This window comes from Streptomyces sp. ISL-94 (genome assembly GCF_018614075.1).
Classification (GTDB): Bacteria; Actinomycetota; Actinomycetes; order Streptomycetales; family Streptomycetaceae; genus Streptomyces.
In genome coordinates this window covers 1-110,793 of the sequence record NZ_JAGGOZ010000039.1, presented here as the reverse complement: position 1 = coordinate 110,793, position 110,793 = coordinate 1, and the positions used below count along the sequence as shown (strand labels likewise).

General features: G+C 71.1%; 96 protein-coding genes, 2 tRNA genes and 4 pseudogenes. 55 read left to right on the top strand and 47 right to left on the bottom strand.

Annotation, left to right across the window (positions count from 1 at the left end; translation table 11 throughout):
* Window positions 1-752, top strand: a 752-nt coding sequence (locus tag J7E94_RS15120; protein WP_215015781.1) for a hypothetical protein, incomplete at its 5' end; no start/stop codon positions are given.
* 91 nt (window positions 753-843) lie between these two features.
* Window positions 844-1,500, top strand: coding sequence for a sortase domain-bontaining protein (locus tag J7E94_RS15115; RefSeq protein ID WP_215015780.1), 657 nt, complete (start codon window positions 844-846; stop codon window positions 1,498-1,500).
* A gap of 67 nt (window positions 1,501-1,567) precedes the next feature.
* On the opposite strand, the gene J7E94_RS15110 is transcribed toward J7E94_RS15115, so the two are convergent.
* The 6 genes and pseudogenes from J7E94_RS15110 to J7E94_RS15085 form a co-directional block, all read right to left on the bottom strand.
* A tRNA-Arg gene (locus J7E94_RS15110) sits at window positions 1,568-1,640 on the bottom strand.
* Window positions 1,641-1,999: 359 nt separating this feature from the next.
* A pseudogene (locus tag J7E94_RS15105) lies at window positions 2,000-2,947 on the bottom strand (phenazine-specific anthranilate synthase component I); the annotation flags it as partial.
* 223 nt (window positions 2,948-3,170) lie between these two features.
* The gene (locus J7E94_RS15100; protein ID WP_215015777.1) at window positions 3,171-3,941 is read right to left on the bottom strand and encodes a 2,3-dihydro-2,3-dihydroxybenzoate dehydrogenase; all 771 of its coding nucleotides are present in this window, start codon (window positions 3,939-3,941) and stop codon (window positions 3,171-3,173) included.
* 53 nt (window positions 3,942-3,994) lie between these two features.
* Window positions 3,995-5,212 (bottom strand): 3-deoxy-7-phosphoheptulonate synthase, encoded by a 1,218-nt coding sequence (locus J7E94_RS15095; protein WP_215015801.1) that lies wholly within the window; start codon window positions 5,210-5,212, stop codon window positions 3,995-3,997.
* 97 nt (window positions 5,213-5,309) lie between these two features.
* On the bottom strand, window positions 5,310-6,920 hold the full coding sequence (locus J7E94_RS15090) for an FAD-dependent monooxygenase (protein WP_215015776.1): 1,611 nt from the start codon (window positions 6,918-6,920) through the stop codon (window positions 5,310-5,312).
* An 89-nt stretch (window positions 6,921-7,009) separates the two neighbouring features.
* Window positions 7,010-8,494 carry an MFS transporter gene (locus J7E94_RS15085; RefSeq protein WP_215015775.1) on the bottom strand — a complete coding sequence of 495 codons (1,485 nt, stop codon included), beginning with the start codon at window positions 8,492-8,494 and terminating at the stop codon, window positions 7,010-7,012.
* A gap of 309 nt (window positions 8,495-8,803) precedes the next feature.
* Here J7E94_RS15085 and J7E94_RS15080 point away from each other — a divergent pair, with 309 nt between their 5' ends.
* Window positions 8,804-9,286: an SRPBCC family protein gene (locus J7E94_RS15080; RefSeq protein ID WP_215015773.1), complete on the top strand. Its 483-nt coding sequence runs from the start codon at window positions 8,804-8,806 to the stop codon at window positions 9,284-9,286.
* 80 nt (window positions 9,287-9,366) lie between these two features.
* Here J7E94_RS15080 and J7E94_RS15075 read toward each other — a convergent pair whose 3' ends face one another.
* Together J7E94_RS15075 and J7E94_RS15070 are read right to left on the bottom strand one after the other, a co-directional pair.
* Window positions 9,367-10,101 carry an SDR family oxidoreductase gene (locus J7E94_RS15075; protein ID WP_215015771.1) on the bottom strand — a complete coding sequence of 245 codons (735 nt, stop codon included), beginning with the start codon at window positions 10,099-10,101 and terminating at the stop codon, window positions 9,367-9,369.
* 64 nt (window positions 10,102-10,165) lie between these two features.
* A complete protein-coding gene (locus J7E94_RS15070; RefSeq protein ID WP_251056685.1) occupies window positions 10,166-11,773 on the bottom strand; it encodes an FAD-binding oxidoreductase in 1,608 nt (535 codons plus the stop codon).
* A 285-nt stretch (window positions 11,774-12,058) separates the two neighbouring features.
* Between J7E94_RS15070 and J7E94_RS15065 the strand changes: the two genes are divergently transcribed.
* On the top strand, window positions 12,059-12,535 hold the full coding sequence (locus J7E94_RS15065; protein WP_215015767.1) for an AtaL-like protein: 477 nt from the start codon (window positions 12,059-12,061) through the stop codon (window positions 12,533-12,535).
* Window positions 12,536-12,575: 40 nt separating this feature from the next.
* On the opposite strand, the gene J7E94_RS15060 is transcribed toward J7E94_RS15065, so the two are convergent.
* On the bottom strand, window positions 12,576-15,398 hold the full coding sequence (locus J7E94_RS15060) for a helix-turn-helix transcriptional regulator (protein WP_251056684.1): 2,823 nt from the start codon (window positions 15,396-15,398) through the stop codon (window positions 12,576-12,578).
* A 446-nt stretch (window positions 15,399-15,844) separates the two neighbouring features.
* Between J7E94_RS15060 and J7E94_RS15055 the strand changes: the two genes are divergently transcribed.
* The 5 genes from J7E94_RS15055 (at window position 15,845) to J7E94_RS15035 (ending at window position 21,198) form a co-directional block, all read left to right on the top strand.
* Window positions 15,845-16,693, top strand: a complete 849-nt coding sequence (locus J7E94_RS15055) for a 2-amino-3,7-dideoxy-D-threo-hept-6-ulosonate synthase (RefSeq protein ID WP_215015765.1) — start codon at window positions 15,845-15,847, stop codon at window positions 16,691-16,693.
* A 64-nt stretch (window positions 16,694-16,757) separates the two neighbouring features.
* Window positions 16,758-17,864: a 3-amino-4-hydroxybenzoic acid synthase gene (griH, locus tag J7E94_RS15050; protein WP_215015764.1), complete on the top strand. Its 1,107-nt coding sequence runs from the start codon at window positions 16,758-16,760 to the stop codon at window positions 17,862-17,864.
* An 8-nt stretch (window positions 17,865-17,872) separates the two neighbouring features.
* On the top strand, window positions 17,873-18,649 hold the full coding sequence (locus J7E94_RS15045; protein ID WP_215015763.1) for an amidohydrolase family protein: 777 nt from the start codon (window positions 17,873-17,875) through the stop codon (window positions 18,647-18,649).
* A complete protein-coding gene (locus J7E94_RS15040; RefSeq protein ID WP_308345068.1) occupies window positions 18,646-19,959 on the top strand; it encodes an AMP-binding protein in 1,314 nt (437 codons plus the stop codon). Before J7E94_RS15045 ends, J7E94_RS15040 begins: the two co-directional genes overlap by 4 nt.
* 24 nt (window positions 19,960-19,983) lie before the next feature.
* Window positions 19,984-21,198, top strand: a complete 1,215-nt coding sequence (locus tag J7E94_RS15035) for an FAD-dependent monooxygenase (RefSeq protein WP_215015760.1) — start codon at window positions 19,984-19,986, stop codon at window positions 21,196-21,198.
* Between the two features lie 101 nt (window positions 21,199-21,299).
* Here J7E94_RS15035 and J7E94_RS15030 read toward each other — a convergent pair whose 3' ends face one another.
* From J7E94_RS15030 to J7E94_RS15010, 5 genes are all read right to left on the bottom strand, one after another.
* A complete protein-coding gene (locus J7E94_RS15030; RefSeq protein ID WP_251056700.1) occupies window positions 21,300-22,529 on the bottom strand; it encodes an aspartate kinase in 1,230 nt (409 codons plus the stop codon).
* A 200-nt stretch (window positions 22,530-22,729) separates the two neighbouring features.
* Window positions 22,730-23,206, bottom strand: coding sequence for an iron chaperone (locus J7E94_RS15025; RefSeq protein WP_215015758.1), 477 nt, complete (start codon window positions 23,204-23,206; stop codon window positions 22,730-22,732).
* A gap of 46 nt (window positions 23,207-23,252) precedes the next feature.
* Complete coding sequence (locus J7E94_RS15020) at window positions 23,253-23,882, bottom strand: glyoxalase (RefSeq protein ID WP_215015756.1); 630 nt, start codon at window positions 23,880-23,882, stop codon at window positions 23,253-23,255.
* A gap of 117 nt (window positions 23,883-23,999) precedes the next feature.
* Entirely contained in the window at window positions 24,000-24,413 is a 414-nt protein-coding gene (locus J7E94_RS15015) for a VOC family protein (RefSeq protein WP_215015755.1), read from the bottom strand.
* Window positions 24,414-24,496: 83 nt separating this feature from the next.
* Entirely contained in the window at window positions 24,497-25,774 is a 1,278-nt protein-coding gene (locus J7E94_RS15010) for a M6 family metalloprotease domain-containing protein (protein WP_215015754.1), read from the bottom strand.
* A 421-nt stretch (window positions 25,775-26,195) separates the two neighbouring features.
* Between J7E94_RS15010 and J7E94_RS15005 the strand changes: the two genes are divergently transcribed.
* The 3 genes from J7E94_RS15005 to J7E94_RS14995 all read left to right on the top strand — a co-directional run bounded on the left by J7E94_RS15005 (window position 26,196) and on the right by J7E94_RS14995 (window position 29,498).
* On the top strand, window positions 26,196-26,957 hold the full coding sequence (locus J7E94_RS15005; RefSeq protein WP_374224443.1) for a TetR/AcrR family transcriptional regulator: 762 nt from the start codon (window positions 26,196-26,198) through the stop codon (window positions 26,955-26,957).
* 69 nt (window positions 26,958-27,026) lie between these two features.
* Complete coding sequence (locus J7E94_RS15000) at window positions 27,027-28,577, top strand: MFS transporter (protein ID WP_215015752.1); 1,551 nt, start codon at window positions 27,027-27,029, stop codon at window positions 28,575-28,577.
* A gap of 108 nt (window positions 28,578-28,685) precedes the next feature.
* Window positions 28,686-29,498, top strand: coding sequence for a dioxygenase (locus J7E94_RS14995; RefSeq protein ID WP_215015751.1), 813 nt, complete (start codon window positions 28,686-28,688; stop codon window positions 29,496-29,498).
* On the opposite strand, the gene J7E94_RS14990 is transcribed toward J7E94_RS14995, so the two are convergent.
* Both J7E94_RS14990 and J7E94_RS14985 read right to left on the bottom strand, forming a co-directional pair.
* Window positions 29,495-30,142, bottom strand: coding sequence for a Uma2 family endonuclease (locus J7E94_RS14990; RefSeq protein ID WP_215015750.1), 648 nt, complete (start codon window positions 30,140-30,142; stop codon window positions 29,495-29,497). The genes J7E94_RS14995 and J7E94_RS14990 overlap by 4 nt on opposite strands.
* A 103-nt stretch (window positions 30,143-30,245) precedes the next feature.
* Window positions 30,246-30,776: a GNAT family N-acetyltransferase gene (locus J7E94_RS14985; protein WP_215015748.1), complete on the bottom strand. Its 531-nt coding sequence runs from the start codon at window positions 30,774-30,776 to the stop codon at window positions 30,246-30,248.
* Window positions 30,777-30,971: 195 nt separating this feature from the next.
* Between J7E94_RS14985 and J7E94_RS14980 the strand changes: the two genes are divergently transcribed.
* Window positions 30,972-31,949, top strand: coding sequence for an RNA polymerase sigma factor RpoD/SigA (locus tag J7E94_RS14980; RefSeq protein ID WP_215015746.1), 978 nt, complete (start codon window positions 30,972-30,974; stop codon window positions 31,947-31,949).
* 102 nt (window positions 31,950-32,051) lie between these two features.
* On the opposite strand, the gene J7E94_RS14975 is transcribed toward J7E94_RS14980, so the two are convergent.
* Window positions 32,052-32,990 carry a YafY family protein gene (locus J7E94_RS14975; RefSeq protein WP_215015745.1) on the bottom strand — a complete coding sequence of 313 codons (939 nt, stop codon included), beginning with the start codon at window positions 32,988-32,990 and terminating at the stop codon, window positions 32,052-32,054.
* Between the two features lie 62 nt (window positions 32,991-33,052).
* On the opposite strand from J7E94_RS14975, the gene J7E94_RS14970 reads away from it, so the two are divergent.
* On the top strand, window positions 33,053-34,630 hold the full coding sequence (locus J7E94_RS14970; RefSeq protein ID WP_215015744.1) for an MFS transporter: 1,578 nt from the start codon (window positions 33,053-33,055) through the stop codon (window positions 34,628-34,630).
* Window positions 34,631-34,716: 86 nt separating this feature from the next.
* A pseudogene (locus J7E94_RS14965) lies at window positions 34,717-35,154 on the top strand (PfkB family carbohydrate kinase); the annotation flags it as partial.
* A gap of 67 nt (window positions 35,155-35,221) precedes the next feature.
* Here the strand turns inward: J7E94_RS14965 and J7E94_RS14960 are convergent.
* Complete coding sequence (locus J7E94_RS14960; RefSeq protein WP_215015743.1) at window positions 35,222-35,992, bottom strand: DUF6227 family protein; 771 nt, start codon at window positions 35,990-35,992, stop codon at window positions 35,222-35,224.
* A gap of 192 nt (window positions 35,993-36,184) precedes the next feature.
* Between J7E94_RS14960 and J7E94_RS14955 the strand changes: the two genes are divergently transcribed.
* On the top strand, window positions 36,185-36,826 hold the full coding sequence (locus J7E94_RS14955; protein ID WP_215015742.1) for a vitamin K epoxide reductase family protein: 642 nt from the start codon (window positions 36,185-36,187) through the stop codon (window positions 36,824-36,826).
* Between the two features lie 92 nt (window positions 36,827-36,918).
* On the opposite strand, the gene J7E94_RS14950 is transcribed toward J7E94_RS14955, so the two are convergent.
* Window positions 36,919-37,329 carry a rodlin gene (locus J7E94_RS14950; protein ID WP_215015741.1) on the bottom strand — a complete coding sequence of 137 codons (411 nt, stop codon included), beginning with the start codon at window positions 37,327-37,329 and terminating at the stop codon, window positions 36,919-36,921.
* 268 nt (window positions 37,330-37,597) lie between these two features.
* Here J7E94_RS14950 and J7E94_RS14945 point away from each other — a divergent pair, with 268 nt between their 5' ends.
* Entirely contained in the window at window positions 37,598-38,050 is a 453-nt protein-coding gene (locus tag J7E94_RS14945) for a hypothetical protein (RefSeq protein WP_215015740.1), read from the top strand.
* 144 nt (window positions 38,051-38,194) lie between these two features.
* Window positions 38,195-38,434 carry a chaplin gene (locus tag J7E94_RS14940; protein ID WP_215015738.1) on the top strand — a complete coding sequence of 80 codons (240 nt, stop codon included), beginning with the start codon at window positions 38,195-38,197 and terminating at the stop codon, window positions 38,432-38,434.
* Window positions 38,435-38,539: 105 nt separating this feature from the next.
* On the opposite strand, the gene J7E94_RS14935 is transcribed toward J7E94_RS14940, so the two are convergent.
* The 5 genes and pseudogenes from J7E94_RS14935 to J7E94_RS14915 form a co-directional block, all read right to left on the bottom strand.
* Window positions 38,540-38,884, bottom strand: coding sequence for a hypothetical protein (locus J7E94_RS14935; RefSeq protein ID WP_215015736.1), 345 nt, complete (start codon window positions 38,882-38,884; stop codon window positions 38,540-38,542).
* Between the two features lie 188 nt (window positions 38,885-39,072).
* Window positions 39,073-40,200: a chaplin gene (locus J7E94_RS35405; RefSeq protein ID WP_215015734.1), complete on the bottom strand. Its 1,128-nt coding sequence runs from the start codon at window positions 40,198-40,200 to the stop codon at window positions 39,073-39,075.
* Window positions 40,201-40,321: 121 nt separating this feature from the next.
* The gene (locus tag J7E94_RS14925) at window positions 40,322-40,558 is read right to left on the bottom strand and encodes a chaplin (protein WP_215015733.1); all 237 of its coding nucleotides are present in this window, start codon (window positions 40,556-40,558) and stop codon (window positions 40,322-40,324) included.
* 235 nt (window positions 40,559-40,793) lie between these two features.
* Window positions 40,794-41,204, bottom strand: coding sequence for a rodlin (locus J7E94_RS14920; RefSeq protein WP_215015732.1), 411 nt, complete (start codon window positions 41,202-41,204; stop codon window positions 40,794-40,796).
* Window positions 41,205-41,322: 118 nt separating this feature from the next.
* Window positions 41,323-41,558: pseudogene (locus J7E94_RS14915) on the bottom strand (chaplin).
* Window positions 41,559-41,742: 184 nt separating this feature from the next.
* On the opposite strand from J7E94_RS14915, the gene J7E94_RS14910 reads away from it, so the two are divergent.
* The 9 genes and pseudogenes from J7E94_RS14910 to J7E94_RS14870 all read left to right on the top strand — a co-directional run bounded on the left by J7E94_RS14910 (window position 41,743) and on the right by J7E94_RS14870 (window position 53,596).
* Window positions 41,743-42,840 (top strand): DUF3344 domain-containing protein, encoded by a 1,098-nt coding sequence (locus tag J7E94_RS14910; RefSeq protein ID WP_251056683.1) that lies wholly within the window; start codon window positions 41,743-41,745, stop codon window positions 42,838-42,840.
* 19 nt (window positions 42,841-42,859) lie between these two features.
* Entirely contained in the window at window positions 42,860-44,047 is a 1,188-nt protein-coding gene (locus tag J7E94_RS14905) for a glycosyltransferase (protein ID WP_308345065.1), read from the top strand.
* A complete protein-coding gene (locus J7E94_RS14900; protein ID WP_251056682.1) occupies window positions 44,044-45,588 on the top strand; it encodes an exopolysaccharide biosynthesis polyprenyl glycosylphosphotransferase in 1,545 nt (514 codons plus the stop codon). The genes J7E94_RS14905 and J7E94_RS14900 overlap by 4 nt, the downstream gene beginning before the upstream one ends.
* Window positions 45,588-47,048, top strand: a complete 1,461-nt coding sequence (locus J7E94_RS14895; RefSeq protein ID WP_251056681.1) for an O-antigen ligase — start codon at window positions 45,588-45,590, stop codon at window positions 47,046-47,048. The genes J7E94_RS14900 and J7E94_RS14895 overlap by 1 nt, the downstream gene beginning before the upstream one ends.
* Window positions 47,045-49,447 (top strand): lipid II flippase MurJ, encoded by a 2,403-nt coding sequence (locus tag J7E94_RS14890; protein ID WP_374224442.1) that lies wholly within the window; start codon window positions 47,045-47,047, stop codon window positions 49,445-49,447. The genes J7E94_RS14895 and J7E94_RS14890 overlap by 4 nt, the downstream gene beginning before the upstream one ends.
* Window positions 49,437-50,213, top strand: a complete 777-nt coding sequence (locus J7E94_RS14885; protein WP_215015729.1) for a polysaccharide deacetylase family protein — start codon at window positions 49,437-49,439, stop codon at window positions 50,211-50,213. The genes J7E94_RS14890 and J7E94_RS14885 overlap by 11 nt, the downstream gene beginning before the upstream one ends.
* Window positions 50,210-51,337, top strand: a pseudogene (locus J7E94_RS14880) (glycosyltransferase); the annotation flags it as partial. The gene J7E94_RS14885 and the pseudogene J7E94_RS14880, both read left to right, overlap by 4 nt.
* Window positions 51,338-51,659: 322 nt before the next feature.
* The gene (locus J7E94_RS14875; protein ID WP_215015728.1) at window positions 51,660-52,457 is read left to right on the top strand and encodes a YveK family protein; all 798 of its coding nucleotides are present in this window, start codon (window positions 51,660-51,662) and stop codon (window positions 52,455-52,457) included.
* Window positions 52,454-53,596 carry a GNAT family N-acetyltransferase gene (locus tag J7E94_RS14870; RefSeq protein WP_215015726.1) on the top strand — a complete coding sequence of 381 codons (1,143 nt, stop codon included), beginning with the start codon at window positions 52,454-52,456 and terminating at the stop codon, window positions 53,594-53,596. The genes J7E94_RS14875 and J7E94_RS14870 overlap by 4 nt, the downstream gene beginning before the upstream one ends.
* Before the next feature lie 5 nt (window positions 53,597-53,601).
* On the opposite strand, the gene J7E94_RS14865 is transcribed toward J7E94_RS14870, so the two are convergent.
* Window positions 53,602-55,287, bottom strand: a complete 1,686-nt coding sequence (locus J7E94_RS14865) for a glycoside hydrolase family 26 protein (RefSeq protein WP_215015724.1) — start codon at window positions 55,285-55,287, stop codon at window positions 53,602-53,604.
* A gap of 294 nt (window positions 55,288-55,581) precedes the next feature.
* Between J7E94_RS14865 and J7E94_RS35680 the strand changes: the two genes are divergently transcribed.
* The 5 genes from J7E94_RS35680 to J7E94_RS14840 all read left to right on the top strand — a co-directional run bounded on the left by J7E94_RS35680 (window position 55,582) and on the right by J7E94_RS14840 (window position 61,110).
* Window positions 55,582-57,054 carry an ATP-grasp domain-containing protein gene (locus tag J7E94_RS35680; RefSeq protein WP_215015722.1) on the top strand — a complete coding sequence of 491 codons (1,473 nt, stop codon included), beginning with the start codon at window positions 55,582-55,584 and terminating at the stop codon, window positions 57,052-57,054.
* Between the two features lie 58 nt (window positions 57,055-57,112).
* Complete coding sequence (locus J7E94_RS14855; protein WP_215015790.1) at window positions 57,113-58,381, top strand: NAD(P)-binding domain-containing protein; 1,269 nt, start codon at window positions 57,113-57,115, stop codon at window positions 58,379-58,381.
* A gap of 12 nt (window positions 58,382-58,393) precedes the next feature.
* The gene (locus J7E94_RS14850; protein ID WP_215015721.1) at window positions 58,394-58,771 is read left to right on the top strand and encodes a hypothetical protein; all 378 of its coding nucleotides are present in this window, start codon (window positions 58,394-58,396) and stop codon (window positions 58,769-58,771) included.
* Between the two features lie 12 nt (window positions 58,772-58,783).
* A complete protein-coding gene (locus J7E94_RS14845) occupies window positions 58,784-60,871 on the top strand; it encodes a SpoIIE family protein phosphatase (RefSeq protein ID WP_308345062.1) in 2,088 nt (695 codons plus the stop codon).
* Window positions 60,872-60,942: 71 nt separating this feature from the next.
* Window positions 60,943-61,110 carry a hypothetical protein gene (locus J7E94_RS14840; protein WP_215015720.1) on the top strand — a complete coding sequence of 56 codons (168 nt, stop codon included), beginning with the start codon at window positions 60,943-60,945 and terminating at the stop codon, window positions 61,108-61,110.
* A gap of 99 nt (window positions 61,111-61,209) precedes the next feature.
* On the opposite strand, the gene J7E94_RS34535 is transcribed toward J7E94_RS14840, so the two are convergent.
* Window positions 61,210-61,635: a DUF6299 family protein gene (locus J7E94_RS34535; RefSeq protein ID WP_251056696.1), complete on the bottom strand. Its 426-nt coding sequence runs from the start codon at window positions 61,633-61,635 to the stop codon at window positions 61,210-61,212.
* Between the two features lie 187 nt (window positions 61,636-61,822).
* Between J7E94_RS34535 and J7E94_RS14830 the strand changes: the two genes are divergently transcribed.
* Window positions 61,823-62,425 carry a DUF4352 domain-containing protein gene (locus J7E94_RS14830; protein ID WP_215015718.1) on the top strand — a complete coding sequence of 201 codons (603 nt, stop codon included), beginning with the start codon at window positions 61,823-61,825 and terminating at the stop codon, window positions 62,423-62,425.
* A gap of 57 nt (window positions 62,426-62,482) precedes the next feature.
* The gene (locus J7E94_RS14825; protein ID WP_215015717.1) at window positions 62,483-62,977 is read left to right on the top strand and encodes a DUF5949 family protein; all 495 of its coding nucleotides are present in this window, start codon (window positions 62,483-62,485) and stop codon (window positions 62,975-62,977) included.
* A gap of 120 nt (window positions 62,978-63,097) precedes the next feature.
* Here the strand turns inward: J7E94_RS14825 and J7E94_RS14820 are convergent, their stop codons facing one another.
* Window positions 63,098-64,357, bottom strand: coding sequence for a cytochrome P450 (locus J7E94_RS14820; RefSeq protein ID WP_215015716.1), 1,260 nt, complete (start codon window positions 64,355-64,357; stop codon window positions 63,098-63,100).
* Between the two features lie 113 nt (window positions 64,358-64,470).
* Complete coding sequence (locus J7E94_RS14815) at window positions 64,471-65,685, bottom strand: low temperature requirement protein A (protein ID WP_215015715.1); 1,215 nt, start codon at window positions 65,683-65,685, stop codon at window positions 64,471-64,473.
* Window positions 65,686-65,954: 269 nt separating this feature from the next.
* Between J7E94_RS14815 and J7E94_RS14810 the strand changes: the two genes are divergently transcribed.
* From J7E94_RS14810 to J7E94_RS14770, 9 genes are all read left to right on the top strand, one after another.
* Complete coding sequence (locus J7E94_RS14810) at window positions 65,955-66,551, top strand: MFS transporter (protein ID WP_251056680.1); 597 nt, start codon at window positions 65,955-65,957, stop codon at window positions 66,549-66,551.
* A 39-nt stretch (window positions 66,552-66,590) separates the two neighbouring features.
* A complete protein-coding gene (locus J7E94_RS14805) occupies window positions 66,591-66,905 on the top strand; it encodes a hypothetical protein (protein ID WP_308345059.1) in 315 nt (104 codons plus the stop codon).
* A 205-nt stretch (window positions 66,906-67,110) separates the two neighbouring features.
* On the top strand, window positions 67,111-68,127 hold the full coding sequence (locus J7E94_RS14800) for an MFS transporter (protein ID WP_374224441.1): 1,017 nt from the start codon (window positions 67,111-67,113) through the stop codon (window positions 68,125-68,127).
* Window positions 68,124-70,454, top strand: coding sequence for a molybdopterin oxidoreductase family protein (locus J7E94_RS14795; protein WP_215015711.1), 2,331 nt, complete (start codon window positions 68,124-68,126; stop codon window positions 70,452-70,454). The genes J7E94_RS14800 and J7E94_RS14795 overlap by 4 nt, the downstream gene beginning before the upstream one ends.
* 6 nt (window positions 70,455-70,460) lie before the next feature.
* A complete protein-coding gene (locus J7E94_RS14790; protein WP_215015704.1) occupies window positions 70,461-71,057 on the top strand; it encodes a 4Fe-4S dicluster domain-containing protein in 597 nt (198 codons plus the stop codon).
* Window positions 71,057-71,704 (top strand): ubiquinol-cytochrome c reductase iron-sulfur subunit, encoded by a 648-nt coding sequence (locus tag J7E94_RS14785; protein ID WP_215015702.1) that lies wholly within the window; start codon window positions 71,057-71,059, stop codon window positions 71,702-71,704. Before J7E94_RS14790 ends, J7E94_RS14785 begins: the two co-directional genes overlap by 1 nt.
* Window positions 71,701-72,069 (top strand): hypothetical protein, encoded by a 369-nt coding sequence (locus tag J7E94_RS14780; RefSeq protein ID WP_215015700.1) that lies wholly within the window; start codon window positions 71,701-71,703, stop codon window positions 72,067-72,069. Before J7E94_RS14785 ends, J7E94_RS14780 begins: the two co-directional genes overlap by 4 nt.
* A gap of 2 nt (window positions 72,070-72,071) precedes the next feature.
* A complete protein-coding gene (locus J7E94_RS14775) occupies window positions 72,072-73,499 on the top strand; it encodes a NarK family nitrate/nitrite MFS transporter (protein ID WP_285440761.1) in 1,428 nt (475 codons plus the stop codon).
* 37 nt (window positions 73,500-73,536) lie between these two features.
* On the top strand, window positions 73,537-73,749 hold the full coding sequence (locus J7E94_RS14770) for a hypothetical protein (RefSeq protein WP_215015698.1): 213 nt from the start codon (window positions 73,537-73,539) through the stop codon (window positions 73,747-73,749).
* Between the two features lie 40 nt (window positions 73,750-73,789).
* On the opposite strand, the gene mscL is transcribed toward J7E94_RS14770, so the two are convergent.
* The 8 genes from mscL to J7E94_RS14735 form a co-directional block, all read right to left on the bottom strand.
* On the bottom strand, window positions 73,790-74,284 hold the full coding sequence (gene mscL / locus J7E94_RS14765; RefSeq protein WP_215015696.1) for a large conductance mechanosensitive channel protein MscL: 495 nt from the start codon (window positions 74,282-74,284) through the stop codon (window positions 73,790-73,792).
* 123 nt (window positions 74,285-74,407) lie between these two features.
* Window positions 74,408-74,950, bottom strand: a complete 543-nt coding sequence (locus J7E94_RS14760) for a hypothetical protein (RefSeq protein ID WP_215015694.1) — start codon at window positions 74,948-74,950, stop codon at window positions 74,408-74,410.
* Window positions 74,951-75,076: 126 nt separating this feature from the next.
* A complete protein-coding gene (locus J7E94_RS35675) occupies window positions 75,077-75,295 on the bottom strand; it encodes a hypothetical protein (RefSeq protein ID WP_308345057.1) in 219 nt (72 codons plus the stop codon).
* 42 nt (window positions 75,296-75,337) lie between these two features.
* Complete coding sequence (locus J7E94_RS35670; RefSeq protein ID WP_308345056.1) at window positions 75,338-75,745, bottom strand: carboxymuconolactone decarboxylase family protein; 408 nt, start codon at window positions 75,743-75,745, stop codon at window positions 75,338-75,340.
* A complete protein-coding gene (locus J7E94_RS14750) occupies window positions 75,697-76,530 on the bottom strand; it encodes an S-methyl-5'-thioadenosine phosphorylase (RefSeq protein WP_215015692.1) in 834 nt (277 codons plus the stop codon). Before J7E94_RS14750 ends, J7E94_RS35670 begins: the two co-directional genes overlap by 49 nt.
* A gap of 74 nt (window positions 76,531-76,604) precedes the next feature.
* Window positions 76,605-76,907, bottom strand: coding sequence for an FmdB family zinc ribbon protein (locus tag J7E94_RS14745; RefSeq protein ID WP_215015690.1), 303 nt, complete (start codon window positions 76,905-76,907; stop codon window positions 76,605-76,607).
* A 67-nt stretch (window positions 76,908-76,974) separates the two neighbouring features.
* On the bottom strand, window positions 76,975-78,333 hold the full coding sequence (locus J7E94_RS14740) for an MFS transporter (protein ID WP_215015688.1): 1,359 nt from the start codon (window positions 78,331-78,333) through the stop codon (window positions 76,975-76,977).
* Window positions 78,334-78,747: 414 nt separating this feature from the next.
* Window positions 78,748-80,265: a potassium/proton antiporter gene (locus tag J7E94_RS14735; protein ID WP_215015787.1), complete on the bottom strand. Its 1,518-nt coding sequence runs from the start codon at window positions 80,263-80,265 to the stop codon at window positions 78,748-78,750.
* Window positions 80,266-80,498: 233 nt separating this feature from the next.
* Here J7E94_RS14735 and J7E94_RS14730 point away from each other — a divergent pair, with 233 nt between their 5' ends.
* On the top strand, window positions 80,499-83,339 hold the full coding sequence (locus J7E94_RS14730; RefSeq protein ID WP_215015686.1) for a penicillin acylase family protein: 2,841 nt from the start codon (window positions 80,499-80,501) through the stop codon (window positions 83,337-83,339).
* Window positions 83,340-83,381: 42 nt separating this feature from the next.
* On the opposite strand, the gene J7E94_RS14725 is transcribed toward J7E94_RS14730, so the two are convergent.
* The gene (locus J7E94_RS14725; RefSeq protein ID WP_215015684.1) at window positions 83,382-83,999 is read right to left on the bottom strand and encodes a 5-formyltetrahydrofolate cyclo-ligase; all 618 of its coding nucleotides are present in this window, start codon (window positions 83,997-83,999) and stop codon (window positions 83,382-83,384) included.
* 94 nt (window positions 84,000-84,093) lie between these two features.
* Between J7E94_RS14725 and galU the strand changes: the two genes are divergently transcribed.
* From galU to J7E94_RS14690, 7 genes are all read left to right on the top strand, one after another.
* Window positions 84,094-84,996: a UTP--glucose-1-phosphate uridylyltransferase GalU gene (galU, locus tag J7E94_RS14720; protein ID WP_215015683.1), complete on the top strand. Its 903-nt coding sequence runs from the start codon at window positions 84,094-84,096 to the stop codon at window positions 84,994-84,996.
* Window positions 84,997-85,000: 4 nt separating this feature from the next.
* Window positions 85,001-86,344 carry a gephyrin-like molybdotransferase Glp gene (glp, locus tag J7E94_RS14715; protein WP_215015682.1) on the top strand — a complete coding sequence of 448 codons (1,344 nt, stop codon included), beginning with the start codon at window positions 85,001-85,003 and terminating at the stop codon, window positions 86,342-86,344.
* Window positions 86,345-86,417: 73 nt separating this feature from the next.
* Window positions 86,418-86,897, top strand: coding sequence for a cyclic pyranopterin monophosphate synthase MoaC (gene moaC / locus J7E94_RS14710; protein ID WP_215015680.1), 480 nt, complete (start codon window positions 86,418-86,420; stop codon window positions 86,895-86,897).
* 83 nt (window positions 86,898-86,980) lie between these two features.
* Window positions 86,981-87,481, top strand: a complete 501-nt coding sequence (locus J7E94_RS14705) for a molybdenum cofactor biosynthesis protein B (protein ID WP_215015785.1) — start codon at window positions 86,981-86,983, stop codon at window positions 87,479-87,481.
* 17 nt (window positions 87,482-87,498) lie between these two features.
* Window positions 87,499-88,125, top strand: a complete 627-nt coding sequence (locus J7E94_RS14700; RefSeq protein ID WP_215015679.1) for a GNAT family N-acetyltransferase — start codon at window positions 87,499-87,501, stop codon at window positions 88,123-88,125.
* 156 nt (window positions 88,126-88,281) lie between these two features.
* Window positions 88,282-89,295, top strand: coding sequence for a hypothetical protein (locus J7E94_RS14695; RefSeq protein WP_215015678.1), 1,014 nt, complete (start codon window positions 88,282-88,284; stop codon window positions 89,293-89,295).
* A 78-nt stretch (window positions 89,296-89,373) separates the two neighbouring features.
* Window positions 89,374-89,447: transfer RNA gene (locus J7E94_RS14690), tRNA-Ala, on the top strand.
* Window positions 89,448-89,681: 234 nt separating this feature from the next.
* On the opposite strand, the gene J7E94_RS14685 is transcribed toward J7E94_RS14690, so the two are convergent.
* The 3 genes from J7E94_RS14685 to J7E94_RS14675 all read right to left on the bottom strand — a co-directional run bounded on the left by J7E94_RS14685 (window position 89,682) and on the right by J7E94_RS14675 (window position 92,438).
* Window positions 89,682-89,954, bottom strand: a complete 273-nt coding sequence (locus J7E94_RS14685) for a hypothetical protein (protein WP_215015677.1) — start codon at window positions 89,952-89,954, stop codon at window positions 89,682-89,684.
* Between the two features lie 94 nt (window positions 89,955-90,048).
* Window positions 90,049-91,512 (bottom strand): hypothetical protein, encoded by a 1,464-nt coding sequence (locus J7E94_RS14680; protein WP_215015676.1) that lies wholly within the window; start codon window positions 91,510-91,512, stop codon window positions 90,049-90,051.
* Window positions 91,509-92,438 (bottom strand): hypothetical protein, encoded by a 930-nt coding sequence (locus tag J7E94_RS14675; RefSeq protein WP_215015675.1) that lies wholly within the window; start codon window positions 92,436-92,438, stop codon window positions 91,509-91,511. Before J7E94_RS14675 ends, J7E94_RS14680 begins: the two co-directional genes overlap by 4 nt.
* A 72-nt stretch (window positions 92,439-92,510) precedes the next feature.
* Here J7E94_RS14675 and J7E94_RS14670 point away from each other — a divergent pair, with 72 nt between their 5' ends.
* Window positions 92,511-92,828, top strand: a complete 318-nt coding sequence (locus J7E94_RS14670) for a helix-turn-helix transcriptional regulator (RefSeq protein WP_215015674.1) — start codon at window positions 92,511-92,513, stop codon at window positions 92,826-92,828.
* A gap of 198 nt (window positions 92,829-93,026) precedes the next feature.
* Here J7E94_RS14670 and J7E94_RS14665 read toward each other — a convergent pair whose 3' ends face one another.
* Window positions 93,027-93,530: a hypothetical protein gene (locus tag J7E94_RS14665; RefSeq protein WP_215015671.1), complete on the bottom strand. Its 504-nt coding sequence runs from the start codon at window positions 93,528-93,530 to the stop codon at window positions 93,027-93,029.
* 229 nt (window positions 93,531-93,759) lie between these two features.
* Here J7E94_RS14665 and J7E94_RS14660 point away from each other — a divergent pair, with 229 nt between their 5' ends.
* Window positions 93,760-94,641 carry a barstar family protein gene (locus J7E94_RS14660; RefSeq protein ID WP_215015669.1) on the top strand — a complete coding sequence of 294 codons (882 nt, stop codon included), beginning with the start codon at window positions 93,760-93,762 and terminating at the stop codon, window positions 94,639-94,641.
* 37 nt (window positions 94,642-94,678) lie between these two features.
* On the opposite strand, the gene J7E94_RS14655 is transcribed toward J7E94_RS14660, so the two are convergent.
* The 4 genes from J7E94_RS14655 to J7E94_RS14640 form a co-directional block, all read right to left on the bottom strand.
* Window positions 94,679-95,167: a DUF4265 domain-containing protein gene (locus J7E94_RS14655; protein WP_308345051.1), complete on the bottom strand. Its 489-nt coding sequence runs from the start codon at window positions 95,165-95,167 to the stop codon at window positions 94,679-94,681.
* Window positions 95,168-95,225: 58 nt separating this feature from the next.
* The gene (locus tag J7E94_RS14650) at window positions 95,226-95,831 is read right to left on the bottom strand and encodes a DUF6461 domain-containing protein (RefSeq protein WP_251056677.1); all 606 of its coding nucleotides are present in this window, start codon (window positions 95,829-95,831) and stop codon (window positions 95,226-95,228) included.
* Window positions 95,832-96,199: 368 nt separating this feature from the next.
* On the bottom strand, window positions 96,200-97,969 hold the full coding sequence (locus J7E94_RS14645; protein ID WP_215015665.1) for a hypothetical protein: 1,770 nt from the start codon (window positions 97,967-97,969) through the stop codon (window positions 96,200-96,202).
* Window positions 97,966-98,868: a hypothetical protein gene (locus tag J7E94_RS14640; protein WP_215015663.1), complete on the bottom strand. Its 903-nt coding sequence runs from the start codon at window positions 98,866-98,868 to the stop codon at window positions 97,966-97,968. Before J7E94_RS14640 ends, J7E94_RS14645 begins: the two co-directional genes overlap by 4 nt.
* Before the next feature lie 94 nt (window positions 98,869-98,962).
* On the opposite strand from J7E94_RS14640, the gene J7E94_RS14635 reads away from it, so the two are divergent.
* Window positions 98,963-99,280 carry a helix-turn-helix transcriptional regulator gene (locus tag J7E94_RS14635; protein ID WP_215015662.1) on the top strand — a complete coding sequence of 106 codons (318 nt, stop codon included), beginning with the start codon at window positions 98,963-98,965 and terminating at the stop codon, window positions 99,278-99,280.
* Window positions 99,281-99,486: 206 nt separating this feature from the next.
* Here J7E94_RS14635 and J7E94_RS14630 read toward each other — a convergent pair whose 3' ends face one another.
* Both J7E94_RS14630 and J7E94_RS35400 read right to left on the bottom strand, forming a co-directional pair.
* Complete coding sequence (locus tag J7E94_RS14630; RefSeq protein WP_215015660.1) at window positions 99,487-100,014, bottom strand: hypothetical protein; 528 nt, start codon at window positions 100,012-100,014, stop codon at window positions 99,487-99,489.
* Window positions 100,015-100,237: 223 nt separating this feature from the next.
* Entirely contained in the window at window positions 100,238-104,422 is a 4,185-nt protein-coding gene (locus J7E94_RS35400) for a LamG-like jellyroll fold domain-containing protein (protein WP_215015658.1), read from the bottom strand.
* Window positions 104,423-105,208: 786 nt separating this feature from the next.
* Here J7E94_RS35400 and J7E94_RS35665 point away from each other — a divergent pair.
* Window positions 105,209-110,793 (top strand): RHS repeat-associated core domain-containing protein (locus tag J7E94_RS35665; protein ID WP_215015656.1); only part of this gene is annotated, 5,585 nt, incomplete at its 3' end.

Sequence of the window (110,793 nt, the reverse complement as noted above, 5' to 3'; positions counted from 1 at the left end):
CCGCCACCCCCGCCACCCCCGGCGCCGCCTCGCCGACCGCCTCCGCCAAGGAGGTCAGGCGCGAGGCCGTGCGCACCGTGATCCTGGAGAAGGGCTGGGCCGGCAAGGTCTACGGGCTGGTCCAGTACGAGGGCGGCAAGAGGGCGGCGACGCTCGGCTACGAGGCCGACGTGACGAAGGACGGCAAGGCCAAGGGCACGCTGAAGGCCCACGACGGCCAGGGCACGTCCAAGACGGTCACGCAGAAGATCGACGGGGTCGCCTTCACCCTCGACGTCAACGGCGACCTGACAGCCCAGGGCATGCAGGAGGGGGAGGGCCGGGAAGGCCGCACCTTCGTGAAGGAGTACAAGAACCTCGGCGGCTCCGGCTTCGACGCCCGCGTCTACAAGACCAAGGCCGGCTACGAGGCCGACCTCCTCAACGACAAGGCCGTCTGGCACACCATGAAGACGGACGGCAAGACGGCGGACAGCGCGCAGGACAACGGCGCGCACTTCGTCCTGAACCCGGACGGCACCCTGAAGGGCTGGACCGAGGGCGCCGGCACCAAACCGGCCGACAAGAAGCCGGAGGCCAAGGTCGTCCAGCCGCTGACCCCGAAGGGCGGAGTGAAGGCCGGGGCGGAGGGCGTCGAACCCGCCGCCTCCGGCGAAAGCGCCGGGCTCATAGCGGGCGGCGCGGGCCTGGCCGCCGCCGGCGCCGCGGGCCTCGGCTTCGCCATGCTGCGCCGGGGCCGCACGGAGGGCTGATCCCCCGCTTCCCCGCCCGGCCCCGCTGCCTCACTTTTCTCACCCTTCACACTGCTCACACCCTTCACACCCCTCACTTCCGGAGTGCGCCATGCCCAGCACCCTCACCGCCGACCGCCGCACCCGTGGCCGCCGCGTGGTGATCACCGCGGCCCTCGCCGCCACCGTCACTGGCACCCTCGGGGCGGCCTGCGGCGGCTCCGGTTCCGATGCTGATGCCAAGCTGCCCCCCGACCCCAAGGTCGGCAGCACCGCCGCCGCCCCGGCCGCCCACACCACGGCCCCGGCGCTACCCCGTTCCAGACCGACCGGCATGAAGATCGACGCGGCGGGCGTGGACGCGAAGAAGATGGTCGGCCTCAAGGTGGACGCGGCCACCGGCGAACTGGGCGTGCCCAACGCGGACATCGACGCCGACCACCCCGGCTGGTGGACCGAGGGCGTCACCCCGGGGGAGAAGGGCCCCTCCGTGCTCGTCGCGCACTTCGACACCAAGCACGGGCCGGCGCTGATGAAGAGCGTCAAGAACATCAAGCTCGGCGACCTCATCGAGGTCCCGCGCGAGGACGGGAAGACCGCCAGGTTCAAAATCCGCGAGATCGAGGACGTGAACAAGAAGGACTTCCCGACCGACAAGGTCTACGGGCCGACCGCCCGCCCCGAGCTGCGCCTGCTGACCTGCGGCGGCGAGATCAAGGACGGCCACCGCACCAACAACGTCATCCTCTACGCCGACCTGGTGGCGTGAGCCGCCCGCGGTGCCGCCCCGACGACGAGGACCCCCAGCCATATCCCGGCTGGGGGTCCTCGGTTCGTGCCCTCGGCAGGATTCGAACCTGCGACACCGGCTTTAGGAGAGCCGTGCTCTATCCCCTGAGCTACGAAGGCGGGGATCTGTCGGAAAACGTGTCTGAAAGTCTGCCGCAGTGGGCGGGCTGATCAGGCGTGCTTGGCGACAGGTCGCGGTGGCAGCTCGTGAGGGCTGGCCACCGCGGTCAGTGTAGCGGGTGGTGCATGATCCGTAGGCGGAGATACGTGCTCACAGGCTCAGGCTGCGAGGCTGTGGGTGATCTTGCCTTCCCGTGACGCCCACAGGCCGGTGCTCGATGGTTTCGCGCACCGGGCCTGCTGTGCGGGGGTGGACATGGTGATCAGGGGTCAGCCGAAGCAGCCGTCCGCGGGCGGGGCGCTGCGGCTCGGTTCCGGGCGAGGGCGATCACCGTCGGGAGCCGGCCCGGGCGGGCGGGTCATTTCCGTCGGCTGTACGCGGGCTCGGCCAGGATTCGGGTCATCGCGTCCCTCAGGATCCGCGAGCCGTCCTGGGTGAGCAGCGATTCGGCGTGGAACTGCAGGGAGGAGAAGTGCGGCCCGCGGAGGGCGTGGACCTCGCCGGTGTCCAGTGAGCGGCTGATCTCCACGAGGCCGATGCCCTCGCAGTCGGCCTTGTCCTCGTCGCTCCAGGCGGCGAAGGCGTTGTAGAAGCCGACCCTTTCGCGGTCCCCGAAGAGGTCGATCTCCTTCTGCACTCCCTGGTTGGGCACGTCGCGCCGTCTCAGGGGGAAGCCGAGGCGGGCGGAGAGGACCTGATGGCTGAGGCAGACGGCCAGGAACGGCTGTCCGCCGGCCAGCAGTTGATCGGTCGCGGCGTTCAGGTGGGCGATCTTCGGGTGGCCGGTGTCACGGGGATCTCCCGGGCCCGGTCCCATGACCACGAGGTCGTGGGCGTCGAGTCGGTACGGCTCGTCGTAGCGGCGGACGGTCACCTCGAGGCCCAGCGCCCGCAGTTGCTGGTCGAGCATGTACGTGAAGGTGTCCTCGGCGTCGATGACGAGGGCCGTGCGGCCGGCGAGGACCGAGTCCGGGTGATTGCGGTCGGTGCCGTCGGCCAGCCAGAACCCCGCGATCGTGTCGTTGCGCCGGGCCAGCGCCGCGCTCACGTCGGGGTGGTCGCCGAAGCCCGACCGGCGGTCGCTCTCCAGCGCGGTGAGCAGCCCGGCGGCTTTGGCGTGGGTCTCCTTGACCTCGGACCCCGGGTCCGAGTGCCGTACGAGCGTGGCGCCCACGCCGATGCGCAACCGGCCGCCGCCGTCGATGTCGGCGGTGCGGATGAGGATCGAGGAGTCGGATTCGGCACACCGCTCGCGGAGCCGCACGGCATGGGCGACCAGCTCGTTGTGGGGTGGTTCGCCCGCGGGCAGGGGCTTGAGGAAGTAGCGCTGCATGTCGTGCACGAGCAGGACCGCGCGGCGGGGGTCGGGCACCCAGGGTGCCGTGTTGCCGGGCAGGTCTCTTTCGGTGGGCATGGGATACGAGTGGATGGGGGGCAGGCCGGACATGAGCATCTCCCGCGTGATCAGAGCTTCCGGTCCGCCGGGCTTCCGTGACGGCGGCCGGACAAGGCTGTGCGTGCGTGTGTGGTCAGACGCCGAGGGACGCGCCACCGTCGACGGTGAGGGCGTGCAGAGTGATGTGGGACGCCTGGTCGGAGAGGAGGAAGACGACCGCGTCCGCCACCGTGTCGGGGCTGGCGACCCTGCCCAGGGGGATGCCCACGCGATACGCCTCGGGCCGGCCCTGGAGGGTCTGCTGGAGGCCGGTCTCGTCCCGCCACATCGAGCTGAGCATCGGGGTGTCGGTGGAGCCCGGCGCCACCACGTTGCAGCGGATGCCGTACCGGGCGACCTCCAGGCCCAGGCACTTGGTGAACATCGTCGCCGCCGCCTTGGAGGCGGAGTAGGCGGCCATGTCCGTGCGGGGCGTTCCCGCCGCGTTCGAGGCCACGGTGACGATCGCCCCCCGCGTACGGTCGACCATGCGGTTGACCACCGCACGGGACATGTGGAAGACGCCTGTGGTGTTCACGGCGAACGTGTCGGCCCAGTCCTCGTCGGTCAGCTTCCGCGCCTCGCCGAGCCGCAGCACTCCCGCCGCGTTGACCAGGTACTCCACCGGTCCCAGCCGGTGTTCCACCGCCTCCACCACCGCCTCGACCGCCGCGGCGGAGGTCACGTCGGCGGGGAACGCCTCGACGGCCAGTCCCGCCGTGACCAGTCGCCGTACCGTCTCCTCGAGCCGGTCGGCGTCCCGGTCGACCGCGGCGACCCGGATTCCCCGCCCGCCCAGGTTGCGGACCACGGCTTCTCCGATCCCACCCGCCGCGCCGGTGACGATCGCTGTCTTGCTTTCCATCCCTACGGACCTCCGCTGGCTTGGTCTGGTGTGGAACTCGACGGGGCGCGCTCTCATCCGCGCCACTCGGAGGCCACTGCGACGGCCTGCCGGGGGTTGAGCCGCGGGTCGCACAGGCTCGTGTACTTGACCCCGACCTGATCGAGTCGTGTGCGGTCGGCCACGCATTCGGTGACCTCCTCGGGGGTGGTCTCCAGGTGCAGCCCGCCGGGGACGCCGCCGGCCGAGCGGACCGCCGCCTGGAACGCCCTCACTTCGTGGAGGACCGTGTCCAGGTACCTGGTCTTCAGGCCGTCCGGACCGCTGACGGTGTTGCCGTGCATGGGGTCGGTCAGCCAGACCACCGGGTGGCCGGCCGTGCGGACGGCCTCCAGCAGCGGCGGCAGTTTCGCGGTCACCGCGTCGGCGCCCATGCGTGCGATGAGCGTCAGGCGTCCTGGTTCGCGTGCCGGGTCGAGGCGTTCGCACAGGGCCAGCAGCTCGTCGGGCGTCATCGTCGGCCCCACCTTGCACGCGACCGGGTTCACCACGTCGGCCAGGAGCGAGACGTGGGCGCCGTCCAGCTGCCGGGTCCGCTCACCGATCCACGGCCAGTGCGTGGAGGTGAGCAGCAGGCGCCCGTCCTCCGTGCGCCGCAGCAGCGGAACCTCGTAGTCCAGTACGAGCGCCTCGTGGCTCGTCCACACCTGCGGCTCCACGTGCGGCTCCACGTGCGACTCCGCCGGCGGCCGGGCGCCGGACGGTCCGTGGGCTGCCCCGCGGGTCCACCCGAGGAGCGCCATCGTGCTGCTCGCGGCCTCGTAGCACGCCAGCATCCGGGCGGGGTCGTGGAGGCGGGCCAGGGGGTCGGGCTGCGGGCCGTTCACCATGTGCCCGCGGTAGACCGGGAGTTCCTGGTCGCCCATCAGTTCGGTCGGGCGGGAACGCGGCTTGGCGAACTGGCCGGCGATCCGGCCCACGCGCAGGACGGGCTTGGACGAGGCGGTCTGGATCACCCCCGCCAGCGCGTTGAGCAAACCCGCCTTGCGCGTCACGTAGCCGGGTGTGCACTCGGCCGGGTCCTCCGCGCAGTCGCCCGCCTGGACCACGTGGAATTCGCCTGCCGCGACGCGTGCGAGCAGACGACGTAACGTATCGGTGTCCTCGACGCGGACCAGCGGGGGTGAGGCGGCGAGTTGCCGCCTCACCCGTACGAGCAGCTGCCGATCCGCCCAGGCGGGCTGCTGCCGCGCCTCCCACGGATCCGGATACGCGAGGTCGCCCTCGGCCATGCTGCTGAAGTCGGTCGAGGCGACCAGCGTGCCGGACCGGTCGGCCATGCCTGACATCCCACATCCCCCGTTGCTTGAGTACTCGTGCGTACATCGGTCAACTGCCGGTGACCTGCTCCAACACCTCGTCCCACGCACGGGGAGCCGGTGCCACGTCGCCGCGCCACGCCACGTGGTGGTCGGGCCGGACGAGCACCAGGTCGCGCTCCCAGACGGCGTGTACGGCGGGGCTGTCGACGGTGAGCAGCGCCACCGGAAGGCCCCTGCGCCGCGCCTGCTCCACGAGGTCCTTGCCCCGGTTCTCGCCGGAGAGGTCGACCAGGGTGAAACCGGCGTCCAGCCGGTCGAACAGCGGTGCGCCGTCCTCCAGCCGCATGTTCGGCGCCCGGCCACCGGGGACGGTGGTCGGGACGATCGACTGCCACTGCCAGTCCGGCTCCGAAGCGTCCTCGTGCCGTACGACCGGAGAGCCGGTGTAGCGGTAGCCGAAGTGGATGCCCAGGTTGTCGATCTGGAAGCTCTCCTTGCCGAGGTACGCCGCGAGCTGGGGGCGGGACGCGCCGGCGGCCGCCAGCTGCGGGAAGCGCATCCACACGGCGAGGAGATTGGCGCACATCTCGCGGTTGAAGAGTGCGACGGGCCGGCGCTCGGCCTCGTAGGAGTCGAGCAGGCGCGGGCCGGCCCAGCCGCGCAGCGTGGCCGCGAGCTTCCACCCGAGGTCGCAGGCGTCGCCGAGGCCGGTGTTCGCCCCGTGCCCGCCGGTCGGGTAGAACTGGTGCGCCGAGTCGCCGGCGAGGAAGACCCGCCCCGCGCGGTACGAGTCCGCGACGGCCAGCCGCCCGTACCAGTAGGCCACGTTGAGAACCTCGTCCGCGGCGAAGTCGAAGCCCAGTCGCTCCTTGACGACGGCGAGCGGGTCGGCCGGCTCGGGTTCCCCGTCGGGGAGGACGAACGTGCCGGTCCAGGTGCGCCCGCCGTCGCGGTTCACCAGCGTCGCCCCGCCGGCGGAGATGGTGAGGAAGAACTTCCCGTTGCGGAACAGGGCGGGGTCCTGACTGCGGAAGTAGACGTCGCAGTGGCGGGTGCTGGGGCCGCTCTGCTGCGTCGTGATGCCCGCGCACCGCCGAACCGTGCTGCCGCCGCCGTCGCAGCCGACGAGGTAGGAGGCGCGCAGGGTGTGCTCGGTGCCGTGCACCACGTCGGACAGCCGCGCCGACACCCCGTCCCCGTCGTCCGTCAGGTCCAGCAGGTCCCATCCCTCCCGCAGGTCGACCAGCGGGTGTTCGCGCACCTGCCGGCGCAGGACGTCCTCCAGCAGCGAACCCTGGAGCCGCTGGTACGGCTCGAGCGGCGCCGAGCCGTCGGTGGCGTCGGCGAACTTCTGGCGGATCCCCGCCACCGAGGGGTACTCCCAGATCGAGACGGGCGGCTGCTCGGGGTCGGCGACCCAGTGGAAGTCGAACGGCTCGTCGGGCGCGACACCGCGTCGGCGGATCTCCTCGGTCACGCCGAGGCGGCGCAGCAGTTCCATGCTGCGGCCGTTGATGAAGTCCATCTTGGGATGCGCCGAGACGGTCGTGGAGCGCTCGACGACGGTGCTGCGCACGCCGTGGTGGGCCAGTTCGAGGGCGAGGGTCGCACCGACCGGTCCGGCACCGACGATCAGGACGGGCACGCTGTCGGGGAGGGACGAGACATGGTCAAGCACGGATGCTCCTGCGGATCGCACGGGGAAGGGCAACGGGATGAAGGGCCGGGGCACGGACGCCGGGTCGGGTCCGGCCCCGACCGGAAGCGCTACGAGGGCTGGGCCTCCGCCTGCGGCTGGGCGCCGAAGCGGATGAACCGGGTGAGCAGCGCCGCCAGGAGAGCCACGCCGACCGAGCACCACAGGGCGAGCTGGTAGCCGGACACGAGGGCCTCCAGCGGTGCCCGGGTGGTGGCCACGGAGTGGGTACGGGAGTCGGCGACCGCGACGAGACAGGCGAGGCCGATCGCTCCGCCCGCCTGGTACGTGGTGGTCGCGAGACCCGAGCCGGCGCCGGCGATCGGCCCGGTGAGTCCCATCGTGCAGACGACGAAGGACGAGACGATGGACACTCCGAGGCCGAAGGACCACAGCACGGCCGGCAGCAGGAAGCCCGTGACGTAACCGCCATCGACGTCGATCACCAGCGCCCATGCGGCGAGCGCCGCGGCCTGGACGAGGACACCGCCCATGAGGACGTTCGGCGGGCCGAACCGCAGCACGCGGGGCGCCACCTGTGTACCGGCCAGCATGGCCAGCGGAATGGGCACGTAGGACAGGCCGGCCTTCGCCGGGCCGTAGCCGAGCACCTGCTGGAGGTAGATCGTGATGATGAAGAAGGTGGAGATCAGCAGCGTACCGACCAGCGTGAAGGCCACGTTGCCGATGACCAGCGGCCGCATGCGCAGCAGCACCGACGGCAGTACCGGATCGGCCGCCGTGCGCTGGCGGACGACGAACGCCACGAGCAGCACCGCGGCGGCGGCGAACTCGGCCACAGTCGCGGCCGAGCCCCAGCCCTGGGCGCCACCGCGGGACACGGCCAGGATGAGCACCACCAGTCCGGCGGTGGCGGTGACCGCGCCGATCACGTCGAGCTTGGCGTCCGCCTGCGGGCCGGTGGCCGGCAGCAGCCGCAGCGCGGCCAGCAGGATGCCGATGCCGATCGGCACGTTGATCACGAAGATCCACTCCCAGCCGACCGTGGTGAGCAGTCCGCCGAGCACCAGGCCGACCGGCGCGGCGATACCGGCCATCCCCATGAACAGGCCGAGCGCCTTGTTGCGCGCCGCCCCCTCCGGGAAGATGTCGGTGATCAGCGCCAGGGCCGCCGGGGTGACCAGAGCCGCGCCCAGGCCCTGCAGCAGCCTGCAGGCCACCAGCTGCCAGTCGCCGGCCGCGAGTGCGCAGCCCAGAGAGGCGAGCGCGAAGAGGGCCACCCCGACGGTGAAGAGCCGCCGCCGGCCGATGACGTCGGCGGCGCGGCCCGCGAGCAGCAGGAACCCGGCGAAGCCGAGCAGATAGGCGTCGACGACCCATGCGAGGCCGGTGGTCGAGAACCCGAGGTCGTCCCGGATGGCGGGCAGCGCGATGTTCACCACCGAGGCGTCCATCACCGACATGAACTCGATCAGTGCCAGCACCGAGAACATCGCCCAAGGACTGCGGCCACCGGCCGTTCCAGCCTTCTCTGACGCCGGGGAGTCGGCGTGGCTCACGGCCCCGCTCCGACTCGGCGTGGTGTCGTTGGTCATGAGAGGTGTCCCATTCGTCGTGTCATCGGGGTCGGTTCCGGCTGCGTCTCGCACCGTCTCGCTGCGGCGTCTCGCTCGCCTCGCTGCGCCGAGAGCAGCGGCGCGGTGACGCTCGTCCATCGTCAAGCGGTCCCCGGTACGCAGCATCACGTCTTCACGCCATCCTGCGTGGCCTGCGTGGCGGGCGGGCGGCCGGCAACCGGTCTCGGCAGATCGCGTGAAACTGGGATGTCCCCGGACCCGGGTGGAGGCGATGCTGCGGCGAAAGGCAACGCCGTTTGCTACCGGAGCGCACGAAAGGTTCGACCCATGGTCGTCTTCACCTACACCTTGCTCGTCAACGACCCCAGCCTTCCCGAGTACCCGGAGGTCCAGCGCGACGAGCTCTGGGAGAGCCTGGTACACAAGGCGGCCAACCCGGTCTCCTACGTGCCGTCGATCAGCTTCGCCGAGGTTCTGGAGGAGTTCGACGGCGGCTTCGTGCGGCGCATCGCGCTGCGGGGCGACAACTCGGTGCTGCTGCGGGAGCGGATCACCCTGGAGCCGAAGCGGCGCATCGTCTTCACCCAGATGGACAACCCGCTGCTGACCCGGATCACCAATGAGATCGGCGAGGACGAGGAGGGCCGGCTCACCTTCACGTTCACCGCCACCCTGTCGGCCGCGGGCCTGGAGCGAAGCCGGCAGGAGGCCGGTTTCATCGCGGAGAACGACCTGCTCTTCTACGACACGGCCGCCGCGACGGTGAACACCGTCCGGCTCACCGCCGGCCGGGCGGTGGCCACGGTCTGACCGTGTACGTACGGCAATGCCGCGGTCCGGGACCCGTGACGGGACCCGGACCGCGGCATTTCGCGGCTGGTGCGGGATTCTTACGCGAAGCCGCCGTTGGCGTGGATGGTCTGGCCGGTCAGCCAGCGGCCGTCCTCGCCGGCCAGGAAGGCGACGACGTCCGCGATGTCACCCGGCTGCCCGAGCTTGCGCAGCGGGGTCTGGGCGATGAGGCTGTCGAGGTTGGCTCGCGCCTCGGGGGCGAGCATGTCCGTGTCGGTCGGGCCGGGGGCCACGGCGTTGACGGTGATGCCGCGCTCGCCCAGCGCGTGGGCGAGGGACCGGGTGAGGACCTCGACCCCCACCTTGGTCGCGCCGTAGGCGCCGAGGAAGGCGATGGCCGCCGACGGCAGTCCGGCGGCGAGGTTGATCACGCGGCCGCCGTCCCGCAGGTGCTTGCTGGCCTGCTGGTGGGAGAGGAAGACGCTCTTGAGGTTGGTCGCGACGAGGCGGTCGAAGTCCTCCTCGCTGATGTACTCCACCGGCGCGGCGGCCACGGTCGCGGCGTTGTTGACGACGATGTCCACGCCGCCGAACTCCTTGATCGCAGCCTCGTACAGGGCGGCGACGTCGGCGGCGACCGACACGTCGCCCTGGACGGTGACGGCCTTGCCGCCGGCCGCGACGACGGCCTTCGCCGTCTCCTGCGCCGCCTCCTGGTTGATGTGGTAGTTGACCACGACGGCGGCGCCCTCGCGGCCGAGGCGCTCGGCCGTCGCACGGCCGATACCGCGGGAGGCGCCGGTGACGATGGCGACCTTGCCGTTGAGACTCATATGTTGACTCCTAGTCAGTACTGCGTTGACATGTGTTCACAGGTCTTCCGCCGTGCCGCCCTGTTCAGGAGGGCAGCGGTATGGACTGGGCGTGACGGAAGATGTTCTTGGGGTCCCACTTGGCCTTGACCTGCTGCAGCCGCGGGAAGTTGACGCCGTAGTACAGGTCGTGCCAGGGCACGCCCGACGTGTTCCACGCCGGGTTGGAGAGGTCTCCGTCGGCGTAGTTGACAAAGCAGCCGTCGGTGATGTCACCGGTCACGGGGACGCCGCCGGTGCCGGCGTACACGTCCCGGTAGAACTCGCGGAGCCAGGCCTCGTGCCAGGCGTCCTGCGACTGGTCCCGCCAGAAGTTCACGTACATCAGCTTCATGACGGAGCTGCGCTGGGACACGGCGGTCGCCGTCGGGGAGACCGTGTTGACCTTGCCGCCGTACGAGCTGATCAACACCAGGGCGCCGGGGTAGGGGTAGTCCGGGCGCGTCAGGTGCTTGTAGAACGCCGCGACGTGGGCGTCCGTGAAGCTCTTGCGCATGTACGCGGACTTGCCTTTGAAGCGGTTGGTGGGGTCGCCGCCGCCGGTGAAGCCGGGCCACTCGACCCCGTGCAGCCACGGCACGGTCCTGCGCTCGTCGACGCGGAAGGAGACGCCCGTCCCCTGGTTGACGGCCGTCAGGAAGTCGTCGAGCAGTTTGTCCGCGCCGGGCAGGGTCGCGTCGATCTCCGTCGTCAGGGAGAACGAACCCGCCGCCTTGGGCGCGGGCTTCAGTTGGCTGAACAGGCCCGCGTACGGCGAGGACGCGGAGGCGTTGTTCTCGCACCAGGTCCCGTAGTTCTTCAGGATCCGGCCGAACGACTGCTCCGTGAGGTCGGCCCACGACCAGGAGACGGAGTTGACCAGCAGCGAGGCGGGGGGCCTGGGAAGCAGGCTCTGCGGCGTGGTGCCGCCGGCATCGGGCGAGCGGAACAGGTAGCGGGTCACCACGCCGAAGTTGCCGCCGCCACCGCCGGTGTGCGCCCACCACAGGTCCCGGTTGGGGTCCGACGCATCGCGGGTGGCCGTGACCAGCCGGGCCTTGCCGGAGCCGTCCACCACGACCACCTCGACGCCGTACAGGTGGTCGACGATGAGGCCGTGCCGCCTGGAGAGCGCGCCGTATCCACCGCCCGCCACGTGTCCGCCCGCGCCGACCGTCGGGCACGTACCGCCGGGCAGGGTGACCCCCCAGCTCTTATAGAGGGTCTTGTAGATCTCCGCGATCGTGGCGCCGGCCTCCACCGCGAACGCCTGCCGGTAGGAGTCGAAGTACACCCGGTTCATCTGGGACATGTCGATGACGGCCTTGATGCCGTCGCTGACCCAGGGCTCGTAGCAGTGGCCGCCGCTGCGTACGGCGATCCGCTTGCCCGCGTTGACCGCCTCCTGCACGGCGGTGACCGCCTGACTCGGTGAGGTGACCATCCGGACGTAGTCGGGGGTGCCCACCCAGCGCTGGTTGAACCCGCGGACGAGATCCGCGTACTGCTGATCCGCCACAGTGACGTCGAAGGGACCGCTGGCCGCCGCGCTCAGGCCGTCTTCCGCTGCCGCCGCGACAGCCGTGCCGGCACCGGTCACGGCGGTTGCCGCCGCCGTGGTGACCAGGAATCTTCGACGTGAAATGCCGCTCATGTACTGCTCCCCCATCAAGTACCGATACGCCCGTCCACGGAGGGACTCGAAACCCGCGCTGCGGGGTCCCCAGCCTTGTCAACCACGCCTCGTCGCGCATCGCGTCTTTACGTGATCCTCGGCCGGTCCGGCCGGCGTGGCCGTGCTCCGGCGCCGGGGAGAAGCTCACGCGAACCGGGGATGTCCCGTGAGGCGTACGGGGGGAAGCTGTCCTTACTGCGAGAGCGCCGCGACGCGCGGGCGACGACGTCCGCCGCGGTGCCGGGCCACAGGAGGCGAAGACCCATGTCCGTGCTGAGCTGGACGCTGCCGGTCGTAGGAGAGGACGCAGGGGGAAAGCAGCTGCTGGACCCCGAGGAGGTCTGGCAGGGGCTGCTGCGCAAGGCGGAGAACCCGGTTCCGTTCATCGCCGGCATCACCGACTGCCGGGTGCTGGAGCGCCACGATGACGGGCTGCTGCGGGAGATCACCGTGGCGGGCCAGGCCAAGGCCCGGGAGCGGGTCGTCTTCCACGACCGCCGGCTCATGGTCTTCCACCAGCTGGACGACCCCTACCTGGCCGAGATCCACAACGAGATCGGGCACGACGAGCAGGGAGCCACCACGCTCACGATCAGGGTGGTGCTCTCGGCGGAAGGGAAGGCGAAGGGCGAGCGGGACAGCTCCTTCGTGGAGTCGACCGCCCAGTACTTCGGCGGGATCGTGCAGCCGATCGTCGACAGAATGGTCCGCATGCGGGAGGACCTGCGCCCCCGGGGGTGACCGCTCGGGCGGCCACGGCCCCGGGGGACCAGGAGGGGGATCAGGCGCCGGCCGGCTCCTCGTCCGCCTCGTGGACCATCGCCTGCCGCGCGAGCTCGACCCGGCTGGAGACGCCCAGCTTGGCGAAGGCATGGCGCAGATGCGTGTCGACGGTGTGCGGGGACAGGAACAGCCGCTCCGCGGCGGCCCGGTTGGTCAGCCCTTCGGCGACCAGGCGCACCACGCGCAGCTCGGCGTCGGTCAGGCTGTCCCAGCCCGTCTGCGCCCTCTGCACCGACTGCCACTTCTTACGGCGTATGCCCAGCGCGCGCAGTGCCCGCTGGACCCGCGCCACGGACCGGGTGGCCCCGCAGTGCGTGAACCGGCCGAGGGCCTCCTCGAACAGGGCGACGGCGTGGGTGCGGCGCCCTGCCCGGGCCTCGGCGTGCGCGGCGTCCTCCAGGGCGATGCCCCGCGCGAGGTGGCGCGGGCTCGTCCGGTACGTCTCCACCGCGGCGTGCAGGGACGCCACGTCGTCGTTCAGGAGGCCCTCGGCATGGTGCATGGCGGCCGTGAGCGAGACGTTCTTCGGGGTGCTGTCGGCCAGCCGCCGGGCCGCGGCCGCGGCCGCCTCCGCTTCGAGGCGCGCCCCCGCGTCGAGCGCGAACCGCACCAGCCCCGGTGACGCCCACGCGACCTGGGTCAGCAGCAGGGGGCGGTCCTCGAGCTGCTCGTAGACCCCCGACAAGGCGGTCACCGCCGCCTTGGGGTCCCCCGCGGCGTACGCCAGCTGGGCCTGCAGCCAGGCGAGGTCCTCCGCCACGACCCCGCACCCGGAGTCGACCATCCGGCGCGCGTCCCTGAACAGCCCGCGGGCCCGCACGAGTTCGTCCCGGTGGATGGCCACCTGGCCGAGTATGCCGAGCAGCGACGGAACGATGGCGTGGGCACTGAGCTGCTCGGCCACCGCCTTGCCTGCCAGTGCCTCCGCCTGGGCGTCCTCCAGCTGGCCGGCCATCATCCGCAGCTCGGCCCGGCCGTAGTGCCACAGGGGCAGTGACCAGGCGGAGCCCAGTGTGCGCGCGTCGCCCTCCCCGAGCTCGAAGACGGCATCGGCCTCGCCGAAGCGGTCGGCGGCGACCAGAGCGCGGCCCAGCCACAGCCGGGGGTGCCGGTGACGCGCGTCCCGGCCCGCGTCGTCGGCCAGTTGCACGGCGTCCGAGGCGAGTGACACGGCCTCCTCGATCCGGCCCCGGATGCGTGCGGCGGAGCTGCGGGCCGCGCCCGCGTACACCGCCGTCTCCGGCTCCCCGAGCACCATCGCCTCGGTCGCCGCGGCCTCCGCGCCGGTCAGGTCGTCGCCGGTGAGCAGGGCGTGCGCCTGGACGGCGAGGAGCCGTCCCCGTACCGCGTCCGGAATCCCGGGGTGGGCCAAGGCCCGACGGGTGTACTCGACCGCCATCGCGTCCTGGCCGGCGTGCTTGAGCGCATCGGCCAGCCCGACGTAGACGGCCGCCTCCTGGACGCGGCTGATGTTGCGGTGCAGCGCCACCCCTGCCAGCTCGCGGGCCTCGGGGATGCGACCGGACGCAGCCAGCAGGCTCACCACCCTGGCGATGAGGGAAGGCGCCTTGGGATCGTCGGAAGGCAGGATGTCGAGCGCCTCCAGCATCATGTCGGCGGCCGTGCTGGGGGAGGTGGAGGCCACCTCGTCCGCCGCCTCGCAGAGCACGGTGATGGTGTGCGGGCTGTTCCTGCAGGCCCCCCGGATGAGGTGCAGCGCGGTCTCGGCGCGCGGCCTGCCCGAGGCCTCCAGGACCGTGGCGGCCTCTTCGTGGAGGGCCCGCCGTACCGATCCGGTCAGCCCGTCGTACACCGCCTCCCTGATGAGGTCGTGGCGGAAGGCGAGCGCTGTGCCGTCGTCCACCAGGACGTGTGCCCCCACCGCCTCCTCGACCTGGGCCAAGAGGGCGACACCGCGCTCGCCGAGCAGGCCGGCCGCCTCGCTCAGCAGGAACGGCCGGCCGAAGACCGAGCCGGCCTCCAGGAGCCGGCGGGTCGGCACGGACAGGTGGCGCAGCTGGTAGTCGACCGCTGACAGGAAGTCGCCGGGCAGCGTGTCGCTCCCGACGACCTCCACCCTGCCGTCGGCGCGGTGCAGCCGGCCGCTGTCCTCCAGGGCGTTGAGCAGCTGTCCGAGCAGGAAGGGGTTGCCGCCGCTGTCCGCAGCGAGCCCCGCCAGCACGGGACTCGGGGCCGCGCCGAGCGCGTGCGAACAGAACTGGGCGATGGCGTCGCTGCCGAGCGGTTCGAGCGCGACGTGCCGCGCCCCGTCCTCGAGGAGCCGGCCGACCACGTCGTACCTCGGTGACTGGGCTGACGGCGAGCGCCGTGCCAGCAGCCACATCACCGAGCAGCCGCGCAGCCTGGGCACCAGGATCTGCAGGGTGAACGCCGTGAGCTCGTCCATCGCCTGGGCGTCGTCCAAGGCGATGAGCAGCGGGCGGGTACGGGCGTACTCCTCGATGAGGTCGCCGAGCCGGCTGACCAGCCAGAAGCGGTTGGCCTCCTGGCCCCCCAGGCCGCCGAGCGCCGCCATGTCCGCCGAGTCCACGACGGCGGGCAGGCTGTCCCGCAGCGCGGACAGTAAGACCGCGAGCGGAGCCACCCGGTCCAGCTCGGTGGCCCGGCCGAGCGCAGCCGTCATCCCCAGCCGCCCCGCTTCCCGGGCAGCCTCCTGCAGCAGTCGACTCTTGCCGATTCCGGGCAGCCCCTCCACGACGAGACACTGGCCGGTTCCAGACGCCGCCGTTCTCAGGGCTTCGCGCAGACCGGCCAATTCTGTTTCCCGACCGACAATCGGACCGGTGCTCTCCACAACCATGCTTTGCATCGTTCCCCCGTGGTGCTTGCTGGTGAAAAGCACCTGATTCTCCATTCTGGCCCTCTCACCAGCACATTCTTTCGATCTCACGTTAGCCGCTGCTGGCTGATTGTCTATTGGCATCTCACGGGGGCGGATCTCGGGAGTGGCCGAAAGTGTTCCCTATGCGGAGTCTTATGTGCGCAATGCATGGATGCCGACGGAATTCCCCCGTGTGCGCCTGAATCGGCGGTACCCCCCGCCCTCCGAACGCGAGGGCGCCGTGCCCCGCCGGGGTCCGTCACCCGAATCTCCCGTGGCCCTCACCGGCGGGATCACGTAAACGGGCGATGGCGCGCCACGGTCGGTCGACGAAAACTTGCCGTCGACGGGCCAGGGCAAGCCGAGCGAGCCGGGACTGAGGACCGCTGGGCTCCCGCCCCACACCCGCGAGGAGGGGATGAGTGATGTTCACCAATCTTTCATTCGGCCGGAGGATCCGGTTGAGGCGCCTGTACAGCGACGGCGGCGACCCGCTGCTTGTCGTACCGCTGGACCACCCCATCAGCGACGGGCCGATCACCATGCGGGACGGTGGACTGGACGCCCTGGTCGGGCAGATCGTCGACAACGGCGCCGACGCGGTGGTCCTCCACAAGGGCGGGCTGCGCCACGTCAGCCCGGACCGGTTCTTCCGAACCTCGCTGATCGTCCACCTGAGCGCGAGCACCATGCACGCCCAGGACCCGGACGCCAAGTACCTGGTGAGCGGAGTCGACGAGGCACTGCGGCACGGCGCCGACGCGGTCAGCGTGCACGTCAACCTCGGCTCGGCCGAGGAGCGGCAGCAGATCACGGACCTCGGCCGCGTGTCGGACCTCTGCGACCGCTGGAACGTTCCTCTGCTGGCCATGATCTATCCGCGGGGCCCGAAGGTCACCAATCCGCGGGACCCCGCCCTCGTCGCCCACGCCATCACCGTGGCCACCGAACTCGGCGCCGACATCGTCAAGACGCCGTACGTGGGTTCACCCGACGAGATGGCGGACGTCGTCAAGAACGCGGCGATCCCGGTCATCGTGGCCGGAGGTCCGCGCAAGACCGCGGTGCCCGACGTGCTGGCGTACGTGGACGAGGCGCTGCGCGGCGGCGTCAGCGGTTTCGCGATGGGTCGCAACATCTTCGAGTCCGCCGACCCGGGCGCGATGACGCGGCAGATCGCGCAGCGTCTGCGCCAGTTCCTCGGCCATGGCATCGATGACCCTCACGCCACACAGACGCAGCGCGTGGAGCAGATCCCCACCCTTGTCGGCTGAGCCGCACCGGCCGGCGGCCGACCTTTCGCCCCCATACCACTCACATCCATACAGGAGTACCGAAATGAAGATCAGCTGGCTGGACATCCGAGGTCTCGGCGAGGCCAAGGAGGCGATCCTTCAGGAGGCGCTGCACTACCGCCTCGAAGGCATTGTCGCGGACGACACGGCCGATCTGGCGGGCCTGCCGCCCACGATCACCAAGATCCTCTTCCCGCAGGGCAAGGACCTGCCGGAGGACTTCGGGGACGCGACGGTGGTCGTCGTCGAACCTGCCCGGCACGGTGTGACCCCGGCCGAACTGGCCATCAAGCACCCCGGGGTGGAGTTCGGCCGTTTCGTGGAGATCATCGACGCGCCGACCCTGGAGGACGCCTGCGAGTCGGCGCGCACCGAGCGGTGGAGCCTGCTGCTCTTCCGTGACCCCACCAAGATCCCGCTGGAGATCGTCATCGCCGCGGCGGCCGGCTCCACCGGCAGCATGGTCACCGTCGCCCACGACGTCGAGGAGGCCGAGATCATCTTCGGTGTCCTGGAACACGGCTCGGACGGCGTGATGATGGCGCCCAAGGCGGTCGGCGACGCGGCCAAGCTGAAGGCCGCGGCCCAGTCCGACGTGCCGGACCTCAACCTGACCGAGCTGGAGATCGTGGAGACCTCCCACATCGGCATGGGCGAGCGGGCCTGCGTGGACACCTGCACGTACCTCCGCGAGGACGAAGGCATCATGGTCGGCTCGCACTCCAAGGGCATGATCCTGTGTGTCAGCGAGACGCACCCGCTGCCCTACATGCCGACCCGCCCGTTCCGGGTGAACGCCGGCGCCATCCACTCGTACACGCTCTCCAAGGACGAGCGCACCAGCTACCTCAGCGAGCTCAAGTCGGGCAGCAAGGTGATGGCCGTCGACATCAAGGGCAGCACCCGGATGGTGACCGTCGGCCGGGTGAAGATCGAGTCCCGTCCGCTCATCTCCATCGACGCGGTCGCGCCGAACGGTCAGCGGGTCAACCTCATCCTCCAGGACGACTGGCACGTGCGGGTGCTCGGCCCCGGTGGCGTCGTGCTCAACAGCACCGAGCTCAAGCCCGGTGACAAGGTGCTCGGCTACCTGCCGACCGAGGACCGTCACGTCGGTTACCCGATCGACGAATTCTGCCTCGAGAAGTGAGTCCGCACATGTCGGTGGCGGAGGCCGCGCGGCCGGTGCTGGACTTCCATGTGCGGCTCGCCCCGGTGCCCCAGGCACCAGGGCGCCTGATCGCCACCATGGACGAGTGCGGTATCGGCCGTGCGGTGGTCTGCGCGGGCGGCACCATGCCGCTCGCGCAGCTCTCCCGCTTCCTGGTGGAGGGCGGGAGCATCGAATCCGACGCGGACAACGAGGCGGTCCTGCGGGCCTGCGCCGCGTCGGACGGCCGGTTGATCCCCTTCTTCTTCGCCAACCCGCACCGGGATCCGGAGCACTACCGCCGCGCGGCGGCGGACTTCCGCGGCATGGAGATCTCCCCGGCGGTGCACGGCATCGCGCTGGACGACCCGCGCACCGCCGGCCTCGTCGAGGTCGCCCGGGAGGTCGGGCACAGCGTCTACACCGTCTGCCTGGAACGCTCCGGCAGCCGGGTCGCCGACCTCGTGTCGCTCGCCACCCGCTATCCCGAGGTCACCTTCGTCCTTGGGCACGCGGGCATCGGGAACATCGACTTGTACGCGGTCGAGCTGATCGCCCCGCTGCGGAACGTGCTGCTGGAGACGTCGGGCGGCTACACCTGCGTGGCCCGCGCCGCCGTCGACCAACTCGGCGCGGACCGGGTGCTCTTCGGCTCCGAGGCTCCGCTGCAGCACCCCGAGGTGGAGCTGACCAAGCTCCGCCGGCTGGGGCTCGACGACGACGAATGGCAGAAGATCGCGTGGCGCAACGCTTGCCGTCTTCTCGGACTGGAGGAAACGCGGTGACGACGACCGTCAAGCTGCCCGGAATCGGCGACTGGTCCACGTACGGAGAACTGGCGGCGCTGCAGCAGGCGCTGCTGCCCGGGGTCCTCGAGCGTGCCGCCAAGTCGCCCTTCTACCAGGGCCGGCTGGGTACGGACGCGATGTCCGGCGACGCGGCTGACTTCGGCCGGCTGCCCACCACCACCAAGTCCGATCTCCGCGACAACTACCCGTTCGGCATGCTGGCGGTGGCCAAGAGCGAACTGGCGACGTATCACGAGTCCAGCGGCTCCACCGGTCAGCCCACACCCTCCTTCTACACCGAGGACGACTGGGTCGATCTCGCCGAACGCTTCGCCCGCAAGTGGGTCGGCATGGACGCGTCGGACACGCTGCTGGTCCGCACCCCCTACGCCATGCTGCTCACCGGGCATCTGGCGCATGCGGCGGGGCGGCTGAACGGCGCGACTGTCGTTCCCGGCGACAACCGCTCCCTCGCCATGCCGTATTCACGGGTGGTCAGGGCCCTGCACGACCTCGACGTGTCGCTGACCTGGTCGATGCCCACGGAATGCCTGCTGTGGGCAGCCGCGGCCAAGGCCGCGGGGCTCCGGCCCGACCGGGACTTCCCCGCACTGCGCGCGCTGTTTGTGGGCGGCGAGCCGCTGAGCCCGGCCCGGCGGGCCCGTATCAGCAGGCTGTGGGGCGTTCCGGTGGTAGAGGAGTACGGCTCCACCGAGACCGGAAGTCTGGCCGGCGAGTGCACGCACGGCCGCCTGCACCTGTGGGCCGACCGTGTCCTGTTCGAGGTCCGCGACCCGGACACCGGGGAGATCGGCCGGGAGGGCGTGGGGCAGCTGGTCGTCACACCACTCCACCGGGCGGCCATGCCGCTGCTGCGCTACAACCTGGAGGACTCGGTCGAGGTGTCGTACGACCCCTGTCCGTGCGGCTGGGTGCTGCCCACCGTCACCGTCCTCGGACGGGCCGTCTACGGGCACCGGATCGGTGACACCCTGATCACCCAGCACCGGCTGGAGGACCTCGTCTACAACCTCCCCTTCGAGTACGGAGTGCTGTTCTGGCGTGCGCAGACCGCCTCCGACCACCTGCGGGTCGAGATCGAGGTGGCGGCCGAGCACCGGACGGCGGCGTGCGCCGAACTGGCAGACACGGTGCGGCGGGAGCTGGGCGTCGAGTGCCGGGTCGAGGGGGTCGCTCCGGGCAGCCTGGTCCCGCAGGATGTGCTGACCGGCATGCCAGACGTCGTCAAACCCAGAAGTCTGTTCGGCCCGGACGAGGACTGGAACAAGGCCATCCTCTACTACTGAGACCGCCCGTCGAGAGTTGTAATCATGATCCAGAATCACACGCCTTCCGTGGGGAAGCGCGGCGGTGCCCGCATTGCGGTCGTGGGCGCCGGCATCGCCGGCCTCACCGTGGCACTGTCCCTCAGCCGTGCCGGCATCCGTTGCGAGGTCTTCGAACAGACGAAGAACCTGCGTGAGGTGGGGGCCGGTGTGCAGCTCGCACCCAACGCCACCCGCCTCCTGCACCGTCTGGGTCTCGCCCGGTCGCTGAGTCCGGTGGCGGTGCGCCCCTCCGCCGTGGAGATGCGCAGCTGGGACGACAGCCGGCTGCTCGGCCGCACCGAGCTCGGCGACGCCTGCGAAGAGCTCTACGGGGCGCCGTACTACACGGTGCACCGCGCCGATCTGCACCAGGCGCTGCTGTCGAGTATCGATGACAACATCCTCCACATCGGGCGCCGTTGTGTGGGCGTGGAGGAGCTGCCGGAGGGGGCGCGGCTCCGTTTCGAGGACGGCTCCACGTACGAGGCCGACGTGGTGATCGGCGCCGACGGCATCCACTCGGTCGTGCGCGACGCCCTCGCCATGGACGAACCCAGGTTCTCCGGGCAGTCCATCTACCGGGGACTGGTGCCGGGCGAACAGCTGCCGTTCCTCCTGGAGGATCCGAAGGTCCGGCTGTGGTTCGGGCCGGAACAGCACTGTGTGTGCTACCCGGTGAGCGCCGGAAGGTGGATCAGTGTCGGGGCCACGGCTCCGGCCGGTGACTGGTCGGTCGAGTCGTGGACGGCCGAAGGCCGCGTCGAGGACCTCGTGGAGACCTACCAAGGGTGGAACGAGGAGGTGCTCAGCGTCCTCAAGGCCCTCGGCTCCGTGGGCCGCTGGGCCCTGCACGACCGTGACCCGCTCACACGCTGGTCCACTCGCCGGATCGCGGTCGTCGGGGACGCGGCGCATCCCATGCTTCCCTTCCAGGCGCAGGGAGCCAACCAGGCGATCGAGGACGCCGTCGTGCTCACCGCCTGCCTGCGGGGCATCCGACCGGACGACATCCCCGCGGCGCTCGCCCGTTACGAGCAGGTGCGCCGACCTCGCACCGACGAGCTCCAGCGGCTGTCCCGGGCGAACTCCCGGACCTTTCACCTCTCCGACGGGGAAGGGCAGCGCGAACGCGACCTGGCCCTGGCCGGCACCCAGAACCTGCGCAAGCAGGACTGGCTGTACGGCTTCGACGCCGAGGCCGCACTCCTGGGGGAGTAGCGGCCGGACGGACGACGCGACGACGCCGCGGCCTGTGGGCCGCGGCGTCGTCGCGTCGTCCGGCGGAACACCGCCCGGTGCGTCCCCGTGTGACGCGGGCGTCACACGAGGACGTCCGCACCGAGACCGAACTCCGCGTGCAGCAGCCGCAGGGCCCGCACGTGTTCGTGCCTGGGCACGATCACCGAGACGCGCAGCTGGGAGCTGGATATCCAGCTGGTGCCGATCCCCGCCCCGGAGAGAACCGTCGTCAGGCGGGCCAGGTACTCCGGGCGGTTCAGCAGCCCCATGCCGATCAGCGACACCTTCGCGACCTCCGTGTCCACCGAGATGCCGCCGTCGAAGGGAGCCACAGCCGACTCGAGCGGCTCCTCGATCCGGGCGACGTCACTGTGGCGCACGGTGAAGCCCATCCGGAACTCGTCCTCCTGCAGACCGGAGCGGGCGACGAGATCAGCCGGCACCGCGTTTCCGGCGAGAAGGGCCAGGATCTCGGACGCCGGGTCGCTCCGGCCCTTGCAGTGCACGAGGATCCGCGCGACATCCGTGTCCGATGTGATGGCGGTGATCGCGCTTCCGGTCTCCAGCAGGCTCGTGTCGCCCCCACTCACCACGGTTCCCTCCCTGTCGACCAAGGAACTTCTGACGTGCAGTTCGACTCCCTTGGCCGCGGCCAACTCCGCTGACCTGGAGTGCAGGACCTTCGCTCCCGAGAAGGCCATCTCGACCATGACGTCCGCGGCCACGCGCGGGAGCTTCCGGGCCGATTCGACCAGCCGCGGGTCGGCGGTGTACACGCCGTCCACGTCCGTATAGATCTCGCAGCTCCCCGCATCGAGGGCCGCCGCGAGCGCGACGGCCGTGGTGTCGGATCCACCACGGCCCAGGGTGACCACGTCACCGGCATCGTTGAGCCCTTGGAAGCCGCCGACGACGACCACCAACTCCTCGTCGAGACAACGCCTCACGCGCCCCGTGTCGATCGAGTCGATCACACCCTCCCCGTGCCGGCCGACCACCCGGATGCCGGCCTGCGCCCCGGTGAGCGAGACGGCCGGCACGCCCAGCCGCTCCAGCGCCAGAGCGAGCAATGCGGCGGAGGCGTACTCGCCCGTCGCCAGCAGCTGGTCGATCTCCCGGGGCGCGCGCCGTGCCGCGTGCCGCCCGCCGACTTCCTCGACCAGCTCCAGCAGCTCGTCCGTGGTGTCCCCGCGGGCCGACACCACGACCACGGTGCGCCTCCCCGCGCGGTGGGTCGCCGCCACCCGCTCGGACACCCTGCGGAGTCTTTCCGTCTGGGAGAGCGAACTCCCCCCGTACTTCTGTACCAAGATGTCCAAGGCTGGCTCATCCCCCGCTCAGTAGCGTGCTCCGGTCAGTGGGGAGCCTGCCTTGTGCCGAGAGGGCGAGACATCACCCGTTCGCGGGATGGCGACGGGTGAGCGCGCCTGCCGGCCCGATCACGTGAACGCGCGACACGGCGGGCGGCCGAGAACGCGGAGGCGGTCGGCGGAGGTCGGGCGCGGCGCGCTCAGTTCGCGGCCTTCTTGAGGAGCTCGCCGATACGGGCTTCGCCGGCCGGGGTCAGGTGCGTCAGGGCGTACGAGGTCGGCCACATGGCGCCTTGGTCGAGGTTCGCCTGGTCGCTGAAGCCGAGCGTCGCGTAGCGCGTCTTGAACTTCTGCGCGCTCTGGAAGAAGCAGACGACCTTGCCGTTTCTGGCGTACGCGGGCATCCCGTACCAGAGCTTCGGCGCGAGGTCCGGCGCGCCGGCCTTGACGATGGCGTGGAGGCGTTCGGCGAGGACGCGGTCCGTTTCCGGCATCTCGGCGATCTTCGCGAGGACCTCGATCTCCGGGTCCGCCTTGGGAGCGCGCGCGCCCCGGCGCGAGGCCGCCTTGAGCTCCTGGGCGCGCTCCTTCATCGCGCCCCGCTCCTCTTCCGTGAACCCGTCGTACTTCTCGTCGGCCGGGCTGGTGCTCTTGGGGGCCGTCTGCGCGGACTGCATTGCGGTCTCCTCTTTCATCGTGCGGGGCGTGCGGTGCCGTGACGGGTCAGGGCGTGGGCGTGGCTGCCACCGGTGCGGCCTCCCAGGCGAAGCCGTCCGGGTCGGTGAAGGGACCGGAATCGGTGCCGAGCACGATCCGGTGGGATCCGGTGCCGTCGATCGGGAGGCCGAGGTCCTTGGCCAGGGCGTGGCGCGGGTACAGGGCCAGCTTCACGGCGCCCGCCTGCGCGGCGAACTCGACGTACTTGCGGCCGTAGCTCTTGGCCACGGCGAGGCCGCGGTCGACGTAGAACTGCTTGCTCGCCTTCATGTCCGCGGTGCCCAGCAGGAGCACGGTCTCGTCGATCTGCCGGGTGGCCGGGCCGCTGTCCTTCTTCGCCGACGACGCGACCTTCCAGACCGTCCCGTCCGGGGCCTGCACGACGCCGCCGTAGCCCCAGAAGGACTTCGAGGCCGGCTTCAGCGCCGTGGCGCCGGCGTCGAGGGCGGCGTCCATGAAGGCGCGGACGGTGGCCGGCTGGGACACGGTGAGCGCCAGCGTGAACCCGCGGAAGCCGGTCGTCGGCGCCTCCGAGGACCGCATTCGTACCTGAGCGCCCAGCCCGAAGGCGGTGTAGAAGCGGTCGGCGGCCGTGGGGTCGGCCACCTCGAGGGTGACGGATGCGAGGGGGTTCATGTCCCTCACGCTAGGCGCGGCGCGGCCCCCGGTGCTTCTCGATTCCTGACCGGTCCTGTCACCTGTTGCGTCAGACGGGACGGCATCGTCTCCGTCGCAGCCGTCGCGCGAGGTCGCTCAGGCGCGGAGCTCTTGGATGCGGATCAGGTTGCCCGCGGGATCGCGGAAGGCGCAGTCGCGCATGCCGTACGGCTGCGCGGTCGGCTCCTGGACGACCTCGGCGTCTGCGGCCCGCACCTTCTCGAAGGTGCGGTCGAGGTCGCGGGTGGCCAGCAGGATCCAGCCGTAGGTGCCCTTGGCCATCATTTCGAGGATGGTGCGGCGCTCGTCCTCGGTGATCCCGGGGTCGGCGGCCGGCGGCGCCAGGAGGATGGAGGTGCCGGGCTGGTCGACGGGGCCGACCGTGATCCAGCGCATCGCGCCCTGTCCGACGTCGCTGCGGACCTCGAAGCCGAGGGCGTCGCGGTAGAAGGCCAGCGAGGCGTCCGGGTCGACGTGCGGGAGGGCGGTCGTGCGAATGCTGATGTCCATGGCCGAAACGTTAACTCCCGCTCGGTGAAGGGCGCTTCGCCCATCCGGGTCGGCGGGCCGGTCCGGCGCGGTACCGACCGCGCCTACGGCCGGATGATGCGCACCTGGTAGCTGCCGTTGCGCAGTTCCCCCACCACCGAGATGCTGACGCCCGCCTTCTCGTCGGTGAACGTCTCGCCCGGCCGGAACGGCGCGTCCGACAGTTCCGCGTGCACATTGGGCCGCCGCGTGCAGCCGCCGCTCGCGCCCGCGCTGTCCGACACCGTCACCGGGCCGCGTCCGGTGTCCACGTCCGAGTCCACCTTGTAGATGAGGACGCCCGGCTTGCAGACGGCCTCGTCGTTCCCGGCCCGCGTCCGCACCTCCACCGCGTACCCGGTGCTTTCCGACAGCGGTACGAAGGCCAGCTTCGTCCCGCCCGCCACCGCCAGCGGCGACAGGGTGTGGTCGCTGGCGCCCGACTTCGACGCGCAGCTGATCTGCGCCCCGTCCAGCCAGCCCAGCTTCCACTTGTGCCAGCCCAGCAGGTCGTTGTTGGCGCCCCAGTCCTCGCTCATGATGTCCCAGTGTCCGACCGTGCCCCCGCCGTCGGCGGTGTACAGGTCGGGCAGGCCGAAGACGTGCCCGTTCTCGTGGGGGAGCACCCGGTAGCCGGTATCCCGGTAAGCGCCCGAGCCGTCGTCCTGGCGGCTGAAGACGAAGGACGTGTTCGCGAGCGGCACCCCGTCGGCCATCGGCGCCTCGCCGTTGCCCGAGAAGGTCACGGACAGGACCGTGTCGAGGGCGGACGGCCCGGCGTTCGGGGTCACCAGGATGTTGATCAGGTCGTACCGGCTGAAGTCCACCTCGGAATCGGCGGCCTTCGCGATGTGCTCGACGAGCTGCCGGTAGCCGGGCTCGTACGCGGCCCCGCGCTCGATCCCGTACGCCGCGAACGGCATGGGCATGCGCAGCCAGGTCCTTATCGGCGCCTCGGGCCGGTAGCTGAGCCGGCCGTAGGAGCTGGTGCGGAACCACTCGGAGGTCTTGGGGAAGAACTCCGCCAGCCGGTCGAGCGCCGTGCCCTCGCCCTTGGCGTCGGGGAAGTCGATCATCAGGTTCAGCGCCCGGACCTCGCCGGTCGAGTGGGAGTAGACGGCCGGCGTCGGCAAACCCTCGGACATCTGCACGCCCATCGTGCCGGCGATCCGGCACGGCGCGAGAACCGATTCGGCGGTCATGGCCACGGGCCCGGCCGCCGAGTGGGGGCGGCCGGGTATCCCCGTGCTCGCGGTCGCCGTGACGCCGAAGGCCAGCGCGGTCAGGCCGATGTACGCACTGGTGCGGCGTGATCTGCGTATCCGGTGGCGGGTCTGCGGCATGGAGATCGCCTTCGGGTGCGCGGCAGCCGGCCCTGCCCGGTCTGCGCTCTGTTCGATCACCCTCCGACGGCGGCGGCGCGCCCGCGCGCCGGGAGAGGCCGAACGTGGTTCCCGTCGTGACTCAGGTCACACGGGCGAGTGAAATATCCGGGGACCGGATCCCCGTTTGTACGTGAGTCCCACGAAGTGGGGACCGGCTCCCCGTTTGGGCGAGGCCGTACGCATCGACCAGCGCGTCAGCGCGCCAGGGAGGCCCGGAATGAAGCGCCCCAGCACCGCCGCCCCGGCGCCCCTGCCCGTCGCGGGCGCGACCGTGGACCTGGCACAGGCCGCGAGCTCGGCGCGCACCGGAAGCCTGGCGCGGACCGCGAAGGCGGCGCCGGCGGCAAGCGTGGCCCGGGCCGTGAAGGCGGCGCCGGCCGTGAAGGCGGCGCCGGCCGTGAAGGCGGCGCCGGCCGCGAGCCCGGCGCGCACGGCGAGCCCGGCGCGCACCGGAAGCCCGGCGGGGACCGCGAAGGCGGCGCCCGCCGCCGACCCGGCGCAGCCCGCCGACTCCAGGGCGCTCCCGCGTCCGCGCGCCGACGCCGTCCGCAACCGCGAGCGGATCCTGACGGCCGCCCGCGAGATGCTCGTCGAGTTCGGCTCCGGCGCCCCCTTCGACGAGATCGCCCGCCGCGCGGGCATCGGGAACGCCACCCTCTACCGGCACTTCCCCGACCGCCCCACCCTCGTCCGCGAGGTCGTCCTCTTCGTCATGGCGCGGGTCACCTCCTCGGCCGAGGCGGCCCTCGCCGAGGAGCCGGACGCCTTCGCCGCGCTGTGCCGCTTCACGCACACCGCCGCCGACGAGCGGATCGGCGCCCTCTGCCCCATGCTCGCCGACGACTTCGACCGCGACCACCCCGAACTCCTCGCCGCCCGCAACGCGTTGGGTGCGGCCATCGAGACCCTGCTGGCCGCCGGCCAGGACGCCGGCCTGATCCGCACGGACATCGGCGCCGGCGACCTGACGATCGCCATGTCCCAGCTCAGCCGCCCCCTCCCCGGCACCGCCTGCTTCGAGACCGACCGCTTCGCCCACCGCCATCTCCAGCTGTTCCTCGACGGGCTGAGGGCCCCGGCCCGCTCCGAACTGCCGGGTTCGGCCGCCACGCTGGACGATCTGAAGCAGAAGACCATGTGACGCCACCGAGCTTTCCGAACCGACCAGCAGTCCTTTTCAGTCATTCCGCACAGTGAAGTGGGTACCCCCATGCCGAAAACAGCCGCGACACCGCCGTCGGCTGCCGACCCCAGCCGCTGGAAGGCGCTCGTCTTCATAGCCCTGGCGCAGCTGATGGTCGTCCTCGACGCGACCATCGTGAACATCGCCCTCCCCTCCGCCCAGACCGACCTCGGCATCTCCGACGGCAACCGCCAGTGGGTCATCACCGCGTACGCGCTGGCCTTCGGCGGACTGCTCCTCTTCGGCGGCCGCATCGCCGACAAGTGGGGCCGTAAGAACGCCTTCGTCGTCGGCCTCGCCGGCTTCGCGCTGGCCTCCGCGCTCGGCGGCGCCGCCAACGGCGAGGCCATGATGCTGGGCGCCCGCGCCCTCCAAGGCGCCTTCGGCGCACTGCTCGCGCCGGCGGCCCTCTCGCTGCTCGCCGTCATGTTCACCGACGCCAAGGAGCGCGCCAAGGCCTTCGGCATCTACGGAGCGATCGCGGGCGGCGGCGGCGCCGTCGGTCTGATCCTCGGCGGCTTCCTCACCGAGTACCTCAACTGGCGCTGGACCTTCTTCGTCAACATCCCCTTCGCGATCATCGCGGCCGCGGGTGCCTGGCTGGTCATCCGCGAGCCCGCCGGCTCCCGCAACCGCGCGCCGCTCGACATCCCCGGCGTGGTCCTGTCCACGCTCGGTCTCGTCTCGCTGGTGTACGGCTTCACGCGCGCCGAGTCGGCCGGCTGGTCGGACGTCGTGACCATCCTGATGTTCGTCGCCGCGGCGGTCCTGCTGCTGGGCTTCGTGCTCACCGAGGCCCTGGTCAAGTCCCCGCTGCTGCCGCTGCGCGTCCTGCTGGAGCGCAACCGCGGCGGTGTCTACCTCTCGCTCGGCCTGGCAGTCATCGCCATGTTCGGCCTGTTCCTCTTCCTCACCTACTACCTCCAGGTCGTGAAGGGCTTCTCGCCCGTCAAGACCGGCTTCGCCTTCCTGCCGATGATCGCCGGCATGATCACGGGCTCCACCCAGATCGGCGCCCGCCTGATGACCCGGGTCGCGCCGCGCCTGCTGATGGGCCCGGGCTTCCTGCTCGCCGCCACCGGCATGCTGCTGCTGACCCAGCTCGAGGTCGGGTCCTCGTACCCGGCGCTGATCCTGCCGGCGCAGCTGCTGCTCGGCCTCGGCATGGGTACCGCGTTCATGCCGGCCATGTCCCTGGCCACGCACGGGGTGAACCCGGCCGACGCCGGGGTCGCCTCCGCCATGGTCAACACCTCGCAGCAGGTCGGCGGCGCCATCGGCACCGCGCTGCTGAACACCATCGCCGCCTCGGCGACCACCGCGTACCTGACCGACCACGCGGCCGACGCCGCCGGCGGCGGTGCGGCGGCCAAGCTGATCCAGGCGCAGGCCATGGTCGAGGGCTACTCCACCGCCATCTGGTGGGCGGTCGGCATCCTGGCTGCGAGCTCGACCATCGCGCTGACCCTGATCAACACCGGCCGTCCGGGCGCGGGCGGCCCGGTGGCCTCCGGTCCGGCCTCCGGCTCCGGTGCCGCCAAGGACGCCGAGGTCCAGATCCCGGTGATCGCCCACTGACCGGGGCGCCCGTACGGGAATGACTGAAGACCCCACTTGGTTCAAATTTGAACCAAGTGGGGTTAGTCTTTTCGTGCGGCCCTGCACCGACGACGGAGGAGCGCCCCCATGACCCCTGTACCCCCCACCTCACCGGGCGCGGCCCCGCAGGGGACCCGCATGCCGGCGCTCTACCTCAGCCACGGAGCCCCGCCGCTCGCGGACGACCCGGTCTGGCCGGGCGAACTGGCCGCCTGGTCCGCGACCCTTCCGCGGCCGACGGCGATCCTGATGGTCTCCGCCCACTGGGAGGAGGCCCCGCTCGCCCTCGGCGCCACCGAACGGGTCCCGCTCGTCTACGACTTCTGGGGTTTCCCCGAGCACTACTACGAGGTCCGCTACGAGGCCCCGGGCGCCCCGCGGCTCGCCGCCTCGGTCCGGGGGCTCCTCCAGGCCCCGGGCACCCCCGTCCAGGACATACCCGACCGGGGCCTCGACCACGGCGCGTACGTCCCCCTCGTCGAGATGTTCCCGGAGGCCGACGTACCGGTCCTCCAGATCTCCATGCCGACGCTGGACCCGCGCCGACTGATGGACATCGGCCGCAAGCTGGCCCCCCTGCGCGACGAGGGGGTTCTGATCGTCGGGAGCGGCTTCTTCACCCACAACCTCGCCGCCCTGCGGCACACGGGCGTACCCGCCTGGTCGGCGGAGTTCGACGCGTGGGGCCACGAGGCCCTGGCCGCCGGCGACCTGGACTCCCTGCTCGACTTCGAGGCCAAATCCCCGTCCGGCCGCCTGGCCCACCCCCGCACGGAACACTTCGCCCCGCTCTTCGTCACCCTGGGCGCCGCGGAAGCTTCCGGCGACCTCACCGCCCGCCGCGACACGGTGGACGGCTTCTGGATGGGCCTCTCGAAGCGCTCGCTCCAGTTCGGCTAGGCCTTGTCCCGCGGGGCCCCAGTGATTGATTTTGTGATCGCGAACCCTTTGGCCGGTCCTTCGGGGATGGTCACTTCGGTGCCGTAGGGCAGCCGCGCCTCAGACTCGTAGCGCGCCTTGTCGGGGGCGGGGTCGGACAGCACTCTGACGCTGCCCTGGCCGTCGTAGTCGTCGATGATCAGGTATACGGGGATCCCGGCCCTCGCGTACGCACGCCGTTTGCGGTCGCGGTCCCGGTCGAGGCTCTCCTTGCCGGGTGACACCACCTCGGCGATCAGCTCCACGCCGGAGGCGTCGATCCCGAGGCCATCCTCGATGATGTGTTCTTCGGCATCCTCCAGGGCGATGAACACATCCGGGATCCACACCTTGCGTCTATGGATGACATTGACGTCCTGGTATGCGGCGAACTCGCTGCCGTCCAGGAATCTGTCGAGGGCGCGGCGCAGCCGGTTCGAGATCTGGCCGTGTGAGTAGCGACCCGTGGGTGACACCTCGATGAACCCCTCGACGATCTCGGCGTGGTAGCCCTCGGGGAGTTCCATGGCCTTCCATGCCTGCCACAGGACGTCGTCAAGGTCCGACGGGGGAGTCGCGACCTTCGGCATTACGGCCTCCAGCGTCTCGTGGGCGAGAGCGGTCATGTGCAGCACCTCCTCTGAGTGTGGGCGTCGCCGACCGGGCGGCACAAGCGACTCTCCGACGCTACGGAGGGGTTGTCCCGTGCCACAGGAATATGCCCGAGCCTCACCCGGACGGGTGGGGGCCCAGGGGCTTCTCGTACCAGCCCACGTCCCAGTACCGGTCGAATTTCCAGCCCGCCTCCGTGAAATCCCCGATCCGGCGGAAGCCGAATCGTTCGTGCAGGCGGATCGAGGCCTCGTTCGGGAGGGCTATCCCGGCGAAGGCCCGGTGGACCGGCTCCTTGGCCAGGGCCGCGAAGAGGGCGCCGTAAAGCGCGGTCCCGATGCCCCGGCCCACCGCGTGCGGGGCGAGGTAGACGCTCGTCTCCACGGACGACGCATAGGCCGGTTTCGGACGGAATCGACTGCTTGTCGCGTAGCCGGCGATTCGCCGGCTGCTCCAGGCAACCAGAAGGCGGTGAGGGCCGTCCTCCGAGTAGGAATGCAGCCACGGGCGGCGCTGTTCCGGAGTGAACACGGCGGTGTCGAACGTGACGGCGGTCTCACGGACGTAGTGGTTGTACACATCGGTGAGGGTCGGCAGATCGGCCTCCGTCCCGGGCCTGACCTGCAGCTCTTCGGGCTCTGGCGACATCGTGCCCCCTCTCGTGGCGGGGCAGGATACTGCAAGATCTCGGAAAACAGGGAGCGGCGTGGGAATTCTGTCCCGATTCCAGTCGTTGTTTCCTTCGGATGCGGGCACTCGGGAGAGTGTCCGGGGACGCCCCACCGCACCACCGGTGGCGTCCTGCAGCCGCACCGCGACCGAACTCATCGCAAGGGAGCACGCATGGCAACCCGCGCCGTCGCCCGTCGTCAGTCCGCGAGCAGCGCTCGCGCCGGGGGCGGGGAGATCGCAGACCGCGACCTGGTCGGCATGTACCTGGACGAGATCGCGCGCACCCCGCTGCTCGACGCGGCCAAGGAAGTGGAGCTCTCCCAGATCATCGAGGCGGGCGTCTACGCCCAGCAGATCCTCGACGGGGTGACCGAGCCGTCCGCGAAGACCCCCTCGCGCGAGGAGCTGGAGGCGCTGGCCGCCGAAGGCGAGCGCGCCAAGGAAATCTTCATCCGTTCCAACCTCCGCCTCGTGGTGGCCGTCGCCCGCCGCTACCCGCGCAGCGGACTGCCGCTCCTGGACCTGATCCAGGAGGGCAACGCCGGCTTGGTCCGCGCGGTCGAGAAGTTCGACTACACCAAGGGCTTCAAGTTCTCCACGTACGCGACGTGGTGGATCCGCCAGGCGATCACCCGCTCCATCGCGGACCAGTCCCGCACCATCCGCCTCCCCGTCCACCTGGTCGAGGAGCTCGGCCGGATCCGCCGCATCCAGCGCGAGTTCAACCGCGAGAACGGCCGCGACCCGGAGCACGCGGAGATCGCCGCCGAGCTGGACACCACGGAGAAGCGGGTGGGTGACGTACTGGACTGGGCGCGCGACCCGGTCAGCCTCAACATGTCGGTGGACGACGAAGGCGACACGCAGTTCGGCGACCTGCTGGAGGACACCTCGGCGATCTCGCCGGAGCAGTCCGTCCTCTCCCTCCTGCGCAGCGAGGAGCTCGAGGACCTGCTCGGGAAGCTCGACCAGCGCACCGCGTCGATCATCAAGATGCGGTACGGCATCGAGGACGGCCGTGAGCGGACCTTGACGGAGGTCGGCAAGCAGCACGGTCTGACCCGGGAGCGGATCCGCCAGATCGAGAAGCACGCGCTGCTGGAGCTGAAGCGGATGGCGCGGGACACGGGCTTCGACGCCGTGGCCTAGCGCGGCCGCCCCCCAGACGAGCCCCGGTGCCTACCCCCCCCCAGGCGCCGGGGCTCCCCCCTGCCCGGCCCCCGCCCCGGGGCGGGGGCCCCAGAGGCCGGGTCAGGCCGCGGTCAGGCGGGCGCCGAGTTCGCGGGCGGCCGCGGCGAGGGCGGGTGGGGCGTGGACCGTGAACGGCAGGCCCGACAGGGCAAGGCGGGCCGCCAGCCACTCCGGGGCGTCTCCGCTGTCGAAGCGGACCAGGGTCCGCGCGTCCCCGCCCGGCAGCGCCATGGACCGCAGCCACTCCGGCAGCGCCCCCGGCTCCGCCGCGAAGCTCACCTCCACCGCGTACGTCTCCCCGCCCCGCAGCCCCCTCCGTACGAACGCGACCGGATCCATCGGCAGCTCCCGCGGAGCGAACCGCGCCCCCGTGGCGAACGCCTCGGCCACCCGGTCCACCCGGAAGGTCCGCCAGTCCTCCCGCTCCAGGTCGAAGGCCACCAGGTACCACCGGCTCCCCGTGCTCACCAGCCGGTACGGCTCCACCAGCCGCCGCGACCGCACCCCGTCCCGCGCCCGGTACGCGAACCGCAGCCGCTCCGGCCCCGCCACCGCCGACGCCATCGTCGTCAGCGTGTGCGGATCCACGGTCGCCCCGTCGCCCCGCGTCAGCGCACTCGTGGCCGACTGCAGCGCGCTCACCCGGTGCCGCAGCCGCGACGGAAGGACCTGCTCCAGCTTGGCCAGGGCCCGTACGGAGGCCTCCTCGACCCCCTCGATCGCATGCCCGGCACCCGCCCGCAGCCCCACCGCGATCGCCACCGCCTCCTCGTCGTCCAGCAGCAGAGGCGGCATCGCCGCGCCCGCCACCAGCCGGTATCCGCCCTCCGAGCCCAGCGTGGACTCCACCGGATACCCGAGGTCCCGCAGCCGTTCGATGTCCCGCCGGATGGTCCGCGAGCTCACCCGCAGCCGCTCCGCCAGCTCGCTGCCGGGCCATTCGCGCGGGGTCTGGAGCAGGGACAGCAGCGAGAGGAGCCGTGCCGGAGTGTCGGTCATGCCACCAGGTTGCCAGCGAAGTAGGACACCTGTTGACCTACTTCCCGTCTAGGTTTCTCTCCATGACCACCGAGACGTCCAAGAAATCGCCCGAAAGAGAGAACGGGCCCGTACGAGAAGAAGAGCGGACAGACGCAGACACACCGAGCCCGCAAGCGCCGGCGGCGACGCCGGCCGACCGGCGCCGCTGGCTGGCGCTCGCCATCGTGATGACCGCGGCCTTCATGGACCTGGTCGACGTCACGATCGTCAACATAGCGATACCCAGCATGCGCCAGAACTTCGGTGCCTCCACCAGCGCCATCCAGTGGATCACCGCCGGCTACGCCCTCGCCTTCGCCGCGGGCCTCATCACCGGCGGCCGTCTCGGTGACATCTTCGGCCGCAAGCGCCTCTTCCTCATCGGCATCGCGGGCTTCACCGCCGCCTCGCTGCTCTGCGGCATCGCGGCCAACCCCTCCATGCTCGTCGCCTCCCGCATCCTCCAGGGCGCCATGGCGGCCATGATGGTCCCGCAGGTGCTGGCGATCATCCACGTCACCTTCCCGCCGCACGAGCGCGGCAAGGTCTTCGGCATGTTCGGCGCGATCGTGGGCCTCGGCGCCGTCTCGGGCCCGATGCTCGGCGCGCTGCTCACCGAATGGGACCTCTTCGGCCTCGAATGGCGCCCGATCTTCCTGATCAACCTGCCCGTCGGCATCGCCGGCGTGCTCCTGGGCCGCAAGTTCATCACCGAGTCCAAGGCCCCCCAAGCCCTGCGCCTCGACCTGGTCGGCGTCGTGCTCGCCACCGTCGGCCTGGTCATGCTGATCTTCCCGCTCACCCACGGCCGGGAGAACGACTGGCCGCTGTGGGGCTTCCTGTCCATGGGGGCTGTGCCGTTCGTCTTCGCCGGCTTCATCGCGTACGAGAAGTACAAGATCAAGAAGGACGGCTCCCCGCTCGTCGAGCTCTCCCTCTTCAAGGTCAAGAGCTTCGCCGGCGGTATCGCCGTCCAGCTGACCTTCGGCATCGCGACCGGCATCTTCTTCCTGGTCTGGACGCTGTACATGCAGATGGGCCTCGGCTGGAGCGCCCTGCGCGCCGGCACCACCGGCATCCCCTTCTCCCTGGCCGTCTCGGCCGCGGCGGGCCTGTCCGTCCAGAAGCTCGTCCCGCGCTTCGGCCGCAAGGTGCTCCAGGCGGGTGCGCTGACCATGGCCGCGGGCCTGCTCCTCTACATCTGGGAGTCCGACCACTACGGTATGGAGATCGCCTCCTGGCAGATGGCGGCCCCGCTGATCGTCATGGGCATCGGCATGGGCCTGATCGTCGCCCCGCTCACCGACACCGTGCTGTCCCAGGTGCCGCGCGAGCACGCCGGATCGGCCTCCGGCCTGATCAACACCACGGGGCAGATGGGCAACGCGCTCGGCCTCGGTCTGACCTCCGTCGTCTTCTTCGGCCTGATCGACGACGACATGGTCCTCGGTCCGCCGTACGTCGACGCCTTCCGCGGCGCACTGTGGTGGGTCGTGGCCGTCCTGGTCGTGATCTTCGCGGTGATGTTCATGCTGCCGCGCAAGTCCATCCCGGTCGAGCAGCGCGAGGGCGGCACCGAGCACGCCGGCCCTGCCGCCGAAAAGGTCCCGGTGGCCTGAGGTCCGTCGGTCCACGGCACGGACATGCCCGCTCCTGTGGGCGGGCATGTCCGGTTCCCTTTGTTTTGGCCCTATTTCTCGCGTACGTCATCAAGCCGAACGCACAGGAGCTCGCCGAAGCGGTCGGCCGGCCGCCGGCCACCTTCGGCGACGCCGTCAAGGCGGCCGAAGAGCTGCGCTCCCTGGGCGCGGGCGCCGCGCTGGCCTCCCTCGGCGGGGACGGTCAGCTCCTCGCCTCCGCGGAGGGCACCTACTACGGCACGGCACCCGTCTCCCCGGACCGGGTCCGCAGCAACGTCGGCGCGGGCGACGCCGCCCTGGCCGGCTTCCTGATAGCGGGAGGCACCGGCCCCGACGCCCTCGCCTCGGCCCTGGCCCACGGCGCGGCCGCGGTCCAGCTTCCCGGCAGCGCCATGCCGACCCCCTCGGACCTGCGCGCCGGCGCGGTCCGCACCACTCGGGACCTGCGCCTGGACCTCCCGGTCTCCGCCATGCCGAGGACGACGGGCGCCACCGCTGTCTGACCGCGGGCCGGCAGCCTCACCGCACGGGGAGCCTCACCGCACCGGCGGCGTCACCTGACCGGCGGCGTCACCGGACCCGCGCGCGGGCCTCCATGGCTTCGCGCGCGGCCTCCTCGCTCTCGTAGACCTCGCACATGTGCCGCCCGTCCGGCGTCGCCGTGTGCTCGACCTCCCACAGGCTGACCTCGCTCCCGTCCAGCAGGACGAAGGCGTGCTCGTACAGACTGAAACCGGCGTCCCGCCCGTCCGACAGGCACTGCCGCGGGCCGAACGCCTGCGTGATCTGGTGGCCGTACGCCGACCGCAGCAGCGCCGCCACCGGCTCGCCGGGCCGGTCCGCGTTCTCCGCGCGCCGCAGCAGCCGCCGGGCGTGGTCGGCGGACTGCCCCACCGCGTACTCCCGGTGGCGCCGCACCGACGCCGAGGCCGCGAAGAACGCGCTCAATGCCGACACGTCGTGGTCCTCCTCGCCGTCACCGGGCAGCAGCGCCGGGTCCAGGGCGGCCTCGGCCGGGACCTCCCCGAACAGCCGGGACACGGCCATGCAGACTTCCGCCTTGCTCGCGAAGATCTCGTGGCGGACCGTCCGGTCGCCCTCCTGCCGGTACGCCAGCTCCCACAGCGACACCGAACCGCCGTCGGCCAGCAGGTAGGTGTGCCGGCGGGTCTCCCGCCAGACCCCGAGCGCCGGGCTCTGGTGGGCGGTGTAGAGCGAAGAGCTGTGGGCGAGCGCCGTGCCGAGGCGCTCGACCAACCGGTCCGGCAGGTCGAAGGAGTTCAGGGCGCAGCCGAGGAGTCGGTCGAGGTGCGCCTCGGTTGTCTCGTACGGATCGCTCAAGGTGGGTCTCCAGGCCGTCGCAGCTTGTCACTTCGCGGAAGCTCAACGTAGCCCCTGGCTCTGACATCACGTCCGGGGTTCGGTAAAACGTCCGGGAAGTGTCAGGGGTTCCCGCCACCCCTTCAGGTCAACTTGCATATGGATGGGCATGGTTGGGCCCGCTCTGTGGGGGAGCGCGGGACTATGGGCCGCATGGCAACGAATACAGTGGGCGTTCCCCGCCAACAGGAGCGGCCCCGCAGTCGACACGAGGGCGAACAGGAAGCGGCGCCGCGGGGGTTGGCCTGGCTCCTGGCCCTCACCGGGGCGGCCGGGGTGCTGGCCTCCTGGGTGATCACCCTGGACAAGTTCCTCCTGCTGGAGGACCCGGACTTCAAGCCCGCCTGCAGTCTCAACCCGGTCGTCTCCTGCGGCAGCGTGATGCAGAGCGAGCAGGCGGCGGCCTTCGGCTTCCCCAACCCCCTGCTGGGGCTGGTCGCGTACGCCGTCGTGGTGTGCGTCGGCGCGGGCCTGCTGGCCGGAGCCCGCTACCGCGGCTGGTTCTGGCTGGGACTGAACGCCGGCACCGTCTTCGGCGTCGGATTCTGCAGCTGGCTGATGGTCCAGTCGCTCTACGGGATCAACGCGCTCTGCCTGTGGTGCTGCCTGGCCTGGGTGGCCACCCTGCTGATGTTCTGGGCGGTCACCGCGCACAACGTCCGTACGGGCGTCCTGCCCGCCCCCGGTCCGGTACGGGGCTTCTTCACCGAGTTCGGCTGGGCCCCGCCCGCCCTGCACATCGGGGTGATCGGCATGCTGGTCCTGACCCGGTGGTGGGACTTCTGGACCGGCTGACGGCACTGACCGACGGCGCGGCGCGTGCGGGGGCCCCGGCAGCTGGATGCTGCCGGGGCCCTCGTCACCTCGCTCCCCGCGGGGGCGGAACGTCAGCTGCCGGCCGACAGGTTGCCCGAGAGGATCGGGATGTTGCTGAGGATGTGCGAGAGCGTCTCGTCACCCTTGGCCTGGGTGGAGTTCTCGGTGCACTGCTGGTTCTGCGGGTTGGACGCGATCGGGATGTCCTGGACGCCGATGTTGAGCAGGCCGACCACGGACTGCACGTTGGCCTTGGCGGGCAGGCCGATGCAGGGCTTGTTCAGCGTGCCCTGGACCAGGCTGAGCTGCGGGCTCATGTCGCCGTTGGTCTTCTGGTTGCCGTAGATCTGCTGGGAACCGTTGCCGTTGACGGTGGTGACGCCGTTGTCGTTCCCGATGGCCATGGCCGGAGCCGCAGCAGTAGCGCCCGCACCGACCGCAACGGCGGAGACTGCGGCGGCGGTCATGAACTTCTTGAACATCTTGATCCTTTTGTCGCACGAGTGCCCGCCAATGGAGCGCCCTGGTCAACTGCCGGATCGGAGGGTTGGTTCCGCTGCTTCACTCAAACGGCCTGTGGGGCACGAGGATTTCCACGGCCGGGTGAGCGGCCTCCGGAAACCTGCGCGAAGGGCCGTACGCAGCCCGCCAGGGCTCAAGATCGTGTTGCGCTCCGTCAAAGGTGTTCGCACGGTGAGTAAGGAGCGGACCGCTCGGGTCCGCTGTGTGTCCCCACGCAAAGGAACCCCCATGCACCGCACGAAGCCGTCTCGCGCCCGCCTCCTTGTCCCCTCGGCGCTCGCCGTCGCCATACTGACCGGCGCGGCGGCCCCCGCGAGCGCCCTCGACGACGGATCCCGTGCGGCGCCCGCCAAGGCGGCCGCGGCCGCCGGCCCAGTCGACGACCTCATCAAGAGCATCCTCGACCAGATCAAGGCGCTGCTTCCGCCGGGCATCAGCCTGCCGCCCATCAACATCCCGGAGATCAAGCTCCCCGAGATCAAGCTGCCGGAGATCCCCGGGGTGGACCTCCCGGAGATCCCCGGTGTGGAGATCCCGAAGCTGCCGCCGCTCGTACCGCCCACGCTGCCCGATCCGGCCGCGCCGGTGGAACTGGTGCCGGAGATCCCCGAGATCCCGGACTTCGAGATTCCGGACTTCGAGATCCCCGGCCTCCCGGAAGCGAAGAGCGGCTCTTCGTAACGGCATTGGGTGGTACCGGGGTTACGGCGATTGAGCTGAACAGGTCTGATCGCGGACCAACCCGTGTCGCCGGGGAAGCTGGACCGTTTCGCTGGATGTGAGCCCCGCATCGGGGCAGAACATCGAACAGAAGGTGCACTTCCCATGAACTCTGCCAAGAAGGCCGCCCTGGTCCTGGCCACCGCCGGTCTCGCCGCGGCCGGTGCCGCCGGCTCCGCCGTCGCCGACGCGACGGCCAAGGGCGCGGCCGTGGGTTCCCCCGGTGTCCTCTCCGGCAACCTGATCCAGGTCCCGATCCACATCCCGATCAACGTGTGCGGCAACTCGGTCAACGTCGTCGGCCTGCTGAACCCGGCGTTCGGCAACGTCTGCATCAACGACTGACGTCGGCTGCACACCCGACTGTGGGCGCCCCGGCCTCGCCGGTGGCGCCCACAGTTTTTGCTGTCCCGGTGCCCCTTCGCGCGGCGCGCGGGAGGGGCTCAGCCGTCAGGCGCCGCCGTTGAGGTGCACGCCGCCGAGCATCGGGGAGGCCTGGGTGACGCCGTTGGCGAGGCTGAGCACCTCGCCCGGGACGTCGTTGCGGACCTTGTTGAGCTTCTGGACGGTGCCCACGACCTTGTTGACGCCCTCGCCCTGCTCGGCCAGCCCGGCGCCCACGGTCTGCGGGAGCTGGTCGGTGATCGGAACCATGGAGTCCAGGGTCTGCGTCACCCCGCCGGTCAGGCTCATGGGCGGCATCGGGGGCTGGGCCTCGGCCGCGAAGGCGGGAGCCGAGGCACCGAGGGCGGCGACGGATCCGGCGACGACAGCGGCGACCTTCGTGAGCTTCATTATCGAAATCCTCTTCTTTTCGTGGACAGAGGCGTCAGCGGCGACCGTCGCGCCGCTTTCGCCCTGGTTAACGATTCCCCTTCGCTACGGAAACGCGCTCGCGCGGTGGGGAACGGCGGCATGACAGCGGCCGGAGAATCCGACAAGGGATTCTCCGGCCGATATTTCTTCTGATTACCGGTAACCGGTCAGGCGATACGCGACCGCCGGTACAGAATCGCGCCGCCCAGGATCAGGGCCGAGGCGAGGACCGCCGCGGCCGCCGACTGTCCCGCACCGGTCTCGGCCAGCATGGGCCCGGTCACGTGCGCCGGCGCGGGGGCCTGCGGCTGCTGCGCCGGGACGGGCGCGGGAGCCGGGGCCGGCGCCGGAGCGGGGAGGCGCGCCGGGGGCAGGTGGATCGGGACGTCACCGGCGGGAGCCGCCGGGGGCTGGTCGGCCGGGGCGGGCGCCGGGTGTTCCACGGGCCGGCTGCCGTGCGGCGGCCGGGGCGCGGGAGCGTCGTCCCCGACGGGGGCGGGAGCCTCCGGCGCGGGCGACGGGGCCGGCAGCGTTACGGGTGCCTCCTCGACCGGGGCGGGGGCGGGCTGCTCCTCCAGAGGCGGCGCGGGTGCCTCCTCGACGGGGGCCGGGGCCGGGGCGGGCAGCGGGGCCGGGCGGGGCTCCGGCTGCGGGTGGGGCCGCTCCGGCGCCGGGGGCGCGTGCTGGGCCGGCGGGGGCGGCGCCGACCCGGGGTGGTCGTCGCACTCCTCCTCGCCCTGTTCTCCGCCCTGCTCCCCGCCCGGACCGCCGTAGCCGTCCTGGTGGTCTCCGCCGCCCTGGTGCCGCGGCTCCTCCTGCGGCTCCTCCCGGGGCTGTTCCCGGGACTGCTCGGGGGACTGCTCGTCGGGGTGTTCCTCACCGGGGCCGCCGTAGCCGCCCTGGTGGGGCGGTTCCTCCTGGCGCTGCTCCGGCACCGAGTGGCGGCCGTCGCGCTCTTCCAGGTAGCGCTCGAAGGCCTGGGCGTTCTCGGGGCTGAGGTAGCGCCCGTAGTCGTAGCCGTCGTCGGTGTGCGAACCGGTCGAATTGACGCACGTGTTCCCCATCGCGGGGTTGAGCGCCGCACCGCCGTCCACACTGTTGCCGCACACGTTCGGGGCGAAGGTGACCGGTACCGAGACGCTGTTGCCGGCCAGTACGCCCGGCGAATGCGAGGCTTCGGCCGTCGCTCCTGAGTGTGCGTAGGCCGCGCCGGTCGCGATCGAGAGCAGGCTCGACGCGGCCGCCGCCGTGAGCATCCCCTTGCCCAGTACCTGTCGGCTCAGTACCTGTCGCATGGGTCCTTCCCTGTCTGCCGGCACGGACGCCGGTGCTGAATCGAAGGTGGCCCCGGAGTGCACCGCCGTGCACTCCGAGGCCACCCCGAGGAGGTCTGCCCTTGCGGGCACAAGCGCTGGGTCAGTCGTTGATGCAGACGTTGCCGAACGCGGGGTTCAGCACCCCGACGAGGATGTTCACGGTGTTGCCGCAGACGTTCACGGGCACGTGCACCGGGACCTGGATGAGGTTGCCGGAGAGGACACCCGGGGAACCCACGGCCGCGCCCTCGGCAACCGCGTCGGCCATGGCGGGGGAGGCGGCACCCGCGGCCATCAGAGCGCCGGCGGCCAGCACCACTGCCTTGTTGTACTTCATTTGAATTCAATCCTTCCCGCAGGGGCGTATCCACTGCAGAAATAACAACGAGCGGCCCGGCAAAAAGAAACCGCGCATTTCGGCGGCCGGCCGGTAATTCACCCCAACGCCCTGAGCAAATTCGGGGTGCCCGGCGGATTTGTCCCGCTATTCGAAGGGCCGCAGCCGGTCTTTACATGCGGCGAGGCCGCCGCGACCCGGAGGTGCGGCGGCCTCGCCGGCGCGGGCCTTCGGATCAGCTGCCCTGGGACACGTTGCCGGAGAGGACCGGGATGTTGTCGAGGATGTGCGAGAGAGCCTCGTCGCCCTTGGCCTGGGTGGAGTTCTCGGTGCACTGCTGGTTCTGGGGGTTCGACAGGATCGGGACGTCCTGGACACCGATGTTGAGCAGGCCGACCACGGACTGCACGTTGGCCTTGGCGGGCAGGGCGATGCAGGGCTTGTTGAAGGAGCCCTGGATCAGCGCCATCTGCGGGCTCATGTTGCCGTAGGTGGACTGGTTGCCGTAGATCTGCGAGGCGCCGTTGCCGTTCACGGTCGTGATGCCTTCGTCGTTCCCGATGGCCATCGCCTGCGGCGCCATGGCGGCACCCATGCCCACGACCGAGGTCGCAACCGCTGCCGTGGCCATCAACTTCTTGATCATTGTCGTCCCTTTTTTGCAAGATTGCCCGGTACTGCTGCACCCGTCTCAACGTCCCGCCACCGGTTGGGGTTGCGTGACTTCACTCGGATGCCGCCGTTTCGGACGGCGTGGTTGACGCTCAGGCGTTCACGCAGGTGTTGCCGAACGCGGGGTTCAGCACGCCGATGAGGATGTTCACGGTGTTGCCGCACACGTTCACCGGGATGTCGACGGGAACCTGGACCAGGTTGCCGCTCAGGACGCCGGGGGACCCGGCCGCAACGCCGTCGCGCCGCCGTCCGCGGAGGCGAGGCCCGCGCCGCCCATCAGCATGGCGGCGCCTGCGACGGCCAGGGTGGTGCTGCGGAGCAGCATCTTCTCCATCTCCGTTTTTCCTTTCGGTTCGAACAAGCGGTGCACCTCATAACGACCCGCCCGCTTCCGGGGTGCGCGCTATCGCCCAAAAGGCCGTACAGGCGAGTCCGACGTGATTTCCAGCCTGATTTCTGACAAAGTTCACTCCTGTTTTGTCCCCTTGATCGAAAATGGTGACAGGGTCATGGGTTCCTCCCGCAGAATCCTCGGCACGCTCGGTCTGCTGTCCTGCCTCGCACTTTCCGGGAACGTTCCCGCGGCGGTCGCCGCGCCACCGGCTCCCAAAGAATTTCCCCGCCTTCCGTTCACGCAGCGCTACCAGGCCATGCAGCACGGCGGGCTGGTGCGCGCCTCCAACTCCGGCATCAGCTGCCGCCGGGAGGAGTCCCCGGAGGCGGAGCCGTGCGCCGCCGTCAAAAGGGGTGCGGCCGGGGTGAACGGCGACTTCGAGATGTTCTACAGCGAGGTCGACGATGACCCGGACACCTACAACTCCACCCGGGCCGAACTCAAGGTCCCGCAGGGCGCGAAGGTCTCGTACGCCCGGCTCTACTGGGGCGGGAATCTGCGGGTGGGCGAGCAGAAGCCGCCCGAGGACAACGGCCGGGTGCTGGTCGCCGAGCCGGGCGGCGCGTACCAGGAGGTCGCCGCCGACACGGTGATGGGCCACCGCTCGGACGCGGGCAGCGATGCCTATCAGGCCTCGGCCGACGTGACCCCGCTGGTGCGCAAGGGCGGCGCCGGGATGTGGACGGTGGCCCAGCTGAACATCGCCATGGGCCACTCCGAGGTGGGGGCCTGGGGCGGCTGGACGCTGGTCGTCGCCTACGAGCACCCGCAGGAGCCGGTGCGCCGGATCTCGCTGTGGGACGGCTTCGAGCGGCTCGCCGGCCGCCCGGGCACCGGTGACGGGCTGGTCGAGCTCGACGGCCTGGACGCCCCGGCCGGGTCCGCGGGGCGGGTCGGGGTGGTCGCCTACGACGGCGACCGGGGCACCCTCGGTGACTCACTCACCGTGACGGCCGACAGTGGCCGCCGGGTCAGCCTCAGTGATGCTGAAAATCCTTTCAATGATGTCATGAATTCCACGATCACGGAATTCGGTCATCAAGCGTCCGTACGGCAACCCGATTATATGAACAATCTCGGATATGACGCTGACGTGTTCGATCTGAGTCCCGCCCTGTCCGACGGCGCCCGCAGTCTGAGTTTCAGGTTCACGGGTGAAGGCCAGGGCCATTTCCTCGGTGTGTTCTTCGTTCAGACAGACGCGCGCCGCTGAAAGCAGGAGACCACTGCTCGTGCCCACACAGCATGGGGCCGTACAGCCCACGACCGTCCTCCATCTCACCCAGCCCGTCGAGGGCGGTGTCGCCCGCGTCGTCGTCGACCTCGTCCGCGCACAGTCCGCGGCGGGCCTGCGCGCCGTCGTCGGCTGCCCGGACGGCGGCATACTCGCCGACGCCGCCCGCGCAGCCGGCGCCGAGGTGCTCACCTGGCGCGCCGGACGGGCCCCCGGGCCCGGGCTGCCCGCCGAGGTGATCGGCGCCCGGCGGCTGCTCCGACGGGTCCGCCCCGACCTCCTGCACGCGCACAGCGCCAAGGCCGGGCTGGCCGGCCGGCTCGCCGCGCGCGGCTCCGTACCCACCGTCTTCCAGCCCCACGCCTGGTCCTTCGACGCCGTCGGCGGAACCACCGCCGCACTCGCACTGCGCTGGGAGAGGTACGGCGCCCGCTGGGCCGACCGGGTGCTCTGCGTCAGCGAGGCCGAACGCCGCGCCGGCGAGTCCGAGGGGATCGCCGCCCGCTGGTCGGTGATCCGCAACGGCGTGGACCTCGACCACTTCCGGCCCGGCGGCCCCGACCCCGGTCAGGACAAGGCCCGGGCGCGCGCCGCACTGCCGCTGCCCGCGGCCTTCCGGGGCGACGGGCCGCTCGCCGTCTGCGTGGGCCGCGTCTGCCTCCAGAAGGGGCAGGACCTCCTGCTGCAGGCCTGGCCGGAGGTGCTGGGCGCCGTCCCCGGCGCCCGTCTGGCCCTCGTCGGCGACGGCCCCGACACCGAACGGCTGCGCGGCGCCGCACCGCCCGGGGTGCTCTTCGCGGGCGCCGCCTCCGACATCCGACCGTGGCTTCGGGCCGCCGATCTCGTTGTACTGCCGTCGCGGTGGGAAGGCATGGCGCTCGCCCCGCTCGAAGCCATGGCCTGCGGGCGCCCGGTCCTGGTCTCCGACGTCAGCGGTGCGCGGGAGAGCCTGCCGCCCGGCCAGGGACGGCTGTGCCTCGTACCGCCGGAGGACCCGACGGCGCTGGCCAAGGCCCTGGGACGGCTGCTGGCCGAACCGCGGCTGCTCGCCGAACTCGGGGAGCAGGCCAGGCAACACGCCCGGACCGACTTCGACGTGCGGCGGACCACGGACGCGGTCACCGGTCTGTACCACGAACTGCTGGGCAGGCCCCGGCCCTTGAACCAGGAGCGCATCAGCCGATGACGATGGACAGCGCACCCGCCCGGCACACCGCGCAGGGCGGCACGGGGCACCCCGGCGGCAGCGCCTTCGCGCCCGCGCCACTCAGCGGAGCCCGCCGTTCCGCGACCGCCATCCACCCCCCGCGCGGGCCCAGGGCCGATCAGGCCCGGCCCGCCGTACGCGCAGGGCGGGGCCGCCGCCACCGGTACACGGCGGGGCTGCTCCCGCTGCTCACTGCCGACGGCCTGGCCGCCGTACTCACCGCGACGGCCCTGCCCGGAGGAGCCCTGCCGGGCGCCGCCGCCGCGCCCCTGGCCGTCCTGCTTGCCGCGCTGCACGCGCAGGCCGGGCTCTACCGGCCGCGGCTGGCGCCCTCGGCCCTCCTCGAACTGCCCGCGCTGGCCGGGCGGGCCGCCGTCCTGTGGTGCGGGACCGGCGCGGTCGTGGCCGCCGTGGATCCGGGCCGGGCCCTGGGCTGGAGCGTGCTGCTCACCGCCGTGTGCCTGCAGGTCGTACTGACCTGCGCGGGACGCGGATTCGTCAACCGGCTCCGCCGCCGCACCGCCGTCCGCAGCCCCGCCTCCGCCCTCGTCGTCGGACCCGGCGCCGGGGCGGCCGCGGTCGCCGCCGCCCTGCACGGCCGGCCGGAGTACGGGCTGCGCCCCGTCGGGCTCGCCGCGCCCGTCGAGAACCACGCCGCCGACGGCGCCGACACCGGCGCCATGCCGGTGCTCGCCACCCACGAGGACATCCGGCGGGCGGTCATCCAGAACTCCGTGCGCCACGCGGTGTTCACCCGCCCGCCCGAGGCCGACGAGCGCACCGCCTCCCTGGTCCGGCTCTTCCACGACCACGGCTGCCGGCTCTGGCTCGCCGACCCGGCCGGCACCGCCAAGGTCACCGGCATGCGCGTGGCGCACCCCGACGACCAGCTGTGGGGGTACGCCGTCCAGCCGCTGCTGCCCCGCCCGGCGCGGCCCCTCGAACGCTGGGCCAAGCGCGGCCTCGACGCCATGCTCGCGTTCGTCGCGCTGGTGGCCGCCGCGCCCGTGATGGCCGCGTGCGCGCTGGCCGTACGGATCTGCGACGGCCCCGGGGTGATCTTCCGGCAGGAGCGGGTCGGCCTGTACGGGCGCCCCTTCACCCTGCTGAAGTTCCGCACGCTGCGCGCCGACGAGCACGAGTCCGCCACCCGGTGGACGGTCGCCGGCGACCGCGGGATGAGCCGCGTCGGCGCCTTCCTGCGCAAGTCCTCGCTGGACGAGCTGCCGCAGCTGTGGAACGTCGTACGGGGTGACATGAGCCTGGTCGGCCCGCGCCCCGAACGTCCCTTCTTCGTCGCCAAGTTCACCACCGTCCACCCCGGATACGAGGCCCGGCACCGGATGCCCGTCGGCATCACCGGCCTGGCCCAGATCAACGGCCTGCGCGGGGACACCTCCATCGAGGACCGGGCCCGCTTCGACAACCACTACATCGACACCTGGTCGCTGTGGCAGGACCTGTGCATCCTCGCCCGCACCGCGGCCTCCTTCTTCCGCTTCCGGCTGGGGGGCAGCTGATGAGCCTTGCCGTATCCGTGAACCGGGCCCGCCGGCCCGATGTGCCGGGCCTGCTGCGCAGGCACTGGCCGTTGCTCCCGCTCGCCGCGACCGTCCTCTTCCTGCTCGCCCCGCTCCCGGCCGGGGACGCCACCGCCTCCGGGAAGGTCGGCCCGGCCGACGCGGCCTCGCTGCTGCTGGTCTTCGTCTGCGCGGTGCAGGCGCTGCGCGGCCGGGTGCGGGAGCTCACCCCGCTGGGTGTGCTCGTGCTCGGCCTGCCCGCCGTCGGGCTCGCGGTGGCGACGACGACCGCGGGGGATCCGTACGCCGCCCTGCCGGGTTTCGTGCGCTACCTCCAGGTCTTCGTGCTGGTCCCGGCGGCGGTGGTGCTGCTGGTGCGCGACGCGGGGGAGTTCCGGATCGCCGCCGGGTGCTTCGTGGTGCTCGCGCTGGCGCAGGGCGCGGTGGGGGTCGTGCAGTACGCGACCCACACGGGGGCCTCGTACCAGGGCGCGGACATCCGGGCCGTGGGCACCTTCGGTCCCGGTGACGTCATGGGCATGGCCACGGTCGTGGCGTACGGGCTGGTGGTGGCGACGGCCGTCGCGCTGGCGCCGGGGCTGCCGCAGCGGGTCCGGCGGATCGCCGGGACGTCGGCGCTCGTGCTGGCGGTGCCGCTCGTGCTGTCCTTCAGCCGGGGCGCCTGGATCGCCACCCTCGGCGCGGTGGTGCTGGTGATGAGCCTGGCCGGGATCCGGCGGGCCCTGAAGGTGCTGCTCGTGCTCACCGCCGCCGGGGTGGTCCTGGTGGGCGGCCTGGGGGTCGGCTCCGAGATGGTGGCGGAGCGGCTGACCTCCATCACGCAGGTCTCCAGCGCCCCCGACCAGTCGGTGACCGACCGCTACACGATGTGGGCCGCCGCCGAGTCGATGTGGCGCGAGCGGCCGGCGGCGGGGGTCGGGCTGAAGGGCTTCCCGGCCCACCGAGACGGACACTCCTCGCTGGGGCTCTCCTCCGGCAGCGACACCGCGGGCGCGGGGCAGGCGTACCTCCGCCAGCCGCTGCTCTCGCCGCACAACATGTACCTGCTGATCCTGAGCGAGCAGGGGCTGATCGGGCTGACCGCGCTGGCGGGCGGCTGGGCGGCGCTGCTGGTGGCGGGGCTGCGCCGGTACGCGTCCGGCGCGGCCGGCTCCGTCAGGGACTGCGGCCTGGTGGCGACCGGCCTGTTCGTCTGGCAGCTGACCGACTTCCTCTACGCGGACATCGGCGGCCCGTCCACCGTCCTGACCGGGGTGATCATCGGCCTGGCGGCGTGGTGGGCCCTCCCGTCACGGGCGGACGCGGGCGCCTCCGGGCCGGCTGTACGGGTCGCCTCCGGCGTGGGTGCGGGTGTGCGGGCCGGGTCCCCGGTGGGTGCCGGGGCTGCCTCCGGCGCGCGTGTACGGGGCCCGGTCCCTGAGGGTTCGAGCGGCCGGTGACGGACACCACGCCCTGGCGGCGGCCCGCCTCCGCCCCTCCGGCCGGGGCGGGCCCCGCCCGCGTCCCGGGCGGCCCCGCCGACGCCGGCACCATGCCGGATCCGACCACGGGCCCGTCCACGGGCCCGGCCCGGGGCCCCGCCCTGCCCGGCCGCCCCCCGGTTCCGCCGGACCCCGGGTTCGTCGCCGTGGTCGCGCCCGAGTGGAACTCCAGCGCTGCGGCGCCCCTTCCGGGAGGCGAACCGGCCGTGCCGAAGGCCCCTTGGCCGGGCCGGATCGCCGCCTCGGCGGAGCCGCGTCCGGGACCGGTCTCCCGGGGGCCGGTCCTGCCCGGCCGGGCTCCGGCAACCGGGGACCCCGGATTCGTGGTCGGCGCCGTCCCGGGGCGGGGACCCGCGGGCGGCGCCCGGAGCCTGATCGGCGGGTCCCCCGGTCAGGTTCCGGCCGCGGGGGAGCGCAGGAGCGTGCGCGTGGCGGCGCGGGCTGCGGGCGGGCGGGCAGCGGGCGGCCGGGCCGGAGGGCCGGCGTCCGGCTTCGCCGAAACGTCCGGGACGGCGGCCGGAGGCACCGGGACGGTGGCCGGCGGGGCCGGGACGGTGGCCGGCGGGGCCGGGACGGTGGCCGGCGGGGCCGGGACGGTGGCCGGCGGGGCCGGGCTCCGCCGGGCCGGTGATGGCCCGGGGGCCGGTGTGGCCGCCGGGAGCGCTCCGCTCGGGCGGTTCCTGGCCAAGGCCGCCGCCGTCACAGCCGGACTGACCGCCGCCGGGGCGGTGTTCGGGCTGGTCCGGGACCAGACCATCGCGCACCTCTTCGGGGCCGGGCACGACAGCGACGCCTTCCTGATCGCCTGGACCGTGCCCGAGATGGCCTCGACGCTGCTCATCGAGGACGCCATGGCGCTGCTGATGGTGCCCGCCTTCAGCCAGGCGCTGGCCCGGCGGGCCGCCGCCCGGGCCGGCCTCACCCGCAAGGAGGCCCGCGCGCAGGACCCCGTACGGCTGCTCGTCGGGGCGACCCTGCCGCGGCTCGCCGTGCTCCTGGCCGCCGTGGCCTCCGTCCTCATCGTGGCCGCCCCGGCCGTCGTCGCGGTCCTCGCCCCCGGCCTGCCCGACCCCGCGCTGGCCGTCCAGTGCACCCGTATGACAGCGCTGACCGTGCTCTCCTTCGGGCTCGCCGGGTACTTCAGCGCCGCGCTGCGAGCGCACCGCTCCTTCGTGCCGCCCGCCGCGATCTACGTCTCGTACAACATCGGCATCATCGGGACGATGGTGGCCCTCCACGCCCTGTGGGGCGTGCGGGCCGCCGCCGCGGGCGTCGCCGTCGGCGGGCTGCTGATGGTGCTCGTCCAACTGCCCGCCTTCATCCGGAACGTGGGCTTCGGCCCGCCCCGGGCCAGGGTCTGTCTCTCGGATCAGGCCGGATCAGCCGGCGTGCGCGCCAGGCACCGCGGGCCCGGCCTGATCCGGGAGACAGGCCCCATGGGCGCCCCGCGCAGCCAGCGCGACCGCGACCGGCCCACCCTGATCGCCTTCGGGGTCATCGCCCCCGTCATCTTCTTCGCGGTCTTCCGGCAGTCGCAGGTCCTGGTGGAGCGGTTCCTGGCCGCCTCGCTCCCGCCCGGGGCGATCTCCCACCTGAACTACGCGCAGAAGGTCGCGCAGATGCCGATGGTGCTGTCGCTGATGATCTGCACCGTCACCTTCCCGGTCGTGGCCCAGGCCATGGCCGGCGGGGAGCGGGAGAAGGCCCGGCGCCGCGTCGAGCGGGACCTCGCCCTCGCCGCCCTCGCCGTCCTCATGGGCACCGCCCTCGTCATCGGCTACGCGCCCCAGATCATCCAGGTCCTCTTCGAACGCGGTGCCTTCACCCACACGGACACCCTCGCCACGGCCTCCGTCATGCGGGTCTACGGCATCGGACTCCTCGGCCACTGCCTCGTCGGGGCGCTGTCCCGGCCCTTCTTCTCCACCGCCCGGCCCACCTGGTTCCCGGCGTGCGCGATGGGCGCCGGGCTCCTCGTCAACATCGTGGCCGGAGCCCTCGCCGTCGGCTGGTGGGGCATCTACGGCATCGCCGCCGCCAACGCCGCCGGGATCTCCACCACCGCCGCCCTCCTGCTCACCGGCCTCGGCTCGCGGATCATCGCCATCCAGGTCCGCCAGGTCGCCGTGAGCATCGGCCGGCTCGCCGTCTCCGCGGCCGCCGCCTGCGGCACCGGCTGGATCGCCGGGCCGAAGATTGCCGACCCGACGCTCAGCGCCGCCCTCGGCTGCCTGCTGGTCCCCGCCATGTTCGGCGCCACCGGCATGGCCATACGCGCCCTGGAAGTCACCGCCCTGCCCGGCCAGATCGCCCGGTTCTCCTCCCAGTTCACGCAGAGGTTCCGCAATGACCGCTGACACCGACTCGGCGCCCGCCGCCGTGATGGCCCCCGCCCGCCGAGCCGCATCGCCGTGGGTCCTGATGTACCACTCGGTCGCCGAGTTCACCGACCCCGCCGAGGACCCGTACGGGATCACCGTCACCCCCCGCACGCTGGAGGACCAGCTGCTGTGGCTGCGCTCGCGCCGCCTGCGCGGGGTGTCGGTCGGCGAACTGCTCAGAGCCCGCGCGGCCGGGCGCGGGGCCGGGCTGGTCGGGCTGACCTTCGACGACGGCTACACCGACTTCCTCACCCACGCGCTCCCGCTGCTGGACCGCTACGACTGCACCGCCACCCTCTTCGTCCTGCCCGGGCGGCTCGGCGTGGACAACGTCTGGGACCCGCTGGGCCCCCGCAAGTCCCTGCTCACCGCCGAGGGCATCCGCGAAGTCGCCGGGGCCGGGCAGGAGATCGGCTCGCACGGGCTGCTCCACCAGGACCTCAGGGCGGCCGCCGACGACGTGCTCCAGCAGGAGCTGCGGGGCAGCCGCGACCTGCTGCGCGAGCTGACCGGGACGCTGCCCGAGGGCTTCTGCTACCCGTACGGGCACCTCGACGCCCGGGTCGTCGCCGCCACCCGGGACGCCGGCTACGGGTACGCCTGCGCCATCGACCCCGGGCGGCTCGCGGGCCCGTACGCCCTGCCCCGTACACACGTCAGCCAGGCCGACGGGGGCGCCCGGCTGCGCGTCAAGCAGCTGCGGCACCAGGTGCGGGAGCTGCGGCGGGGGGTGCGCACGTGAAAGCCCTGCACATCATCACCGGCCTCGGGGTCGGCGGCGCCGAGCAGCAGCTGCGGCTGCTGCTGCGGCACATGCCCATGCGGTGCGACGTGCTGACGCTGACCAACCCCGGGCCGGTGGCCGAGGGGCTGCGCGCCGACGGGGTGCGGGTCGTGCACCTGGGCATGCGCGGCAACCGGGACCTGGGGGCGCTGCCCCGGCTGGTGACGTTCATCCGGCGCGGCCGCTACGACCTCGTGCACACCCACCTGTACCGGGCCTGCGTGTACGGGCGCCTCGCGGCCCGGCTCGCGGGCGCCGGGGCGGCCGTGGCCACCGAACACTCCCTCGGTGAGGGCGAGATCGAGGGGCGGGCGCTGTCGGGCGGAGTCCGGGCCCTGTACCTGGCGAGCGAGCGGCTGGGGGCGGCGACGGTGGCCGTCTCGGACACCGTGGCGGCCCGGCTGGTGGGGTGGGGGGTGCCGGCGGCGCGGGTGCACGTCGTCCCGAACGGGATCGAGGCCGCCCGCTTCCGCTTCGACGAGGGCGCACGGCGGGCCACCCGGGCCCGGACCGGGCTGCCGGAGCGGGCCTTCGTGGTCGGCGGGGTCGGGCGGCTGGTCCCGGGCAAGCGGTTCGACGTGCTGGTGCGGGCGGTCGCGGCGCTGCCGGGGGCGCACCTGCTGCTGGCGGGGGACGGGCCCGAGCGCGCCTTCCTCCGCGCCCTGGCGGCGGAGCTCGGCGCGCAGAACCGGATCCACCTGCTGGGGGAGCGGGATCCGCTGGGCGACAGCGCGGACGGGCGTACGCCGGGGATCCCGGCGCTGCTGGCCGCCATGGACGTCTTCGTGTCCCCGTCGCGGGAGGAGGCGTTCGGGCTGGCGGTCGTCGAAGCCCTGGCCGCGGGACTCCCGGTCCTGCACGTGACGTGCCCGGCGATCGACGACCTGCCGGCGGCCCAGGCCCCGGGGGCCCGCCGGATCGGCACCGGCACGGAGGAGCTGGTGGCGGCCCTGCGCGGGCACATGGAGGCGGGCGCCAGGCGGCTGCCGCCGCCGCCGGTGGTGCGCCGCTATGACATCGCGCGCAGCGCGCGCCAGCTGCTGGACGTCTACGACCTGGCCCTCTCCTCCCCACCGGAACGCACCCCCCGGGGCCCCGCACTGGCGGCGCCGGATGCCGAGCGCAAGGCGGCGGGGCGGGCCGAGCCGGGCTCCGCCCGGGCCTGCTGGGGCTCCGTCCCAGACCCCGCGCCTCAAACGCCGGCGGGGCTGGGTCTGTCGGCGGAGCTGCATGTGGCTCGCGACGACCGCGCCCCGGGAGAGCAGGGGGCGGGGGTTTCAGCCTCGCCGGCGTTTGAGGCGCGGGGGCCGGGGCGGAGCCCCGGGGGCGGAGCCGCGCCGCCCCACCCGCCGGGGGTTCCGGATCCGACCAACAACTCCCTCCACCCAGGAAGCGAGCACGCTCATGGCTGACACCGCCGATCAGAAGAAGACCGAGAAGAAGACCGAGAAGAGGAGCGAGGAGAGGCGAGAGGAGAGGCGAGAGGAGAGGGGTGAGGAGAGGATCCCCAAGAGGAGGTCGCGCCGCGCTCGGCGGCGGCCGGTGCCGCCCGCCTGGTGGCCGCTGCCCGCCTGCGCGCTGCTCGGACTCGTCGCAGGCGGGGCGTACGGGGTGCTCAAGACCCCCGAGTACGCCGCCACCAGCTTCGTCGTCGCCGTGCCGGACGACACCACCGAGCCCGCCACCGCCCTCGGCTTCGCCCAGGCGTACGCCCGTATCGCCACCAGCAGCTCCACTCTCGCCTATGCCCAGCCCCGCGCCGGCATCAGCGCCCAGCAGCTGCGGTCCCAGGTGCGGGCCGAGACCTCGCCCGAGTCCCCGATGATCGCCATCACCGGTACCTCGACCAGCCCCGCCGAGGCCGCCGACATCGCCAACGCGGTCGCCGACGCCCTGTCGCTGAGCAGCAACCAGGCCGCCAAGAACACCGGCGTACAGCTGCTCCTCTTCAACCAGGCCGTCGCGCCGACCGACCCGGCCTCCCCGTCCGCCCCCCTCAGCGGCGCTGTCGGCATGTGCGCCGGCGGCCTGCTCGGCGGGCTCTGGCTGCTCGCCCGCCCCGGCCGCCGCAAGCCGCAGGAGGCGGCTCCCGAGGCGGTGGCGGAGGTGGACGAGGGGCGCGGGACCGCGGTCGAGGAGTACGCCTCGCTCCCCGCCCAGGGTGAGCACACCGAGACCAAGGAGAAGGAGTCGGTGCGATGACGTCGGGCTCCGCCGGGGCCCTGTCGGTGACGCTGTGCCGCGACCCCCGGCAGTTCGCCGCGCTGGAGGAGCCGTGGAACCGGCTCCTCCGCAGCTGTCCCACCGCCACCCCCTTCCAGAGCCACGCCTGGCTGCACTCCTGGTGGCTGTCGTACGGGAAGGACGGCCGGCTCCGGCTCGTCCTCGTGCGCCGCGGCGAGGAACTGGTCGGCGCGGCCGCGCTGATGCTCGTACACCGGCCGCTCCCGCTGCTGGTGCCGCTGGGCGGCAACATCACCGACTACTTCGACGTGCTCGTGCCTGCGGAGCACGCCGAACAGGTCGTCCCGGCGCTGGCCCGCGGGCTGCACCGGGCCGCCCGGGGCGCGGTCGTCGACCTGCGCGAGGTCCGCCCCGGGGCCGCCGTCGAGCAGCTCGCCAAGCTCTGGCCCGGTGTCGGCACGCAGCTGGCCGACTCCACCTGCATGGAGCTGCCCGCGCTGCCCTTCGACGAGCTGGTCAAGCGGATGCCGGCCTCTGGCGCCCAGCGGGTCCGGGCCAAGCTCCGCAAGACCGACGCCGCGGGGATCGAGGAGCACGAGGTCACCGAGGAGGAGGTGCCGCGTGCCGTACGGTCCCTGCTGCGCCTCCACGAGAAGCAGTGGCGCGGCCGCGGGGTGACCCCCGAGCACCTCAGGCCCCGCTTCGCCGAGCACCTGACCCGGGCCACCCGGCGGATGGTGCGGGCCGGGGAGGGCCGGCTGACGGAGTTCCGGCTGGACGGGAAGGTGGTGGCGGCCAACGTCACCCTGCTCTCGGCCGGGCTGAGCGGCGGCTACCTGTACGGGGCCGACCCGGACCTGCGCACGCGCAAGGTGGACGTGGCGACGCTGCTGCTGCGCTACGAGGCCGGGCGGGCGCTTGCGGAGGGCCGGCCGGTGGTGAGCTTCCTGCGCGGCAACGAGCCGTACAAGAACCACTGGCGGCCCGAGACGGTGGTCAACCGGCGGTTCCTGCTGGCCACGACGGCGCTCGCGCCCCTGCTGCGGCTGCACGAGTCGCAGGTGACGGGGCGCGAGCGGGCGGTGGACGCGCTGCGGGAGGCGCTGCCGGCCGCCAGGGACTGGCGGGCGCGGCTCAACGAACTGCGGGTGCGATGACCCGTCTAGAAGGGCCAGAAGCCGGAGGCCTTGCCCCAGTCGATCTGTACGCAGACCGACTGCTTGCCGACGAGCTTGGAGAGCCACTCGCCGAAGCTGAGCGGGATGCACCACTGCTTGGGGTTGACCGGCGGGTCCGCCGGCGCGGGCTGCGTCGGTGCGGGCGTCGGGGTCGGCGTGGGCGTGGGCGTGGGCTCGGGCTTCGGCACCAGGGGGCTCGGGCTCGGCGCCACGGGCGAGGGCGTCGGCTTCGGCTTCGGGACCTCGGGGCGGGGGACGACGGGACTCGGGGTCACCGGGAGCGGGGCCTCGGGGCTCGGCGTGTCCGGGACCTCCGGTGTGGGGACCACCGGACTCGGGGTCACCGGCAGCGGTGCCTCGGGGCTCGGGGTCACCGGCAGCGGCACCTGCGGCGAGGGGACGAGCGGACTCGGGCTCACCCCAGGGCTGGGGGTTTCGGGGGTCGGGCTCACCGGGGCCGGGGCCTCGGGCGAGGGCTTGGGGATCCCGGGCGTCGGGACCTGAGGGCTCGGGATCTGCGGCGTCGGGACCTGAGGGCTCGGGACCTGAGGGCTCGGGATCTCGGGCGTCGGGATCTGCGGCGTTGGGACGACCGGCGTGGGTACGACCGGCGTGGGCACCACGGGGGTCGGGACCACGGGGGTCGGGACCACGGGCGTGGGCACCACCGGGGTCGGGATCACCGGTCCGGGCTTCTCGGGGACCAGCGCGTCGCGGAAGACCTTCGCGGACTCGGGGTTCTCCTTGCACTGCCACACGCCGTGCGGGCAGTAGTCGGTGATGGTGTGGTAGATCGGCTTGTGCTGCGCGATCCACTTCAGCATGCGCCGCACGTACTCGGGATTGTCCCCGCGCCGGAACAGCCCCCACTCCGGGTAGGAGATCGGCTTGCCGTGTGCTTTCGCGAAGTCGACATGGGCCTGGAGCCCGTACGGCTGGGTGATCTGGTCGTCGAAGCTCCGCCCGGGAGCCTGGTCGTACGAATCCATGCCGATGATGTCGACCACGTCATCGCCGGGGTAGCACTTGGTCCAGCCGATCGCGTCCCTACCCCTGTTCGGGGCGAAGTCGAACTTGAACTCCTGTCCGGGGACCGCGCGCATCGTGTGGACGACGCGCCTCCAGTACGCCTTCCAGTTCTCCGGATCCGGCCCGCAGCGGTGGGTGTAGGTGACGCCGTTCATCTCCCAGCCGAGCACGATCACCGTGTCCGGGACGCCCAGCGACACCAGCCGTTCGGCGAGCCTCCTGAAGTGCCGGTCGAAGTGGCCCGCCGCACCGGCCCGGATCAGCCGGGCCACCTGGTGGTCGGGCACCCGACCCTCGTTCCTGGCTTGCATGGGTACGTTGAGGACGAAAATCCGGTCGTCCTCGGCCTGCCGCCACTCCGCCCAGTCCTCCAGGAAGTCGACCTTGCCCTCGATGCCCTCCCACCTGTCGCCGGGGAGGTAGGTGTGTCCGACCCGGATCTCCTTGCCGCCCAGCCAGCGCGACAGGCGCGGGATGCGGGCCACCCCGGGCGGGCCGTAGCCGAGATAGGCGCCCATGGCGATGTCCGAGTCCTGGGGCAGGTCCTTGCCGGGTGCGGCGAGCGCGGCGCCGGTCGCGAGCAGTCCGGCCGCGACCGTACCGATGCAGGTGCTCGCCAGTCGGCGGTGTGGTCTGGGCATGGCGTCTCCCGAGCTTTCCTGAATCGGTGTGCTTACCAAAGACGTTAGGCATCAGATCTGACGATTGGCCTGTCCGGTGACAGCTTCCTAGGCCATTCGCATCTGCGCACCCTCCCCGCTTGGTCCGACTAGGTGAAAGACACCGTTGCCATGCACGCGTATCTCAACCATGTGCCCGCAGTTCTGCTCAGACTCGATCGCAATCCGTTCCACCACGGAACCCTTGGCGCCGTCAGATCCCTTGGCCGCAAGGGCGTGGAGGTCCATGCCGTCGTCGAGGCCGGGGGAGGTCCCATGGGGCGTTCGCGCTATCTGCACGCCCTGCATTCGGGGCCGGACGGCGGGCTGGACCCCGAGGCGCCGGAGGCGCTCCTGGAGTGCCTGACCGGGGTCTCGGAGCGGATCGGCAGGCCGGCCGTGCTCGTTGCCATGGACGATCTGAGTGCGATCGCGGTGTCCCGGGTCGCGCCGATGCTGACGGACCGATACCGGATCCCCCATCAGCCCGACAATCTGCCCGCCCGGGTGGCGGACAAGGCGGAGCTGTCCCGGCTCTGCGCGCGCTGGGACATCCCGCACCCGGAGACCGTCGTCCCGGCGAGCGGGGCCGAGGCGGCGGAGGCCGCCTGGCGGCTCGGCCTGCCCGTGGTCGCCAAGTGGAGCCGGCCCTGGCTGCTGCCGGCCGGGGGCGCCGGGCTGCGGAGCACCACGCTGGTGCACACCGCCGCCGAGGCGCGCCGGCTGTACGAGCGCTCCGCCGAGGCCGGGAGCCGGCTGCTGCTCCAGCGGTTCCTGCCGGCCGGGCCGGACACGGACTGGTTCTTCCACGGCGCCTTCGGCCGGGGCGGGCGTCCGCTGCTCACGGGATCGGGCCGCAAGGAGCTGTCCTGGCCGGTGCGGACGGGGCTGACTGCGGTGGGGCGCTGGCTGCCGGATCCGGCGGTGGAGGAGGCGGGGCTGCTCCTGGCCGAACGCCTCGGCTACCAGGGGATCCTGGACCTGGACTTCCGACGCGACGAGCGCGGCACCTTCCGGCTGGTGGACTTCAACCCCCGGCCGGGGGCGCAGTTCCGGCTGTTCACGGACGCGGCCGGGCTGGACGTCGTACAGGCGATGTACCTGGATCTGACGGGCCAGCGGGTCCCGGAGCCGTCGGGCGGGCCGGGCCGGGTGTTCGTCGCCGAGAACTACGCGCTCCTGGCGGCGGTCCGGGGCGGCTCCCTGCCGCGCCGCCCGGCGGCGGGCCCGGCGGCCTGCCCGGCGGCGCCGGCAGCCCCTGCGGTGGCCGCCCAGCGGAGCGCACCGGGCGCGGCCGGCGCGGGTCCCGACCGGACCGCGGCTCCTGACCGGACCGCGGCTCCCGACCGGACCGCGGGTCCGGATCCGGCCGCGGGTCCGGCCTCTGCCGAGGCGGCCGGAAGCGGCCGCGCCGCCGAGGCCGGCCCGGCCGGGCCGACCCGGTGGGTCCGGGCCGGGTGGGGGCCGGCGGGGGAGCAGGGCCGGGTGGAGACGGCCTGGTTCGCCGCCGACGACCTGCTGCCCTTCCTGGCCATGCTCGGCGCCTTTCTCGGCCGCGGGTTCGGCAAGGGCGCGCGCGCCCTGCGGGGCGTCCCCGCCCAGGCGAACGGGCTGCGCGCGGCCAAGGCCTCGGCGCACACCCCCCGCCAGCGCGGCGGGGAGCAGCAGTCCGCCGCCCTGGCAGGCGGGACCTCGCGCCCCGCTCCGCCGGAGGCCCCGGCGGCCCCGGACGAGCTGGTCACCCGGTAGCGACACCGACCGGTCCGAATACGCAGACGATGGAGCTGAAGGGACAGCCGTGACGCGGATGAACGATCTCGTGGTGATCGGCGCGGGCCCGTACGGGCTGTCGATCGCCGCGCACGCTGCGGGCGCGGGGCTCGACGTACGGCTGCTGGGGCGGCCCATGGCCTCCTGGCGCGACCACATGCCCGACGGCATGTACCTGAAGTCGGAGCCGTGGTCCTCCAGCCTGTCCGCGCCGGACGGGCGCTACACGCTGGCCGACTACTGCGCCAGCCGCGGACTGGTCGCGGAACACGGCACTCCGCTGCCGATCGGCACGTTCAGCGCGTACGGGATGTGGTTCGCCCGGCACGCGGCGCCCGAGGTGGAGGAGGTGACCGTCACGGAGGTGACCCCGCAGGGCGACGGCTTCCGCGTCCACACGGCCCAGGGGCCGCCGCTGCTCGCCCGTACGGTCGCGCTCGCGGTCGGAGTGATGCCCTTCGTCCACCTCCCCCCGGCGCTGCGGGACCTGCCGCCGACCCATTACTCCCACAGCAGCGGCCACCGGGACCTGGCCCGCTTCGCCGACCGCGAGGTCGCCGTGCTCGGGGCGGGGCAGGCGGCCCTGGAGACGGCCGCCCTGCTGGCCGAGCAGGGCGCCCGGCCCTGCCTGGTGGCCCGGCGCTCCCGGCTGGACTGGAACGCCGTGCCGCAGCCCCTGAGCCGGCCGGCGCTGCGCGCCCTGTGCGATCCGCACAGCGGGCTGGGCACCGGCTGGCGCAACTGGGTGTGGTCGGAGCTGCCGTGGGCGGTGCGCCGGCTGCCCGCCGCCACCCGGGAGCGGATCGCGGCGACGGCGCTGGGCCCCGCCGGGGCGTGGTGGCTGCGGGACCGCTTCGAGCAGCGCGTGCCCGTCATGCTCGGGCACCACCTGCACCGGGCGGTCGCGGAGGGCGGGCGGATCCGGCTCGGGCTGACCACCAGGGCGGGGGAGTCCGTGGTGCTGGACACCGCGCATGTGATCGCGGCCACCGGATTCGCCCCGCACCTGGACCGGCTGGACCTGCTCGACGCGGGGCTGCGGGCGGAGCTGACGACCGTGGGCGACAGCGGGACGCCGGAGCTGAGCGCCGGCTTCGAGTCCTCGTGGCCCGGACTGTTCTTCGCGGGGCTGCTGACGGCTCCCTCATTCGGCCCTTCCATGCGATTCGTGCACGGTGCGGGCTTCACGGCGGGGAGACTGGTGAGAGGAGTCCGCAAGCGCCTCGGCGCCAGGGGTCCGCTGCCGGGTTCCACCACGACCTACGACCGGGCTGCCTTCGGGCAACCCCAGACGTATCTGCGGTGAGAGGGGTCCGCGATGAGCGCGGAGCGAGCACAGGGCCGCGGCTGGGTACGCATTCCCGCCAGCCGTGGGGAACAGCCCGCCACGGCAAGACCCGCCGGGTACGACAGGACGACCGGCTACGACAGGCCGACGGCGGGGTACGACAGGACGGCCGGGTACGACAGGCCGACGACCGGTTACGACAGGACGGCCGGGTACGACCGGCCGCCGGGGTACGACAGGGCCGCCGCCTACGACCACGCCCCGTACGCGACGGCCCCCCACATCGTCCAGCCCGCGATCTACCTCTCCCTCGTCAAGCGCTGGCGGGAGGCTGGGCGCACTCTTCCGGGGCATCCTGACGAGGAGTGGGAGCGGCTGATCTCCCAGCCGTGCTGGCCCGGGCGTTAGGTGGTGTGACTCGTGGCAGCGGCGGAGCACGACAGGCCCGGGCAGGGCCGCAAGCCCCCGGAGACCGGGCCCGGGGAGCGGCTCGCGCTGAACCGCATGGGCAGCTTCGAGTGGGACCTGGGCGCGGGGACGCTGGAGCTCGACGAGGCCGGGGCCGCCGTGTTCGACCTGGACCCGGAGGACGTCGACGGGACCCCTGAGGCGCTCGGGCTGCGGATCCCGCCCGCGGACGCCGCCCGGCTGGGCCAGACCGTGGCGGACGTGCTGGAGAGCGGCGCGGATACGTACGGCGCCTACTTCATGGTGCAGCGGCGCGACGGCCGCGACCAGTGGACGCACACCCAGGGCCGGGTGGTCCGCGACGAGGACGGGCAGCCGTACCGGATCGTGGGGATCGTCCGGGACGCGACGGGGGAGCTGGCCCAGGCCACGCAGCTGCGCAAGCTGGAGTCGGCGCGGGCCAAGCAGTCGAGCATCGTCCAGCGGACCACGGAGGCCCTGTCGCGGGCGGTGACGGTCGACGACGTCACGGCGACCCTGACCGGGGCGGGCGCGCTGGAGCGCCTCGGCGCGGAGGGGCTGGCGCTGGGGCTGGTCGAGGGCGGCACGATCAAGATCATCGCGCTGAGCGGGGAGTCGCTGGAGATCCTCAGCGAGCGGCGGTTCACCCGGCTGGACGGCTCGCTGCCGCTGTCGCAGGCGGTGATCACCCGGCAGGCACGTTTCGTCACCTCGCTCAGGGCGCTCGGCGAGGAGTTCCCGCTGCTCAGCGACTACCTGAGCCGGATCCAGTACGACGCGGCCGCCTATCTGCCGCTGATCGCGCAGGCCAAGGCCATCGGCGGGCTCGTGCTCTTCTACCGGCACCGCACCGAGTTCAGCCCGGAGGAGAAGAACCTCTGCCTGGGCCTCGCGGGCATCGTGGCCCAGTCCCTCCAGCGGGCGCTCCTCTTCGACCAGGAGCGCGAGTTCGCCACGGGCCTCCAGGCCGCCATGCTGCCCCGCCGGATCCCCGAGATCACGGGCGGGGAGATCGCGGTCCGCTACCACTCCGCCTGGAGCGGGCGGGAGGTCGGCGGGGACTGGTACGACGTGATCGCGCTGCCCCGCGACCGCGTCGGCATCGTGGTGGGCGACGTACAGGGCCACGACACGCACGCGGCGGCCATCATGGGCCAGCTGAGGATCGCGCTGCGGGCGTACGCGGGCGAGGGCCATCCGCCCTCCACCGTGCTGGCACGCGCCTCGCGCTTCCTCGCCGAGCTGGACACCGAGCGCTTCGCGACCTGCATGTATGCGCAGGTGGACCTGGAGACCGGAGGCGTACGGGCGGTCCGCGCGGGCCACCTCGGACCGCTGATCCGGCACACGGACGGGCGTACGGGCTGGCCCAACGTGCGCGGCGGGCTGCCGCTGGGGCTGGCCTCCGTCTTCGAGCAGGAGGACTTCCCCGAGACCCGTCTCGACCTGGTCCCCGGGGAGACGCTGGTGCTGTGCACGGACGGCCTGGTGGAGGAGCCGGGGACGGCCATCACCCAGGGCATGGAGGCCCTCTCCCACGCGGTGAGCAGCGGCCCGCAGGGAGCCGGGGCGCTCGCCGACCACCTCCTGGACCGGCTCTGGGAGCGCTGGGGCTCCGGGGACGACGTGGCCCTGCTCGTACTGCGCCGGGCCCCCGACCCGGGCACCCATCGGGCGCCGCGCATCCACCAGTACGTCCACCAGGCCGACCCCGAGGGCCTCTCGGAGGCCCGCTACGCCCTGCGCCAGGCCCTGCGCGACTGGGGGATGCCGGAACTCGCCGACGACGTGGAGCTGGCGGCCGGGGAACTGCTGGTCAACGCCCTGCTGCACACCGACGGCGGGGCGGTGCTGACCATGGAGGTGCTGCCGGAGCCGGTGCGGCGGATCCGGCTGTGGGTCAAGGACCGCTCCAGCGTCTGGCCGCGGCGGCGCACGCCGGGCGAAGCGGCCACCACCGGGCGCGGGCTGCTCCTGGTGGACGCGCTGGCCTCGCACTGGGGTGTGGAGTCCCGGGGCGACGGCAAGGCGGTGTGGTGCGAGTTCGACGCCACGGGCAACCCCCGGAGCACGGAGTGACCCGGCGGTCACGCCGAGTTGTGGGGCGCCGGGGACGGGGTGATGATGCGGACCATGGAATGGAACGTGCTGTGCGCAGGCTGAGGTGGGGCGCCGTGACGGGCGTCCTGGCCCTGCTCCTGCTGGCTGCCGGAGTGCCGACGGTCGTCGACTGGACGACGGGCCGCCCGCATGCGGTCCCCGGATGCCATTCGGTGGCGTTCATGTCAATGACGGGCGTCGCGCCCGAGTGCCGGTAGCGGCGGCTACCGGACGGGGCGCCGGGGCGCCGGGACCCGCAGGCCCTGAGGCCCGTAGGCCCGTAGGAGGGACGGGCCGGGCGGGCGTGCCGGGCGGGCCTACTGGTGGCCGATGACCCGGATCTCCTGCCGGTCCTCCGCGACCGTCTCGATGGAGCGCGGCATCAGGCCCGAGAAGTGGACCTCGTTGAGCTGGGCCTCGGCCAGGGCCGGCCCCGGGTGGATGCCCTGGGTGAGCCGGAGCGAGCCGCTGGCCTGCCACTCGTGCTCCGCGCCGTCGCAGTGCGCCTCGCCGCCGCCCACGCCGAGCCGGGTGCCGTCCTGGACCACGCCCGCCGAGATCTGGAGCCTCGCCCCCATGGGTGACGGGACGGTGCAGTGGTACGTCCCGGAAAGAGTGATCGTGCCGTCCTCGGAAATGTGAGCGTATGGCTGTACGGAAATTCCCTGGTCGAAAGAGGTGGCGGTGGCGGGGGCCGTGAATACCGCCGTTGCGGCCACTGCCGAGAGCGCTGCCAGGGCCATGCGGGTCGCGTGAATACGCATTGTTCCTCCAGGTGGACGAGGGTGGCGGGAAACCGCCGGAACGCATTGTGCTGGCAGTTGGCCGCAACCGGCCGCACACACCCCCTGGGTGCACTCGTGTCGGTGAGTGCAATTGCCCGCTCGGGCGCGTGAGACTGACCGGAATACATCCCCGAAGGGATCCTGAATGCGTCAGTCCGCCGCCCGCCGCCACGCCCCCGTCCTCGCCGCCGCCGTACTCCCCCTGCTCCTGTTCGGCGCCACGGCCTGTCAGAGCGCCCCCGAGGGAGCCGCGCTCGCCCCCGCCGCGGCGCCCGCCGTCCCGGTGGACGACGGGGCGCCGGGCGCCGAGGAGCCCCCCGCCCGGACCGGGGCGAAGGACGCTCGTGTGGGTGATCCCGTACGGGTGCACGGGCAGCAGGCCGGCCACCACCTCCAGGTGGTGCTGAACGCGTACGTGGACCCCGCCGTCAGTATCGAGAAGAACTACGCCCCCGCGGCCGGCAAGCGCTGGGTGGCCGCCTCGATGTCCTTCGTCAACGTGGGCGGGGCCTCGTACGGGGCGCTCGGACGCATGTGGGCGCACGACAGCGCGGGGCAGCGCCATCCGGTGGTGCCGACCGGTGAACTGACGACCGGCAAACCGCTCGTCTTCGATTCCCTCGCGGTCGGTGAGCGGGCCGAAGGATGGGTGGTGTTCGAAGTCCCCGAAAACGCGCGCATTGAACGGCTCCAGTACCAGGACGCGAACATCCAGGCGAATTCCGGAGGGGGATTCTGGGCCGTCTAGCCCGCCCGGGTGAAAGGCCGTGAAAGGGCCGGGGGAGAGGCCACTAGGGTGCGGCGCATGACTTCTACCCAAGCCGAAATCGACCGGTCGCACCTCGGCACCCTTTCGGTCCTCGCCTGGATCGGAGACCCCTCCGAGGCCCACGACATCCCGTACCTCCTCGCCTACACCCTCGGGGACGGCCCGCAGGGCCGGGAGGCCGGCGAGGCGGCGGCCCGCGGGCTGCTGGAGGAGATCGGCCTGCCCATCGGCGACGTGGTCATGGACGGCACCCGCAGCCCGCGCACCTTCGCGGTGCAGATCGTGCTCATGGCGGGCGACCAGGTCACGCTGAGCATGCCCGGGCTGAACGCCACGTGCACGGCCCCCAAGGAGTGGGTCGCCGCCGCCCTTGAGAGCGGACAGGCGTACTTCCTCTTCGCCACGCGCGCCTGGCCGGAGGCGGTTCCGGGCAAGCCGGTGACCGCGGAGGTCCTCCAGGCGTTCGCGGGCGACGAAGAGGTGCTCACCAGCAGCGCCCACTGCGTCCTCGCGGTGCAGGCCCTGCAGTAGCCGCAGTAGCCGCAGTAGCAGTAGCCGCCGCCGCAGCCGCCGCAGTGCCGCCGCAGTGGCGTGGCGACGCACTGCTCCGGCCGCCGGGCTCCCAGCCTGCCCGGTGGCCGGGTCCGTTCCTCAGGGCCGTTCGAACGCGAACTTCAGCGAGCGGACCCGGTTGTCGAAGTTCGACCCCGCCAGATCGGGCAGGCCCACCGCGCGCAGTCCGACCGGGCGGGTCAGCAGCTCCCGGAACAGGGCCTTCATCTCCACCCGGGCCAGGTGCGCGCCCAGGCAGAAGTGCGGGCCGCCGCCGCCGAACCCCAGGTGCGGATTGGGCGAGCGGGTGATGTCGAAGGCGTCGGGGTCCGGGAAGACCGCCTCGTCGCGGTTGGCGGAGGCGTAGTACAGGACCACCTTGTCGCCCGGGTGGAACAGGTGCCCGTCCAGGGTGTGTTCGGCGGCCACCGTCCGGCGGAACTGGATGATCGGCGTCGAGTGGCGGATCATCTCGTCCACCGCGCCGTCCGCGTACTTCTCGAAGTCCGAGAGCAGCAGGTCGCGCTGGTCGGGGTTGTCGGTGAGCAGGGTCAACCCGTGCGTGATCGCGTTGCGGGTGGTTTCCACCCCGGCGACCATCAGGAGCGAGAAGAACGCGCCGAGTTGGCGGGCCCCGAGGGCCTGGCCGTCCACGTTCGCGCAGACCAGCGCCGAGATCAGGTCGTCGGTGGGGTTCTTGCGCCGCTCCCGCCCGATGCCGGCCACCATCCGCTGCATACGGGCGAGGGCCCGCAGGCCGCGTCCGGGCATCCGCAGCCGGGCGGCCAGGCCGCGCTCCACGCCGATGTTCTCGGAGGCGTGGTTGACGCGGTCGGCGATCTCGGCGCGGTAGTGCACCGGGATGCCCATCATGTTGCAGATGACCTCCAGGGGCAGCCGGGAGGCCACCGCCGACACGAACTCGTCTGGGTGTTCGGCCAGTACGTCGTCGACGATGCGGGCGGCGACGGTGTGGATGTCCTCCTCGGCGGCTGCCAGCAGGCGGGGCGTGAAGGCCCGCTGCACGATCTTGCGGAGTTGGGCGTGGTCGGGGCCGTCCAGGTTGACCATCGAGTCCCCGAACAGCGCGCGGACCCAGCGGGGCGGCTCGGGGGTGGTCACGCCGGGGGCGCTCGCGAAGACCTTGGGGAGGCGGCTCGCCTCCTGGACCTGGGCGTGGCGTACGAGGGCCCAGTGGCCGGTGCCGGTGCCTTCGGGGACGAACACGGGGGATTCGAGGGCCCGGAGGCGGGCGAACGCCTCCAGGCGGTGGGCGGGGGGCGCCTGCCAGAAGCCCGGCTCGGCCAGTACCCCTCCGGGGGCGGGTCCGCTGCCGTGGCGGGGTGCGGGGAGTGTCATGGCCGTGCCTTTCCTTCGCTGGGGGAGTTCTGCGCTGGAGAACGGGGGCGGGGGGCCGGGGGTGACGGTTCGGCGCGGCGCCGTTGCCGGAGCTCCGCCCCGGGCCCCGCGCCTCAAACGCCGGCGGGGCTGGATGGGCTGCCGGCGGGGCTGGGATGGGTGCTGGAGCGGGTGGTCAGGGTCAGGCCGATGGCTACCGTGGCCGCCGTGACGAGGCCTGCGTACAGGACGGCGTACGTGCCCGTCCAGGTGCAGGCCAGGAGGGCGAGGGCGCAGAGCGGGAGGGTCAGCTGCTGCGCCAGGCCGCGCTTGAAGTGGCGGGAGTGCAGGAACCATACCGTCATGAGGAAGACCGCGGACGGGACGGTCACGGCGGCGTTGGCGGCGAGCTGGGAGATGTTCCCCGGGACTCCGTCCGGGGGGACCCCCAGGCCGACCGCGTGCTCGACTGCGACCTCGATGCCCGCTCCGATCGCCGCGCCCGAAGCGAAGATCACCAGGTGGCCGTAACCCCAGGGGATGGCCTCCCGGTTGGTGTTCAGCCGTTCGTGCATCGGCACCGCGAAGTAGATCCACCAGGCCGAGAAGACGATCAGCAGCCCGCCGCCGGCGATGGGCAGCAGCTCGCCCAGCGCCTCGTGCTCGTCGACCGCCGACTTGACCGCCACCGTGGCCGCCGCGATCGTCTCGCCCAGCACGATGATGGTGAACAGCCCGTACCGCTCCACGATGTGGTGGGCGTGCCAGGGCGTCTGGTGGTGCCGCTCGGCGACCACCGGGACCATCAGCTCGGCCGCGACCATCACCAGGAACAGCCAGCGCCTGGAGTCCTCCGGGGCGAACAGCAGCGCCACCCACCCGGCCTGGCAGATCACGAGCCCGGCCGCGTACTTCAGCGCCGCCGCGCGGGCCGGCCCGCTCTCCCCGGCGGCGGCCCGCAGCCACTGTGCCGTCTGGGCGACGCGCATGATGACGTAGCCGATGACGGCGACCGTCCAGTCGTTCTCGTCGAAGGCCCGGCCCACCCCGGCCGCGTAGACGAGCACACCGGCGATCTCGACGAGGGTCGCGATCCGGTACGGCACGTCGTCGACGTCGTAGGCGGAGGCGAACCACGTGAAGTTCATCCACGCCCACCACACGCCGAAGAAGACGAGGAAGTAGCCGATCACCCCCGTGCCGGGATGGCCCTCCGCCAGCGCGTGCACCAGCCGGGCGCCGGCCTGCGCGATCGCGACGACGAAGCAGAGGTCGAAGAACAGCTCCAGCGGGGTGGCCGCCCGGTGGTGCTCTTCGCGGCTGCGGGCGGTCATGGGGGAGTAGGCCATACCGGAAAGCAGACCAGAGGATGCCCGCTCCAGCGGGCCGGACGCGCTGCCCGCGGTGTCCGGCTGTCCCGCGCGGAGGCCTCGTAGCGCTCCGGCACCAGCCGGGCCCCGTGCGATTTGGTCGGCCGGCGGCTCCGGATCCCGCCGAACGTCGCGTGGGCGACAGGACCTTGTCCTGTCGCCCACGCGACGTTCGCCCCTGCCGCCGGGTGGTCCCGGAGACGGAGTCCGGGTAGATCAGGACCCTTCTCAACGTTCAGGACCACGCCATGAGTTCCGCCAAGCAGCAAGCGTCACCAGGGGTGGGGGTGCTCGCCGATCCGGCGCAGTACCGCCCGGGCCGTACCATCACGGACTGGACGCCGGAGGACCCGTCCTCCTGGCGGTCCACCGGGAAGCGGGTCGCGACCCGGAACCTGTGGATCGCGGTGCCGGCCCTGCTGGTGGCCTTCGTGGTCTGGCAGGTGTGGAGCATCACCGCGACCAGCCTGAAGGACGTCGGCTTCGGCTTCAGCCAGTCCCAGCTCTTCTGGCTGACGGCGGTCCCCGGCATCGCCGGCGGCACGGCCCGGATCTTCTACACCTTCCTCGGCCCGATGATCGGCCAGCGCCGCTTCACGGCGATCTCCACCGTCGTGCTGATCGTGCCGCTGCTGTGGCTCGGCTTCGCGGTGCAGAACCCGGACACCCCGTACGGCACGATGATCGCGATCGCCGCGCTGTGCGGCATCGGCGGCGCGAACTTCTCCTCCTCGCTGGCCAACATCGGCTTCTTCTACCCGAAGCGGGAGAGAACGCGACCGGCATCAACGGCGGCCTGGGCAACCTGGGCGTCTCGGTGGTCCAGCTCCTCACGCCCATTCTGATCACGTCCTCGGTCCTGGGACCGGGAGACGTACCGGAAGGTGACGGGCCGCCCGCTGGAACCGACGCTGGAGTTCGCCCGGCGCCTCGCCGGCCTCGGCAAGGCGGTGCACCTGCGCTTCGTGCTGGTGCCGGGGCTGACCGACGCCCGGGAGAACGTCGAGGGTGTGGCCGCGTTCGCGGGGGCCCTCGGCAACGTCTCGCGCGTCGACGTCCTGCCCTTCCACACGCTGGGGGAGGGCAAGTGGGACGCCCTGGGCATGCCGTTCACCCTGCACGACACTCCGTCCCCCACCGTGGAACAGGTGGCCGAGGCCAGGGCGGTCTTCGCGGCGCAGGGCCTGACGGCGGTGTGAACCCGTTCGGCCGAATCATAGTTCCTCTATAACGGGCTGAATCGGTACAGACCGCCTACGTGGTTCTGTGCCCGAGCCCTCAGAAGCCCTCACCTCGTCGCCCTCGACCCCTGGCGCGCCGGGGGCTCCCGCCGACGCCGCCGAAGCCGCCGCCACCGGGAGCCCACCGGCACCGACGCCGCCCGCGCCGGAGCACCGTCGGTCCGTGACCGCACGGGCGACCCTGGCCGGCACCCTCGTATCACTGCTGCTCATCGCCGCGATCGTGCTGGGCAGCCGGCTGCTGCGCGACTTCGACTCGGCGCTCCTGCCGTACGCCGTCGCCACCGTCTTCCTGGCCTTCGGGGTGGCTTACCGGTACACGGTCTGGGTTTCCGCGCCCGGCGCCCGCCGCCTCTTCAAGAAGGGCTTCGGCAGCTTCTTCTCGGCCGACAACTTCAAGAAAGCGCCCACCGCCCTGCCGAAGATGATCGCCACCTACCTCGGCTTCCAGAAGTTCCTCGGCGCCCGCTCGCGCTCCCGCTGGGCCGCCCACCAGCTGATCTTCTGGGGCTGTCTGCTGGCCGCCGCGATCACCTTCCCGCTCACCTGGGGCTGGTTCACCTTCACCGCGGACAGCGGCTCCGGCCCCGGCTACGAGATGCGGCTCTGGGGCTTCAAGATCCTCGGCTTCGACTCGCTGAACCTCGTGGGCTGGCTGATGTTCCACGGCCTGGACATCGCCGCCGTCCTCGTCATCCCCGGCGCCTCGTACTTCCTGTGGCGCCGGATGAAGGACCGCGGCGCCATCACCGGCCAGCGCTTCGCCTACGACCTGCTGCCGCTGATCTGCCTGATCGTGATCTCCGTGACCGGGCTGCTGCTCACCTTCTCGTCGATCTTCCTGCACGGCGGCGGCTACGAGTTCCTCGCGATCCTGCACATGGTGTCGGTGGTGTTCACCCTCATCTACATCCCGTTCGGCAAGTTCTTCCACATCGTGCAGCGCCCGGCCGCCGTCGGCATGCAGCTGTTCAAGTACACGGCCCGCCAGGACGAGCAGGTCTTCGCCTGCAAGCGCTGCGGGGAGCCCATCGACACCACCCCGTACGTCGAGAACCTGCGCGGCACCATGCAGGACCTCAAGCTCGACTTCAACGCCTTCGTCGAATACTGCCCGCGCTGCAAGCGGGTGCTGCGCGGCAACGCCTACCTCTCGCAGGTGAAGAAAGGCTTCAAGTGACCGCGACCGACCCCGCCAAGGCCGCGTCCCGGCCCGTGCCCCTCTCCATCGACCCCTCCATCGCCCCGCCCGGCGCCCGCAACTTCCGCGACGCGGGCGGCATCCCCGCCGACCAGTGGCACGCCGACCAGAACGGCGAGACCCTCGTCCCCACCCACTGCTGCTTCTGCGGCGTGCAGTGCGGGATGTACCTGCGCGTGGACCGGGGCGGCAAGGTCTTCGGCGTCGAGCCCCGCAACCACGACATCAACCGGATGCGGCTGTGCCCCAAGGGCATCAACGCATACCAGCAGGTCAACCACCCCGACCGGCTGACCGCCCCGCTGATGCGCCGCTCGCGGGACGAAGAGTTCAAGGAGGCCTCCTGGGAGGAGGCCCTCGACTTCACCGTCTCCGAGATCAAGCGCATCCAGGCCGCCTACGGGAACGACGCCTTCGGGCTGCTCGGCGGCGCCAGCCTGTTCTCCGAGAAGACCTACCTGGTCGGCAAGTTCGGCCGCGTCGCGCTGAAGACCAAGCACGTCGACTACAACGGCCGCCTGTGCATGGTCAGCGCCGCGGGCGCCAACAAGCTCGCCTTCGGCATCGACCGGGCCGGCAACCCCTTCTCCGACATCCTCCTCACCGACTGCCTGCTCATCGCCGGGTCGAACGTGGGGGAGTGCTTCCCCGTCATGACCCAGTACCTGTGGGGCGCCCGGGACCGGGGCGCCACGCTGATCGTCGTCGACCCGCGCGAGACGGCCGTCGCGCGCACCGCCGACATCCACGTCGCCCTCAAGCCCGGCACCGACGCCGCCTTCTTCAACGCGGTCCTGCACGTGGTCGTCGCCGAAGGCCTCACCGACGAGGCCTACCTCGCCGCCCACGCCACCGGCTGGGAGGAGGTCAAGCAGACCGTCGCCGCCTACCCGCCCGCCCGCGCCGCCGAGATCTGCGGGATCCCGGCCGAGCAGATCGTCCAGGTCGCCCGGGTCTTCGCCGCGGCCGACAAGGCCATGGCCTGGCACGCCCGCGGCATCGAGCACCACTCCCAGGGCGTCGAGAACTGCCTCACCGTCATCAACCTGTGCGCGGCCACCGGCAACATCGGCAAGCCCGGCGCCGGCTACGGCACCCTCACCGGCCAGGGCAACGGCCAGGGCGGCCGCGAACACGGCCAGAAGTCCGACCTCCTCCCCGGCGGCCGCTCCATCACCAACCCGGAGCACCGGGCCCAGATCTGCCGGATCTGGGGCATCGAGGAGTCCGAACTCCCCGGCGCCGGCACCTCCATGATGGAGATGGTCTGGCAGATGCAGCGCGGGGAGATCCGCGGCCTCATCGGCATCTGCAACAACCCCTTCGTCTCCCTGCCCAACTACGCGGTGGTCAAGGACGGCTACGACACCGCCGAGTTCCACGCCCAGTTCGACTTCTTCCTCTCCGAGACCGCGGCCAACGCCCACGTCGTCTTCCCCGTCACGACCTGGGCCGAGGACGAGGGCGTGATGGCCAACGCCGAGGCCCGCGTCGTCAAGCACAACAAGGCCCAGGAGCCCCCCGCGGGCGTGCGCACCGACACCTGGGTCCTCTGCGAGCTGGCCAAGCGACTCGGCGCCGGGCACCACTTCGACTTCCCCGGCTCCCGCGAGGTGTTCGAGGAGCTGCGCGTCGCCTCCGCCGGCACCGTCAACGACTACTACGGCATCACCTACGACCGGCTGGAGGAGACCGGCGGGATCGCCTGGCCCTGCCCCTCCACCGAGCACCCGGGCACCCCCCGGCTGTTCGAGGACGGCCGGACCTACCACCCCGACGGAAAGATCCACATGCAGGTCGTGGAATGGCATCCGCCCATGGACCCCTACACCGAGGAATACCCCCTCTCCCTCACCACCGGACGCACCGTCGCGCACTTCCTCTCCGGCAACCAGACCCGCCGCCTGGGCGCCCTCGTCGAACAGACCCCGCGTCCCTGGGTGGAGGTCCACCCCTCGCACGGCTTCCGCAACGGAGACCCGGTCCGGGTCGTCACCCGCCGCGGCAGCGAGGTCTTCCCGGCCCTGGTCACCGAGGCGATCCGCCCCGACACCGTCTTCATCCCGTACCACTGGCCCGTACCGACGGCCGCGAACGCCCTGACCATCGACGCCCTCGACCCCCGCTCGAAGATCCCCGAGTACAAGGTCTGCGCCGCCCGGATCGAGGCCGCCGAACGGATCGACGAGGTCCCCGCGCCGCCCACCGCCCCGGGCCGCGAGGCCTACCCGGAGACCCAGGTCTCCCGCACCGACCCCCTGCCCCCCACGTCCCCGCAGGGCCGTGGCACGGCGGAGAGGAGCTGACCCGCCATGATGGGCCGCACCATCTTCATCGACCCGGGTCGCTGCATCGGCTGCCAGGCCTGTGTCTCCGCCTGCCGCGAATGCGACTCCCACCGCGGCAAGTCGATGATCCACCTGGACTACACCGACCCCGGCATGTCCGTCGCCTCCCTTCCGACCGTCTGCATGCACTGTGAGGACCCGGTCGCGCCGTGCGCCGAGGTCTGTCCCGCCGACGCGATCCTGGTGACCGCCGACGGCGTCGTCCAACAGGCCGACACCACCCGCTGCATCGGCTGCGCCAACTGCGTCAACGCCTGTCCCTTCGGCGTCCCGAAGATCGACCTCCAGGCGAAACTGCAGATGAAGTGCAACCTCTGCTACGACCGCACCGCCTACGGCCTGGCCCCCATGTGCGCCACCGTCTGCCCCACCGGCGCCCTCTTCTACGGAACCCTCGAAGAGCTCCAGGCCGAGCGCCCCGGCGTCCAGGTCGCCGACTCCTTCGTCTTCGGCGACGTCGTCGTCTCCACCGGCGTGGCGATGGTCGTCCCCGCCGACAAGGTCCAGTGGCCCGTCCCGGGCGGTCTTCCCATCGTCGAGGTGAACGGAGTCGACGTCTGATGAGCGTGACCGAACAGCCCGCTCCCGCACCGGGCGAGGGCGAGGCCGCCGACCGGCTGCGCGACCGGATCAGCGCCGACTCCCTCACCACCCGCCGCGACTACCTGCGGATCGTCGCCACCGTCTCCGGCGGCCTGGCCATCGGCGGGGTCGGCGTCGCCGCCGGCATCCTGCACCGGCACGGCGACAGCGAAACCCTGCCCCAGCCCAAGAAGGTCGCCGACCAGCTGGCGCCGGGCCAGTCCGTGGCCTTCGGCTTCCCCGGCGACGAGGACCGGGCCCTGGCCGTACGGCTGGCCGACGGGACCCTCGTCGGCTACTCCGCCGTCTGCACCCACCTGGCCTGCGGCGTGCTCTGGCGCGAGGACCGTGGCCTCGACGGGGAGCTGTACTGCCCCTGCCACGAGGGCGTCTTCGACGTCCGCACCGGCGAGGTGAGCGCGGGCCCGCCACCCCGCCCACTCCCCATGGTCTTCCTGACCGAGCAGGCCGACGGCAGTGTCTGGGCCATCGCCACCGCCCGGTCGGGAGAGCCGGCCAAGGACGCCCTGTGCCGGCAGTTCGGCGATTCCCGCCCCGAGACGACCCGCCAACTGGGCTGCCCCGGAGCGAATCGTGCCCTCGCGAACGAAAGCGGGCGGACGTGAGCGACGCACAGCTGCCTCCGCGCCCCGACTACCACCCGGGGAGTGCCGAGCCCCGGCTGAACCGGCCGGTGCGCGAGCGGTATCCGCAGATCCGCTCCACCAGCGGCTACGGAGACCCGCGGATCCGGCACACGGGCCCCGGGCCGGGCGCCGGCACCGAACAGGAGCCGGAGCGGTCCTCGAAGCTCAACGCCCGTCTGGCCCTGGCCCTCACCGTGGTCATCGGACAGCTCTGGGCGCTGACCGTGACCGTCAACGAGTGGATGAAGGGCAACACCGGCACGGCCTGGTGGGGTGCGGGATTCCTGATCCTGTCCTTCCTCGTCGTGATCGTGCTGTGGCTCCTCGACCCGAAGGACCGATGACCATGTCCCTCCGCACGAACAGCGAATCCCCGGTGCGCTCGCACCGGGCGGAGACCTACAAGCCCGGCGCCACCATCGGCGACTGGCGGCCCGAGGACGACGGCTTCTGGCAGTCCACCGGCCGCAAGGTCGCCCAGCGCAACCTCTGGATCTCGATCCCCGCGCTGATGCTCGGCTTCGTGGTCTGGCAGGTGTGGTCGGTCACCGTGGTCAAGCTGAACGACGTCGGATTCGGCTTCTCCAAGTCGCAGCTGTTCTGGCTGACCGCCGTCCCCGGCATCACCGGCGGCACCTTCCGGATCCTGTACACCTTCATCGGACCGAACTTCGGCGAGCGCAAGTTCACCGCCTTCAGCACGGTCATCCTGGTCGTCCCCATGCTCTGGCTGGGCTTCGCGCTCCAGGACACCGGCACCCCGTACTGGGAGCTGGCGCTGATCGCGGCCGTCTGCGGGATCGGCGGCGCGAACTTCGCCTCCTCGATGGCCAACATCGGCTTCTTCTTCCCCAAGCGGGAGAAGGGCAGCGCCAACGGCCTCAACGGCGGGCTCGGCAACCTCGGCGTGAGCGTGGTCCAGCTGGTCGCCCCGCTGGTGGTCACCGCGGCCGTCCTGGGCGCCCCGGCGGGCGGTCCCCAGCACGACGCGAAGAAGAACACCGACATCTGGCTCCAGAACGGCGCATTCCTCTGGGTGCCGCTGCTGGTGATCATGTCGTTGCTCGCCTGGTTCCTGATGAACGACCTCAAGGTGGCCGCGGCCCCCTTCAGCCAGCAGAAGATCATCTTCAAGCGCAAGCACAACTGGCTGATGACCTGGCTCTACGTCGGCACCTTCGGGTCCTTCATCGGGTTCGCCGCGGGCCTGCCCCTGCTGATCAAGAACAACTTCGAGGTGCAGGGCTACCAGGCCACCACCTATGCCTTCATCGGCCCCTTCATCGGCGCGATCATGCGCTGGGGCGGCGGCTGGCTCTCCGACAGGATCGGCGGCGCGAGGGTCACCCTGCTGTCGTTCGTCGGGATGGCCGCGGCCCTGGTCGTGGTGATCTTCGCGCTGCCGCACAAGGGCGACCAGGGCAGCTTCTGGACCTTCTTCACCGGCTTCCTGGTGGCCTTCGCCTTCTCCGGCCTCGGCAACGGCTCGACCTTCCGGCAGATCCCGGTGATCTTCCGGAACCAGCACATGCGGGAGGCCCAGGGCCTGGGCCCCGAGGCGCAGGCCGCCGCGATGAAGCAGTCGGAGATGGAGGCGGGCGCCGTCACCGGCTTCTCCTCCGCCATCGCCGCCTACGGCTTCTTCTTCATCCCCGCGATGTTCGCGGCCATGGCCGTCACCCACGCGCTGTGGATGTTCATCGGCTTCTATGCCACCTGCCTGGCGGTGTGCTGGTGGTTCTACGCCCGCAAGGGCGCCGAGGCCCCCAGCTGAGCGGGGTCCGGGCCGGCTGCGGCCGTACCCTGGAGGCATGAGCACCGCCCCCGCCTCCGACCCGCAGCCCGAGCCTGCCGCGAAGCCCCAGCCCCAGCCGAAGCCCAAGCCCAGGCTGGTCTTCGACGACCCGCTGGACCGGCAGTCCTCGGACGACACCGACCGCGGCTGGGGCGAGCGGCCGCCCGCCGGCGGAAGCGCGGCCGACCTGGCCCGCTTCCTCGACGAGAAGCCCCCGCACCACATCTGAGCGGCAGGCGCCGCCGGCCCTGCCGCGGCGCCGAGGCCCTCTAGAAAGCGTCGCGCGGAGCGGGCCCCCCGACGGTGCCGCCCGCGGTCCGCTGCGCGACCAGGTGGTCGCGGATCTCCTTGAGCACCTCGAGCTCGGTGATCTCCATGGTCTCCTGGACACCCTCCCTGGCCTTGCGGCGGTCCTCCATCCTGGCGAGGTACTTCGCCATCGGCAGCACCATCAGGAAGTACACGACCGCCGCGGTGATCAGGAAGGTCAGCGCGGCGTTGAGGACCGAACCCCAGAGGATCTCCACGCCCGTCGGCTGACCGTCCGGGCCGAGGCCGCAGGGGTCCTTGATGCAGGACTTGTAGACATCCAGGTTCTTCGTGCCGATGGCGCCGATCACCGGGCTGATGATGCCCTTGACGATCGAGTTCACAATGTTCGTGAACGCGGCGCCGATGACGACGGCGACCGCGAGGTCGACCACATTGCCGCGCATCAGGAAGGCCTTGAAGCCCGCCAGGACGCTGTCCTTCTTCTCGCTCACCACTGAGCCCTTCTTCGCATGTGCAGAACACGGAGCCAACGGTTCCGAAAGCTACGGCAGTCCGGGCCCGGCGTGTCCAATCGGCCCCCACCGTGAGGCGATTTGACTGCTCGCGTGTGCGAATCAACACAGCGTCACCGCCAGTCGGGCCGTCGTACCGGTTCCCACCAGCGCCCGCGCGGTCTCCCGGGGCACGGACAGCACCACCAGCGCCCCGCCGTCCCCCACATCCTGCTCGGCGGCGGGCACTTGGGCGACCCGGGCCCCCGCGGCCACCACCCGGGGCTCCCCGGCCCGCTCCGCCGCGACCACATCGACCCGGTCCCCGGGCCGCAGCAGCCGCACCGTCGCCGCGTCCGCGATGCGCACCGGCGCCGACACCATCCGCACCGCCGCGGGCGGCGCCGCGCCGCGGACCGCCCCCGCCTCCGGCGGCGCGGCGCCCCGGGAGGCCTGCGCCTGCGTCCCGCTCACGGCCAGCGCTGCCGCCACGACGGCGAGCCCGGCCGAGGCGGCCCGCCGCCTGCGCCGCAGCGCCCTGCGCAGCCGACCCCCGCCCCGCCCGACGCGCAGCGGGGGAAAGGAGGGGACGTGGCGCGCGGGGGGACACGGAGAGGAGAGCGCCGAAGGGGACGCGGACGGACGGGACGCGGACGTACGGGACATGAGGTCCACCACCAAACCGGGTGAGTCGCGATGCCCGGACCCTGCGCCCGGACACCTCTCACGATCCGGCCTGCCGCGGAATCCCGCTCCGCCCTGTGGACGACCGCAGGCTTGTGGACAATCCCGTCACCCACAGGTGTCAGCGAGCCGGGATCTCGCGCCGGTCTCCGCGAAGCCCTGGCTGGTCAGGCCGAAGGCGCTGTTGACGCGCGAGCGCCGGTTCTCCAGGGAGACCATCGCGGTGAGTTCGACGAACGCCGCCTCGCCGAGCCGCGCGATCAGATGCGCGGCGAGCTCGTCCGTGACCGCCGGCTCGGTCTCGGTCATCGCCTCGGCGTACTCCATGACCAGCAGCTCCAGCTCGGTGAACGCCTCGCGTGCGGCCCGTCACTGCGGCACCTGCTCGATCTTCTCGGCGGCCAGCCCCAGTTCCCGGCCCTCCCAGTAGCCGAAGTCCATGCACCACGAGCAGTTGATCCGGGCCGCCGCGGCCATCACGGCGAGGTGCTTGAGCCCGGCGTCGAGCGCGTTCCACTTCGCCGCCCGCTGTTCCAGGCGGACGTACGAGAACAGCACGCGCGCGTGGTGCCCGTAAGCCTGCCGGGGGTCCAGCACCTCGCCGTAGGTGCGGCGCGAGTACCAGACGCCGATGGGGTTGAGGAGAGTTCCGTAGTCCTCGCCCGAGGCCCGGTTCAGCAGGGCATTACGGCATCCCCCGGCCGGGGTGACGGCCTCGCCGACAAGGGCTAAGGCAGCTCGATGCCCAGGTCCCAGCCGTCGTGCGCGTGCGTGCACAGGCAGGCGCGGGACTCCGTCGCCGGCAGGGCGGCCACCGCGTCGAAGAGCACCTCGCGCAGCCGGCCGACGTTCTCGCCGAACACCTTCAGGACCTCCGTGTGGGACACGCCCTCGCCGGTCTCGGCGCCCGCGTCCAGGTCCGTGACCAGCGCCATCGACGTGTAGCAGAGCCCCAGCTCACGCGCGAGGACGGCCTCCGGGTGCCCCGTCATGCCGACGACCGACCAGCCCGCCGCCGCATGCCACCGCGATTCGGCGCGCGTCGAGAACCGCGGCCCCTCTATGACGACCATGGTGCCGCCGTCCACCGGCTCCCAGTCCCGCCCCCGCGCCGCCGCCAGCGCCACGGACCGCCCCACCGGGCAGTACGGGTCGGCGAAGGTGGTGTGCACGACGTTCGGCACGCTGCCGTCCGGCAGCGGCTCCCCGTCGAAGAAGGTCTGGGCCCGGGACTTCGTACGGTCGACCAGCTGGTCGGGGACGAGCAGCGTGCCCGGTCCGTACTCCGCCCGCAGGCCGCCGACCGCGCACGGGCCCAGCACCTGGCGGACGCCGACCGAGCGCAGCGCCCACAGGTTGGCCCGGTAGTTGATCTTGTGGGGCGGGACGGTGTGGCTGCGCCCGTGCCGCGGCAGGAAGGCCACCTGGCGGCCGGCCAGCTCACCCACGTACAGCGAGTCGCTCGGGGGCCCGTAGGGGGTCTCCATCTGGATCTCGGAGACGTCCTCCAGGAAGGAGTAGAAGCCCGAGCCGCCGATGACACCGATCTCTGCGTTCACCATGCCGCCACCCTAACCGGGCATGCCAAAGGCCCCGCTGCCCGGTCTGGGGGCGGGCGGGGCCTCGGGGGAAGCGGTCAGGCGGCCGACGTGGAGCTGCTGCCCGTGCTCGATGACGTCGAGGAGGACGAAGCGGCGGTCGACGTCGTGGACGACGACGAGCTCGAAGCCGGCTTCGAGGCAGGGGTGCTGCTCGACGAAGCGCCACGGCTGTCGTTCCGGTAGAAACCGGAGCCCTTGAAGACGATGCCGACCGCGGAGAACACCTTCTTCAGGCGTCCGTCGCAGCTCGGGCACACGGTCAGCGCGTCATCGGTGAACTTCTGCACGGCCTCAAGGCCCTCACCGCACTCGGTGCACTGGTACTGGTAGGTCGGCACGAATTTCCTCCTGGCACTCTCACTCAATGAGTGCTAACGACGCTCCATGGTGACCTATTCCGGCCGATCAGTCCACCGTCACCGGCACTCGGTGACCCATTCCACGCTCGTTCACCCGGGTACGGGAGATGGACGGGGCCGCCGGAGCGGCGACCGGCGCGGAGGCCGGGGCCGGGGCCGGGGCGGAGGAGTTCACGATCCGGCTCGGGGCCTTCGGCGCCAGCTTCGCCCGCAGGGCCACCAGGGTGACCAGCGCGAGCGCGGTGGCCGCCATGGGCACCAGGAAGCCGTACGAGGACCCGTGCGCGTCCGTCAGACGGCCGGCCAGGGTCACGGCGCCGGCCTGCCCGAAGGCGACCGCTCCGGTGAGCCAGGTGAAGGCCTCGGTCCGGGAGGCGGCGGGGATCAGCTGCTCGATCATCGTGTAGCCGGTGATCAGCGCCGGGGCGATGCACAGGCCGACGACCAGGCCGAGCGCGCCCAGCAGGACGGCCGAGTGCACGGCCCACAGGACAGAGGCGGCGGCGGTGAGGCCGACGTAGCCGAGCATCAGGCGGCGGCGCGGGCCGATCTTCCAGGCGATGGCGCCCATGGCGATGCCGGCGATCATGTTGCCGGCCGCGAAGACGCCGTAGAGCAGGCCGTTGGCGCCCGGGTTGCCGATCTCCTCGGAGAAGGCGGCGAGCGAGACCTGCATGCCGCCGAAGACGGCGCCGATGCCGATGAAGGCGACGATCAGGACGCGCAGGCCCGGGAAGGACAGGGCGGAGGGGTGCTTCTCGCCGTTCGCCGCGCGGGCGACCGGCTTCGGCTGGGTGCCGCGCTGGGCGGCGAAGAGCAGACCGCCCACGATCGTCAGCGTCGCCTCGGTGATGAGGCCGGCCGACGGGTGGATCGCGGTGCAGAGGAAGGTCGCCAGCACCGGGCCCACCACGAAGGTGAACTCGTCGGTGACGGACTCGAACGCGGCCGCGGTCGGCAGCAGCGGGGAGCCCTCCAGCTTGGCGGCCCAGCGGGACCGGACCATGGGTCCGACCTGCGGGACGGAGGCGCCGGCGGGGATCGCGGCGAGCGCGAGCGCCCACAGCGGTGCGCCGAGCAGGGCGAGCGCGGTCAGGGCGCTCACGGCGGCGGCGTGCGCGAGGACGACCGGCACCAGGACGCGGCTCTGGCCGATCCGGTCGGCGAGCTTGCCCATCTGCGGGGCGAAGAGCGCCATGGCGACGCCGGTGGCGGCGGCGATGATGCCGGCGCTGCCGAAGGATCCGGTGGTGTGCTGGACGAGCAGGACGATGCTGATCGTCAGCATCGCGAAGGGCTGCCGGGCGGCGAAGCCGGGGAGCAGGAAGCTGAGGGCGTCGGGCGTACGCAGGAGCTGCCCGTAGCCGGGGCGGGCGGACGTGTCGGTCGTGACCGCGGATGTCACGGCCTGGCCTTTCCGCTGCCTGGTAGAGCGTCCCCGTCTGCGGACGGTGCTTCGCCTTGTGAGCGACCGCACCCGTACATGTGGGAGCCCCGAGAGCTGTCCTCTTGCGCAGAACCGAGTGATACCTGGGCGCCCACTGCGGGTGGTGCCACGGCCGCTTTGCGGTCGCGCCAGCTCTGCGTCAGGCAGAGTTGGTTCGATCTGGTGTGCCTTCATCGTACAGGCAGATGTGCTAGCACGTCCTGTGATTACGACGACAAGCCGTGACTTCACCTGCGATTAACGGGAGCTTCGCATTCGAGACCCCCGTAAAGGGGGGCGAATCAGGGCACACGCCACCGAAAATGCCGAATTAGAGCGCCGCTCTAATGCAGCCCGGCCATTTCGTGTCCGGTTTTCCCCTGCCCGAATGCGTCACCTGTGGAGCCGCGTGGACCCGTTCCCGCCGGTCCCCAGCCACCCCGCCAGCTTGCCGCCCCGGGCCACCGCCCGCAGCCGCGCCTCGGCCGCGTCCCGTACCTGGTCCGTGGCCACCACCAGCAGGTCGTCTCCGTGCCGCAGCACGGTCGACGGCGCCGGTACGAAGCTCTTCGCATCCCGGACCACCAGCGTCACCGAGGCCCCCGGCGGCAGCCGCAGCTCGCTCACCTCGACGCCGTGCATGCGCGAGGCCGACGGAATGGAGAAGGAGAGCAGGTGCCCGCGCAGCTTCTCCAGCGGCGCCGACTCGATGCCGAGGTCCGAGGCGGCCTCGGACGAGGCCCCGAGCTTCAGCTTGCGCGCCAGCCAGGGCAGGGTCGGCCCCTGCACCAGGGTGTAGACGACGACCAGCACGAAGACGATGTTGAAGACGCGGTCGCTGCCCTCGATCCCGGACACCATCGGGATGGTCGCCAGGATGATGGGCACGGCTCCGCGCAGGCCGGCCCACGACATCAGGACCTGCTCCTGCCACGGGATCCGGAAGGGCAGCAGGCTGACGAAGACCTCCAGCGGCCGCGCCACCATCGTGAGCACCAGCCCGATGACCACGGCGGGCCAGAAGTCCTGGGCCAGCTCGTGCGGGGTGACCAGCAGGCCCAGCAGCACGAACATGCCGATCTGGGCGATCCAGCCGAGCCCGTCGGCGAAGCCCCGGGTGGCCGGCCAGTGCGGGAGCTTCGCGTTCCCGAGCAGCAACGCCGCCAGGTACACGGCGAGGAAGCCGGAGCCGTGCGCGAGTGCGCCGGCCGCGTACGCCACGACGGCGATGGCCATCACGGCGATCGGGTAGAGGCCCGAGGCGGGCAGTGCCACGTGCCGCAGGCCGTACCCCCCCAGGAAGCCCACCGTCAGGCCGATCGCGGCACCGATGGCCAGCTCCAGGGCGATCTTGCCGAGCAGCACGTACCAGTCGTCCACCGGGCCGACGGTCGCGAAGGCGACGACGAGGATGACGACGGGTGCGTCGTTGAAGCCGGACTCCGCCTCCAGCACGCCCGTGATCCGGGCGGGGAGCGGGACCTTGCGCAGGACGGAGAAGACGGCCGCCGCGTCGGTCGAGGAGACGACCGCGCCGATCAGCAGGGCCTGACGCCATTCCAGTCCGACCAGATAGTACGCCCCCGCCGCCGTCACCCCCACGCTGACGGCGACGCCCACCAGCGACAGCACGATCGCCGCCGGCAGGGCGGGCTTGATCTCTTTCCACTTGGTGCCCAGACCGCCCTCGGCGAGGATGACGACGAGTGCGGCATAACCGATGACCTGCGTCAGCTCGGCGTTGTCGAATACGACGTTGCCGATGCCGTCCTGGCCTATCGCGATGCCTATGCCGAGGTAGATGAGCAGGCTGGGGAGGCCGCTGCGTGAAGAGATGCGTACCGCCGCGACGGCGACGAGCAGCACGAGCGAGCAGACCAGCAGAAGCTCATTGAGCGTGTGGACGGTCAGCGGGCGGCCCTCCTCAACGCGCCTGGCGGATCGTTCCTCCCGGCGACAAGTTCGTCAAGTACTTCGTTACCTTACCTAATATTTGACGCTCCCTTTACGTGATAACCACATTGTGAAACGGCTGTTCGCCCCTGTCCTTCGGACCTCGACCCCTGGCGGATCAACGAAGGCAGTCCTGCGCCTATGGTTGCTCCCAGCACTCCCAGGACCACCCTGCCCCTCTAAGGACAGCGATGCCCGCCAACGAAACCGCTCCTCCCGTCAAGAAGAAGGGACGACGCGCCCGTCTGATCGTGCTCGTGCTGGTCCTGGCGCTCTTCGCGGGCCTCGGCTACGGGGCGTACTGGGGCGTGGACAGCGTGCGCGCCTCCTTCCCCCAGACGACCGGCTCCCTCCAGGTGCCGGGCCTGACCGGGACCGTCGACGTCAAGCGCGATGCCCACGGGATCCCCCAGCTCTATGCCGACAGCGACGAGGACCTCTTCCGCGCCCAGGGCTTCGTCCACGCGCAGGACCGGTTCTGGGAGATGGACGTACGCCGCCACATGACCTCCGGGCGGCTCTCGGAGATGTTCGGCTCCGGCCAGGTCGAGACCGACGCGTTCCTGCGCACGCTGGGCTGGCGCCAGGTCGCGCAGGAGGAGTACGACAAGAAGCTCTCGCCCGAGACGAAGAAGTACCTCCAGGCCTACGCCGACGGGGTCAACGCCTACTTGAAGGGGAAGTCCGGCAAGGACCTCTCCGTCGAGCACGCCGCCCTGAAGCTCAGCGGCGACTACCAGCCCGAGCAGTGGTCGCCGGTGGACTCGGTGGCCTGGCTCAAGGCGATGGCCTGGGACCTGCGCGGCAACATGCAGGACGAGATCGACCGCGCGCTGATGTCGGGCAAGCTCTCGCCGTCGCAGATCGACGAGCTCTTCCCGCCGTACCCCTTCGACCGGAACAAGCCGGTCGTCGAGGGCGGCAAGACCGACGGCGGCAAGTACACGCCGCAGGGCGGCACCGGCTCGGGCTCCACCGGGGGCGGCACCGGCAGCGGCAGCGCCGTCGGATCCCAGGCGTCGGCGAACACCGGCCCCGGCACCCCCACCGTCACCGGCCTCGCCGACAACGCGAGCGCCCAGGGCGCGACCGTGGGCCTGCGCACCCAGCTGACCTCCCTCGCCAAGACCCTGGACGAGATCCCCGCGATCCTCGGGCCCAACGGCAGCGGCATCGGCTCGAACTCCTGGGTCGTCTCCGGCAAGTACACGACCACGGGCAAGCCGCTCCTCGCGAACGACCCGCACCTCTCCCCGCAGCTGCCCTCGGTCTGGTACCAGATGGGCCTGCACTGCCGCGCCGCCTCGGACCGCTGCCAGTACGGCGTGGCCGGCTACACCTTCTCCGGCATGCCCGGCGTGGTCGTCGGCCACAACGCCGACATCGCCTGGGGCATGACCAACCTCGGCGCCGACGTCACCGACCTCTACCTGGAGCAGGTCAAGCCCGAGGGCTACGTCTACGACAACAGGGTGCTCCCCTTCGCCATCCGTGAAGAGGAGATCAAGATCGCGGGCAGCAAGAGCAAGAAGATCACCGTCCGCACCACCAACAACGGCCCGCTGATCTCCGACCGCAGCGACGAGCTCGCCGCCGTCGGCGACCGCGCCCCCGTCGCCAGCTCGGCCCCGGACCGCGGCGACGGCTACGCCGTCGCCCTGCGCTGGACCGCCCTGGATCCGGGCAAGTCCATGGACGCGGTCTTCAAGCTCGACAAGGCCAAGACCTTCGACGAGTTCCGCAAGGCGGCCGCCGACTTCGAGGTCCCCTCGCAGAACCTGATCTACGCAGACAACAAGGGCAACATCGGCTACCAGGCCCCCGGCCGCATCCCGGTCCGCGGCCAAGGCGACGGCCGCATGCCCGCGCCCGGCTGGGACTCCAAGTACGCCTGGAAGGGCGGCAGGGACGGCAACGGCGGCTATGTCCCGCAGAACGAGCTGCCCTGGGACTACAACCCCTCCCGCGGCTACATCGTCACCGCCAACCAGGCCGTCGCGGAGCCCGGGACCGGCGCGGGCAAGTACCCCCACCTGCTGACCACCGACTGGGGCTACGGTGCCCGCAGCCAGCGGATCAACGACCTCATCGAGGCGAAGACCAAGGACAGCGGCAAGATCTCGACCGACGACATGCGCACCATGCAGATGGACAACAGCAGCGAGATCGCCGCGCTGCTGACCCCGATGCTGGCCAAGATCGAGGTCTCGGACCCGGACGTGCGCTCCGCGCAGAAGCTCCTCGACGGCTGGAACTACACCCAGGAGCCCGACTCCGCGGCCGCCGCCTACTTCAACGCGGTCTGGCGCAACATCCTCAAGCTGTCCTTCGGCGACAAGATGCCGAAGGAGCTGCGGATCGAGGGCAGCTGCATGAACGTGCGCGGCACCGGCAACGGCCCGACCGACGACCTGGCCGAGTTGGTCCGCGAGTGCGGCAGCCGCGGCTCGGACTCGGCGCAGCCCGACGGCGGCGACCGGTGGTTCGAGGTGGTCCGCCGCCTGGTCAAGGACGAGAAGTCGGGCTGGTGGAAGTCGCCCGCAGCCCGCAACCAGCCGGAGACCACCACCCGCGACGAGCTCTTCGCCCGGGCCATGAAGGACGCCCGCTGGGAGCTGACCGCCAAGCTCGGCAAGGACCAGTCCACCTGGAGCTGGGGCCGGCTGCACCAGCTGACGCTGAAGAACCAGACGATCGGCACCGAGGGCCCGGGCTTCATGCAGTGGCTCCTCAACCGCGGCCCGTGGAACCTGGGCGGCGGGGAGGCCACCGTCAACGCGACCGGCTGGAACGCCTCCAGCGGCTACGGGGTCACCTGGGTGCCGTCGATGCGGATGGTCGTCAACCTCAACGAACTCGACAAGTCCCGCTGGATCAACCTGACCGGCGCCTCGGGGCACGCGTACAGCTCCCACTACACGGACCAGACGACGATGTGGGCCAAGGGCGAGCTGCTGGACTGGCCCTTCGGCAAGGAAGCCGTCGACAAGGCCACGGTCGACACCCTGACCCTCAAGCCGGCCGGTTCGTGACGGCCGCTCCCGGAGCCGGTCCGAGCCGCTCCGGGAGCCGGCTCAAGAAGTGAAGCGCACCACCCCGGACGGGGTGGCCACCGCCTGAACGGGGTGGTCGTGCGGCTCCTCCGGGACCCGCGCGACCACCTCGTCGTCGTAGAGGAGCACGACCAGCGCGGGATGCGCCCCGGCGCGCTCCAGCCGCTGCAGGACCCGGTCGTAGGAGCCCCCGCCGCGGCCGAGCCGCATTCCGCGCGCGTCCACCGCCAGTCCCGGCAGCAGAACGGCGTCCGCCTCCGTCACCGCGTCCGGGCCGAGGGCCGGGCCGGTCGGCTCCAGCAGCCGCATCCTCCCCGGGTGCGCGGCCTCGGCGAGGCCCGCCGGGCCTTCGTACGCGGCCCAGTCGAGGTCGTTGTCGGGCAGCAGCAGGGGCAGCAGCACCCGCTTGCCGGCCGCGCGCAGGGCGTCGAGCAGGGCGCGGGTGCCGGGTTCGGTGCCGACGGAGACGTACGCCGCCACCGTCCGCGCGCCGGCCAGCTCGGGCAGTTCACAAGCCCTGGCGGCGAGAGCGGTGGCCGCCGTACGGCACGTGTCGGGGGACAAGGCGCGGCGGGCGGCGAGCAGTTCCCGGCGCAGTCGGGCCTTGGCGGAGGGGACGGCGTGCTGGTTCTCGGACACGGTGGGTTTCAATATCCTCGGGCATTAGGTACATAACGGGAGCTATCAACCGCGATCTGGCCTGGTGTTCGGCAGGACCCACTATCGTTCGGGCATGACTATGTTGCACCCCGTGATCAAGAAGGCCGTGATTCCGGCTGCGGGCCTCGGTACCAGGTTCCTTCCCGCGACGAAGGCGACGCCGAAGGAAATGCTCCCGGTTGTGGACAAGCCGGCCATCCAGTACGTGGTCGAGGAGGCCGTGGCGGCCGGACTCGACGATGTGCTCATGATCACTGGGCGTAACAAGCGGCCCCTGGAAGACCACTTCGACCGGAATTACGAGCTGGAGTCGGCCCTCATCGCCAAGGGCGACGACGACCGGCTGAAGAAGGTCCAGGAATCCAGCGACCTGGCCACCATGCACTACGTCCGCCAGGGCGACCCGCGGGGCCTCGGCCACGCCGTGCTGTGCGCCGAGCCGCACGTCGGCCGCGAGCCCTTCGCCGTGCTGCTCGGCGACGACCTCATCGACCCCCGCGACCCGCTGTTGCGCCAGATGACCGACATCCACGCCCGCACCGGCGGCACCGTCATCGCGCTCATGGAGGTGGACCCGGCCAGCGTCCACCTCTACGGCTGCGCCGCCGTCGAGGCCACCGGCGAGCAGGACGTGGTCCGGGTCACCGGCCTCGTCGAGAAGCCGGACGCGGCGGACGCCCCCAGCAATTACGCGGTTATTGGACGCTACGTCCTCAACCCCGCGATCTTCGACATACTGCGGGAGACCGAGCCGGGCCGCGGTGGGGAGATCCAGCTCACCGACGCCCTGCAGAAGCTGGCCGCCGACGAGACCGTCGGCGGTCCGGTGCACGGCGTGGTCTTCCGGGGTCGGCGCTACGACACCGGGGACCGCGGCGACTACCTGCGGGCCATCGTCCGCCTCGCCTGCGAGCGCGAGGACCTGGGCCCCGAGTTCCGCACCTGGCTTCGCCATTACGTCACGGAGGAGATGTAGGACCTTGACCAGTTCCGCACCGCAGGACACCGGCCACCCCCGTCTGTGGTCGGTGGACGAGCACCTCGCGGACGTCCTCGCCACCGTCCGGCCGCTGGAGCCCATCGAGCTCCAGCTGCTCGACGCCCAGGGCTGTGTCCTGGTCGAGGACGTCACCGTGCCCGTCGCCCTCCCGCCCTTCGACAACAGCTCGATGGACGGCTACGCCGTCCGCACGGCCGACGTCCAGGGCGCGAGCGAGGAGTTCCCCGCGGTGCTGACGGTCATCGGGGACGTCGCGGCGGGCAGCGGTGAGCTGCCCACCGTGGGCCCCGGCCAGGCCGCCCGCATCATGACCGGCGCCCCGCTGCCGCCCGGCGCCGAAGCCGTCGTCCCGGTCGAGTGGACCGACGGCGGTACGGGCGGCGGCGCGGCCTTTGGCATGACCCCGGCCAGCGCGGCCCCCGAGGGCGCGGCCGGCGAGGTGCGGGTGCACCGGGCCGCCGAGGCGCGGGCGCACGTCCGCGCGCGCGGCAGCGACGTACAGGCCGGCGACCTGGCCCTGGCCGCCGGTACGGTCCTGGGCCCGCCGCAGATCGCCCTGCTGGCCGCCATCGGGCGCGGCACCGTCCGGGTGCGGCCGCGGCCGCGCGTGGTCGTCCTGTCCACCGGCAGCGAGCTGGTCCAGCCCGGCGAGGCGCTGGCCGCCGGGACGATCTACGACTCCAACAGCTTCGCGCTGGCCGCGGCCGCGCGGGACGCCGGGGCCATCGCCTACCGGGTCGGCGCCGTCGCGGACGACGCCGACACCCTGCGCGCCACCATCGAGGACCAGCTGATCCGCGCCGACCTGCTGGTCACCACCGGCGGGGTCAGCGTCGGCGCGTACGACGTGGTCAAGGAGGCGCTGACGTCCGTCTCCACCGGCGACGAGGAGGTCGGGGGCGGCGGCGGGATCGACTTCCGCAAGCTCGCCATGCAGCCCGGCAAGCCCCAGGGCTTCGGCACGATCGGCCCGGACCACACCCCGCTGCTGGCCCTGCCCGGCAACCCGGTGTCCTCGTACGTCTCCTTCGAGCTGTTCGTGCGTCCCGCGATCCGCGCGCTCATGGGCCTGCCGGAGTCCGAGGTGTGCCGGCCGAGCGTCCGCGCGGTGCTGAAGGCCGACAAGGCGCTGGGCTCCCCGGCCGGCCGCCGGCAGTTCCTGCGCGGCAAGTACGACGCGGCGAGCGGCACGGTCAGCCCGGTCGGCGGATCGGGCTCGCACCTGATCGCCGCACTGGCGCACGCCGACTCGCTGATGGTCGTACCGGAGGACGTCACCTCGGTGGAACCGGGGACCGAGCTGGAAGTGGTCCTGCTCGGCTGACACCCGCCGGGTGCGGGTAGCGTGTGTCGCACCACACAGGCCCCGCGCGGGCCCAGAGCGGAGCGGCACAGCAATGAGTACCCAGAGCAGGCTGACGCACATCGACGAGGCCGGCGCGGCCCGGATGGTCGACGTCTCCGAGAAGGACGTCACCACCCGCACGGCGCGGGCCAGCGGGCGGGTCCTCGTCTCCCCCCGGGTGATCGAGCTGCTGCGCGGCGAGGGTGTCCCCAAGGGCGACGCCCTCGCCACCGCGCGGATCGCCGGGATCATGGGCGCCAAGAAGACCCCCGACCTGATCCCGCTCTGCCACCCGCTGGCCGTCTCCGGTGTGAAGGTCGACCTGTCGGTCGCCGACGACGCCGTGGAGATCCTCGCCACCGTGAAGACGACCGACCGTACGGGCGTCGAGATGGAGGCGCTGACCGCCGTCGCGGTCGCCGGGCTCACCGTGATCGACATGGTGAAGGCCGTCGACAAGGGCGCGGTCATCACGGACGTGCGGGTGGAGGAGAAGACCGGCGGCAAGTCCGGCGACTGGGCGCGCTCGTGAACGCCCCGCGCGGCGGCGAGGTCCACAGCCACAGCCACCCAGAGCCGGCGGCGCCGGCAGCCGGGGCTCCCGCGGCGCCGTCGCTGCGCGGATTGGTGGTCACCGCCTCGAACCGGGCCTCGCAGGGCGTGTACGCCGACAAGGGCGGCCCGCTGCTGGCCGAGGCCCTGGAGAAGCTCGGCTTCGCGGTGGACGGCCCGCGGGTCGTCCCGGACGGCGATCCCGTCGAGCAGGCGCTGCGCGAGGGCGTGTCCGCCGGCTACGACGTCATCCTGACCACCGGCGGCACCGGCATCTCGCCGACCGACCGGACCCCCGACGCCACCGCGAAGGTGCTGGACTACGAGATCCCGGGCATCCCGCAGGCCATCCGCGCGGAGGGCCTGGCGAAGGTGCCGACCGCGGCCCTGTCCCGGGGCCTGGCGGGCGTGGCCGGGCACACCCTGATCGTCAACCTGCCGGGCTCGACGGGCGGGGTGCGCGACGGCCTCGCCGTCCTGTCCCGCCTCCTGCTGCACGCCGTGGACCAGATCCGGGGCGGAGACCACCCCAGACCGGCGGGGGCCCCGGGGAGCGCGAGCTGAACGGCCCCACCTGGCCGGTGGTCCTGACGGACGGCGATGTCACGCTCCGGCCGATAAAACTGCGGGACCAGAAGGCCTGGCGCGAGGTCAACCGGCGCAACCGCGAATGGCTGCGGCCGTGGGAGGCGACGATTCCGCCGCCCGCGCCGTGGGGGCCGGTGGTCCGGCGGCCGACGTACCGCCAGATGGTGCGCCATCTGCGGGCGGAGGCGAACGCGGGCCGGATGCTGCCCTTCGTCATCGAGTACCAGGGCAGGCTGGTGGGCCAGCTGACGGTCGCCGGGATCACCTGGGGCTCCATGTGCGCGGGCCACGTCGGCTACTGGGTGGACCGCGACGTGGCGGGCCGCGGCGTGATGCCGACGGCGGTCGCGCTCGCGGTGGACCACTGCTTCGGCAAGGTGGGGCTGCACCGGATCGAGGTGTGCATCCGCCCGGAGAACCGGCCGAGCCGGCGGGTCGTGGAGAAGCTGGGCCTGCGCGAGGAGGGGCTGCGGCCGCGCTACCTCCACATCGACGGGGCCTGGCGCGACCACCTCGTGTACGCGGTCACGGTGGAGGAGGTGCCGGAGGGGCTGCTGCGGCGCTGGCACCGGAGGCGCCACGCGCAGGCCCCGCCGCAGTCCCCGCCACCCAAACAATAAAAGCGAATATCCGTTCGAATTAAGGCGCCCGGCAGCCGATTCGTCCATAACCTGATCCGAAGAATCACAAAAAAAGTCCGTGATATCAGCGAGATCGCGCGACACACCGGCCCAATTGGCCGATCCCGTCGCCCGCACCCCTCTACGGTGTGGGGTGTGAGCAGCAGCGGCCTCATCTACGCAGTCATTGTCGGGGCCTGGGCCGCCTACTTGGTGCCCATGTGGCTCCGGAGGCAGGACGAGCTGAACGAAGCCCGTCCGACGGAACGCTTCTCCACTGCCATTCGGCTGCTTTCCGGCCGGGCGGGAATGGAGCGCCGTTACGCCAAGGGGCTTCGTGAGCGCGGTGGTGAAGAGGCGGAGCCCCAGCCCCACGCGGACCCGGACGCCGCGACGGAAACGGTCAATTCCGTGGACGCCGACGCCCGGGCCTTTGTCGTGCCCCCGACCAGGGCGGAGCACAGAGCAGCCGCGGCCGAACGGGTCCGGCGGGAGCAGCGCCTCCAGGTGCTCGCGCGCCGCCGGCGCACCACGTTGCTCCTCTTCCTGCTCTTCACCCTGGGAGCGGTCGTCGCCGCCGTCGGCGGGCTGGGCTTCCTGTGGGCCCCCGCGGTGCCCGCCCTGCTGCTGAGCACGTACATCGTGCACCTGCGGGTCCAGGAGCGGCGCCGCTACGAGTTCACGATGGACCGGCGGCGCGCCGAGGCCGCCGCGCGGCACCTGCGGGAGAACCGCGCCCCGCGCCGCCGCGAGTCCGAGGCCGCCGCGGGCTCGGAACCGGACCCCGCGCCACCGGTCTCCCCGCAGGAGGCCGGCCGGCGCGCGCTCGTGGAGCAGACCGACCACGCCGAGTGGGTGGACCAGCAGCGCGAGCGCGACCGCGGCCCGGCCCGCGGTGACAGCTGGGAGCCGGTCCCGGTCCCGCTGCCGACGTACGTGACGGCCCCGGTCGCCCCGCGCGCCACCGGCCCGGCGACCCCGGACGCCTGGAGCGCGACCCGCTCGAGCACGGCCGAGCCGACGGAACCCCGCCTGCGCGCCCAGCCCGCACCCCCCAAGCCGGACCCGAAGACCCCGAGCACCCCGCGCCCGCGCGGCCGCGACCGCGGCCGCACCCCGCTCTTCGACCAGTACGAGAGCGACGACCGCCCGCGCGCCGCGAACGAGTGATCGGTGACCTGCGCGGACTCTCCGGGATACGCATTTTGGAGCACCCGCGCGGGGATGCTAATGTTTCACACGTCGCAAGGGCCTGTGGCGCAGTCTGGTAGCGCACCTCGTTCGCATCGAGGGGGTCTGGGGTTCAAATCCCCACAGGTCCACAAACGACAGTTCTTGAGTAGCTCTCAAGGAACGTCACGAGATCCCGTTCCGCCGAAAGGCGGGGCGGGATCTCGGCGTTTGTGGGGTGTGTTCGAGGTGATGTCCGAACGCGGGCGGGGCCGCGGGCGGTCGCCTGGCGGGGGATCGGCCTGGATTTCGGGGTGGTTCGGGTGTGTGGAGGGTGCCGGGGCTGCTGCTGGGCGTGCGTGAGCCCGGTGTGTGGTGCTGGGATGTCAGGTGCTCGTGCCGGCCGTCGCTGGCGGCCTGGGCGGGGGAAGCCCGTTCTCGGTGATGGAGGCCGGAGCGGTTCCCGCGAGCTCACTGATCGCGTCGGCAACGCCGCTGGTGCCCGTGGTGCCGATGGTCTGGGTCCAGCTGAAGATCATCTGCAGGTTGGCGCTGCAGATCATCAAGGCGAGAAGGATGGTCTGGGCGACGCGGCCGTGGGCGAGCCGCTTGCTCGGGTCAGCGATGTTGATGCCGTGGCTCTTGAGCCTCCCGTTCACCCCCTCGATGTTCGCCCGCTCGGGGCGGTAGGCGTCCTGCCAGGTGGGGTGGAGGTAGTGCCGATCCTGGCGGAACTTGTCGAGCTTGCCGAGGTCACCCGGGCGGACGGTGATCGTGGGCTTCTGGCAGATCCGCGGCAGTTCCTTCTGGGGCAGGGCCCGCAGGCGTTCCGCTTGAGGGATCGGGACGGTGAGCTTGGCCGCGGTGTGTGCGGCGGTGGCCCGCCGGTTGGTGAGGTCGACGGGCGGCCGGCCGTGGTGCGGGGATCTGATGGACCTGGTTGAAGCGGGGGCAGGCCACGGCGGGCGAGGGCCCGCTGGCAGGGCACTGGAGCCGGATCGCGCCGCGCTCGTCCGCGGACTCCTTGAGCCGGAGGAAGTAGGGCTCACGCGCGGTGATCTGCTCGCTGAGCTGGACGTTGTCGTCGATGCCGCGTACGGCATCGTCGTCGAGGCCGTTGGTGGCCTGGGCCAGGGTGGTGGGCATGGCGGGACAGGCGAGGGAGCCGTCGACGAGCAGGGCACCTTGGTGGGTGCCCTGGATGCCTCGATGCTCTTGCTTGTAGTCAAGGACGAGCTGGTAGCCCAGGCGGCGGGCGGGCTGGGCGAAGTGTTCGGAGACCTGGTCGGTGTAGGCGCGGTCGGAGGCCAGGATCCCGGCCGGGAACCCGAAAGGGACCAGCTTTGTCAGGGCGTGGATCGCGTTCGGTCCGATCCGCTTGCCGGGGGTGTCCAGGACCAGGCCGAGCACGAGCTGCGGGTGCCCGCTCACGCGTTTCCCGGCCTGGGGGTGGCCGGTTGGGTGCCGGCGGCTCGCGGCAACGAGGAGGGTGGCCGAGTGCCCGAAGATCCCTTCATCGGAGCCCCCGCAGAAGTGCCAGCCGGCCGTGATCTCGACGGAGGCGAGATTGCGTCGTCTGCTGGGCGGGCGGTGCCAGGAGGGGAACGGGGTGGTATCGACGCCGACGTCGCCCCGCCAGCCCTTGAACATGCCACGGCGGTGGGCGAGACGGACCGTGGTCAGGACCAGGCGATCGCTGATCTCCTGCAACAGGGCCCTTCGGCGCACGCGCTCGTCATCAACGCCCTCCCAAGCCGCAACAGCAAGCGCTGCCGCATCTGCGGGCAGCCGACGGCGCCGGTCACAGCGGAACGGGTCCAGGGCAGTGGTCAACCGGTCGAAGGACCGGTAGACGCGCCGGGTGAACGCGTGCCGACCGTGATCGTCAAGCGGGCCGGGATCCGGAACGCCCAGCCAGCCCCGGGCGGGGGCCCGCAATTCGTCCAGGAGAACGCGGCAGACGTCCGCGAGGCTCGCGCTGCGGTGGTAATGCAAAGACAGCAGCAGCCCCACGAGCACTGTTCGCACCGGCAGCCCGTCCGGACCGGGGCGGCCCGCCAGCTCGGTATCGATCAGCTCCAGCACCCTGGAGCCGTGCAGGAGAGCATCGAGCTGGCCGACCTTCGAGTCCGGGATCTCGAACGGCGCGTCCGTGACCGGCCGCGGCCGGCACTTCCTGATCTCCTCCGGTCTCCGCCAGGCCCGAGGCTTGCTCACCTTTCAGGTCCGCGCAGGAGCCGTGCTGCGGTCGTGACGTCGACGGGAGGGACCAGATGCTGCCAGCGGGCCAGGGACGCGGCCGAGGCGAGCCCGGCTGCCTGGGCGATCAGATGGTGATCGATGTGCGAGCGCATCAGCTCGACGATCCACGTGGCCCGCGCCCGGCCCACCGACACCACCGGCAGGCCCTGCGGCGGCCGGTGGATCAGGGACCAGGAGCCGATCAGGTTCTTGGCGTACTCGACGGTCCGCCGGGGCCGGAACAAGTACCCGCCCCCAGCCAGGTCGGCGAGCTCGCCCAGCACCGAGTCCCAGGCGGCCCGGGCCACGAGCGGGACCAGCCGGTCGACCCCTCTGTGCAGCAGGGGCCCTTCCCTGCTGGGGCGCCGCAAATCCAGTCCCCGGCTGGCCGCCACTTCCCTCGGCGTCAGCCCCAGACCGGCACCCAGACCCAGCAGCGCCAGCGCATCGGTCCTCTGCTGCCGGGGCAGATGAGCGGCCCAGTGCCGCAGCCCCGCCAACTCGGCCGCACTGTAGGGCTGGTAGGGACTTGTCTCGGCGTGCATCCGCGCCGGGGCCGCCTCACCGCGTTCGCTCCAGGCCAGCGCGTCCCGTACTCGCAGCAGCCACGTCCGGTACGTCCGCACCGACGACGCTTCGATGTCCCCGGCGCGCGAGAGAACAAACGCGTCGATCACCTCGTTGCGCAACCACGCGTCCGCAGAACGCTCGAGCCCCGCCGCCTCGGCCCACAACGCCAGCCGGCCGGTGACGTGAAGCAACCTCTCCACGTCGTAGGGAACCGCCATCACGCTCGCGGCGACCACCGACCTGACCAGCGGCGCGACCTCCTCCCAGACCGGCGGCGCGGCCCGCGGCCGATACCGGGTGATCTTCGCGGACGTGACGGGATCAAGGACCACGGTCCATGCATACCGGCTGGACAAGCAGCCATTCCACAACTGATCAACTTCAACAGACAAGGTGGTGCGCGCATGGTCGGCGGACGCGCCCGCGCACGCTCCCCCCGGCAGCTCACCCAGGATCCGAAAGCCTGGCCCGAGCAGGCCAGCGCCGACCCGGCCGCCGACGCGGTCCGCCAGATCGCCCGAAATCTCGCCCGGGCCCTCGACGGCCACGGGCTGAGTCTGCGGGCAGCCGCAGCCGGCTCCAGCGTCAACCGTCAGGCCATCGCCGACTTGCTGGCCGGACGGTCCTGGCCCGACGTGGCGACCGTCGCCCGCCTTGCTCACTTCACCGGCGACACGCTGTGGCCGGAGAGCGTCGATATCGAACGGAAGAGAACGCATTGAGCCTCGATCCGTGCCCGGAATCGCCAAACAGCGAACGGGCATGACGAACTTCGTGGCTCCGGACGACGAGCGGAGAATGCCTCTACTACGCTCGGACGTGCGGAAGCCACCCTCAGCTGGGCGGTCACGCAATCCGGCACCGCCGAGCTGAACCCTCGGCGGTGCCACCCCTGGAATGCCGCACGCTCGCGGCCGTGCTCACGCCATGGCGGCCCCGTCCTGCCCGTTCCTGGCAGGCGCCGGGGCGATCGCGAACCAGGCCGTAGGGTCCTCAGTGACCCGGCCCTCCCGGACCAACGCCTTCAACCGCGACCGGGTCGTCTCCGTCCTCCGCCCGTTCGAGGTATCCGAGACGTCCTCGCCGATCGCCGCGGCGATGTCCTGCGCCTTCATCGCCCGCCCGGCCCCCGCCAGCAGCACCAGCATCCGCTCGCGGGCCACCGCCAACGCCAGCGGCCCCGACGAGACCGGCGGGCCACCCGGATCCGCGACGTCGTCGGGCGGTGCTTCGGACGCCGACGCATCCACGGGATCCTCGCCGCCAGCTGATCCCTGCTCCTGCGGCTGAGGTTCGTCGCTGTCATCGGCAGTGTCGGCATGGCCTGTGAGGGAGCGCAGGGTTTCCCGTGTGATCGTCAGGTGGGCCAGACGTTCCTCCGCAGTCGCGATCTTCTCGCGAAGCGTGGACAACTCCCCACGCACAATGGCTTCTTCCGTGTCAAGACGCTCGAAGAGCGACGTATCGCGGCCCTGCCTTCACCCAGCCGGCATCGGGGCCTCGCGGCACTGGAAGCCCCAGCCAAACGTAGGGCGAGCCACAACAAGATCGCAGAGGGTGACCGCAGATGCTCCCAAACGACCATGCTCGCCCGCCTTGCGTACGTACTCCTCCTCTGAAAGACCACTCCTGCCCGCCCCGTAGGCTCACCCCATGCCGACCGAGGACAGCCCGCAGAACACCGTCAAACACTGGCAGGACTGCACGGACGTGTACGACTTCCTGGACCAGATCCGGCTGAGGCCCGACATGTGGCTGCCGGGTGGCTCACTCCGCCATCTGGAGGCAGTCCTCACCGGCTACCGCGTCGCGCTCGGCGTGCACGCGATCGACGAACCCTTCGACTTCTGGCCCGAAGAGCGATTCACGCAATGGCTTCACGAGCGTCGCGGGACGCCCAGCTCCCTCGGCTGGGCCGCCGAGATCGAACGCAGTACGCCCCCGGACTCCACCCCGGTCGCCGAGTTCTTCCAGCTGCTGGACGCCTTCCGGCGCGAAGCCGCCACGCAATCGGCACCGGATGGCCGAACAACCAGGCTTCCCGGCATCGAATTCATGGCGAACACCTTCGTCACCCTCTTCTGGCGCCGGAGACTCCTCTCGGAAGCCGTCCTGCGACTCGAAGACCGCGGCTTCCGCGTCATTCGCCTCGCCGCGGGCAAGTGGGCCGCCGAGCAGGACCTGCACAAGGATGTCGCCGCCGCGCTGCAGTTCCCCGACTACTACGGTCACAACCTCGACGCGCTCAACGACTGCCTCGGCGACGTGGCCTGCTACGGCCCGTACGACGACTCACCAGAAGGCACCGGGCTCGTCCTGTCCATCACCGACTACGACCGCTTCGCCACCGCCTGCCCGCGAGCGGCCCAGGTCGTTCTGGACATCGTTGCCGACCAGGCCCGCCGTACGGCCGTGCTTCAGCGCCGCTTCTTCTGCCTGATCCACAGCAGCGACCCCGACATCCGGTTCGAACCAGTCGGGGCCATGCCCGTCATGTGGAACAGCGACGAATGGCTCGACGCCAAACGCCGGTGAGAACGTGACACCACCTCAGGGGCACGCTGAGGGACCTTCAATCCGAGGCGGCGGACTTCCAGGCGGCAGTGACACACCCCTCCTCCCAGTGCCACCATCCCTTGGCGTCACCGTGTTCCAAGAGCCTGCGGATCTTCGGCAAGTCCGCCGCCGGCGGGACTTCCAGAGCCACCATCCGGTACTGCTCGATTCCCTCACCGGTCGTACCGAGGCTGTGGAAGATCTCCAGAACACTCTGCCGGGCAGCGGCTGAGCCACCGTCCTTCAGCACGATCAGCCGGATCGTGCAGTTCTCCGAAGCTCGGACTGTCTCTCCGGCCCAACGGAGGCCGTCGCCGTCGAGCTCCACCTTGATGATGTCCCCGCTGGCGACTCCGCGGACGAACCAGGGCGTATTGTCCAGTCGCACCGTGCCGTCGCCGAGGTCCACCGCCCACAGGCTCTCGACGCTCGCCGGCGGCCAACCGTCCTCGTCTATGTCCATCCGGAAGTGGACCTTCACGTGGTCACTACTGATGTTCGTCACCGCGACATCATCCACGTCGCATCCACGAGCCCAGAGGTGGGAGTGCGGACGGAGGATGTCACTGAATCTGGATGGTGGCGCAGGTGAACGTCGTGTCCTGGAGTAGCGCTGGAGTGATGGCGATGCCGGTCAGGTGCTCGGCCAGAGGGAAGGCTGCTGGTGAGGACAGGTCAGTTTCAGGGTTCTCCTCCTCGAGATGGAAGCCAATCCGCTGCATGACGTCGAGAAGTTCGTCAGGAGCAGTGCCCCACCTGTCCTCCGCGAACATCGGGTCGAAGCACAGCCGCAGGACCTGGTCCTCCGCCCAGAGGAACGTGCCGACGGCGTTGACGTTGACGAAGTGCGAAACCCAGCTCGCCCCGGCGGAGACTGGCAGGACTCGATCTTCCGTGACCCCGAGATAGCCGTTGGGCTCGATCAGGAGCGTCCAGGCGCCGACGGTCGTCATGGCGACCAACTGGCGGGCGCCATCCTCCAGGTCGTACTGGTCGAAGGCGGCGTTGGTGACCGCCGCTATGCCCTGCAAGGGCGCCTCCAGTCGGCCTCCGATCCGGGACATCAGCTCAGCAGGTGACAGGCCCCGTACCAGGATGAAGCAGTACGCCTCGGCGATGTCTGGAAAGTCGTTTTCGAACCACGCGTAGTCCGCTCCGGTCTTCGTCATGCCGCTCATCCTTGCCCCTGGGTCTGACAGCGAAGAAGGCCGGCCGTCAACGGGTGGGAAACGATCTTCGTAAGCCTCAGGAGAGCCTGGTCAGCGGTACTCGTGAACACCCCACAAACAGGCCGTTCACGACTTAGGTCGTGAACGAGTCACGAGATCCCGCCCAGTTCATCGAACTGGGCGGGATTTCTCGTATCTGAGGCTTGGCACGGCAGGGATGCCGCTCCGGGAGGCCGGTGGCGGGTCCGTGGGCAGGGCGAGCGGAGCGTGCGATGGGTTCGCGGGCATGCCGAAGCGGCCGCGGGGCCGGGGTGGCCTTGCGGCGCGCTGTGGCGTCGGTTGTCGATCCTGTTGCTTGTGCGGAGTGCCTAGGGTTCCGGGGGCGCCGGGTTGGTGATCGTCCGGGGCTGACCCTCAGCCGGAACTTCGGCCTCGTAGGGGTCGGGTGTGGTGGGGATGTGGCCGAGGGTGTAATGCTCTTCGCACCACTGGCGCCGGTCGCGCAGGTAGCCCTCGATGCTCCTGAGGTTTTCCACCAAGAGCTGCACGGCGCTCAGGAGGGTCTGGGCGACGCGGCCGCGGCTTTGGCGCCTCTCGCGGGAGTGCAGGAACGTGTCGACGTTCTTGGCGCGGCCGTTGAGGCCCTCGATGTGGCTGCGGAGGCTGCGGTAGGCGCGTTGCCAGGCGGCGCGGCCCCAGGGGAGCTCTTGCCGGAGTTTGGGCATGAGGTCGGCAGGCACGGTGATGGTGGACTGCTGGCAAATCGCGGGCCGGCGGTGGCTGGGGCGGTCGGGCGGGCGCACTTGGGGGCGAGCTCCGGGGTCGGCCTTGCGGGCTCGGGGGTTGTCGAGATCGACGATGTGGGGCGTTCTGACAGGGCGCGGTGGCGCGGTGCGGTTGCGTGCTCGGACCGAGGCGGAGTCGCGTTCCTGGGCCCAGGGGCAGGTGACGCGGGGGCTGGTGCCCGCGGCCGGGCACTGCCGGCGTTCCAGGCCGCGATGGTCCGCGGACTGCTTGAGCGGGAGCAGGTAGGGGTCTGCCCGGGTCAGGCGGGGGAGCAGGGCTTCGCGTTCCGCGCTGCCCTTGGCCCCCGCCATCTGGTGGTAGCCGTCGATGACACGCTGGGGCGTGTGGGGACAGAGCAGCTCGCCAGCGATGGCGATGACCCCTTCCACGGCGTCCTTGTCCTTCTTGACCATGGTGGTCTTGTAGTCGAGGACGAGCTTGTAGCCGAGGGCGCGCACGGGCGCGCGGAAGTTCTCGACCCTGGCGTCGGAGTAGGCGAGGTCGCCGGCCAGGTATCCGGTCTGGTTCCACAAACGCTTGACAATGCCGAGCAGGCGGACCACCTGGGGTCCGGTCTCCTTGCTGGGGCTGTGCACAGACATGCCCATGCACAGCTGGGGGTAGCGGCCCGCGAGATTCGGATCTGCATGCCCGGCGACGAGGAGAGTGGCGCTGTAGCCAAATGTCTTCTCGCCACCGCCCGAGACGTGCCAGCCGGCGCTGACCTCCAGGGACGCGTGGTGTCTAGTTTTGGGCCGGGCCCAGGAGGCGATGGCGGTGGTGTCCACCGACAGGTCCCCGCCCCAGTCGTCCATCAGGCCACGTGCGATGGCGATCCGTACGGGCGTGAGAACGAGCTTGTTGGCGATGCGCGAGAGCTCGGGTGTGGCGTCCTGCCCGCAGCGGTGCTGCCAGGCACGGCGGTAGGGCGCGGTTTCGTGCCGGGCCATTCGGGTGCGCCGGTCATGGCGGGCCGGATCAAGCATGCTGGTCATCCGAGACCAGGCGTCGTAGAAGCGCTTGGCGGACGCGCGCGTCGCGTCCACATCGGTCGCGTCCACCTGCCTGAGGCGGAAGTACTTCAGCCAGGGCTTGCGCAGCTTGAACTGCATGCATTCCCAGGCGTCGTTGACGTTGGTCGTACGCGCCTCGCGTGCCGCGAGCACCATGCCCACGAGAACGGTCTCGGCAGGCAGGCCGCGGGGCCCGGGCCGGGAGGCCTCCAGCCGGGCGAACTCCTCCAGTACGCCGCTGGCGCGGATCAGAGCGATGATCTGCCGCACATGGCGGTCGTTGAGCCTGGACGGGTGCGGTGAGGGGGCGGGCCGTCGCCGCTTGCGGTGCGGGTTCATGCCCACCCCCGCAGGAACCTGATGGCGGCGTCCTCGGACAGCTCCGGTACCCACCGCATGTACGCGGCCAGCGACGCGGCGGAGGCCAGACCGGCGGCCCTGGCGATGAGATCTGCTGGCACCCGGTCGCGCAGGAGCGAAACGATCCAGGTTGCCCGCAGGCGCCGCATGTCCGGCACCGGGATCTTCGGATCACCAGGACGGTGGCGGGCGACCCAATTGCTGATCGCGTTCTTGGGACGCTCGACCTGCCGGTCAGGCGCGTACAGGTAGCGCGGTCCGGCCGTCCGGGCCAGCTCTGCGAGAGATTCCTCCCACAAGGACCGGCACACCACCAGCCGGTCCGTCCCCGGAACCCGGACCGCTACGGCATCGCTGCGCACGTCGGTACCGCGAACCGAGAGCAACTCGAACGGCAGCAGCCCGCAGCCGGCACCCAGGGTCAGCAGCGCGAGTGCGTTGCCGCGCCCTGTCGGGGCGGGCGGCAGGTTGCAGGCCCAGGCGTCCAGCCGGGTGAGGTCGCTGGTGCTGTAGGGCTCGGCCCTGGAGCGGTCGGTGTGCAGACGCGGCCGGGCCGGCTCGCCGCGCTCGACCCAGACGAGGGTCTCGTGTACCCGGGCCAGGACGGACGCGTACGTCTGGGTCGATTTGGGCTTGAGCCGCTCGTTCTCCAGCAGGCAGCGCGTGATGGTGCTCTGCTCCAGCCAGACCGCCGGGTCGCGGGGCAGGCCGGCGCGCTCGGCACTGACCGCGAGCGTGGCCACCACCCCGAGCAGTGTCGTGAGCCTGTAGGGGACGTGGTCGGCGACGGTGGCGACGATCATCCGTACTCCGTCGGCCACCGCTTCCCATTCGGGCGGTGCCTGCTTCGGCCGGTACCGCAGGATCGCGTGACTCATCTCGGTCTCCAACACGACATGCCACGAATAGCGGCTAATCAAATAGCCGCATTTCTCGTCATAGTGCACATCGACCTGAAAGGAGCGCATCTCGATGCCCGGTGGTACCCAGCGCAGTACGACGCCGAGGGACCTGGCCGCGGATCCGCAGTCGTGGCCCCACGCGGGCCTGGCAGACCACCCACAGGCCCGGGTCGTCCAGGCTCTTGCCCGGACGCTGATGGAGCAAATGGCCGAACAGGGGCTCAGCCTGCGGCAGGTCGCCGCCGTCAGCGGCGTCAACCGGCAGGCGATCACCAACCTGCTCCAGGGATCCAGCTGGCCCGATGTCTTCACTGTGAGTCGCCTGGAGGACGGACTCGGGGCAGCGCTGTGGCCGGGCGCTTCGGGCCCGGCCTCGGCCGTGCGGTGACGAACGAAGTGACATGAATAGGCTTCTTTCCGCTCATTCCTCGCTGGAACGGCATGCAGAAATAGGCCACGCACGCCCGGCGGCCGGTGATCTCCACTAGGCTCGGACGCACGTGAACCGTTGATCAGAGGCACGTACGGTGCCGCCGGGTTGCTCCCCGGCGGCACCATCCCCATCAACAAAGTGATCAGGGGCAGACGTCTTCGCTAGGCGCCCTCCGAGCTCTCAGGCGCGCGAGTCACCGTGTACAAGGCCGGGCCAACCTTCGACGCGCGACCCTTCTTGACGAGCCGGCTCAGAGCCGTGCGTACGTCCTCGGTCGGGCGCTTCGAATTCCCGAGTTTGTCCGTCCGGCCCTGCTCCCGCAGGTGGAGGATCGTCTCCCGGACATGGTCGACGTGCATCGGCCGGTCCGAGGTCGCGAGGATGACCAGGATGAAATCCTGCAGTGTGTTCGACTCATCGGACAGGTCGCCCAGTTCCGAGGGCGCTTCCGCGTGAGCCTCATCGGCTTGTGCGGCGCCTGCAGCTGCCCAAGCCGGACTGGTGACGCCCAGATCGGGCAGCGACTCGGTCAGGGACCCGTGCAACCCTTCGAGACGGGAAAGTCGTTCCTGGGCGGCCGCGAGCTGGGCGGCCAAGGCTTCGCAGACACCGGCCTGCGCGTCGAGTTCTTCCCGCACCAACGCAAGCGTGCCGAACAGCACTGAGTGCCGGTCCGCTCCCGCGGTCATGGGCCCCTCCCACAGCTCACCGCAACATCAACTCGCGCACACCTTACGAGGGCTACAGGCCGTCGGGGGAGGGATCGGCAAAAGCTGTAGGGGGGAATGGCTCGGGCGTTGCGCCTCTGCTGTAGGGCTTGCCCACCCCACTACTACGCAAAGGGCGGACTCGGACAGCGGCGGGCCCGTCCCCTCCGGGGATTCGGAGGAGACGGGCCCATAGGGGGTGAGGTCAGCCAGTGGTGCCCAGCGGCGAGGCAAGCCCTGAGGCGAGCCAGCGCTGCGCGTTGGACTGGTTGCAGTCTTGGAGCTCGAGCCGTGTGCCGTTGTCGAGGCGCGCGTTCGGAAGATCGATGCAGCGCCCGGACTGCGGGTTGTAGAAGCCGCTGGCAGCGGTGGGGAGCCATTGCTGGGCTCCGGTGCCGTTGCAGGTCGAGATCTGGAGCAGCGTGCGGTTCTGCGTACCGCCACCGGTGCTCACGCACTTCCCGGCCGCCCGCAGCTCCCCGTTCTCACCGATCTCGAAACGCTGGGTGGTGCCGTTGACGTCGCAGTCCCAGATCTGGATGAGCTTTCCCTCCTCGTTGCTCGCAGGGTAGTCGTCGACGCATTTGTTGCTGCTGACGGCCGACACCAGGGTGGTGCGGGTCGCGGAGGGGACGGTGGAGTGGTTGTAGACGGCCGGGTTGCTGATGGATCCCTTGAGGTAGGAGGCCGGGTCCGGCTTGCTCTGGTTCTTGTAGCGGCCCAGGACGAGGGGGCCGGTGGCGTTCCAGGCGTTGGCCTTGGCGTGGTGCCCGGTTCCGGCGAGGGTGCCGTTGACGTAGAGGGCGATCATGCCGGTCTTGTCGTCGTAGGTGGCGGTGAGCTGGGTCCACACGCTGATGCGGGCCTTGGCTGCGTCGTTCATGACGATGGTCTGGTCGTAGTCCCAGTTGTCGTCGTCCTTCTTGGACATTCCGAACCGCCAGGTGCCGTCCTGGTCGTGCCAGAGGATGAATCCGCTGGCGTGCTGTCCGTCCTGGCTGAGGACGATGCTGGACGGCTTGTCGGACTTGGCCCAGGTGGAGACGGTGAAGCTGCGGCTGGTGTCGACGCCGGGGCCGGCGGCGGTGACGGTGCCGGTCGTGCCGTCGAGGGAGACGACCCTGGTCGCCGTGCCGGCGACGGTTGCGTCGCTCCAGATGGCGCCGGTGGCGCTGAGCGTGGCGTTGCTACGGCCGCGCAGGTCGGCGGCGGTGGTGCCGGTGCCTTCGTTCAGCTTCCACTGTGAGGTGGAGATACGTGCGTCGCCCATGGTGTGAGCCGCCTGGAAGCCGGTGACCTTTCCGGCGGTGGCGACGCCGTCCCAGGTACGGAGCCGGTGGAGGCTGTCCAGGGCCCACAGGTCGGGGAGGCCGTCGGCGTTGGTGTCGCCGGAGGAGCCGACGACGGGATGGGTGGCCGCTTGGAGTCCGGAGCCGATCTTGGTGCGCTTGGTGTGGTCTCCGAGGGCCGCGGGGTTTCCGGCGACGTTGGCGTACTGGTAGAGGTCGCCAGTGGTTTTGTCGCGGGCCCAGAGGTCGGGGAGGCCGTCGCCGGTGGCGTCGCCGGGGGCGATGAGGGTGAGGTTGTCCCAGCCGGAGCGGCTGAGGACGAGCACGACCGGGTCGCGCAGTTCACCGGTGGTGCCGGTGCCCTGCAACAGGACCAGTGAGCTGTTCGTGCCGTCGTTTTCCACGGTGAGGAGGTCATTGCGAGGGGTGACGCCTGTTTCCGGCAGTGCGTCGCCGACGGCGAGCATCTGCTTGACCCGGGTCCAGTCCTCGGCGTACTCGGTGCCGCATGGCTGGCCGGTGGCGGCCACCTTGCAGTCTTCTGCGTAAGGCCGCTGGACGGCCACGGCCTTGCCTGCGTTGTAGTACAGCCCGCCGTTGGCCGCGAGTCCCCCCTGGGTGAGGGAGTTGCGGTAGAGCTTGAGCTGTCCGTCCCGGTGGACCCAGAGGTCGTCGATGCGGATGCCGTTGCCGCCGCGGTGGGTGGTCAGGGTGCCTGCGCCCCAGCCTTTGCCGCCGGGGCTGTTGGCCACGTTGGAGGCGATGACGCCGCCGGCGGCGGGGTCGACTGCGGTCGGGTAGACGACGAGGTCTCCGTTGTCCGCGGGTGCGATGAAGTCGACGCGTTCGTCGCCGGTGATGTCTCCCAGCGTGGTCTTCGCGTTCGGGTTGTCGGGGACGTAGAAGGCGTAAGTCTGCTGCTGCGAGCGGTTGCCGGCTCGGTCCACGGCCTGGACGCGCAGGATGTTCGTGCCCCAGGTCGTCGGAGTCAGCGGGATGGCCGCGCTGCCGTCGGCGGTGGGGTCGACGCGGTTGGCGCCGCCCACCGGGATGGTCGAGTTGAAGGCCCATTCGTAGTGCAGGACGCCGCTGAGGGGGTCGGCGGCCTTCACGGTGAAGGTTCCGGGCTGGCCGATGTACTTGGTGGAGCCGGGCAGGGTGCCGGACGGCGGGTACTCGGCAGAGGTGACGACCGGGACGGACGGCGGCTGCGTGTCCATCGTGAAGGTGCAGCCGGTGCTGGAATTGACCGACATCATGTCGCCGTCACCGCCACGCACGCGCCAGAGGTAGGCGTGGCCGTCCGTGAGGTTGGTGGGGTGTGCGGACACCCAGTGAGTTCCGCTTGCGGCCCCTATCCAGCCGCTGCTGTACGCCACGGCGCCACTGGCGGTGTCGACGACGTCGAAGATGGCGTCGTTGGGCTGCCCGTCCGGGTCGCCGATCCAGGCTCCGATGCTGAGGCCGGCGTAGTTGGTGGCACCCACCCAGCCGCAGCCGTTGCCGTTCGGGTTCTGCGGCACGGGGAACGTACCGAGCTCCCATGGGTCGTACGGCGCCCGGTTGTACTCGATGTAGAGGAACGGCAGGTTGTTCTTGTCGCGGGTGAACCGCTTGAAGGAAGTGTTGCTGCTGCTCTTGGACTCGTTGGAGGCGAAGAGGGCATAGGTGATGCTGCCGCGCCATTCGTTGGCGGCGAGGTGGTCGCGCACGTCCCATTCGCCGCGTGTGGTGGAGCCGGGGCAGCCGGGGCCGCCCGCGCTGTTGAGGGAGGTCGTACGCAGGACCTCCCAGTCGCGGGGCTGGGTGTTCCAGGTGATGTCCGAGAGCAGCGGTTCGGTGGAGTGCAGGTCCACGTTGTAGGTGTTGCCGCAGCCGGCGTCGGCGGCGTATGACTGGGTGGCGAAGAACGAGGCCTTCTTGATGGCCTTGTCGCGCAGGTCGCTGGTGTCGAGCTGGACGTAGTAGCGCTCCAGGCCCGTCCTGGTGCGCCAGCGCTGGTAGCCGACGCCCGGGTCGTAGGTGTCGCCGTAGTCGTCGTAGCTGACGGTGGTCGGGTACGCCTCCTGCACCCAGGCCCAGTGCTGGGTACCGCGGTTGGTGGGCTGCCAGGCAGGGTCGATGAAGACCGGGTAGGCCGTGGCGGGATCGGTCAGGAAGGCCTTGTCCGGGGTCAGGGCGAGGGAGTCCTTGCCGAGGTCGGCCTGGAGCCGGGTGACCTTCGCGGAATCTGCCGGGCCGGTGCTGTCCGAGGCGGACCTGGCCGCCTCGCCGTCCGTGCCGGATTGGGTGAGCGCAGTCTTCGAGAAGGAAGTGCCGGAGGACTTGGCCAGTGGAGCCTGGACCGGAGCAGTGGAGTCCCACATGGTCGGCGTCGGCGCCTGGAATACGGTACGGCCCGATCCGTCGGCTGCCTTCAGGTTGCCATTACCGTCGGCGGAGACGCTCACGCCCTCGCCCTTGAGCCCCATGGTCAGTTTGGTGAGCTTCGGGTGCTTGGCGGCCTCGGCGGACTTGACGACGAGGATCTGGGAGATGCCACCGCTCACATCGGCCGTCACCTTGAGATCGATGCCCGGGATCACCTCGCGGTAGAGGGCGCTGTCACCCTCCAGCACGGGTAAGGGAAGAGGCTCCGGCCAGGTCAGCACGAGCTGCTTGCCGTCCTGGTCCAGGGTGGCCAGCGGCGCGGTGCCGCCCCCGGACAGGGTCAGGCCGCTCACCGTCGCCTTCGGGCGGAGCGCGCCGTCGGCCGCCTTGACCAGGGTGGCGTCCAAATCGACCCAGTTGCCATCGGGCTTGGTCCGCAGGGGCGCGACGCTGCGAGTCAACCCCAACGTGCCGTCCGGGTTGGCCACCACGGTGTCGGTCTCCGTCGTCGCCACCTGCACCGGCACCGACTTCCCCGTGCGCTTCGCCTCGGCCAGCGCGGCGTCTTCTGCCCGCTCCCGCTCGGTCGTCGGCCTCTCCGGCGGAGTCTGAGCGGTCGGTGCGGATGGTTTGTCCACTGCGGTGGCGCTCGGCGCCACGCCGACGGACGTGATGGACAGGGCCAGTGCGACCAGCCCTGCCGCGGCGACCGGCCGACTGGCTGGTCGCATTCTTCGCGATATGCCCCCCACGGCAAACTCCCCAGTGTGATCGTTTCCGACAACTGGGCGTGAACGCTAACAGCTCCTTCGCTTGCGTTGCGCAGGATAACGAATTCGGAACCGAGTATTCCCTGGAACTATTTCGCAGGATCGTGATAAATCGATCGCCGGAATCAAGCCATCACTCAAGTGGACGGTCGAGTTTCAGGCGATCTTTCTAATCTCACAGGTCGGACGGAGGTGTCTTGTCCGGGTTGGTTCGCGTTTGGCGAACCGACAACAGGCTAGGCTCTCAGGCCAATTGATCCACTCGGCGACCGTGGGGGGCATGCCGTGCCGTTACCAAGAGCTGGACTTCGCGCGATGAGAAGTAACTCGAAGATCAAACAGCGCATCGCAATTCCAGTGTTAGTGGCACTCTCGCTGGTCGTCGGCACGGGCACCGCCCAAGCCGCGCAGTGGCAGTCCAAAGATCAACGCCGCTGGTCGCCGGGCGTACTAAAGAAAACCGAGTCGGTCTCTGGGAAGAACGCTCCAAAGGTCGATCCGAAGGCGCCTAAGGGTGCCGGTGCCACAGCCTGGCGCCCGAAAGATGTGTACTGGCCGCCTGCCTCTCTTGCCGAGGTGGATCTCGGCGCTGTGGCACCCGCTGCTCCGCCCGGTTCCCTCTTCACCACGCCCGCACCCTCCGGTGCCCCGGCGGCCCCTGCCGCCGACCCGAGCCGCGTAGGCGCCGCTCCCGTCTGGGTGAGCCCCGCGTCAGCCAAGGACGCTCCACGCACGGGCAAAGCCGCTGTGCAGCTCACGGACAGGGCCACAGCAGAGAAAGCCGGCATCAAGGGCCTGCTGCTCGCGATCCGTCCGTCCGGGGAAGCGCTGAAGGCCGGTCCGGTCAAGGTCTCGGTGGACGTCTCGCACATCGCGGGTGCTTTCGCAGGTGACTGGCTGTACCGGAGCCGCCTGGTCACGCTTCCCGAATGCGCACTGACCACCCCCGAGCGTACGGAATGCCGTACGCAGACACCCGTCACCACCGTCAGGGACGGCGACAGGGCGGGGCTGCTCAGCGCGGAAGTTCCCCTCAAGGGTGACTCGGCAGCCGAGAGTGCACGCAATAGCGTTGCTACTGCTGCCTCGGGCGGGGCTACGGTGTTCGGCGTGACAGCCGCACCGGGCGGCCCCGCGGGCACCTACACCGCGACCAGCCTGGCACCGTCGGGCAAGTGGAGCCGCAGCGGGAACGCCGGCGGGTTCTCCTGGTCGTACCCGATCAACGTTCCGGACGGGCTGGGCGGCTCCAAGCCCACCATCTCCCTCGACTACAGCTCTCAGTCCGTGGACGGCCGCACCGCTGCCACGAACAACCAGGCCTCATGGATCGGAGAGGGCTGGGACTACTCGCCCGGCTTCGTCGAGCGCAGCTTCAAGCCCTGTTCGAAGGACGGCCAAGCCGACTCCAGCGAGCAGTGCCTGGCCGGTCACAACGCGACCGTCTCCCTGAACGGCAAGTCCTCGACCCTTGTACGTGACGACTCGTCCGGCACTTGGCGGCTTGAGAACGACGACGCTTCGAAAGTCGAGAAGCTGACCGGCGCGGCCAACGGCGACAACAACGGCGAGTACTGGAAGATCACCACGCCCGACGGCACTCAGTACTACTTCGGTGTCGGCCGTAAGCCCGGCAGCTCCACCGCGCCGGCCACCAACTCTGCCTGGAACACCCCTGTCTACGGGAACAATGCGGGCGAGGAGTGCAACAAGTCCACCTTCGCCACCTCCTGGTGCCAGCAGGCCTGGCGCTGGAACCTCGACTTCGTCGTCGACCCGCGCGGCGGTGTGATCACCCACTGGTACAACACGGAGACCAACTACTACAAACGTGGAGTATCCGAGGCGACGCCCAACGGCACGCTTACCTCCTACATCCGCGGCGGCAACCTCGCCAAGATCACCTACGGTTCGAAGCTGGCCGACGCGGACACCGTCAAGCCGACTGCCCAGGTCCTCTTCACCACCTCCGAGCGCTGTCTACCGGAGAAGGACTTCGACTGCGCCCCGGCGAAGCTGACCACAGCCAACGCCACCAAGTGGAAAGACGTTCCCTTCGACCAGAACTGCGCGGCCACGGGCACCTGCGAGAACTACGCCGCCACGTTCTGGACCACCAAGCGCCTCACGAACATCACCACCCAGGTCCTGAACGGCACGGGCGGCTACGACAACGTCGACTCCTACGAACTGGCACACGAGTTCCCTGACCCGGCGGACAAAACCGCCCCCGCCCTGTGGCTGGCGTCCCTGCTGCACACCGGCCATGACGGAACGACCACCCTCCCCACCAAGCCCGTCACCTTCACCGGCCAGTTCCGGAACAACCGTGTCGATTCCAGTGTCGACAACAGGCCCGCGATGAACCGCCGCCGGCTTGTCGCCATCACCTCCGAGACCGGTCAGGTCACGGATGTCGGATACGCGGACCCGGACTGCTCACCGGGCGCCGGACTGCCGGCATCGAAGGACCTGAACACCACACGCTGCTTCCCCGTCTACTGGAACCCGGACGAGAAAAGCCCGCTCGACCCCACCCTGGACTGGTTCCACAAGTACGTCGTCACGCGGGTCACCGAACTCGACCCCTTCGGTGGCTCTCGCCCTCAGGAGACACGTTACGAATACGTCGGCGGCGCCGCCTGGCACCGCGACGACGAGGAGCTGACCGAGGACAAGCGCCGCACCTGGAACCAGTTCCGCGGCTATGAACAGGTCATCACCCGCTCCGGCACCGCCCCCGACGCTGTCGCCAAGTCCGCCACCTTCTACTTGCGCGGCATGGACGGCGACGTCAAGGCTGACGGAACCAAGCGCACCGCCACCTTCACCGGCCTCACGGGGAACACGGTCAAGGACAGCAACCCGCTCGCCGGCACAGTCCGAGAGACTCAGACCTTCGCTTCCGACGGCGGCGAACTCGTCGCTGTCTCCCAGAACGAGCCCTGGCTCTCCAAGGAAACCGCGAACCGCAGCCGCGGCACCAAGCTCCCCGCACTCACAGCTCAAATGCAGCGCGACGGATCCTCCCGTGAGAAGAAGCTACGCGCCGACAAGACCTGGCAGACCACCTCGGAGACCGTCAAGTACGACGACACTTACGGCATGGAGGAATGGACCCGGGACCAGGCGGACGGCCTCCCGGACACCTGCACCATCACCAAGTACGCCCGCAACACCGCCGCCTGGATGATCGACCGGGTTTCCGAGACCACCCAGATCCAGAGCGGCGACTGCACCACCGCCGCGACCGAGGCGAACATCCTTAGCCAGGACCGCACATTCTACGACGACCAGCCCCACGGAACCCTCACCGGACCCGGCCATGTCACCCGGACGGAGGACCTGGACCGCTTCGAGGGAGGCCAGCCGAAGTACGGCCTGAAGGGCACGACCACCTACGACGCCTACGGCCGCGTTACCAGCGCCACTGACGCCACGGGCGAGAAAACCACGACGGCGTACGAGCCGGCCGCACCGGCGCCCGCCACCACGGTCAAGGTCACCAACGCCAAGGACTGGACGACCACGACCACCCTGCACCCGCTGCGCGGCGTACCGGTCAAGACCGTGGACCAGAACAACCGGGTCACCGAGGTGTCCTACGACGCGCTGGGCCGCACCACCGCCGTCTGGCTGCCCGGCCGTGCCCGCAGCGAGACCGCGAGCAAGGTGTTCACCTACGACCTCACCAGCACCGGCACCAGCTCGGTCACCACGCAAACGCTCCGGTCGGACCAGTCCTACGGGACCTCTATCGCCATCCTCGACGCCCTTGGACAGAAGATCCAGGTCCAGTCGACCCCGCTGAACGGAGCAGCGACCAGCCGCCTCATCGCCGACACCTACTACGACAGCCTCGGCCGCGCCTTCAAGACCAACGAGTCCTACTTCAACAACACCTCCGATCCCGCGAAGACCCGCTTCATCGCCAACGAGAACATGATTCCCGCCCAGAACGGCACCCTGTACGACGGTCTCGGCCGTCCAGTCGCCAAGACCTTCTCCTCGAAGGCGATCGAGCAGTGGCGCACCACCACCGCCTACCCCGGCGCCGACCGCACCGACACCACTCCGCCGCGGGGTGAGATGGCCAGCAGCGTCATCACCGACGCCCGTGGCCGCACGGTAGAGCGCCGCAAGTACAAGGGCATCAAGCCCGAGGGTGACTACGACACCACCCGCTACGCCTACAACACCGACGGCAAACTGACCCAGATCACCGACCCGGCCGGCAACGCCTGGACCTACGACTACGATCTCCGCGGCCGCCAGATCCGCTCGGTCGACCCCGACAAGGGCACCTCGACCGTCACGTACGACAACGCCGACCATCCCGTCTCCACCGTGGATGCCCGCGGTACCACGGTCTTTACCAGCTACGACATCCTGGGCCGTCCCGTCTCCCGCAATCTGAACGCCGTCGACGGAACCAAACTGGCCACCTACGAATACGACACTCTGCTGCCCGGCCAGCTCACGGCCTCCACCAGCTGGGTGGACGGCAAGCCCTGGCGGCAGGAGACCACCGGGTACGACACCGGTTACCGGCCCACTGGCACCAAGCTGACCGTCCCCGCCGGAGAAGGCGCCCTCACCGGCACGTACACCGCCGCCACCACTTACGACCCCATCACCGGATTGGAGCGCCGCACCACACTGCCCGCCATGGGCGGCCTGCCCCAGGAACGCCTCTACACCGGCCGCAACATCAATGGCCTCCCCGTCTCCTACGGCTCCGACAACGTCGGCTACGTCAACTTCACCGACTACGACGAGTTCGGCGCAGTACAGCGCACGACCTTCGGTGACGATCCCCGGCAGGTGAGCCTCACCAAGATGCACGACCCGGCCACAGGCCGCCTCCTGACCACGCAGCTCAAGAAGCAGGACGCAGCCACCCCGGTCGACATCACCGACTACACCTACACCCCGGCCGGCGACGTTACCTCGGTCACCAGCACCCAGGGCACCACGCGCGACACCCAGTGCTTCACCTACGACTACCTGCGCCGCCTGACCCAGGCCTGGACCGACACGGGCACCACGACGACCCAGCCCGGCCCCTCCGTACCCGGCGTCGGAGGCTGTACCAACACCACCCCGCAGCCGGGCAAGATCGGCGGCCCGGCTCCCTACCGCCAGTCCTTCGCCTACGACGTGACCGGCAACCGCACCTCCTCCACCGACCACGACCCCGCAGGCGACGCGGCAAAGACGGTCACCACCACCCACACCTACCCGGCGCCGGGCTCTCCACGCCCGCACGCCCCGACGTCCAGCGCCAAGAAGACCGGTACCGGCCCGGCCATCTCCGTGGATCTCACTTACGACAACACTGGGAATACCCTGACTCGCCCCGGCGCCGCCGGGGCCAACCAGACGCTGGCCTGGACCCCCGAAGGCAAGCTGGCTTCGGCCATCACTAGCGTGGGTACGTCCACCTACATCTACGATGCGGCGGGTAACAGGCTGGCTCGTAGGGATCCGGGCAAAACAACCCTGTATTTCGGCTCGGATGAGTTCACCCGCGACACCACCACTGACAAGGTCACCAGCACCCGCTACTACGCGGCTCCGGGTGACACCACCATCGTCCGCACATCTGAGGGCAAAGTCGCATACGTCGCCGCAGACCACCACAACACCGGCACCACCGCTATTGATGCCGCCACCCTCCAGGTCCAGCGCCGAGGGGCCAAGCCGTTCGGCGAGGAGCGTGGCATCAAGCCGGCCGCCTGGCCCGGCGAACGCGGCTTCGTTGGCGGTACCCAGGACAAGACCACCGGACTTACTCACCTTGGAGCCCGCGAATACGACCCGAGCCTGGGACGCTTCCTTTCCGTCGACCCAGTCTTGGTACCTGAGGCCACGCAGGCCTTGAACGCCTACAGTTACGCCAACAACAGCCCTCTCACCGACTCTGACCCAAGCGGGATGTGTGCCGAGGTCGACTGCCCCACCCGCCCTACACCCGACCATGAGAACACCACACCAGGGCATGAGCCGGGACCGCCCAAGCACACGCAGAGCTCCAGCAGCAAACAACCCCGGCACTACTGCGATGGCTGCACCACGATGCCACCCAGGACGCCGAAGGGGTTGGTCGCGCCGTCCGGCGGCCCGGACGTCATGTGGTCGCAGACCTTTTGGGTGCGAAACGCGTACTACACCGACTACACCACGGCGGGAATGCTGGACGTAGCGCCGGGCGATGTGGAAGTTACCTTCTCGTATAGCGAGCAGGCGATGTACGCGGCGGCGGAGCAGTTCGCAGACAAGATCGGCTGGTCTGCCGGGGTATCGGCGAAGGTTGAGCCTCGATCCACCGG

What these genes read in the sequence shown, in the direction of transcription:
- J7E94_RS14785 (WP_215015702.1), top strand. Translation starts at nt 71,057, where the DNA reads ATGAGCGTGACCGAACAGCCCGCTCCCGCACCGGGCGAGGGCGAGGCC.
- J7E94_RS15060 (WP_251056684.1), bottom strand. Translation starts at nt 15,398, where the DNA reads ATGGTTGTGGAGAGCACCGGTCCGATTGTCGGTCGGGAAACAGAATTG.
- J7E94_RS14995 (WP_215015751.1), top strand. Translation starts at nt 28,686, where the DNA reads ATGACCCCTGTACCCCCCACCTCACCGGGCGCGGCCCCGCAGGGGACC.
- J7E94_RS14760 (WP_215015694.1), bottom strand. Translation starts at nt 74,950, where the DNA reads ATGTCCCGTACGTCCGCGTCCCGTCCGTCCGCGTCCCCTTCGGCGCTC.
- J7E94_RS15070 (WP_251056685.1), bottom strand. Translation starts at nt 11,773, where the DNA reads ATGAGCGGCATTTCACGTCGAAGATTCCTGGTCACCACGGCGGCGGCA.
- J7E94_RS15045 (WP_215015763.1), top strand. Translation starts at nt 17,873, where the DNA reads ATGTCGGTGGCGGAGGCCGCGCGGCCGGTGCTGGACTTCCATGTGCGG.
- J7E94_RS35405 (WP_215015734.1), bottom strand. Translation starts at nt 40,200, where the DNA reads ATGCGACAGGTACTGAGCCGACAGGTACTGGGCAAGGGGATGCTCACG.
- griH (WP_215015764.1), top strand. Translation starts at nt 16,758, where the DNA reads ATGAAGATCAGCTGGCTGGACATCCGAGGTCTCGGCGAGGCCAAGGAG.
- J7E94_RS14945 (WP_215015740.1), top strand. Translation starts at nt 37,598, where the DNA reads ATGCACCGCACGAAGCCGTCTCGCGCCCGCCTCCTTGTCCCCTCGGCG.
- J7E94_RS34535 (WP_251056696.1), bottom strand. Translation starts at nt 61,635, where the DNA reads ATGGCCCTGGCAGCGCTCTCGGCAGTGGCCGCAACGGCGGTATTCACG.
- J7E94_RS14640 (WP_215015663.1), bottom strand. Translation starts at nt 98,868, where the DNA reads ATGAGTCACGCGATCCTGCGGTACCGGCCGAAGCAGGCACCGCCCGAA.
- J7E94_RS14770 (WP_215015698.1), top strand. Translation starts at nt 73,537, where the DNA reads ATGAGCACCGCCCCCGCCTCCGACCCGCAGCCCGAGCCTGCCGCGAAG.
- J7E94_RS15065 (WP_215015767.1), top strand. Translation starts at nt 12,059, where the DNA reads ATGTCCGTGCTGAGCTGGACGCTGCCGGTCGTAGGAGAGGACGCAGGG.
- J7E94_RS14975 (WP_215015745.1), bottom strand. Translation starts at nt 32,990, where the DNA reads ATGACCGACACTCCGGCACGGCTCCTCTCGCTGCTGTCCCTGCTCCAG.
- J7E94_RS15020 (WP_215015756.1), bottom strand. Translation starts at nt 23,882, where the DNA reads ATGAACCCCCTCGCATCCGTCACCCTCGAGGTGGCCGACCCCACGGCC.
- J7E94_RS15025 (WP_215015758.1), bottom strand. Translation starts at nt 23,206, where the DNA reads ATGCAGTCCGCGCAGACGGCCCCCAAGAGCACCAGCCCGGCCGACGAG.
- J7E94_RS14990 (WP_215015750.1), bottom strand. Translation starts at nt 30,142, where the DNA reads ATGACCGCTCTCGCCCACGAGACGCTGGAGGCCGTAATGCCGAAGGTC.
- J7E94_RS15075 (WP_215015771.1), bottom strand. Translation starts at nt 10,101, where the DNA reads ATGAGTCTCAACGGCAAGGTCGCCATCGTCACCGGCGCCTCCCGCGGT.
- J7E94_RS35400 (WP_215015658.1), bottom strand. Translation starts at nt 104,422, where the DNA reads ATGCGACCAGCCAGTCGGCCGGTCGCCGCGGCAGGGCTGGTCGCACTG.
- J7E94_RS14885 (WP_215015729.1), top strand. Translation starts at nt 49,437, where the DNA reads ATGACCGCTGACACCGACTCGGCGCCCGCCGCCGTGATGGCCCCCGCC.
- J7E94_RS15115 (WP_215015780.1), top strand. Translation starts at nt 844, where the DNA reads ATGCCCAGCACCCTCACCGCCGACCGCCGCACCCGTGGCCGCCGCGTG.
- J7E94_RS15000 (WP_215015752.1), top strand. Translation starts at nt 27,027, where the DNA reads ATGCCGAAAACAGCCGCGACACCGCCGTCGGCTGCCGACCCCAGCCGC.
- J7E94_RS15035 (WP_215015760.1), top strand. Translation starts at nt 19,984, where the DNA reads ATGATCCAGAATCACACGCCTTCCGTGGGGAAGCGCGGCGGTGCCCGC.
- moaC (WP_215015680.1), top strand. Translation starts at nt 86,418, where the DNA reads ATGAGTACCCAGAGCAGGCTGACGCACATCGACGAGGCCGGCGCGGCC.
- J7E94_RS14920 (WP_215015732.1), bottom strand. Translation starts at nt 41,204, where the DNA reads ATGATCAAGAAGTTGATGGCCACGGCAGCGGTTGCGACCTCGGTCGTG.
- J7E94_RS14730 (WP_215015686.1), top strand. Translation starts at nt 80,499, where the DNA reads ATGCCCGCCAACGAAACCGCTCCTCCCGTCAAGAAGAAGGGACGACGC.
- J7E94_RS15015 (WP_215015755.1), bottom strand. Translation starts at nt 24,413, where the DNA reads ATGGACATCAGCATTCGCACGACCGCCCTCCCGCACGTCGACCCGGAC.
- J7E94_RS14660 (WP_215015669.1), top strand. Translation starts at nt 93,760, where the DNA reads ATGCCGACCGAGGACAGCCCGCAGAACACCGTCAAACACTGGCAGGAC.
- J7E94_RS14950 (WP_215015741.1), bottom strand. Translation starts at nt 37,329, where the DNA reads ATGTTCAAGAAGTTCATGACCGCCGCCGCAGTCTCCGCCGTTGCGGTC.
- J7E94_RS14855 (WP_215015790.1), top strand. Translation starts at nt 57,113, where the DNA reads ATGAACGATCTCGTGGTGATCGGCGCGGGCCCGTACGGGCTGTCGATC.
- J7E94_RS15085 (WP_215015775.1), bottom strand. Translation starts at nt 8,494, where the DNA reads ATGACCAACGACACCACGCCGAGTCGGAGCGGGGCCGTGAGCCACGCC.
- J7E94_RS14955 (WP_215015742.1), top strand. Translation starts at nt 36,185, where the DNA reads ATGGCAACGAATACAGTGGGCGTTCCCCGCCAACAGGAGCGGCCCCGC.
- J7E94_RS14630 (WP_215015660.1), bottom strand. Translation starts at nt 100,014, where the DNA reads ATGACCGCGGGAGCGGACCGGCACTCAGTGCTGTTCGGCACGCTTGCG.
- J7E94_RS14875 (WP_215015728.1), top strand. Translation starts at nt 51,660, where the DNA reads ATGGCTGACACCGCCGATCAGAAGAAGACCGAGAAGAAGACCGAGAAG.
- J7E94_RS14935 (WP_215015736.1), bottom strand. Translation starts at nt 38,884, where the DNA reads ATGAAGCTCACGAAGGTCGCCGCTGTCGTCGCCGGATCCGTCGCCGCC.
- J7E94_RS15080 (WP_215015773.1), top strand. Translation starts at nt 8,804, where the DNA reads ATGGTCGTCTTCACCTACACCTTGCTCGTCAACGACCCCAGCCTTCCC.
- J7E94_RS14775 (WP_285440761.1), top strand. Translation starts at nt 72,072, where the DNA reads ATGTCCCTCCGCACGAACAGCGAATCCCCGGTGCGCTCGCACCGGGCG.
- J7E94_RS14980 (WP_215015746.1), top strand. Translation starts at nt 30,972, where the DNA reads ATGGCAACCCGCGCCGTCGCCCGTCGTCAGTCCGCGAGCAGCGCTCGC.
- J7E94_RS14925 (WP_215015733.1), bottom strand. Translation starts at nt 40,558, where the DNA reads ATGAAGTACAACAAGGCAGTGGTGCTGGCCGCCGGCGCTCTGATGGCC.
- J7E94_RS14970 (WP_215015744.1), top strand. Translation starts at nt 33,053, where the DNA reads ATGACCACCGAGACGTCCAAGAAATCGCCCGAAAGAGAGAACGGGCCC.
- J7E94_RS14815 (WP_215015715.1), bottom strand. Translation starts at nt 65,685, where the DNA reads ATGGCCTACTCCCCCATGACCGCCCGCAGCCGCGAAGAGCACCACCGG.
- J7E94_RS15100 (WP_215015777.1), bottom strand. Translation starts at nt 3,941, where the DNA reads ATGGAAAGCAAGACAGCGATCGTCACCGGCGCGGCGGGTGGGATCGGA.
- J7E94_RS14910 (WP_251056683.1), top strand. Translation starts at nt 41,743, where the DNA reads ATGGGTTCCTCCCGCAGAATCCTCGGCACGCTCGGTCTGCTGTCCTGC.
- J7E94_RS14865 (WP_215015724.1), bottom strand. Translation starts at nt 55,287, where the DNA reads ATGCCCAGACCACACCGCCGACTGGCGAGCACCTGCATCGGTACGGTC.
- J7E94_RS15095 (WP_215015801.1), bottom strand. Translation starts at nt 5,212, where the DNA reads ATGGCCGAGGGCGACCTCGCGTATCCGGATCCGTGGGAGGCGCGGCAG.
- J7E94_RS15055 (WP_215015765.1), top strand. Translation starts at nt 15,845, where the DNA reads ATGTTCACCAATCTTTCATTCGGCCGGAGGATCCGGTTGAGGCGCCTG.
- J7E94_RS14650 (WP_251056677.1), bottom strand. Translation starts at nt 95,831, where the DNA reads ATGACGAAGACCGGAGCGGACTACGCGTGGTTCGAAAACGACTTTCCA.
- J7E94_RS35680 (WP_215015722.1), top strand. Translation starts at nt 55,582, where the DNA reads ATGGGGCGTTCGCGCTATCTGCACGCCCTGCATTCGGGGCCGGACGGC.
- J7E94_RS14870 (WP_215015726.1), top strand. Translation starts at nt 52,454, where the DNA reads ATGACGTCGGGCTCCGCCGGGGCCCTGTCGGTGACGCTGTGCCGCGAC.
- J7E94_RS14670 (WP_215015674.1), top strand. Translation starts at nt 92,511, where the DNA reads ATGGTCGGCGGACGCGCCCGCGCACGCTCCCCCCGGCAGCTCACCCAG.
- galU (WP_215015683.1), top strand. Translation starts at nt 84,094, where the DNA reads ATGACTATGTTGCACCCCGTGATCAAGAAGGCCGTGATTCCGGCTGCG.
- J7E94_RS14750 (WP_215015692.1), bottom strand. Translation starts at nt 76,530, where the DNA reads ATGGTGAACGCAGAGATCGGTGTCATCGGCGGCTCGGGCTTCTACTCC.
- J7E94_RS14940 (WP_215015738.1), top strand. Translation starts at nt 38,195, where the DNA reads ATGAACTCTGCCAAGAAGGCCGCCCTGGTCCTGGCCACCGCCGGTCTC.
- J7E94_RS14985 (WP_215015748.1), bottom strand. Translation starts at nt 30,776, where the DNA reads ATGTCGCCAGAGCCCGAAGAGCTGCAGGTCAGGCCCGGGACGGAGGCC.
- J7E94_RS14645 (WP_215015665.1), bottom strand. Translation starts at nt 97,969, where the DNA reads ATGAACCCGCACCGCAAGCGGCGACGGCCCGCCCCCTCACCGCACCCG.
- J7E94_RS14810 (WP_251056680.1), top strand. Translation starts at nt 65,955, where the DNA reads ATGAGTTCCGCCAAGCAGCAAGCGTCACCAGGGGTGGGGGTGCTCGCC.
- J7E94_RS14900 (WP_251056682.1), top strand. Translation starts at nt 44,044, where the DNA reads ATGACGATGGACAGCGCACCCGCCCGGCACACCGCGCAGGGCGGCACG.
- J7E94_RS14825 (WP_215015717.1), top strand. Translation starts at nt 62,483, where the DNA reads ATGACTTCTACCCAAGCCGAAATCGACCGGTCGCACCTCGGCACCCTT.
- J7E94_RS14830 (WP_215015718.1), top strand. Translation starts at nt 61,823, where the DNA reads ATGCGTCAGTCCGCCGCCCGCCGCCACGCCCCCGTCCTCGCCGCCGCC.
- J7E94_RS15010 (WP_215015754.1), bottom strand. Translation starts at nt 25,774, where the DNA reads ATGCCGCAGACCCGCCACCGGATACGCAGATCACGCCGCACCAGTGCG.
- J7E94_RS14790 (WP_215015704.1), top strand. Translation starts at nt 70,461, where the DNA reads ATGATGGGCCGCACCATCTTCATCGACCCGGGTCGCTGCATCGGCTGC.
- J7E94_RS14635 (WP_215015662.1), top strand. Translation starts at nt 98,963, where the DNA reads ATGCCCGGTGGTACCCAGCGCAGTACGACGCCGAGGGACCTGGCCGCG.
- J7E94_RS35675 (WP_308345057.1), bottom strand. Translation starts at nt 75,295, where the DNA reads ATGGAGTACGCCGAGGCGATGACCGAGACCGAGCCGGCGGTCACGGAC.
- J7E94_RS14820 (WP_215015716.1), bottom strand. Translation starts at nt 64,357, where the DNA reads ATGACACTCCCCGCACCCCGCCACGGCAGCGGACCCGCCCCCGGAGGG.
- J7E94_RS14850 (WP_215015721.1), top strand. Translation starts at nt 58,394, where the DNA reads ATGAGCGCGGAGCGAGCACAGGGCCGCGGCTGGGTACGCATTCCCGCC.
- J7E94_RS14895 (WP_251056681.1), top strand. Translation starts at nt 45,588, where the DNA reads ATGAGCCTTGCCGTATCCGTGAACCGGGCCCGCCGGCCCGATGTGCCG.